Raw genomic sequence first — 115025 nt, 5'->3', positions numbered from 1 at the left:
AAAGAAAAAATTGCCTTTAAGGCCAGCTTATTCTGCTTTGTAGTACGTTAAGGAAAATGATGACATCGGGTACTTCACACCACATCCGTGAACAATTTGAACAGTGTATTGGCATTATTCGCCACGCCTCCGTGGAGATCTTACTGCTGCTGGATGTTCACGTCTCTGAAGGGAAAGATCCACGCTGGTTCCTGGAACAGCTCGATAATGCCCGCCTGGGTCTGGGCGGATGGGGACCGGTAGCAAAACGGCTGAATCTGAATGACGCCGAAATGTCGGAATTCACGCTCCAGTTACGCCTTTTGCAGCAGCGCGTTCCGCAATATGAAAGCGGCCAGGATGTCAGCCAAAACCAGCTGATTGCCGCCATGCGTTTCGTCACGGCGCTGGAGCATCTGCGGTTGCAGCAGCCGCTGCTGGGCTACAACACCGATCTGGCACCAGGCAATGAATCCCTGCAATTGCAGGCGCATAAGCAGGTGCGCGCCCTTGAGCTGATGATTAAATCCTTGATCATGCAGGCGTGGCCCGATCCGGTGCGGCTCAATAACCATCTGAAAACCCTCTTCAATGCCGACCGGGTCCGGCGCTGGCTGAAGAACAGCGAACGCAACGATGTGTTGAGCGGCATGTTGTTCAGCGAAATGGCGCAGATGCTGGTGGATAAGAAAGAATTTAGCCGCTACTACTCGTCGCTGTTTAATGACCGCACGAATCTGACGTTGCTCGTTGAGCCGCGTAAAACCCTGCAGACTTTCCTCGATGATATCCGCCAGATCCGCAATATGCTGACGGTGCAGCAAGCGCTCAGCTCGGCGCAACTTCTGCTGCTCGATAATTACTACGCCCAGATAGCGGGGCCGATTCAGCGGGCGTTTGAAGAGGGACGCACGCGCATTAACCCGACAGGGCTGATGGCGGTCGATGCCAGCGAACTGCACAGCTTCTGGGAAAATGCGCAGAAAATGGATCGTCAGACCGGTGGCGATCTGTTTGAAATTCGCGACAGCATTGAAAAACCGACGCAACGCACGCCGCGCACGCCTGAACAGCGCGATCAGCTGATCTCCAGCGCGCTGTGGGGCGCCGTGGGGGTGATGGTGCTCGCGATTATTGCAGGCGGAGTGTGGCTGGTGACCAGCGGCACGCCTTCGTCGGCGGCGGCAAATGTCAGCCCCGAGCCGCAGCAGGTGGCGAAAGAGATGCGCGAAGCGCCGTCCTCACGGGAAAAACTGACCCGTATGGGCGTGACCTGGGATGAGAACAATTTCCGCTCGGCCATCGATCGCAACGACACGCGTGCGGCGTTGCTGTTCCTGCAGGGCGGGATGGACTGGAAGCTGGCCTGGACCGAGCAGGCGATGTCCGCCGGGTACGATGACGTGCTGGAGGTATTGCTGCGCTATCGCCTGCAAATGGTAGAGCAGAAACCATGCCGTCGGTTTATCGCCACTCTGAGCCATGCGATGTCGAACGGGGAGGCGATGACCTCCATGCGCAAGCAATATCTCCAGGCGTTCTGTACGGTGCCCGCCGTCGTGCAGCGTCAGAAATATGAAGCCGACCAGGCTAAGCGACGTGCTCAGGCGCAGCCGGATGCCAGCAGCAAAAAATGGCAGTCTATTCAGACCGCCATTTATGATGTGATTCGGTAAAGCGGCTCCTGCCGCCCTCTCCCGAAAGGGGGAGGGGAAATCACGGTTCGCCGTATAACCCAATCAACCGTCTCACCACGCCGTTGGTCCAGCCAAAACCATCCTGCAACGGATATTCGCCCCCGCCCCCTTCGCGCGGGGTGCTGCTGGCGATGTGATACTTCTCGATCAGCTTGTGGTGCGTTTTGTAGAAGTGATTCACCGTTTGCAGCCAGCTCCAGGCGATCTCATCGCCCAGCGAATCATTGCCGTACTGCTTAAATCCCTGAATCGCCATCCACTGTAGCGGCGCCCAGCCGTTCGGTTTATCCCACTGCTCGCCCGTTTCGTGTTCAGTAGCGAGTATCCCGCCCGGGGTCAGCAGGCGCGCTTTCACCGTATCAGCCAGCCGGTCGGCCTGTTCGTGGGTAGACATCCCAACGTACAACGGCACAATGCTGGCGGCAGAGAACAGCCCCATCTCTTCCCGACGCCAGTCGTAATCGCGATAACAGCCGTTTTCGTCGTCCCACAGGAAGCGGTTCACGGCCGCGCGGCGGTCATTCGCTTTCTGGCGAAATGCAGTTTCGGTCTCTTTATCGCCTTTTGCGGCGGAGATGTTGGCGATAGCGCTTTCCAGCTTAAACAGGAACGCATTCAGATCGATAGGGATAAACTGCGTGGTGCGAATGCTGGCGAGACGCCCGGCATCGCGCAGCCAGCGGGAGGAGTAGTCCCAGCCCGACGCCGCGCCCGCGCGCAGATCCCGATAGACTTCGTTTGGTGGTCGCCCTGAATGTTTAGCCGTTTCCACGTCTTCTATCCAGGACTCGTCACGCGGCGTGTCGCGGTCGTCCCAGTAGCGGTTGAGCAGCGAGCCGTCCGGCATGCGCACCACGTGGCGGTAGGCCTGATTCAGCACCAGCGATTCCGCGCCATCCATCCAGAAGGCGTACTCCATCAGCAGGTGGTCCAGATAACGTTTCGCGCCGCGCACGCCGTCCTCTTCGAACAGCTCAACCATCAGGGCAAAGACCGGCGGCTGCGAGCGGCTGAGATAATAGGTGCGATTCCCGTTAGGAATATGGCCGTAACGTTCAATCATCCACGCAAAGTTGTCGGCCATACATTTGAGCAGGTCGTTGCGCCCACTCTCCGCCAGCCCGAGCATGGTGAAATAGGAGTCCCAGTAGTAGGTCTCGCTAAAACGCCCGCCGGGGACGATGTACGCCTGTGGCAGCGCCAGCAGGGACGACCACGGAATATGGTCCTGCGGCTCGCGCGTCAACACTGGCCACAGATTATCAATGTGCTCTTTCAGCGAAAGACTCGGGTCGGAGACATACTCAGTGGTAAGCGACTCGGGCATCCAGAAGTGATTTTCGACAAAGCGCTTCAGGTCGAAATCCCGGTGGCGTCGCACCTTACGGTAGCGAATAAGGATATCGAGCGGATCCATTTTCGGCGCGCAGTCGGGGAAGGTTTTGCTATCAGCAAACAGACGCGTCGACTGAACGTGTTCAAAGAGTTCTAAATAGCGATCGGCTGGCGTGAGCGCGTCAGACGCGGGCAGCCCTTCAATCATTTCGGGTTCCGGTTCCGCCTCGATCATCTCATCCAGTTTCAACTCGCAGGGATCGGTTTCGTAGCGAATCTCTTCCGCAATCTCGAACTCGACGATATCTGCAGCGTGTAATTTCTGGTTGAACATGGTGGTTAGGACCTCCGGTTTGCGTCGTCACACATACGGGTGTTTCCCGGGCATCTTCTAAGCTTAGACACTCGCTTCGGTGTGTGAAGGACGAAGTGTGCGGTGGATCACGTTTTGGTTTATCGCCTGATTTGAGTAAGTCAGGGGTATCTGTTTGATTTTACGGTTTTTAATAGAGTTGATAATCGCGAGAGGCGCCAGAGAAATTCAGAGCATTCGTTTTGCAACGATTTATGAATGATCAAACAAAATGCCCCTCGGGAGAGGGGCATTGGGGATTAACGCATGGTGACAAACTCTTCCGCCGCGGTCGGGTGGATCGCTACGGTATTGTCGAAGTCTTTCTTGGTGGCACCCATTTTCAGCGCCACCGCGAAGCCCTGCAGGATTTCATCCATGCCGAAGCCGATGCCGTGGATACCGACGATTTTCTCTTCCGGGCCGACGCACACCAGTTTCATGCGGCACGGCTGGCGGTGAGAGGTGACTGCGGTGTACATCGCCGTAAAGGACGATTTATACACTTTCACCTGGTCGTCGCCGTGCAGCTCGCGCGCCTGCGGCTCGGTTAAACCGACGGTGCCGATTGGCGGGTGGCTGAAGACCACGGTCGGGATATTGCTGTAATCCAGATGCTCATCCGGCTTGTTGTTGAACAGACGCTCGGACAGGCGACGGCCAGCGGCGACGGCAACCGGCGTCAGCTCGACCGCACCGGTGTTATCACCAACCGCATAAATTCCTGGAACACTGGTGTTCTGGAACTTATCGACAACGATGTAGCCTTTGTCGTTGGTTTTCACGCCGGTCACGGCCAGGTTGAAATTGTCATTCGCCGGTTCACGGCCAATCGCCCAGATCAGGCAGTCGACGGTCTGGCTGCGGCCATCTTCCAGCTCCAGCGTCAGGCTGCCGTCGGCGTTTTTCACCACCGCTTTTGGCACGGCGTTGATGTGCAGTTTTGGCCCTTCGGCGTTCATCACTTCAACCAGCGTTTCTACGATCAGCGGATCAAAGCTGCGCAGCGGCGCGTGTTTACGCACGAACAGGTGCGCTTCGGCGCCCAGGCCGTTAATCACGCCTGCCAGTTCAACGGCGATGTAACCTGCACCCACTACTGCTACGCGTTTTGGCAGCGCAGGCAGTTCGAAGAAACCGTCGGAGTCGATACCGTATTCCACGCCAGGAATGTCCGGGTGGCTCGGACGACCGCCGGTGGCAATCAGGATATGATCGGCAGTGATCGTCTCGCCGTTCACTTCGATCGTTTTCGCATCAACGAAACGCGCAAAGCCACGGATCACATCGACATTGTTTTTGCCCAGCACGTTGTCATACGAAGTATGGATGCGGTCAATGTAAGCGGTACGGCTGGCAATCAGCTTGTCCCAGTCGAAGTGATTAATGGTGGTGTCGAAACCGTAATCCGGGCCGTACATATGGATGGCCTCGCGGATTTGCGCGGCGTGCCACATCACTTTTTTCGGTACACAACCGACGTTCACGCAGGTGCCGCCCAGCTCTTTGGCTTCAATCAGCGCACATTTTTGGCCGTACATGGCTGCACGGTTAATAGAGGCGATACCGCCACTGCCGCCGCCAATGGCGATGTAGTCATAATGCTTGCTCATGGGTCATATCCTTAATTTCTGATTGCCGCGATTGTATACCTGAAATCAATAGGTTCCACCGATGACTGCGATTACTCAGGCACGATCCAGCTGACGGTCGCGTGGCCATGACCACTCGGCACCAGCGTTTTGTGCAGCCACGGCAGCACGTTGTTCATTTGCGCTTCGAGCTTCCACGGTGGGTTGATGACGATCATCCCGGACGCGGTCATGCCGCGCTGATCGCTGTCCGGACGCACCGCCAGTTCGATCTGCATGATTTTGCGGATACCGGTCGCTTCCAGCTCTTTGATCATACGTTTGATTTGCGCGCGCAGGACCACCGGATACCACAGGGCATAGGTGCCGGTCGCGAAGCGTTTGTAGCCTTCGTTGATGCCGGTCACTACGGCCTGATAGTCGGTTTTAATTTCATACGGCGGGTCGATGAGCACCAGACCGCGACGAGAGACCGGCGGCAGTTTGGATTTCAGCTGCTGGTAGCCGTCGGCTTTTTCCACGCGTGCGCGGTCGTCCTTCTGGAACTCGGAACGCAGCAGCGGGAAGTCGCTCGGATGCAGCTCAGTCAGCTGGAGGCTGTCCTGCTCGCGCAGCAGCTGGCGCGCAATCAGCGGCGAGCCAGGGTAGTAGCGCAGCTGGCCGCTGCGGTTGAAATGGTTCACCACGCTGATGTACGGCTCCAGCTCAGCCGGAAGATCGTCCTGCTGCCAGATGCGGGCGATACCTTCCAGATATTCACCGGTGCGCTCCGCGTGCTGGCTGCTGAGCTGATAGCGGCCCGCGCCCGCGTGGGTGTCCAGATAGAGAAACGGCTTATCTTTCTCTTTCAGAGATTCAATAATCAGACTCTGAACGGTGTGCTTGAGGACATCGGCGTGGTTGCCCGCGTGGAAGCTGTGGCGATAACTGAGCATGGGTAAAGGTGTTCCAGGTAATAAACGATTTGCCACAGTTTACAGCAGAACGCTGCAGATTACCCGTAGGCCCGGTAAGTGCAGCGCCTGGCATTGAAATTCACTACACTTATCCCCATTACAGAAACAATATGCCCAGCGCCGGATGCGCGCTTCATTCACCTCATTCAACAGGACAGCGCTTATGACCAATCCATTACTCACGCCTTTTTCGTTGCCGCCCTTTTCTAAAATCCTCCCTGAACACGTTGTCCCGGCTGTAACTCAGTCGCTGGATAATTGTCGCGAGGCGGTAGAGCGAGTGGTCGCGCAGGGCGCGCCGTACACCTGGGATAACCTGTGCCAGCGCCTGGCGGAAGTGGATGACGTACTGGGTCGCATTTTCTCGCCGGTGAGCCATCTTAATTCGGTGAAAAACAGCCCGGAACTGCGCGAAGCCTATGAACAAACCCTGCCGCTGCTCTCTGAGTACAGCACCTGGGTCGGCCAGCACGAAGGGTTGTATAACGCCTATCGCGATCTGCGCGACGGCGAAAACTACGCAAAACTGGATACTGCCCAGAAGAAAGCGGTCGATAACGCGCTGCGTGATTTTGAGCTGTCAGGCATTGGCCTGCCGAAAGAGAAACAGCAGCGCTATGGCGAAATCGCTGCGCGTCTGTCTGAGCTGGGCAACCAGTACAGCAACAACGTACTCGACGCCACCATGGGCTGGTCAAAACTGATCACCGACGAAGCCGAGCTGGCAGGTATGCCGGAAAGCGCGCTGGCCGCCGCCAAAGCGCAGGCTGAAGCGAAAGAGCAGGAAGGCTATCTGCTGACGCTGGATATCCCGAGCTATCTGCCGGTGATGACGTACTGCGATAACCAGGCGCTGCGTGAAGAACTCTACCGCGCGTACAGCACCCGCGCCTCTGACCAGGGGCCGAACGCCGGTAAATGGGACAACAGCCCGGTAATGGCCGAAATCCTCGCCCTGCGTCACGAGCTGGCGCAACTGCTGGGCTTCGACAGCTACGCCGAAAAATCCCTCGCCACCAAAATGGCGGAAAACCCACAGCAGGTACTTGATTTCTTAACCGATCTGGCAAAACGCGCGCGTCCACAGGGTGAAAAAGAGCTGGCCCAGCTGCGTGCATTTGCTAAAGCGGAGTGCGGCGTTGATGAGCTGCAGCCGTGGGATATCGCCTACTACAGCGAAAAACAGAAACAGCACCTCTACAGCATCAGCGACGAGCAGCTGCGCCCGTACTTCCCGGAAAGCAAAGCCGTGAACGGCCTGTTCGAAGTGGTGAAACGCATTTACGGTATCACTGCGAAAGAGCGCCACGACGTGGAAGTGTGGCACCCGGAAGTGCGTTTCTTCGAGCTGTACGATGAGAAAAACGAACTGCGCGGCAGTTTCTATCTGGATCTGTATGCGCGAGAAAACAAACGTGGCGGCGCGTGGATGGACGACTGCGTCGGCCAGATGCGTAAAGCGGACGGCTCGCTGCAAAAACCGGTCGCCTACCTGACCTGTAACTTCAACCGTCCGGTAAACGGCAAACCGGCGCTGTTCACGCATGACGAAGTGATCACCCTGTTCCATGAATTCGGTCACGGCCTGCACCATATGTTGACCCGTATCGAAGCGGCGGGTGTTTCTGGCATCAGCGGTGTGCCGTGGGATGCCGTCGAGCTGCCGAGCCAGTTTATGGAAAACTGGTGCTGGGAGCCGGACGCACTGGCGTTTATCTCCGGTCACTACGAAACCGGCGAACCGCTGCCGAAAGCGTTGCTGGATAAAATGCTGGCGGCGAAAAACTACCAGGCAGCGATGTTTATCCTGCGTCAGCTGGAGTTCGGTCTGTTCGATTTCCGTCTGCACGCCGAGTTCAGCCCGGAACAGGGCGCGAAAATCCTCGAAACCCTGGGCGAAATCAAGAAGCAGGTGGCGCTCATTCCGGGTCCATCGTGGGGCCGTTTCCCGCACGCCTTCAGCCATATCTTCGCGGGCGGTTATGCGGCGGGTTACTACAGCTACCTGTGGGCCGACGTTCTGGCAGCCGATGCGTTCTCTCGCTTCGAAGAAGAGGGGATTTTCAACCGCGATACCGGTCAGTCGTTCCTGGATAACATCCTGACGCGCGGCGGTTCCGAAGAGCCGATGGAGCTGTTCAAACGCTTCCGTGGCCGCGAGCCGCAGCTCGATGCGATGCTGGAACATTACGGAATCAAAGGCTAATCGCGTTCGTGAAAATTTGTTTGATAGATGAAACAGGCGCCGGAGACGGCGCCTTATCTGTTCTGGCCGCCCGCTGGGGGCTTGAGCACGATGCCGATAATCTGATGGCGCTGGTGATGACGCCGGAACATCTGGAACTGCGCAAATGCGATGAGCCAAAGCTTGGCGGGATCTTTGTCGATTTTGTTGGCGGTGCGATGGCGCATCGCCGCAAGTTTGGCGGCGGTCGCGGTGAAGCGGTGGCGAAGGCGGTCGGCGTGAAGGGCAGTTATCTGCCGGACGTGGTGGACGCGACGGCAGGGCTGGGGCGCGATGCCTTTGTGCTGGCGTCTGTAGGCTGCCGTGTGCGGATGCTTGAGCGTAACCCGGTGGTCGCTGCACTCCTTGACGATGGTCTGGCGCGTGGCTATGCCGACCCGGAGATAGGCCCGTGGTTGCAGGAACGCCTGCAACTGATCCACGCCTCCAGCCTGACGGCGCTAACAGACATCACGCCGCGCCCGCAGGTGGTCTATCTCGATCCGATGTTCCCGCATAAGCAGAAGAGTGCGCTGGTAAAGAAAGAGATGCGCGTCTTTCAGTCGCTGGTGGGACCGGATCTGGATGCGGATGGATTGCTTGAACCGGCACGCCTGCTGGCGACCAAACGGGTGGTGGTGAAGCGCCCGGACTACGCACCGCCGCTGGCGGATGTGGCAACCACCAACGCGGTCGTCACGAAAGGGCATCGGTTTGATATTTATTCGGGCACGCCAGAATAACAAAGCCCGGTGACGTTTACGCGCACCGGGCCTACACATCTGATCATCGGCCGGGCAAACGCTAGCGCTGCCCGGCAATGTCAAACTTACTCGTCTTCTTCATCTCGCAGCGGAACAATCAGCATATCCACGTGGACGGTGTTGATCAGCTGGCGCGCGGAGGACATCAGTTTGCTCCAGAAATCCTGGTGATGGCCGCAAACGACCAGGTCCATATCGTATTTCTTAATCGCATCGACCAGCACCTGACCCAGATCGCCGCTGCCGCTGAGGGTTTCGGTGATCGGATAGCCTGCGTTGGTGGAGAGCTCAGACAGCGCGTGGTGAGTCTCTTCGGAGATGCGTTTTTGCATATCGCCAAGATTGACGTCGATAAGACCGGTGTAGAGATCGGAGTAATTCACATCAACGTGAATCAAAGAAACTTTCGCGTTGTATGGGCGTGCCATGGATACCGCTTTATCAACCAGCACTTTGCTCTCCGGGGAGAGGTCTACCGCGATGAGAATGTGTTTGTAAGCCATAGTGTTACTCCTTCCTTAAGTTATCGATGACTATCAGGTAAGCCGTCGCCTTTATGTCTTCATTACGGCCCAGTTCAACAAATTTTTCAAGCTTTGGTGTTGATAACGATTAACCTTGTGGCAAAAAAATTAACGGATCTCCTACACTATTTAATGAGCCGTTCGGATATTAAAACGTGAACCCGATCGACTTTCGTCATTCTTTCACTGATCTGTCTGTCAGGGCATTGGGGTGCGGTTGTCCAGAGGCCTTGCTTCGTGGGCGGGCGCCGGGGAGGAAGTATGATTAGCACCGTCGCATTGTTTTGGGCGTTATGTGTGGTTTGCATAGTGAATATGGCGCGTTATTTCTCATCGTTACGCGCGCTGTTAGTGGTACTTCGTGGTTGCGATCCGTTGCTTTATCAGTATGTGGATGGTGGAGGCTTCTTCACGTCGCATGGACAGCCCAGCAAACAGATGCGTCTGGTGTGGTATATCTACGCCCAGCGCTATCGCGATCATCATGACGACGAATTTATCCGTCGCTGTGAGCGCTTGCGTCGTCAGTTCATTTTAACCAGCGCCCTGTGCGGGCTGGTGGTGGTGAGTATGGTGGCGCTGGTCATCTGGCATTAAGCCAAAAAAAAGCGGGTCAGTTTCCTGACCCGCTTTTTCATTGCTTATCCTGCATTAAATCAGTTTCAGCGAGATCCAGTACAGACCGCCTGAAAGCAGAATGGACGCCGGGAGGGTGAACACCCAGGCCATCAGGATGTTGGTCACGGTTTTACGCTGCAAACCGCCGCCATCAACAATCATCGTACCGGCAACCGAAGAAGACAGAACGTGGGTCGTTGAAACCGGCATACCGGTGTAGCTCGCCAGACCGATAGACACAGCCGCTGTCATCTGCGCGGACATACCCTGCGCATACGTCATGCCTTTCTTACCAATCTTCTCGCCGATGGTGGTCGCCACACGACGCCAGCCAATCATGGTGCCGATACCCAGTGCCAGCGCGACCGCCATGATGATCCAGATAGGCGCGTACTCGATGGTATTGAGCATATCGCTTTTCAGTTTCTTCAGCAGACGCTGGTCATCCGCGTTCACTTCCGGCAGCTTCGCCACTTTATCGGTCACATCAGAGATGCACAGCATAATGCGACGCATCTGACCACGTTGTTCTACGGTCAGTTTGTCATAGCTTTCGATATCGCCCAGCATCCCTTTCGCACGTTCCAGCGCGTTAATCGCGTTGGCCGGGTGGCAGTGGAACTCGCCCGGTGCGGTTGCAGCGCCTGGCTCTGGAGAGGGAATCAGCTGATCAACGCCGGTCGCTTTCTTCAGCAGATCAGGGTGCTGCTGGAAGTAAACTTCGACGTTGTTGACGGCGTCACGAGTACGGGTGATTTCGTATCCGGTGGCATTCATGTTAACCACGAAACCTGCCGGAGCCACGCCAATCAGAACCAGCATGACCAGGCCGATGCCTTTCTGACCGTCGTTTGCGCCGTGAGAGAAGGCGACGCCGATAGCGGAAATAATCAGTGCAATACGGGTCCAGAACGGTGGCTTCTTCTTGCCATCTTTCTTTTCACGCTCTGCGGGTGTCAGGTGAATACGGGCGCGTTTTTTGGTACCGCTCCAGTAACGACGCAGGATGAAAATCAATCCACCTGCCACGACCAGACCCACAATAGGGGAGATAATCAGGGAGCCAAAGATCCCGACAACTTTAGGAATGTTCAGCGCATCAACCACAGACGTACCGGTCATGAGGGCATTGGTTAAACCGATACCGATAATCGCGCCAATCAGCGTATGAGAACTGGATGCAGGCAGGCCGAAATACCAGGTACCGAGGTTCCAGATAATGGCGGCAAGCAGCATTGAAAACACCATGGCGAGACCATGGCCTGAACTTACGTTCAGTAACAGGTCCGTTGGTAGCATGTGCACAATGGCATAGGCTACGCTGAGACCTCCGAGGAGAACACCAAAGAAGTTAAAGACAGCCGCCATAACAACCGCTACTTGCGATCGCATTGCGCGAGTGTAGATAACCGTTGCGACTGCGTTCGCAGTGTCGTGGAAGCCATTGATAGCTTCGTAAAACAGTACAAATGCCAGAGCAAGCAATAGTAAAAGCCCGGTATGTAAATCCAGACCAGCAAACAAATGTAGCATAGGACGTTACGCCATTTTGGAGGACATGAACGCGGCGCATTATCCAGGACAAATGCGCAACGGGCAAAGTGAAATATAGCTTTTTTTTGATATACCTTCTGCTTTGTTTGCGTCTGGTAAAGAAATATATTTTATATTTCAATTAAATGACTGACATATCGGTTTTTTGCGCTGGTGCGACCACATAGGAAACTTTACAATTCGAGCCTGTTAAACAAGAGGATTTCGACGTGGAAAGGTTTGATGCCGTAATTATTGGCGCCGGTGCGGCGGGAATGTTCTGTGCGGCCATGGCCGGACAGGCGGGTCGTCGTGTGCTGTTGCTGGATAATGGCAAGAAACCCGGCCGCAAGATCCTGATGTCTGGCGGGGGTCGCTGTAACTTTACTAATTTATATGTCGAACCCGCCGCATATTTGAGTCAAAACCGTCATTTTTGCAAATCTGCTTTGGCGCGCTACACCCAATGGGACTTTATCGATCTGGTCGGTAAACACGGCATTGCGTGGCACGAAAAAACGCTCGGTCAGCTGTTTTGCGATGACTCCGCGCAGCAGATTGTCGATATGCTGGTGGCCGAATGCGAGAAGGGCGGTGTGACCACACGCCTGCGTACCGAGGTGCTGAGCGTCTCGCGTGACGACAGCGGCTACACGCTGGAGCTGAACGGTGACACGGTCAGCGCGGACAAACTGGTGATCGCCAGCGGTGGTCTGTCGATGCCGGGGCTGGGCGCAACGCCGTTCGGCTATAAAATCGCCGAACAGTTTGGCCTGAAAGTTCTGCCGACCCGCGCCGGTCTGGTGCCGTTCACCCTGCACAAACCACTGCTGGAGCAGCTTCAGACCCTTTCCGGCGTGTCGGTGGCGTCAACCATTACCGCCGAAGACGGCACCCTTTTCCGCGAAAACCTGCTGTTCACGCACCGCGGCCTGTCAGGCCCGGCCGTGCTGCAAATCTCCAGCTACTGGCAGCCGGGGGAATTTGTGACGGTGAATTTAGTCCCGGACTGCGATCTGGCGGCGTTCCTCGATGAACAACGCGCCGCGCATCCGAATCAAAGCCTGAAAAACACGCTGGCGATGCAGCTGCCGAAGCGTCTGATTGAGTGCCTGCAACTGCTGGGGCAGATCCCGGACGTCACCCTCAAGCAGCTCAACGTGCGCGATCAGCAAGCGCTGGTCGAGACGCTGACCCACTGGCGCGTTCAGCCAAACGGCACCGAAGGCTATCGCACGGCGGAAGTGACGCTTGGCGGCGTGGACACGGATGAACTCTCGTCCCGTACAATGGAGGCCCGTAACGTCCCTGGGCTCTATTTTATTGGTGAAGTGATGGATGTGACAGGCTGGCTGGGCGGATATAACTTCCAGTGGGCCTGGGCGAGCGCCTGGGCCTGTGCGCAGGCACTGGCGGAATAAGCGGCACTGAAAAAGCCCGAAGCCATTCGGGCTGATATCGTGAGAATACGGACTTTCCCGCTACTCTTCCTGCAATTAGCAGGTATCCTTAGGGATCTGTTGTTGGTCGTTCATTTTTCGATTTCGCGGATCTCACCACACTATGCAAAAAATGTTAAGAATGCCGCTGCTACTGGCATTGTTGTCGTGTCTGATATTGACGCCCTTGTTCTCTCATGCAGACGACGCGCCAACGCAAACCGAGGCGGAGCAGCCTGTAAAGGTCAACGTCAGCACGGCGCTGCCTGCGCTGCAAAAGCGCCTGGATACCCTCAAGCAGCAGGTCTCTGCGGTTAAAACCGACAAAAAATTCACCGCCCTGAATGACGATGCCCTAAAGCTTGCCGAAGACGCGAACAAACTGGCGGTTATCCTTGCGCCGCAGCTGACGCAGATTCAGGCGCAGCTCGACGTACTCGGCCCGGCGCCCGCTCCGGGCACTGTTACCGAAACGGCGCAGGTGGTTGGCCAGCGTAAGCAGCTTAATAACAGTAAAACGCTGCTAACGACCCAGATTGAACAGATCAAAGCCATCGCCGTTAACGCCCAGAATCTCTCCAGCCAAATCTACGGGCTGCGCCGTGATGCGCTGAAAACGCAGATTGCCCTGAATACCGGCAGCATTTTGGGGGAGAAATTCTGGTCGCCTCTGATTTCTCCTAACGAAAAAGACACGCAGCGGTTTGACGAATTCGGCTCGCAGATCGGCGATGCCTGGGATCAGGCCTGGAGCGAAGACTGGTATATCGGTTCTGGCTTCTATCTGCTGTTAGCGCTGGTCATCGGCCTGTTCGGGCGCAAAGCGCTGGACAAACCGATGAACTGGATCTTGCCGCGCTGGCTGCCGCAGGGACGTTTTCGCCGCAGCTTCCTGGCCTGTTTCACGACGCTGAGCACCACGGTGACGCTCGGCATCAGCATGCAGCTGCTGTGCTATATCTTCACACGTTTGCCAGACACGTCCCGTCTGGTGCTGGATTTTGCCGATCAGCTGGTTGAGCTGACCTATTTCTCGGCGGTGATTGCCGGGCTGGGTATCGCGCTGCTGTCGAACAGCCATCCGTCGTGGCGTCTGCCGGGTATCGCCGACTCGCTGGCGAAAACGCTCGCCTCGTTCCCGATCCTGCTGGCGGCGTTTATCTTTATCTTCGGCATTATCGAGCAGCTGAACGGGCTGGTCGGGTCGAGCATTGATGCAACGCTGTTTGGCAACGGCTTGTCAGCGCTGCTGGTGGCGCTCAACTGCCTGATCGCCCCCATCCGCGTTAACCGTATGCGCCGTAAAATGCGCGCCGAAGGCGAGCAAACCGAGGCGCGCTCGACGATGGCGGGGCTGATCCACCTGGTGATCAGCCTGACGGCGTTTGTCATTCTGATTGCCCTGCTGATCGGCTACATCCCGCTGGCGCGATTTGTCACCTTCGAACTGCTGTGGATTGGCCTGGTGGTCAGCTGCCTGTACCTGCTGATTCATTTCGTGGTGGATTTGTGCGAGGCGGTGTTCTCGCCCACGACCCACAGCGGCAAGATTTTACAAAGCACCCTCAGCCTCAATGAGCGCCATCTGTCGCTGGCCTCCACGCTGTTTTCTGCGCTGGGTAAAACCACGCTGCTGCTGATGGCCGTCGTGGCGCTGCTGAACGGCACTTTTGGCACCACCACGCCGCTCGAATTAGTGAGCAAAATCGCGGATATCTGGGGCGGTAAGGGCCTCGAGAGTATGAATATTATCCCGGCGCACGCGGTGAATGCCGTGGTGTGCCTGGTGGTCGGGTGGTATATCCTGCGCTCCTCGCGCCGCTGGCTGGATCACGATTTCCTGCCGAAAACCACGATGGACAGAGGGCTTCGCGCCTCGCTGGTGACGCTCTTTACCAACGTCGGCTACGTGCTCCTCATTATGCTCACCCTGTCGATGCTCGGCATTGAGTGGAACCGTCTGGCGTGGATCGTCAGCGCCCTGTCGGTCGGTATCGGTTTTGGCCTGCAGGAGATTGTGAAGAACTTTATCTCCGGTCTGATTCTGCTGACAGAACGTCCGGTAAAAGTGGGGGATCTGGTGAGTATCAGCGGCGTCGAAGGGGATATTCGTCGCATCAACGTTCGTGCGACAGAGATTCAGCTCGGCGATAAATCAACGGTGATCGTGCCGAACTCGCAGCTGATTTCCCAGAACGTGCGTAACGCTACCATGGGCAATGCGCAGGGCGTGGCGACCATCACGCTGACCTTCCCGCTGGATATCGATCCGGAGCAGGTGCGTAATTTGCTGCTGGATGCCTATACCCTGCATGAGTCGATTCTGGAAGCGCCCGCGCCGTCGGTCAGTTTCAAGGAACTGGGGCCGAACGGGATTGTGCTCAGCGTGACCGGGTATGTAAACAGCCCGCGCATGGTCAGCTCCACGCGCAGCGATTTGCTGTATGAGATCCTCAAAATGCTGCGTGCGGCGGGCATTAGCCTGAGCCAGACTCAAACGATGGTGCTGGAGCAGCCGCATAAAATCACGCCAGTGGAAGAGGCGTAAACTCTCATTTATCCCGTCGCAGCCTGACGGTGATAAACTTCTTCAGGGCTGGCAACGGCCCACTTTTCATTTTGTCTGTTTTTTGAATTCTGCATGGTGTGTGTTTTGTTCTTAAAAAGGGTTGTGTAATGACATCTGCTCATCTCGGTTTCCCGACGGAAACCGTTGTTGTATTCGTGGTGATGGCGGTGGGGGCGATGTTTATCGATCTCTTCATGCATCGTCACGACAAACCGGTCTCGCTGAAAAGCGCTGTGATGTGGTCCATTTTCTGGCTCATGTTAGCCATGGCGTTTGCCGGGTTCCTGTACGTTCACCACGGTGCCGAAATGGCGAGCCTGTTCCTCACGGGTTATGCGCTGGAAGAGGTGCTGTCCGTCGATAACCTGTTCGTGATGATGGCGATTTTCGCCTGGTTTGGCGTACCGGATAAATACCGTCACCGCGTGCTCTACTGGGGCGTGCTCGGGGCGATTGTCTTCCGTGGGATTTTCGTGGCGATCGGCACCAGCCTGTTGAGCCTTGGGCCGTACGTCGAAGTGATTTTTGCGCTGGTGGTAGGCTGGACCGCGCTGATGATGCTCCGTCGTAACGAAGAGAGCGACGAGGTCGAGGACTATTCTCACCATCTGGCCTATCGGCTGGTGAAACGCTTTTATCCGGTCTGGCCGAAGATCAGCAGCAACGCGTTTCTGCTGACCCAGAAAGAGGTGGACGCCGAGCTGGAAAAACCGGAAAACCAGGATGTGATGGTAGGCCGCGTGAAGAAAGCGAAGCGCTACGCCACGCCGCTGCTGCTGTGTGTGGCGGTGGTGGAGCTGTCGGACGTGATGTTTGCCTTCGACTCCGTGCCCGCGATTATCGCCGTCAGCCGTGAACCGCTGATTATTTACAGCGCCATGATGTTTGCGATCCTCGGCCTGCGTACGCTCTATTTCGTGCTGGAAGCGATGAAACAGTATCTGGTCCATCTGGAGAAATCGGTGGTACTGCTGCTGTTCTTCGTAGCGTTCAAGCTGGGGCTAAATGCGACCGACCACTTCTGGCATCACGGCTATAACATCACCGCGAACATGAGCCTGTTTGTGGTGTTGGGCGTGCTGGCGTTAGGGATTATCGCGAGCGTGGTGTTCCCCGGGAAACGAGCGGCCTGACGCCTTTATCACGGCTCTCTCCCCAGTGAGAGGGGACAAAAACTAAAACGGCAACCCTGGGTTGCCGTTTTGCATTTATTTAATAGGCGAATGACGTCGCGCTCTTGGCGGATGGAAATGCCGCCAGTGCGGGTCCTGCGCTGCGGCCAGCAGTTCATGATCGCCACGCGTATCGCCCCAGGCGCGCAGGTGGTAATCGTTCAGATTGCCGTAAACCCGCTCCAGCCGCGCCACTTTCTGCGCGCAGCGACAGTTATGGCCGGTGATGCGGCCGGTCAGTTTCCCGTCCACCACTTCCAGCTGCGTACCAATCAGTTTAATGCCGAGCTTATCGGCCCACGGCTGCAATACCAGCGCCGGAGAGGCTGAACAGATCGTCACTTCCGCGCCGGAATTGACCTCCGCCGCCACGGCCATCACGCCTGCCGGGCGCATCAGCTTGCTCCAGTATTTCTCGCAAAACCGCTCGGCCTGCTGGCGCAGCCAGTGCTCGTCCACGCCCGTCAGGAACGTCCTCACCAGCACCTCTTTCAGCTCGTCGCGCGTCAGTTTGCGGCGTACGCAGTTGATGGTGGGTAGCGCCATACGCACCAGACGCCCGGCAAAGTAGCGTTTACCAAAGGCAAAGCGCAGAAAGGGGATAAAGCTGTCGTGATGCGTCAGCGTTCCGTCAAAGTCGAAAACGGAAAGCACGCTGGATTTTGCCACTGCCTCATCGGCAATCATATTGGTCATAAATAGGTCTTTGCTGAAATACACATTCTGCACATTAGTTTACCTGCTTTACCTTCACAGTCCCGCAATCACGTACTTTTTTTTCACAAAGTTGCGACCCGGCGGCAAAGTCCGTTTTTGGACCTCGCTGTGATTGGATGAAAAGTGAGCTGCCTATATTATCGCCACCTCGAAAGCTGATTCGAGGGAACATTGCCCCCTCACGCGTAAGGAAGAATTCACTCACTTCTTAGAACCTTTATGATGTTTAGACTGCTAATTTCAACCCTGCTGTTAAGTGTTGCTTCGTTTTCCGCAATGAGTTTTGAACTGCCTGCCTCGATGTTATCGCAACAACATGAGCTGTCGTTTTCACCGGCAAAAACGTCGCTTGAGCATCAGGATACTGACCCGCTGCGTGGCCGTATGTTGACGCAATACCAAAAATGGAAAGGGACGCGCTACCTCTGGGGTGGGTCTACGCATCACGGCGTTGACTGCTCGGCGCTGATGCAACATCTGTTTAGCGATGCCGCTGACCTCTCGCTGCCGCGTACCACAGGCGAACAGATCAACCGTGGCGTGCAGGTGGCGGAATATCGCCTTAAAGCCGGGGATCTGATTTTCTTCCAGACGGGTCCGCACCGCCGTCACGTCGGTGTATATATCGGCGATCAGCAATTTATCCATGCCTCAACCAGCGCGGGGGTGACGGTTTCAACGCTGGCGAACCGCTACTGGCAGACGCACTTTATTACCGCCCGCCGGGTGACGGGCAGTGATGCTTAAATAATATCGTCCACGACGCCGCCATCCACGCGCAGTGCAGCGCCGGAGGTGGCGGACGCCTGAGTGGAACAGACATAAACCACCATATTGGCGACCTCTTCCACAGTCGATGCGCGCTGAATCACCGACGTCGGGCGATTGGCCATGACAAACTCTTTCGCCAGCTGCTCAAGCGGTTTGCCGGTTTTCTCCATTTCATCTTTCATCATCGCCGCAAACCCATCCGACATCGTCGGCCCCGGCAGGACGCTGTTCACCGTCACGCCGCTACCCGCCACGAATTTCGCCAGGCCGCGCGCCAGCGACAGCTGCGCGGTCTTCGTCACGCCGTAGTGGATCATATCCGCAGGAATGTTGCAGGCCGATTCGGACGAGATAAACACCACCCGACCCCAGCCTTTTTGCACCATTCCGGGCAGCAGGGCGCGCGACAGACGCACGCCGGACATCACGTTGGTCTGCCAGTAGCGATTCCAGGTGTCATCGTCGGTGGCGTAAAAATCTTCCGGCCCGTAAACCCCGGCGTTGTTCACCAGGATATCGACGTTCGACGCCACCTTCAGCACCGATTCCACGCCTTCAGATGTGCTGAGATCGGCGATTGTCGCCCGCACCTGTACGCCAGGCACCGCCTGCTGAAGCTGCTGAATACCGTTATTGACCGATTCCGCGCTGCGCCCGTTAATGATCACTTCGGCACCGCTTTCCGCCAGTCCGCGAGCGATGGCAAGCCCAATCCCGCCCGTTGAAGCGGTGACCAGCGCGACTTTCCCCGTCAGATCGATTTTCATGGTCTGTTCCTTATGATGATAAAAGTTCAGACCATAAAGCGTAGCAGTTCAGAGAGGAGGGGGATTTCAAACACGCGCAGTTTTAGCCATTAATATTAAATAGAAGCGACAATGCGCTGCAAAGAAAAGTTCCCCAGAATTTATCCTTTTAATTAAAGAAAACGCCCTTTTTCGCTTTGGTTAAGCATTCGTTTACTATTTCTCTTCGTCGCGTACTGAAATATATCTTTAACATGGCGTGAGCAGGTTCACATAATTAATTCTCAATGACCTGTCGTGTAACGTCATGTTATTGAAGTTATTTTATGTGATCTCTGCGCTTGTAATCCGTTTTTTATTATTCCTCTCTTAATTTTTTCCTAATAAAAGAACGTTACTTTGGGGTTAGTTGAGGCTTTGTTGACATTAATGAAGGTACGACTGGATTTTATTTCGACTTTATTTAAAAAACATCCCGCACTATTTCGGTGAGTTGCCTGTAAAGACAGTCAGTTGATGATGCCTTTTATACCGCAAGGAAATTAATAATGAGTGATTTTCTGCCTTTTTCACGCCCGTCGATGGGTGCGGAAGAAATAGCAGCCCTGCAGGATGTTCTGGCGTCAGGCTGGATCACCACAGGGCCAAAAAACCAGGCGCTGGAAGAGGTATTTTGCACCCTGACAGGAAACCGTCACGCGATTGCCGTTAGCTCAGCCACGGGCGGAATGCACGTCACGCTGATGGCGCTGGGTATTGGTCCCGGCGATGAAGTGATCACCCCGTCCATGACCTGGGTGTCGACGCTGAATATGATCGTGCTGTTGGGCGCCACGCCCGTGATGATCGACGTCGATCGCGATAATCTGATGGTCACGCCGGATGCGATCGAAGCGGCCATCACGCCGCGCACCAAAGCCATTATCCCGGTGCATTATGCCGGCGCCCCGGCGGACATCGACGCTATCCATACCCTTGGCGAACGCTACGGGATTCCAGTTATCGAAGATGCCGCCCACGCCGCCGGAACTTACTACAAAGGCCATCACGTCGGCTGGCAGGGGACGGCGATCTTCTCCTTCCACGCCATCAAAAATATGACCTGCGCAGAAGGCGGGTTAGTGGTGACGGATGACGAACAGCTGGCGCAGCGCATTCGCAGCCTCAAATTTCACGGTCTTGGCGTCGATGCATTCGACCGTCAGACGCTTGGCCGCGCGCCGCAGGCGGAAGTGATCTCTCCGGGGTTTAAATACAACCTCGCGGATATCAACGCCGCGCTGGCCCTGGTGCAGCTCGGTAAACTGGGCAATGCCAACCACCGTCGCGCGGAAATCGCCAGCCGCTATTTGCTGGAACTTGTCGACACGCCGTTCATGCCTCTGAGCGTACCCGCCTGGCCGCATCTGCACGCCTGGCATCTGTTCATCATTCGCGTGGACGAAGCCCAATGCGGCATTACCCGCGACGCGCTGATGGAAGCCCTGAAAGCTCAGGGCATCGGCACTGGCCTCCATTTTCGCGCCGCCCACACGCAAAAATACTACCGCGAGCGCTTCCCGGATGTGTCCTTACCGAACACTGAATGGAACAGCGCGCGTATCTGTTCACTCCCTCTTTTCCCGGATATGACTCATGACGACACAACCCGCGTCATTGCCGCGCTCCATCAGCTTGCAGGACATGGACATGTTTAGCACACCGCCTGTAAAAAAAGTCTCGGTGGTGATCCCGGTTTATAACGAGCAGGAGAGTCTGCCGGAGCTGATTCGCCGGACCACAGCCGCCTGCGACACCCTGGGCAAGGAGTATGAAATCCTGCTGGTCGATGACGGCAGCAGTGACGACTCCGCGATGATGCTCACCGACGCCGCGCAGGCTGACGGCAGCCCTATCGTCGCGGTGCTACTGAACCGCAACTACGGGCAACATTCGGCGATCATGGCCGGTTTCAGCCACGTGACGGGCGATCTGATCATCACCCTCGACGCCGATCTGCAGAACCCACCGGAGGAGATCCCGCGTCTGGTGGCGACCGCTGACGAAGGTTATGACGTGGTCGGGACTGTGCGCCAGAATCGCCAGGACAGCGTATTCCGCAAGCTGGCCTCACGCACCATTAACCGCCTGATCCAGCGCACTACGGGCAAGGCGATGGGTGATTACGGCTGCATGCTTCGCGCCTACCGTCGCCACATTGTCGATGCAATGCTGCACTGCCACGAGCGCAGTACGTTCATTCCGATTCTCGCCAATACCTTTGCGCGCAAAGCCACGGAGATCCCGGTGCTGCACGCCGAGCGCGAGCACGGGGAATCCAAATACAGCTTTATGCGCCTGATCAATCTGATGTACGACCTGATCACCTGCCTGACCACCACGCCGCTGCGTCTGCTCAGCGTCTTCGGCAGCATCATTGCGCTGATGGGCTTTGCGCTCTCCGTTCTGCTGGTTGTGCTGCGTCTGGCCTATGGGCCGCAGTGGGCCGCGGAAGGGGTCTTTATGCTCTTCGCCGTACTGTTCATGTTTATCGGCGCGCAGTTTGTCGGCATGGGGTTACTCGGTGAGTACATCGGCCGAATCTATAACGATGTGCGCGCACGTCCGCGCTACTTTATTCAACGTGTTGTTCGTCAGGAACACACCTCCTCTCAGGAAGGAAATCACCCATGAAAGCCGTTGTTTTTGCCTATCACGATATGGGATGTACGGGGACATTAGCCCTTCTGGAAGCGGGTTATGACATCGCCGCGATTTTCACTCACCCGGATACCGCAGGCGAGAACCACTTCTTTAGCTCTGTGGCACGTATCGCCGCCGAACGCGAAATCCCGGTGTATGCCCCCGATGACGTAAACCATCCGCTGTGGGTGGACCGTATTCAGAAGCTCGCGCCTGATGTGATTTTCTCTTTCTACTACCGCAACCTGCTGTGCGATGAGATCCTCAGCGCCGCGACCGTCGGGGCATACAATCTGCACGGTTCCCTGCTGCCAAAATATCGCGGTCGTGCGCCGCTGAACTGGGTGCTGGTGAACGGCGAAACGGAAACGGGCGTGACGCTGCACCGCATGGTGAAGCGCGCGGATGCCGGGGCGATTGCCGCCCAGCAGCGCGTGAGCATTGAAGCGGATGACACGGCGCTGACCCTGCATCATAAACTCTGTAGGGCGGCACAGACGCTGTTGAATGATGCACTGCCTGCGCTGCGTCAGGGCATTCTCAAAGAGACCGAACAGAATCACAGTGAAGCCACCTGTTATGGCCGTCGTACCCCGGAAGACGGGCGTCTCGACTGGACCAGACCGGCAGCACAGCTGCACAATCTGGTGCGCGCGGTGACTGACCCGTGGCCGGGTGCCGTGGCTTATGTGGGGGCGAGTAAATTTATCGTCTGGAAATCCCGCGTGCGCGCGGACATTCCGGCAGCCAGGCCGGGGACGGTCATTTCGGCTTCCCCGCTGATTATCGCCTGCGGTGAACAGGCGCTGGAGATTGTCACCGGCCAGACGGAAAACGGCGTATATATGCCGGGCACGCAGCTGGCGCAGTCCTTAGGGCTGGTGAATGGCGCACTGGTGACCAGCGCGCCGTATGTTGCCGTGAAGCGTCGTACCCGCGTGCTGATCCTCGGCGTGAACGGTTTTATCGGTAACCATCTGACCGAACGTCTGCTGAAAGACGACAACTACGAAATCTATGGTCTCGATATTGGCTCGGATGCGATCAGCCGTTTCCTCGACTGCCCGCGCTTCCATTTCGTGGAAGGGGATATCAGCATTCACTCCGAGTGGATCGAATACCACATCAAGAAATGCGACGTGGTGCTGCCGCTGGTGGCCATCGCTACGCCAATCGAATATACCCGTAATCCGCTGCGTGTCTTTGAACTCGATTTTGAAGAGAACCTGAAGATCATCCGCGACTGCGTGAAGTACAACAAGCGCATCATCTTCCCGTCCACCTCGGAAGTGTACGGCATGTGCACCGATAGCGTGTTCGACGAAGACACCTCGAACCTGGTGGTGGGGCCGATCAACAAACAGCGCTGGATTTACTCCGTCTCAAAACAGCTGCTGGACCGTGTGATCTGGGCCTATGGCGAAAAAGAGAATCTGCGCTTCACCCTGTTCCGTCCGTTTAACTGGATGGGGCCGCGCCTCGATAACCTGAATGCGGCGCGCATTGGCAGCTCGCGCGCCATCACCCAGCTGATCCTCAATCTGGTGGAAGGTTCGCCGATTAAGCTGATCGAAGGCGGCAAACAGAAACGTTGCTTCACCGATATCAGCGATGGCATCGAAGCGCTGTTCCGCATCATCGAGAACAAAGACGGACTCTGCGATGGGGAAATTATCAATATCGGCAACCCGGAGAACGAAGCGAGCATCCGCGAACTGGCCGAAATGCTGCTTGCAAGCTTCGAACGCCACCCGCTGCGCGACCGCTTCCCGCCGTTCGCTGGTTTCAGCGAAGTGGAAAGCAGCAGCTATTATGGCAAAGGGTATCAGGACGTTGAGCACCGCAAGCCGAGCATCCGCAATGCGAAGCGCTGCCTGAACTGGACGCCGACGGTGGATATGGTTCAGACCATCGACGAAACCCTCGATTTCTTCCTGCGCACCGTGGAGCTGTCGGAACAGGCATCATGAAAAAAGTCGGTTTACGCATTGATGTCGATACCTTTCGTGGCACCCGCGACGGTGTGCCACGACTGCTGGAACTGCTGAGCGAGCACCAGGTGCGCGCCAGCTTTTTCTTCAGCGTCGGGCCTGACAACATGGGGCGTCATCTGTGGCGCCTGTTTAAACCGACCTTTCTGATGAAAATGCTGCGTTCACGCGCGGCCTCCCTCTACGGCTGGGATATTCTGCTGGCGGGCACCGCCTGGCCTGGCAAGCGCATTGGTGCGGGTAACGAAGAGGTGATCCGCGCCGCTGCCCTGAGCCATGAGGTGGGGTTACACGCCTGGGATCATCACGCCTGGCAGGCCTGGAGTGGCGTGTGGAAAATTCCCCGTCTGACCCGCGAAGTGGAGCGTGGTCTGATGGAACTCGAAGCGATCCTCGGCCAGCCGGTTCACTGCTCTGCGGTGGCGGGCTGGCGCGCAGATCAGCGTGTGGTGCGAGCCAAAGAGCCGTTTTCATTTCGCTATAACAGCGACTGCCGGGGCTGTGGGCCGTTTGTACCGCAGCTCGGCGAGACCCGGCTCGGCACCGTGCAAATCCCGGTGACGCTTCCGACCTGGGATGAAGTGGTCGGGCGGGAAGTCACGGCGGAGAATTTTAACCGCTATATTCTCGACTGCATTCATCGCGATACCGGCACGCCGGTCTATACCATTCACGCCGAAGTGGAAGGGATTGCGTATCAGCAGGATTTCGCCGCGCTGCTGCAATTGGCCGCCCAGGAAGGCATTCAGTTTTGCCCGTTAAGCGAGATGTTACCCGACGATCTCAGCACCTTGCCCGTCGGGAAAATCGTCCGTGATGAATTGGCTGGCCGCGAAGGCTGGCTTGGTTATCAACAAACCGTGAGCCCAGCGCCATGAAATCTGCGCGTTTTAGTGTCGCTCTTTTCGTTCTGTTTGCGCTTTACTATCTTCTGCCCGTCGATATTCGTCTGCTCTGGCAGCCGGATGAGACGCGCTATGCAGAGATCAGCCGTGAAATGCTGGCCACTGGAAACTGGGTGGTGCCGCATTTCCTTGGGCTGCGTTATTTTGAAAAACCGATTGCCGGGTACTGGATCAACAGTCTCGGTCAGATGCTGTTTGGCGACTCGAACTTTGCCGTGCGCGCCGGGGCGATCTTCTCTACGGGGCTGACCGCGCTTCTGGTTATCTGGCTGGCCTGGCGGATCTGGCGTGATAAACGCGTGGCGCTGACCTCGGGCGTGATTTTCCTGACTCTGCTGCTGGTCTACGGCGTAGGCTCGTACGCGGTGCTGGACCCGATGATCACCCTTTGGCTGGTCGCCGCGATGTGCAGCTTCTGGATGGCGGCGCAGGCGAATACCCGCGCAGGAAAAATCGGCGGTTACCTGCTGCTGGGGCTGGCCTGCGGCATGGGGGTGATGACCAAAGGTTTTCTGGCGCTGGCGGTGCCGGTTGTCGCCGTGCTGCCGTGGGTCATCGTGCAGAAACGCTGGAAAGAGGTGCTGTTGTACGGTTGGCTGGCGGTCCTGAGCTGCGTAGCGATCGTCCTGCCGTGGGCGCTGGCGATTGCCCATCGCGAGCCGGATTTCTGGCGCTACTTCTTCTGGGTCGAGCATGTCCAGCGTTTCGCCAGCAGCGACGCCCAACATAAAGCGCCGTTCTGGTACTACCTGCCGTTCCTGATGGCCGGGAGTTTACCGTGGCTGGCGCTGTTGCCCGGCGCATTGCGCCTCGGCTGGCGTGATGTGAAAGAGGCGCGCGGTGGGTTCTACTTGTTAGGCTGGGTGGTGATGCCGCTGCTGTTTTTCAGTATCGCGAAAGGCAAACTGCCGACCTACATTCTGCCGTGCTTCGCGCCACTGGCGATGCTGATGGCGCGCTATGCCTGGTCGCTTGTCGGAAACGGGGTCAAGGTCCTGCGCGTCAACGCGATCATCAATCTGGCGTTTGGCGTGCTGGGCGTCGTCGCGGCGCTGATCGTCTCGCCGTGGGGACCGACCAGACATCCGGTCTGGACTTCCGTCGAGCTGTACAAAGTCTTCTGCGCGGTAGTGGCATTTCTGGTCTGGGCGCTGGTCGGCTTGTGGACGTTACGCCGGGCGCAGCAGCGCTGGTGGCTGGCGGCGCTCTGTCCGCTGGGGCTGGGACTGTTGCTCGGGTTTGTGGTGCCGAATCGGGTGGTGGATTCCAAGCAGCCGCAGTCGCTGGTGGAGACCGTGCGACAACCGTTAACGGAGAGTCGCTTTGTGCTGGCGAACAACGTCGGCATTGCCTCCGGGCTGGCGTGGGACCTGAAACGCAGCGATATCATCATGTTTGGTCAGAGTGGCGAGCTGAAATACGGCCTGGATTATCCTGACGTGCAAGGACGCTACGTGGGCAAAGATGATTTCCGTCGCTGGCTGGCGGAACATCGCGCGCAGGGGAAAATTTCGCTGGTGATTCTGCTGTCGAAAAACGATGACCTCGCGCGCGCCGATCTGCCGAAACCGGACAGTCTCTATATTCAGGGACGTCTGGCTTACCTGCAGTATCTCCCGCAATGACGGTCTGGATCTGGCTGGGACTGGCAAGCCTGCTGAGCTGCGCGGGCCAACTCTGCCAGAAACAGGCCACGCGCCCGGCAAAAGACGGCGGGCGAGGGAGGCATATCGTCTTCTGGCTCGGCCTGGCGCTGCTGGCGCTGGGCGTCGGCATGGTGCTGTGGCTGATGGTGCTCCAGCGTTTGCCGGTAGGGATTGCCTACCCAATGCTGAGCCTGAATTTTGTCTGGGTGACGCTGGCAGCGAAAGCGTTCTGGCGCGAAAAGATCGCGTTCCATCACTGGCTGGGCGTGGGGCTGATCATGGCCGGCATTGTGCTGCTGGGAGGTAGCCTGTGAAGGGGGCATTCTGGGCGCTGTGCAGCGTCGTGCTGGTGAGCGGGGCGCAACTCCTGTTGCGCTCGGCGATGATGGCTTTGCCGCCGGTCGCTGAGCCGATCGCATTGCTTAGGGCATTGCAGCACTATGCCCCCGGCAGCGGCATGTTGCTGCTGGGCTTAAGCGGTTATGTCGCGTCGATGGGCTGTTGGTATCTGGCGCTGCACCGCATGGCGCTGAGCAAGGCCTATGCGCTGCTCAGCCTGAGCTACATTCTGGTGTGGATTGCCGCTATAGCGCTACCCGGCTGGAATGACTCGTTCTCCTGGACCGGGCTGGCGGGGGTTGGGCTGATTATCGCAGGGGTGTTGGTCATTTTTCGGCCAGTGGTGCAAAAGGCGAAATAGATTCAGGTGTCAGCGTAAAAGGCGTTGGTGTACAGACCGCCAGACTCAGGGACCCAAACTGAAGCTGGCTCACGGAGTGCGGCTGCTTTGCCGCGCTGTCGATGCTGACGATCTGCCAGGCACTGCCGCCGCGTTGTTTAACGATCGCTTCTTTGCGCGTCCAGATGCGCCAGAATGCCTGCAGTTTTTCCTCGGGCGTTTCGCGCTCCAGCTCATGATGTTCGGCCACGCTGAACACGGCGTTGGCCAGCGCCTGCCAGTTATCGCGCGGGCGAATGACTTCGATATCGCACCCCACTTCGCCTTCATCGCTCAGCAGCAGGGCAATATCATCGCCGCTGTGGCTCAGGTTAAACCACAGGGGACGATCGCCCACAAACGCCGGTTTTCCCTGTTCGCCAAAGACGATTTCCGGCAACGGGGCGGGCGATAACGCGCGGGTGAGCAGCGTCCGGCCCGCTAACCAGCGGGCGCGTCGGGCACCTTCGGGCGCCCTGTCTGCCAGCGCTGATGCATAGGGATCAGCGTTAAGAGTGGAAATTTTTCCCAGTACAAACTGGTACATAGTCACGCCCAGCGTTTGATGATGATCGAAGTATTGATGCCGCCAAATGCGAAGTTATTGCTTTGCAGATATTCACAATCAATCCGGCGGGCTTCCCCCATAATATAATCTAAAGCACCGCATTGCTCATCCGGTTGTCTTAAATTGAGGGTCGGGGCGAACCAGCCTTCGCGCATCATTTGCAGGCTCATCCACGCCTCCAGCGCGCCGCAGGCGCCGAGCGTATGACCGAAATAGCTCTTTAACGACGAAATCGGCACGTTATCGCCATAGATCGCTGCCGTCGCCAGGCTTTCAGCCATATCACCGCGATCCGTCGCCGTACCGTGGGCGGAGATGTAACCCATATCCATCGCGCTCAGTCCCGCCATTTTCAGCGACTTTTCCATGCAAATTTGCATGGTTTCACGCTGCGGCTGGGTGATGTGGGCGGCGTCGCAGTTGGTGGCGAAGCCGACGATCTCTCCGTAGATAGTCGCGCCGCGCGCTTTGGCGTGCTCCAGCTCTTCCAGAATCAGCGTGCCTGCGCCTTCGCCAATCACCAGACCGTCGCGCTGTTTATCGAACGGTGACGGGGTGGTTTTCGGCGCATCGTTGCGCTGGCTGGTGGCAAACAGGGTATCAAACACCGCCGCTTCTGACGGGCAAAGCTCTTCCGCGCCGCCCGCGACCATCACCGTCTGATAACCGTGGCGAATGGCTTCCCACGCGTAGCCAATCGCCTGGCTGCCGGAAGTGCAGGCGCTGGAGGTCGGGATCACGCGCCCGCGCAGGCCGAAGAACAGACCGGTGTTGACCGCCGTGGTGTGCGGCATCATCTGCACATAGGTGGTACCGGTGATGTTGTTGGTATGCTTTTCCGTCAGCATGGTGGCGAATTCGCTTACCGGGCCGGTACTGCCGGTGGACGAGCCGTAGGCGATCCCGGTTTCGCCGTTAGTCAGTACCGCTTCGCCAATCAGCCCGGCCTGCTCCAGCGCTTTTTCGGTGGCGCGCGTCGACAACAGTGACACACGCCCCATCGCGCGGATGCGTTTGCGGGTGTAATGCTCCGGCAGGGTGAAATTATCAATCGGTGCGCCAAGCAGAGTGTGCAGCCCGTCATAGACCTGCCATTCGGGCATTTTGCGCACCGCATTTTCACCGGCAAGAAGTCCCGCCGAAACCGACTGCCAGTCCTCTCCAAAGGCGGTGACGCCGCCCATGCCTGTAATGACCACGCGACGTGTCATAGCATTCCTCCGTTAATGGAAATGACCTGGCGGGTCACATAGCCCGCAATATCTGACATCAGGTAACTGGCCAGGCCAGCCACTTCGTCAGCCTGCCCCATACGTTTCATTGGGATGATGGACATCGCCTCTTTCAGGGCGGCCTCTTCCATTTCGATCATTCCGGTGTCAATCAACCCCGGTGCAATACAGTTGACGGTGATTTTGCGCTTCGCCAGCTCAATCGCCAGCGCTTTGGTGGCGCCGATGATTCCGGCTTTTGCCGCGCTGTAGTTCACCTGTCCACGGTTGCCCATCACGCCTGATACGGAGGAGAGCGTGATAATCCGCCCGCCTATGCGCAGGCCAATCATCGGCATGATGCACGGGTGTATGACGTTGTAAAAACTGTCGAGATTGGTGTGGATCACGCTGTCCCAGTCATCCTCGCTGAGGGCCGGGAACGCGCCGTCGCGGGTGATACCGGCGTTACTGACCACGCCATACCACGCGCCGTGGGTCTCGATCTCCTGCTCCAGCACCTCGCGGCACTGCTCGCGATTGCCGACGTCAAAAGAGAGCAAACGGCCCTGGCCGCCTGCCTGCTGGATAGACTCCAGCGTCTGCTGCGCGCCCTCGGCGTCGCGGTGATAATGCACGCCCACGATAAACCCGTCAGCGGCGAGTTGTCGGGCGATAGCGCGTCCGATGCCTTTGCTGGCTCCGGTGACCAGAACGGAACGATTCATGTGGATGATTCCTGATTAAAAAGCGAAGTTAACTCTTCCGCGCTCGGCTGGAAGGTATTGACGCGGCCTGTTGCCAGCGTGGTGCCGTCTGCGGCAATGGTGCATTCGAAGCTGCCAAAACGTTCGTCCTGCATCAGCAGCTTCACGCTGATTGTCAGCGCGGAACCCGCCGGGAAGCGCCCTTCGGCGCACACCAGTTCACGCGCGCCCAGCACCATACCCAGCGCGATACTGCTTTGCCCCTGCTGGTGGCGATGCCAGCCGGACCAGACGCCGACGGTCTGCGCCATCAGCTCAAGGGCATACCAGCCGGGTAGATCCCCATCGGCAGTGAGAAACGGTTCCAGCACGCTCTGAGGGCTGACACGCACGCCACACGCGGCGCTCTCTTCCGTGACGTTTTCCACCGTTTCCAGCAGCAGCATCGGTGCATCGTGGGGCAAATACTCCACGGGCGATAAATAACTCATGACACTCTCCCCAGCAAAATGCTGGCGTTGTTGCCGCCAAACGCGAACGAGTTAGACAAAATCACCGGTTTTTCCAGCGCGACGGGATGATGCAGCACGCCGCAGGACGGCAGGCTCGGATCGGGTGCATAGCGGGCAAAATCCTGCGCTGGCAGCGGCAGATCGCGGGTCAGGAGCAGCCAGCTGAGCGCGGCTTCCGTGATGCCCGCCGCGCCCAGCGTGTGGCCAGTCAAATGTTTGGTTGAACTGCACGGAACCGCCTCGCCGAAGAGGTCATGTACCACCTGCGACTCAATCTGGTCGTTCAGCGGCGTCGCCGTGCCGTGGAGGTTGATATAGCCAATCTCATCCGGCTTCAGGCCCGCTTCGTTAAGCGCCTGGGTGATGGCGCGAATCGCCCCTTCGCCCTGCGGATGTGGCGCGGAAATGTGGTAGGCATCGCTTGATTCGCCGGTACCCAGCAGCGCGACGGGCTGCGGTTCGCGGGTCAGAATCATCAGCGCCGCGCCTTCGCCGATGGTGATCCCGCGACGGTCGCGGCCAAACGGCTCGCACAACGTGGTGGAGAGGGATTCGAGGCTGTGGAATCCATTGACCGGCATCCGGCTCAGCGTATCCGCACCACCAACGATGGCGATATCCGCCAGCCCGGCGTCAATCAGACGGCGGCCGCTGATGATTGCGCGCGCGCTTGAGGAACAGGCAGTAGAGAGCGTAAACGCCGGGCCTTCGAGCTTCAGCCAGTTGGCGAGAAAGCGCGACGGATCGCCCAGCTCCTGCTGCGGATACTGCCAGCGCGTGCTTGCTTCGCCGTTCAGGGACAGACGCACGTGCTCATCGCCCTCATCCAGCCCCGAGGTGCTGGTGCCGAGTACCACGGCCACGCGGTCGTGGCCGAAACGGGCAATCGCCTCGTCAACGGCGGGCTGTATCTGCGCCAGCGCGGCCAGCAGCAGCTGATTGTTGCGCGTGCGGTGAGCGGCGGCGTGGTCCGGAATCGGCGGCAGTTCGCCCTCGACGCCGCCGAGCACGATCTCCTCACCGCCCTGGAGCCAGCCTGCGCGGCTGTGCATGCCCGGTGCGACGCCACGCGCCAGGTTTTCGGCGATCTCGTTGGCCGAATTACCCAGCGCATTCACCATGCCCACGGCAGAAATATAGATCATCTTAGTCACCCAGATATTGAATGGTGATGTGGTAGTTAAAGACGTGCTGTTGGATGCTGATCGGCTCGCGTTTGCCTTTGCGCTGCAGATAGACAATCTCGGTCACCAGCGTGCCGCTGGCGTTGCGCAGCTCGCGGCGATCGCCCTTATCCGCAAGCGTCCAGCCCTTCGGCAGCTGCGGCAGCCAGGCGCTGATCGGCCAGTGGCTGAGCATCACGTCGGCCAATACCTGACTGGCGGGCGGCAGTTGCGGCACGATAATCGACTGCTCGGTGTGGATACCGGTCTTGTCATAGGTGGCGAGAAACAGGCGGATCCCCACCGACGACAGCCCGGCCAGCGTGATTTTATCCGCGTCGGCGTTGAGCATCACCAGCAGCGATTGCGTCTGGCCGTTGAAGCTGCCCGTCAGCAATTGCTGAGAATTGACCGCCGGAGAAATCCCCGGCGCAGGCAGCGTCACTTTGGTACCCGGCTGCAGCCAGGCCTGCGGGCGCGTGCCGTCACTGTTTTGCGTGGAGTGGCTACAGCCTGCCAGCAGCAGAGTCGCCATCAGGGCGAGCGCGCGGCCAAACGGGATCATCATCGTTTTCTCTCTCTTTTAGCTGGCATCGCCAGCGGAGCCAGCAGGAAGGCGGTGAAAATACCGCTGACCAGCACAATGCCGAAGCTGCTGATCGCCTGCGTGGCGCTAAAGACCAACATGCCGAGGGTCAGTAACGTGGTCATCATCGCCAGCGTAATCGCCAGCATGGAAGTAAGCGGTGTACCGCGCGGATTGCTGAAGAACAGGGTGTAGTTAATGCCAATCCCCAGCACCAGCACGAGGGCCAGCAGCGAAAACAGATTCACCGGATGGCCGGTTGCCGCCAGTGCTGCCAGACCACAGCCCAGCGACAGCACCGATGGCACCAGGCTTATCAGCCCCTTACGCCAGCCGAGACGCACCATCGCCCCGCAGGCGATCACCGCCAGCGCGACCAACAGCAGGCCCGTCAGCACGTTGCGATACAGGGAAAACAGGCTGTCGAAGCTCGCTTTGCGATCCACCCACGCCACACCCGGATGCGCTGCCGCCAGTTGGCTCAGCGCCGCGCTGTTTTTCACGCCGTCGACCGGCACCAGCACGCCGCTGTGGCCGTCGGGCAGCGTCAGCCACAGCAGACGCCAGCCTTCACTCGCCGGGCTGGCGAGCCAAGCGTCTGTGGTCACGTCCATGGCGTTCAGATCGGGTGAAACGCTCGTCAGCCCTGCGCCTTGTAAGACTTTCGTCACTGCCGGTGCGGCCTTGTGCAGCAAGGCCAAATCACTTTTCTGCCGCGTCAGCGAGTTCAGGGGAAGGGTGCGGAACGCTTTTATTTCACCGACTTTTTGCACCTGCGCCAGCGCAGGGGTGAAGGCTTCCAGCCGCTCCAGCGTTTGCTGGGCGGAATCACCGTAGACCACAAACCATTTCTGATCGACGCTCTGCCCGGTGAGGGCGGTAATGGTTTTTTCCTGCGCCAGAATCGCTTTCGGCAGCGCCTGGAGCTGGGCGATATCGTCATCCACCCGCAGGCTGGCGATCCCGACCACGGAGACCACGGCCAGCACGACTGGCAACCCGACGGAGAGCGCCTTGTTGCGCCGCCAGGCGGCCAGCCAGCGCAGCATCAGCACCATCGCTGGCACCGGGCGAACAGGCAGCCCACGGCACAGCCACGGATGCCAGAAAATCACTGTCAGGCAGGAGGCGCTCAGCCCCACGGCGGCAAACACCGCCATCTGACGAATGCCAGGGAATGGGGCAAGCATCATGATGAAGTAAGCCGCCACGGTGGTCAGCAGGGCCAGCAGCAGGGCGTTACGCACTTTCGCCAGGCTTTGCCACGGCGAATCCTGCGCGCCGTGGACCATCCGTTCGGTCAGGTAATAGAGCGTGTAATCCGCGGAAATCCCGATGATGCTCATGCTCATCACTAGCGTCATCAGATGCAATTCGCCAAAGATTGTCAGCGTGGCGACGGTTCCGGCCAGCGCGCCGATGCCGATGGAAATCAGGCATAACAGCAGCGGGCGCAGGGAGCGGAACACCGCCACAATCAGCAAAATCACCCCCAGAAGGGTGGCGACGCCGAGAGTCGAAATATCCTGTTTTGCCTGCTGGCTGGCGTAGTCGCTGTAAAACACGGTGCCGCGCGATAACAGCTGAGCCTGCGGGAAAGCCGTTTTCAGCTCACTTTCCAGACCCTGCAGCGTCGTCACCAGACGGTGCGTTTGCTGCATATCAAATGACTCGCCCGCCAACTCGCCGTGCAGTAGATACCAGTAGTTTCCTGCGGCGTCCTGGGTCACCAGCCAGCCGTCCATCAGCCGCAGTTTTTGGCTGTTTTGCGCCAGCGCCAGCTGCGAACCGCGCATCAGCATCAGCGGGTCGTTTTGCAGCTCTTTGCCGCTGACGCCGGAGAAGGCCGAGTACAGCTGAGATAAGATCCACTGGGCCTGCGCCTCCCCGCCGTTTTGCAGGCGGGCGCGGGTGGCACTGTCAAGCAGGCCGTTACGGTGCTGCCAGAAAAATTCGCCCCAGGCTTTTTGGCTGTTGGCATCCATCGGGCCTTTGACCTGGCTGAGGGTGTCCGATTTTTGCAGCAGGGTTAACCACCGCTGAGCCACGCGCGGGTCCGGCGTTTTACCGGGGCTGACCAGCCATACCAGCTGACGGTCCAGACGCTGCATAAATCCGTCGTTGAGCGCAGGCGGGATCGCCCCGAGCGTCTGCTTGGGCAGCATCGCCAGCACGCTGCTGTTGAGTCGCGCGCCGGGCAGCAGCGACAGCAGGACGCCCAGCAGAACCAGGCATACCACACCCCAGAGCAGCGCCGGGCGCCGGGTGTTACGGTGCGGCAAAGCGTTGGCGTTCGTCATGAGTCAGGCTGGCGGGCGTCAGTTGATGGCGGGAAAGGACGATATCTGTGCGGTCGCCCTGCTTGTCGTTGAGCTGGATCGACTCCAGATAGGTCGCGCCACCCAGATTCATAGTGGCGAAAATCTTGTCCAGCGGCGTGGTGATGGGCGTGAGCACCAGCGACCAGCGGCCCGCGCCGAGATCCTTAAAATCTATGCGGAAGTTCTCTTCCAGCACGTGGCGGTCGGCCTGGAAAAGGGCGCGCAGCAGATGGTTAAACTGGAACATCTGCGGGTTGTTCTCGGCGGTGATCGTCTGCGGCGGCTGGCCGTTGATCGCCTGCACCATGCGTTTGTCGTCCAGCAGCAGGGTCATCGGGAACGGGGCTTTCTGATCCCACAGCAGACCGTCGTCGCGGGCAATCAGCATTTCGCCCTGCGAGCGCAACGGCTGCGGCAGGTCTTTGATGGTGCGGGTCTGCTCGAAATGCGCGCGCACCACGGGCTGCTCGGTAAAGCGCTGCTGCAGTTCATCGAGCGTAACCGCGCTGACCAGCGGGCTGACCAGCAGCGCCAGCAGGGGCAACCATTTCATGGCGTAACTCCCATTCGTTCAAACAAAATCGCCGGGCTGACGAAACACAACTCCTGGCTGCTCTCTTCCACGGCCACCTGGATGGTGTACCCGGTGGTGGTTCGCTTTCCGGTTTCGGCGTCGAAAATCTGGTAGGCGATACGCAGACGATTTTCAAACTCTTCGATGTGCGCCCGGACGCGGATGCGCTGTTCGAATTTCACCGCATCGCGGTACTTCACCCGCGTATCGACCACCGGCCAGACGTAGCCGGATTCCTTCATCTGCCGATAGCCATAATTAAACTGGTTGAGTAGCGCCTCGCGGGCGATCTCAAAGTAGCGGAAATAGTTACCGTGCCAGACCACGCCCATCATATCCACGTCGTGGAAAGGGACGGTCAGCTCGACGTCAGTCGTAAAACGGGGATCGGTCAGCACCCTTTACTCCTTCTATTTGGCATCCGGCAGATGCCAGAAATCGAAAAAATTAAACCAGTCGAGCGGCGACATGAGCGCGTAATGCTCGAGGCGTTGTGCATAGCGATCAACGGTCTGCTGCAACGCCTGCTGGCGCTCGCCGCGCGGCAGTAACAGCGGATCGGCAAAGGTTTCGCAGTGAATGTGCAGCTTCTCCTGCTGGCGCAGCGCGAAAATCAGTGCCACCGGGCAGCGCAGAATAGAGGCGAGAATAAATGGCCCCTGCGGGAACGGAGCCTGTTTTCCCATAAATTCGCTCCAGATTACGCGCCACTCGCCGCCGCGCTGTGGATTGACGGCGATACGATCGCCGACGATCGCCACCCATTCACCGCGATCGAGCTTCTCTTTCAGGGCGATGGCGGTTTCCGGCCCGATATCGGTGACGGGCATCAGGTTCAGCCCAGCCTGGGGGGCCATCTCCTGCATGATCTGTTTAAAGCGCTGGGCGTTATCGCTGAACACCAGCGCGTTGATGGTTTTGCTGCCGTCGAGTTGCGCCAGCGCGCGGCAGGCTTCGACATCGCCGAGATGCGAGGCCAGCAGTAGCTTGCCCTGTGGGGCCTCAACGTTCAGCGCTTCGCGCGCGCCGGGTGCAAAGACCACATCCCGGTTCATCTTCAGCTCGCCGCGCCAGCCCGCGACTTTATCCAACATCGAATTGCCGAAGCGCATAAAGTGGAAAAAGCTGTTACAGCGCGGCGGCAGCGGGCGGTTTTGTGCGTGAAGCACGTCAGCCACGCGCGCCAGCCACTGCTGCGACGCCTGTCGCGCCGGGCGGGCGATCAGCCAGTAAACGCCGATCACTGGCCATAGCAGCAGACTGAAGGCGCGGCGTCCAAAAAGCTGCCAGACGCGCAGCATCAGGCGCATGCCCCACAGCCCTTTTACTTCCTGCTGCTCGGCCCAGTGCTCGCGACGGCGACGCAGCAGAAGCGAAGGCATACGCGGCAGCATGCCGAAGAACAGGCGGGTGTGCATCAGGGAGATGCGGACGTTGTCTTTCAGGGCATCGAAATGGGACAGGCCATCGTGGGGATAGGTCACCCGCGTCGGCACAAAATAGCTGGTGTTGCCCTGCCAGTAGAGGCGGACCATCACTTCCGTATCAAAATCCATCCGCTTGCCGAGGGTGGCGTGTTCTGCCAGTTTCAGCGTGGGGGCCACGGGATAGATGCGGAACCCGCACATGCTGTCTTTCAGCTGCAGCGACAGGGTTTCGATCCACACCCAGACGTGGGTGATCCAGCGGCCATAGAGGCGCGAGCGGGGGATCGAATCATCATAAATAGGCTGGCCGGAGATCAGCGCATCCGGGTGGCGTTCGGCCAGCGCTAACAGTTGCGGAATATCTTCAATGGCGTGCTGTCCGTCGGCATCCACCTGCACCGCGTGGGTAAACCCTGCGCGGGAAGCCGCCTCCAGCCCACGGATGACCGCCGTGCCTTTGCCGGCATTTTCCGGCAGCCGGATGAGTGTGACCTGCGGATAGGCACCCGCCAGGCGTTCCAGCTCCAGACGGGTGCGCTCGTCACTGCCGTCATCGACGATCAGGCACGGCAGCGCGCACGATTCCAGCCGCGACAGCACGCTCGCCATCATCGCGCCGTGGTTGTAGCAGGGGATCAGTACGCAGGGGCGGAACGTCAGCGACATAACCGGATCTTCCCGCTGCTGGCGGTGTGGCGCGCGTCGCCGTCGTGACGCTGATAGCTAAAGGTGAGGATCTGGCGTTCGGCATTCCATTTGAGCGTCAACGTGACGGTGGCATCCGGCAGCAGCGGCGCCTGGAACTTTACATTCTGAATGCTGTGAAAACGGTATTCCGGTGCCAGCAGCGTGGTGGCGTAGTGCATCACCCAGTCGAGCTGTGCGACGCCCGGCAGCAGCGGCTGCACGGCAAAATGGCCCTGGAACCAGAACAGCATCGGGTCGAGATGCAGGACAATCTCAAGATTCTGTGGCTGCGACTGGTGGCGCTCGATTTCATGGATTTTCATGAAACAACTCCTGTAACTGCGCATAGACACGCTTGTTCATGCTGTTGACGGGCATCTCATCGATGATCCGCCAGTAGCGCGGCACGGCGACCGGCTCAAGCCATGGCAGCAGGGCACGGCGCCAGGCAAACTCCTGCGCTTTATTGCCCTGCTGATGCAGACGCTGACGCGCGTCGTCGTTGAGCACCAGCAGTACGCCGATACCCTGGCGACCCCCGCGTGTGACGGGCAGGGCGGCGACTTCGCGAATGCCGTCCAGCGTCAGCAGACGCTGCTCAATTTCATTGAGCGAAACGCGCTTCTCTTCGATTTTGACCACCCGGCCACGACGTCCGGCGATGCTGAACGTCCCGTTATCCTCAAAGTGCAGGATATCGTCGAGCGGTAAGCCTTCGGCCTCGTGGATCAGCGGCGAGGTGACATGGCAGGTCTCCCCGTCGTGACGGAAATGCACGCCGGGGAACGGAAGCCACGGAATCGACGCCTCCTGATGATGCCGCCAGGCCAGAATGCCGGTCTCAGTGCTGCCGTAAATTTCATCCGGCCAGACGTTCATCCAGCGATGCGTGGCGGTGACATCATCCCACGGCAGCATACCGCCCGCAGAGAGCAGCATTGCCACGGGAGGCGGCGCAAGCTGGGTGTCGAGACGCTTCAGAAACGCCGGACTGCTGATAAATACGTAGCGCCGGTCATGGGGCAGCGCCGCCAGCTGTTCGGCGTAGTAGAGCATTGCCGCGTGCAGCGACAGCCCCTGTGACAGGGGTAAAAAGATGCGGAACGTCAGGCCGTACAAGTGCTGCGGCACCACGGAGGCGACAATACTGCAGCCCGTCAGCCTCTCGCCAAAACGGTCGGCCAGCAGACTGGCTTCGCGATCGAGGCGGGCGACAGGTTTTATGATGCGTCGTGGTGCGCCGGTCGAGCCAGAGGTGAACAGCTCGACAAAACTGTCTTCGCCAATCGGCGGCAGCGGCGTGAAGGTGTCTGCGCTGCGACGGGCTGAATTCACCACGATCAGACGGCCCTGATAGCTCAGGGTTTGATCGCTCAGCACGCCGCTGAACAGTGCGCGCTGTTCTTCGAGCAGCGACACGCGGCTGTGGCCGGGGATCACCGGCGTTTTTCCCGCATGCAGCGTCGAGAGCAGGGCGACGATAAACAGGTAGCTGTTTTCAAAGCACAGCGCCCAGCGCTCGCCCTCCTGCTGACGGAGCATGTTGGTCAGGGAGGAGACGTCGTGACGGAGCTGCCCGAGTGTCCAGGTGTGATCGTCAAGCCAGGCGATCGGCGTATCATCCGGGCGCGGCGCGTTCAGCCACTGCCCCAGAGGAAGGGGTTTAGTCATGTGCTTCACTTTTTTTAATCACCCGTTGACGCACCAGCCACTCCGTCGCCATGAGCGTCCCCATCAGGATGTACGCGATCATGCCGTTCCACAGCGTCCAGAGCCGCATCTCGCCGTGGATGACGGTAAACAGCGCCACTGAACCGTTCACAATGAAAAACCCGCACCACACGCGGGTGACATTGCGGGTGTAGCGAACGCCTTCCGGCGGCAGTTGGGGATCGCGCAAACGCGCCAGCCGTTCGACCAGCGGCATTGCCGTCCACAGAGAACCGCCAAACACGGCCAGCATCACCAGATTCACCACCACGGGATAGAGCAGCAGCCACTGGTGCGCTTTCAGCAGATAGCTCGCCGTGCAGAGGGCAATGCCCGCCAGCGCCACGCTTTGCACCACAACGCGCATCGGCCCGGCGTTATGCCGCGCCTGACGCAGGCGACAGACCAGCAGCAGTGCCATCAGCGGCAGCAGCCAGTGCAGGCTGTTGTGCGTCAGCCCAAAGCCAATCAGAAATGGCCAGGCGAGCAGCATCAGCCCCGTCAGCAGCGGGATGGCCGGAAAAGATCGTCCGCCACGCATGGCGTCTTACTCTTCGCGCAGAAGCTGTTCTACAGCGTCCACCACGTCCTGAACGGTACGCACCGATTTGAAGGTTTCAGGTTTGATTTTTTTGCCTGTTTTCTTCTGCAGATGAACAATCATGTCGACGGCGTCGATGCTGTCCAGCTCCAGATCTTCGTACAGGCGCGCCTCGGGAGAGATCGCGTCCGGTTCGATTTCAAACAGTTTGGTCAGGAGTCCGCAGACTTCCTGATAAATGGCATTTTGTTCTGTCATAGCAAATTCGTTCTCAGGCGCGTTGGGCATGGATAAATGATGCCAGCGTGGCGACGGAATAGAAGTGCTGACGCATCTCTTCGCTTTCCGCAGAGAGCACAACCCCGTACTGGTTTTTCACTGCCAGGCCAAGCTCCAGCGCGTCGATGGAATCGAGGCCCAGGCCATCACCAAACAGCGCCGCATCCGTTTCGATATCATCGGCGGTAAGTTCGTCCAGATTCAGCGTAGAGATAATAAGATTTTTAATTTCAAGATAAAGCGCTTGCATCATTAATTCCTGACAAAGATTGAAGGCCTGCTGTTAAGCGATGCTGCAGATGCCGGTTCAGCTGGCGCGCTGCCAGAGCCGGTTCTTGTTCTGTTGCATCGTAAAAATCATGAATATTGACCCGTTCACGGACATCAACCGTGAAGAAGGGCTTGCGCGGCGGTACGTCGTACCAGCGGCTTTTTTTATCGAGCAGGTGCTCGCTGCAGTGGATCACCACCACCCGCAGATCGCTGCCGCAGCGCACGGCGATATTGGCCGCACCGCGTTGCAGCGTCATCGCTTCCCCGACGCGGGTGCGCGTGCCTTCGGGGAAAATCAGTAAGGTATCGCCCTGTGCCAGACGTCGCTGGCTGGCGGCGAGCAGGGTATCTGCTTCACTGTTGATCAGATAATCCGCTGCGCGAATCACGCCGCTGACGAAGGGGTTACGCAGCAGGGCGCTTTTCACCAGGCAGTCGGTTTCTGGCATGACTGAGGCGAGGATTACGTAATCAATCAGCGTCGGATGGTTGGCGATGACAAGGCAACCGCGCTCGCTGCGCAGGGCCTCAAGGTTATCAATGCGGTAATCCAGCACGCCCGTCAGGCGCATAACGTTCATGAAGAAACGAAAGCTGGCGGCGATACTGCGGCGTGCCAGCCGACGGCGTTTGACGCGATCGCGCTGAACAATCAGCAGGAGATTAAACCAGACCAGCGACAGAAGCAGTCCGCCCACGCCAAACAGCGCGAAGCAGAATCCGGTCATGATCAGACGCCATAGCCGATTAAGAGTGCTGGCTAACGCGTTCATGCGCGGGACCACTGCCACAGCAGGCGCTCACCGGAAACCACAAACTGCGGCTCGCCAGTAAGATAACGTTGCAGGAACATCAGGCTTTGCGGCAACGGCGGCTCTTCGCCGAGGCTGCCAGAACGGGTTTCGCAGCGCAGCGCATCACCGGCTTCGATCACTAACGCCATCGCATACGGCCAGGTGGGCATGTGCGCGGGTAAATGAGGGTGGTAAAACACCGGCAGTGAACCGTCGAAATCGACCAGCAGAACGCGGGCGTACCCCGCCTGCAGCATGCACAGCACTTCACATAAGCCCTGCTGGAAGGTGTCCAGCCCGGCGGAAAGGGAAGAGGAGACAATCGGCTGGCGCGCGGCGATAGTGAGATTACCCACGGAAGAGTTGTGTACGGACATGGCGAAATCGGTGGGCGACACGGCCTGATCCGTCGCCAGGGCATGCAGAATGCGGTAGTTGCGCTCCAGCTCGCCGTGACGGCTGGTGTAGACCACGGCGTCGATGGCGTGCTTGCGCAGCATCGACAGGCCGCAATCGACGGCCAGCTTGCTGCCAGAGTTGAGGCGACGCGCGGTCATCATCGGCAAATCAGTGAGTTTTGCCTGTGGCGCAGTGGGATCAATGGCGAGCGAATCGCGTGACCACGCCTGCCATTGTTCGGCATCACTGAGACCCGGCGCTCTGGCCTGCCAGTCGATAATGTTAAGTGCAAATTTCATCTACGCGCGTCCGCGATCTATCGTCATTAAATAACGGTGTGTGCCGTCAGGTATTTCACAGAATTTATTGTTCGTTTTTCTGACAAATCAGCAAGGTATGCCCTAACCCTAAATTGTCCAGTCGTTGCTCTACGTGGAAACCCGCCTGCTCCAGGTAGTGATAAAATTTCTCGGCGCTATAAAAGCGACTATTACCATTCGCCATGCAGGTGAAATAGAGCGAGGTCGCGTTCAGGCTGAACGAGGCCGCTTCGAATTTCTGGGCATCCCAGAACAGCTCCATAATGCATAACCGTGCGCCCGGCTTCATGACCTGAGCCACGTTTCCCAGCATGGTGACAATCTGATCGGGAGAGAAGCAGTCGAGGAACTGGCTCATCCACCACACGTCAGCTTCGCCCGGCAGTGCCGCGTTGCTAAGCATATCGACAGCATGGAACCCAATGCGATGAGATAATCCTGCAATTGCGATATTTTCCTGCGCCAGCGCTATTTGCTGCGGGAGGTCGAGGATCGTAATGGCGACATTTTCATCATAGCGGCAACAGCGTAAAGCCCATTTACCGGTATTTCCGCCTACATCGTACAATTTTGTCGGCTTGCTTGCGAATATATATGGCAAAGCGGCATCAAAAGCGGCGTCAGAATAGTAATGATCAAACGCAAACCAACTCTCTTTCGCCTGCGCCGGTAATTGCGACAATGCAGGATAGATAGTCGGCCATTCGCCAAATACCGATAATCCCGCGGGCTTTTCCTGTTTAAGGGAATCGGAGAGATGGAATAAACCCTGATAACAAACGTCCTGGGTAAAATCCATATTTACGCGGGTCATGGTGTCATGCAGAAGAAAATGGCCTATTTTTGCCAGGTAGTACAGCCCCTCTTTATGGGTAACGATTCGTCCGCTTAATCCCATATCCAGCAGGACGCTCACTGCATATTCATTCAGTGTGCTGTTTTTAACAATCTCATCCAGGCATGCACCCTGTTTTCCCTGTTTATCCAGCCAGGCTAAAACGCCAGAGTTACGCAGACAGAGCGCGGTTTGAAACAACATCGGAGCAAAAGCGATACGTTGTGCTTCTGTAATGGCATCCAGCGCACTGAGCGAATCCGTTTCGTACATTATTGCGTAACCTTTAACTGGTCAGAGAAATACGTTATCGGGCCGATAGCGGCCCGACTTTAAACAAATTTACTGCGCGGCGCTTCTGGCGAGATTCAGCTGAATATCTTTGTCGAGATTGCGAACCCAACGGTTGTAATTTTTATGAATCTTACCGTCGCTGGCTTTCAGGTTCAGGCTATTTTCGTAATTAATTGAATAGCTTGTGGCCGTGTACGGGATGCGCACTTCGGCGCTATGGTCGCGTGCCTGCAGGCGGCCTTTGATCATACCAGGACTGACTTCGGTCATAATCCAGTCGCGCTGAAGACCGGCTTTCAGAATCGCCGACTTAACCTGCTCCGCAGAATGGCCCGCGCTGACAGTAGAATGAACCTGATCAACCGGGGCAGTACGCGCACAGCCTGCCAGCGCACCCATAATGGCAAACGCCGCACACCATTTCACAATCTTCTTCATCAACAACTCCGTATCAATAATAGTGATTTCGTCCGCGATATTCACGCAATATAATCCTTAAGATAAATTGAAACCATTGCGTTAAATATCATTCTTGCGTTATTTCTTTTTTTTCATTGCCAATTTAACTTTAATTAACGCGATAGCAATGTAGACAACGATTTTGTTATCGGCTTTGCTAAGAGAATATTCACTTAAATATAACAATTATGCCGATTTAAAAAATCGGCATAGAGTGTATAGACCTGATGAGGAACGTAAACCTACCCCGGTTGGTAGGTTTACGCTAAAAACGTTATCCGGGGAGTCGGCTTTTCGGGCGCCCCGGCCCGAGAAGAATCGCCAGTTTCCCGCCGCCTTTCGTGGTCTCCATCCATATTTTACAGACGCTGGTCAGCGGTACCGAAAGGAGCATTCCCACGGGGCCGAGTAGCCATCCCCATATTAATAATGACAAAAAGACCACCATTGTCGACATGCCCAGACGGTGGCCCATCATGCGCGGCTCGACGATATTCCCGAGTACCATATGCACCGCCAGAAATAGTGCGCCCACCAGCATACATTCGTAAAAGCCGTTGAACAGAAACGCCTGAATCATCGGCGGCACGGCAGAGAGCACCGCGCCGATGTTAGGCACGTAGTTGAGCAGAAACGCCAGCACGCCCCACATAAGCGCGAACTGCACGCCCATCAGCGCCAGCCCCAGCCAGACAATCGCCCCGGTCCACAGGCTCAGCAGCGTTTTCAGCGCCAGATAGTGTGAAACACCCTTCAGCGCGCGGTGCAGCCCGGCGATGTGGATTTGCGGATTGTTTAGGGCGAAACGCAGTTTGTACGGTACGTGGCGCACTTCGAACAGCATAAATACCACCGTCATCACCAGCAGTAAAATGCTGGCCATCGCGCCAGAAAGCCCGGTCATCAGGGTGGTGGCGAAGGTCATGACTTTTTCGGAGTCCATGCGTCTCAGCATGCGTTCAGGGGAGATGTGCAAGTTGAGGAACGGCAGCATCTGCTGCAGATCGACAATCTTGCGCGTCAGCTCTTTATTGTATTTCGGCAGTAGGGTGGAGAACTCACTCAGCGACGCCGCCAGCACACCGAACAGCGCGGTCAGCACGATGAGCATCACAATGACTACGATGGTGATGGCAAGCGGACGCCGCACGCCACGTCGAATAAACCAGGTAACTAACGGATTGAGAACAATGGCAAAAAAAAGCGCCAGCAACAGCTGGACGATAATATCCGCCGCCGCGTGAATGCCAGCGAGAATTACCACCAGACAGGCGAGCTTTAATAAAATGTGGAGGCCCGTCTTGTCGGGCTGGGGGGTTGTCATGCTGATTCCTTTTGTTGTGTGCCCGTTAAGTGTAGCGCCTGGAGACCGCTGCGTTTGACGCCGTTAATCTGAAAGTCGCTGCTGCTTTTCGCCCCATGACGTGGTAATAGTGAAACACTGTTGCAAAATTCCAGGTAGAACCTCATGCCCGTACCTGCCGCCGAACCGGCGCTGAGCGGATTGCGCCTCAATCTGCGCATTGTTTCTGTTGTCATGTTTAACTTCGCCAGTTATCTCACCATTGGGCTGCCGCTGGCGGTTTTGCCCGGTTACGTCCATGACGTGATGGGATTTAGCGCCTTCTGGGCGGGGCTGGTGATTAGCCTCCAGTATTTCGCCACGCTGATGAGTCGCCCGCAGTCGGGGCGCTACGCGGATCTGTTTGGCCCGAAAAGTATTGTCGTGGTGGGGTTGTGCGGCTGTTTCCTCAGTGGCCTGAGCTATCTGCTGGCGGCGACCACCAGCGGCTGGCCGATGGTTAGCCTGGCGCTGCTGTGTCTTGGGCGTGTGATTCTGGGCATCGGGCAAAGCCTGGCGGGTACCGGCTCGACCCTGTGGGGCGTGGGCGTTGTCGGCACGCCGCATATCGGGCGCGTGATTTCATGGAACGGGATTGTCACCTACGGCGCGATGGCTCTCGGTGCGCCGCTTGGCGTGGTGTGTTACGCGTGGGGCGGGCTGCACGGGCTGGCCATCACCATTATGGTGGTCGCGCTGATTGCAATTTTACTGGCGCTGCCGCGTCCGAAAGTGAAAGCCAACAAAGGTAAACCGCTGCCGTTTCGCGCGGTGCTCGGACGCGTCTGGCCTTACGGCATGGCGCTGGCGCTGGCCTCCGCCGGTTTCGGTGTGATCGCCACCTTCATCACCCTCTTTTACGATGCCAAAGGCTGGGACGGCGCAGCGTTCGCCCTGACGTTGTTTAGCTGTGCCTTCGTTGGCACGCGGTTACTCTTCCCGAACGGCATCAACCGCCTCGGCGGGCTGAACGTGGCCATGATCTGCTTTGCCGTGGAGATTGTTGGCCTGCTGCTGACGGGCATTGCCAGCGAGCCGTGGGTGGCGAAAATCGGCGTGTTCCTCGCGGGCGCGGGCTTCTCGCTGGTCTTCCCGGCGCTGGGCGTGGTGGCGGTGAAAGCCGTGCCACAGCAAAACCAGGGCTCAGCACTGGCGACTTATACGGTATTTATGGATATGTCGTTGGGCGTGACCGGGCCACTGGCCGGGCTGCTGATGGCATGGGCGGGCGTTCCGATGATCTATCTGGCGGCGGCGGGGCTGGTGGGTGTGGCGCTGTTGTTGACCTGGCGCCTAAAAAAACGGCCCCCGGCGCAAGCGACGGAGACCGTTGAATCGTAATGAAAATTATTTGATCACGACGGTATTAATGATGTTTTCCGCAGCGGTTTGCGCCTTCTGCTGATCGTCAGCAGGCAGGGTGATTTGCATGGTCAGCAGTTTGCCGTCCACTTTACCCAGCACCACGGAGGAGTAAGCGGTCTGGCCTTTGGCAGAGATAATGCTGTCCAGCTGTTGCAAGGTGTGGCCTTTCAGTTCGATGGACTTGTTGGTCACGACCTGCAGCTGCGGATCGCGGCTACGCTGTTGATCTTCCAGACGCTTAGTCAGCACGGCCAGGTCTTCGCTGGTGTCGTCACCGACAATCACGATCACCGCTTTCTGCCCGGTGGCGTCTGAATAGACGTGCATGTTGTTCGCCTGGGTACCCAGCTTGCCGCTCTGATCGGTCATATCCGCCGGCAGAGAGAAACTGAGTTTGCCATCCATCAAATTCACCGGTTGTCCGGTGGCGTTACTTTCAGCAGACGCGCCCTGAGCAGGGGTCTTCGTATCGCTGTTATCACAGGCCGCAAGGCCCACAACCAGCAGGCCAATCCCGACATATTTAACCAGATTGCGCATTGACTTCTTCCTTTCGATAAACGGCCATAACGGCTCATTTGTCCATCTTATCACAACTGATAAAGCGAACCTTTAACCAGCCTGTAATGCAGACATTTCGGATTTATCCGCCAGCCTTTTCAGGAGCATATTCAGCAGCACGCCGTACATCGGCAGGAAGAACGCAATGCTGATCAGCACTTTGAAGCAGTAGTCCACCAGCGCGATTTCCATCCAGTGGGCGGCCATAAAGGCATCCGGGCTGCGCCAGAAGGCGATAAAGAAGAAGGCGAGGGTATCGCTGACGTTACCGAACAGCGTGGACGCCGTCGGTGCCATCCACCAGCGGTGGTTCTGTCGCAGGCGGTTAAAGACGTGGACGTCGAGGATCTGCCCCAGCGCATAGGCCATAAAGCTGGCGGCGGCGATACGGGCGACAAACAGATTGAAGTGCGTCAGCGCTTCAAAGCCCTGCCAGCTTCCCATATAGAACAGGGATGAGATGACGTAGGAGATGAACAGCGCGGGCAGCATCACCGCAAAAATAATGCGTCGGGCCAGCGGCGCGCCGAAGATGCGCACGGTCAAATCTGTCGCAAGGAAGATAAACGGGAAACTGAACGCGCCCCAGGTGGTATGGAAACCAAAAATGGAGATGGGCAGCTGCACCAGATAGTTACTGGAGGTGATCACCAGCAGATGAAATAGCGATAGCCAGAACAACGCTTTTACGCGCTGCGATTGAGAGAACTGCGTCATATTGTGACCTTTTTGTGATTTGGGGTGAGGGAACCCAATAAAAACCTACCGGGGTAGGGTTTAAAGCCGCCGCATAATACTGCTTTTGGAGGGTATTGCAATGGCTAATTTTCGCGCAATCGTTAACCTGGTTTGCTTTGCCGAAAACGCGGCGTAAACTACAGCCGTTTTTGATGTGAACGAGAAGATGATGACCAACCTGTTTTCCAGCCCTGACCACACGCTTGATGCACAAGGCCTCCGTTGCCCGGAGCCGGTAATGATGGTGCGCAAAACCGTGCGCAACATGCAGACCGGCGAGACGCTGCTGATCATTGCTGACGATCCTGCCACCACCCGCGATATTCCGGGCTTTTGTACCTTTATGGAACACGAACTGGTGGCGCAAGAGACCCAATCGCTGCCGTACCGGTATCTGCTGCGCAAAGGATAATCGCGTTTGCCGGGTGGCGACGACGCCTTACCCGGCCTACAACATTCTCGCGTGATTATCGCGTTTGCCCGGCGGTTATGACTTCCGACGCAACAACCGCAGGGCGTTGGCTGTCACCAGCACCGTTGCCCCCGTATCCGCCAACACTGCCAGCCACAGACCTGTTATTCCCAGCAGCGTTGTCACCAGGAAGATCCCCTTCAGCCCCAGCGCAATCGTAATGTTCTGACGAATATTGGTACGGGTGGCGCGCGCCAGGGATATCATCTGCGCAAGCCCGGTCAGACGGTTATGGGTAAGCGCCGCATCGGCGGTTTCCAGCGCCACGTCGGTGCCACTGCCCATCGCAATCCCGATCGTCGCGGCTTTCATCGCCGGGGCGTCGTTAATGCCGTCGCCGACCATTGCCAGCGGTGCCTGAGCGTTTAGCCCGGTAACAGCCTGCACTTTATCTGCTGGCAACAATCCTGCCCGGTATTCCAGATCAAGCTCGCTGGCAATCGCTGCCGCTGCACGTGGGTTATCGCCGGTCAAAATCACACCCTGAATACCGAGCTTATGCAGTGCCGCCACGGCCTCTTTGGCATCGTCACGCAGGGTATCGCGCAGGGCCAGAACCCCTTTCGCCACGCCGTCGACAACGACGATCACCACTGTCTGCCCGGCCTGTTCCAGCTCGCGGATCTGCGGGCTGAAGGCGTCAGCGGGGAATTTATCGGCGGCACAGATCAGCACCTGGCGCCCTTCGACTACCGCTTCGATCCCTGACCCCATTAGCGCGCGCTGCGCACTGGCTGCGGGGATCATCAGCCCGCGCGACTGGGCCTCACGCACAATCGCCTGCGCCAGGGGATGGGTCGATCCCTGCTCAACGGCGGCGGCCAGTGACAGCAATGCGTCGTCGGCAGGATAAATTCCGGTAACCTGCGGTTTGCCAACTGTCAGAGTCCCGGTTTTATCGAAGCCGATCTGCTGAACCTGGCTGAGCTGCTCCAGCGCGGCACCGCCTTTAATCAGCGCTCCGCGTCGCGCGGCTGCCGCCAGACCTGAGGTAATGGCCGCAGGTGTTGAGATGACCAGCGCACACGGACAGCCGATCAGCAGCAGCGTCAGCCCTTTATAAATCCAGGCCTCCCACGGGGCGCTGAACAGCAGCGGCGGAACCACCGCCACCAGCAGGGCAATCAGCATAATCACTGGCGTGTAAATGCGGCTGAAGCGATCGATAAAGCGCTCGACGGGCGCACGGCGCTCTTCGGCTTCTTCGATGAGCTTCAGAATCCGGTCAATGGCGCTGTCGCCCGGTTCGGACAGCACCGTGAGCTGCACCAGACGGTCCACGCTGGTGGCCCCGGCAGGGACTTTCTCGCCCGTCTCACGTTCGACAGGAATTGATTCCCCGGTCAGGGCGCTTTCATCGAAACTGGCGTTTGCGGTGATGAGCGTACCGTCCGCGGGCAGACGGCCCCCGGCAGCCACTTCCATTACATCGCCGGGGCGAAGTGCAGTGATGGCGACAGTTTTTCGTTCTCCGTCGACCACGACCGTTGCCGTTTCCGGTTTCAGCGCCATTAACGCGCTGACCCCTTTACGTGCGCGGCTCGCCGCCCAGCCTTCAAGGCGTTCGCCAATCAGGAACAGCAGCAGGACCATCGCCGCTTCTGCCGTCGCACCAATAAACAGCGCGCCAATCGCCGCGACGCTCATTAGTGTTTCAATGGCGAACCAGCTCCCGCTTTTCATCAGGCGCAGGGCCTGACGAGCAATCGGGAACAGGCCGACCAGGGTCGTTGCGATAAACGCCAGATTGCCGAACGGATGATTAAAGTGTTCCAGCGTCCAGCTCAGCGCCATCATGATGATCAGCGTAATGAGCGGCAGATTTTCCCGCAGGGGAGAGATTTTTTCGGCAGGCGTCTGCTCGCTGCGCAGGGAATAGCCCGCGCGGGTGACAGCCGCTTCGACTTGCGCACTGACATCTTTTTCAGCGCTGATGAGCAGCTTTTCGGTCGCGAACAGCACCTGAACGTGGTTTACGCCAGCCACCTGTTTGACGGCGTTTTCGACTTTGCGCGCGCAGGCGGCGCAGTCCATCCCGTTGACGATCCAGGTGTAGCGCTCGCCGTTTTCAGGCAGCACGGGTGCCGTCTGGGTTTCGCATCCGCTGTCGCAGCAGCAGTCGTCTTTCGCAGGCGCGGGGCTGAGTTTCAGCGCCGAGAATTGCGGCACTTTTTTCGGTGTTTCTGGAGTCGACATGGCACTCTCCGGTAATGATAATTTTCTCATTAACCGCAGCATACACTCTGGAGTCGACTCCAGAGTCAAGCACTATTAAATATACAGCGAGCGGACTATCAGGAAATGCCCGGCGAAGTAGCAGGCGGCGGCGATAGCGTTATCCGCGCGGAAGCGACGGCGGTAGTGACTTCCCAGCCAAACAATATTCCCAATCAGCAGCAGGGCGGCACCGAAGAACGCCGACATTGCAGGTGACGTAGGACGGAAGAACCACAGTTCACCGGCCAGCCAGACCATCACCAGCGTCATGGCGATAAAGGTACAGACCGGCCAGCGCATCTCCTCCAGCCGTGTCCAGATCACCGCCACCAGCAGCGCGCCCATGACCAGTAAGATCAGCGGCAACGGCCAGAAGAAGGAGAGGGTCATCTGGCTGGCGAAGTAGATGGTATAGAGCAGATGGGAAAGGAAAAATGCCCCGATGGCATACAGCAAACGCTGGCGCGGCAGCAGGGTAAGCGCGTCACCAATCAGCGAGGCGCACAGACCCGCGAGCACCAGATAGCTCACGGCGTTGAACATCGGCGCCTGCCAGGCGAGCAGCAGCAGGAGCAGCAGGGTCACCGGTTTAAACAGCCAGCGCTGCCACGTTGGACCGCGATACGACGCATCGACATAAAGCCATGCGGAAAAACAGACAGCGATAAATGACCAAAGCATATTAACTCCCTGTATCTGTTATTTTTGAATCATACATTCTGATTCAGTGTAGTGACGCGAGCAGGCGTTTGGCAATGCCGGATAAGCCGCGGTATCCTGATTTCCGCATAATCTGATGGGATTCAACAATGAGCAAAATGCCGCTTTTCTTCGTGGTGGTGGTGGCCATCATCGTCATCGCCGCTTCGTTTCGCTTTGTGCAGCAGCGCCGCGAAAAAGCCGATAATAACGCCACGCCGCTCTTACAAAAACGGGTGGCGGTGAGCAATAAGCGCGAGAAAGCGCTTAATGAGCGCCGTTCCCGGCAGCAACAGGTGACGCCAGCAGGCGCGCTAATGCGCTATGAGGCGAGCTTTAAACCGCAGAGCGGTGGGCTGGAGATGACGTTTCGTCTCGACGAGAAGCAGTACCATCAGCTGACGGTGGGGGATCGCGGGCTGTTGAGCTATAAGGGATCGCGGTTTGAAGGGTTTGCGGTCGAGCCGTAACTCGCCGGGTGGCCCGGTTTACAAAAGCTGTACACCGGGCTGCATATGACTTATTTCTTCGCCTGTGCTTTAAACTTTTTCATCCACACCAGCAGCTCGAACACGCCGAAAATAAAGACGCGCAGTTGCTGCCAGCCGGTCATCGGCGGCCCGTCTTTCGGCAGACCGTTTTTCAGCATCACCATCTGCAGGGCGTGCATAAAGGCGGTGAAAATCAGCGCCACGTTAACGAAAATGTTCATCGGACGTGGGAACGGGTGGACGAGGTTCAGGAGCAGAAACGCCCAGACGCCCAACATCAGCAAACGGCCAAGATTAATCAGAACTGGCATCAGGCTCTCCTTCTACTTCACGGTGATACAAACGATAGGCGACCTGCCCTGCGACCTGCTCGCGGTGCAGATCCCAGTGAACGGGAACCGGCGGAAGGCCATTTTCCACTTCACTTTCGACATAAATAAGCGCGTCATCCGCCAGCCAGCCGTTGTTTTCCAGCAGCGTCAGCGTCTCTTCCAGCAGCCCCTTGCGGAACGGCGGGTCGATAAATACCACGTCGTGCGGCGTGCCCTTTTGCGCGAGGAACGACAGAGTATTGATATTCACCACGTTGCCGTTGGTCGCTTTGAGGGTCGCCAGATTTTGCTGCAACTGCTGCGCAACGCCGCGCTCCATCTCCAGCAGGGTTGCGCTTGCGGCATAACGCGACAGCGCTTCAAGGCCGAGCGCACCGCTTCCGGCAAAACAGTCCAGGCAGCGGGCGTCAACCATCGATGGGGCCAGCCAGTTAAATAGCGTCTCGCGGACGCGATCGGTTGTCGGGCGCAGCCCAGGGCTGTCGGGTACAGGCAGTTTGCGGCCTCGCCACTGGCCGCCAATAATGCGAATTTGTCCGGCCGGGCGGTTCGTTTTCTTCATTTCAGGAAAGCTCTGCTAACAATTGGCCTGCGATTCCAGGCGGTGATGTTAATTAGGTAAAGTGTTAGACTATTTCATCATTTTTATAGCTTCCATGTATATAGCACCGCGAGGAGTGTCGTCGCAGATGGCAAAACAAAAAAAACGTGGCTTCTTTTCCTGGCTGGGCTTCGGCGAAAAAGAGCAAGAAACAGAACAGAAAATCGAAGAACAGCAAGCGGTTGAAGAGCAGTCACAGCCCGAAACGCCTGTTGAAACCGCCGCGGTTGTAGAAGCGGAAGAGCCTGCGCACAGCAAAGAAGAGATCGACTCCTTCGCTGAAGACGTGGTTGAGGTGACCGAACAGATTCAGGAGATCGAGAAACCGGAGCCGGTAATTGTTCCTCAGGCGGTCGAGGTTGTCGTTGAGCCGGTTGTTGAAGAAGCGCCTCAGGCCGTGATTGAGCACGAAGAGCTGCCGCTGCCGGAAGAGGTCAAAGCCGAAACGATCGCGCCAGAAGAGTGGCAGGCGGAAGCGGAAACCGTAGAGATCGTTGAAGCCGTTGAAGAAGCGGAAAACGCGCCTGACATCACCGATGAAGAGCTGGAAGCCCAGGCGCTGGCCGCCGAAGCCGCAGAAGACGCGGTGATCGTGGTGCCGGTCGAAGAGACGGAAGAAGAGGCCCCGGCGGAAGAGATCGTTCAGGAGCAGGAAAAACCGACCAAAGAAGGTTTCTTCGCGCGTCTGAAACGCAGCCTGGTCAGAACCAAAGAAAACCTCGGTTCCGGATTTATCAGTCTGTTCCGTGGCAAAAAAATCGACGATGATCTGTTTGAAGAGCTGGAAGAGCAGCTGCTGATTGCCGATGTCGGCGTGGAAACCACGCGCAAAATTATCGCGAAACTGACGGAAAGCGCGAGCCGTAAACAGCTGCGTGATGCCGAGGCGCTGTACGGCCTGCTGAAAGACGAGATGGGCGAAATTCTCGCAAAAGTTGACGAACCGCTTAATATTGAAGGCAAAACGCCCTTTGTTATTCTGATGGTGGGCGTTAACGGCGTCGGGAAAACCACCACTATCGGTAAGCTGGCGCGTCAGTTTGAGCAGCAGGGCAAATCGGTGATGCTGGCGGCGGGCGATACCTTCCGTGCAGCGGCCGTCGAGCAGCTGCAGGTCTGGGGTCAGCGCAACAACATTCCGGTGGTTGCGCAGCACACTGGCGCAGATTCTGCGTCCGTGATTTTCGATGCCATCCAGGCGGCGAAAGCGCGAAATATCGATGTGCTGATTGCGGATACCGCAGGGCGTTTGCAGAATAAATCGCACCTGATGGAAGAGCTGAAGAAAATCGTCCGCGTGATGAAGAAGCTGGACGAAGACGCACCGCATGAAATTATGCTGACCATTGATGCCAGCACCGGCCAGAACGCCATCAGCCAGGCGAAGCTGTTTGATGAAGCGGTCGGGCTGACCGGGATTACGCTGACCAAACTGGACGGCACCGCTAAGGGGGGAGTGATCTTCTCCGTGGCGGATCAGTTCGGCATCCCAATCCGTTACATCGGTGTCGGCGAACGTATCGAGGATTTGCGTCCGTTTAAATCGGACGACTTTATTGAGGCACTATTTGCCCGAGAGGATTAACAATGATTCGCTTTGAACACGTCAGCAAGGCCTATCTCGGTGGGAGACAAGCGTTGCAGGGGGTGACATTCCACCTGCAACCGGGCGAGATGGCATTCCTGACCGGCCACTCCGGCGCGGGGAAAAGTACCCTGCTCAAGCTTATCTGTGGGATCGAGCGGCCAAGCGCCGGGAACATCTTTTTTAGCGGGCATGATATCAGCCGCCTGAAAAACCGTGAGGTGCCGTTTCTGCGTCGTCAGATCGGCATGATTTTCCAGGATCACCACCTGCTGATGGATCGCACCGTTTTTGATAACGTGGCGATCCCGCTGATCATTGCGGGTGCCAGCTATGACGATATCCGCCGTCGCGTTTCGGCGGCGCTGGATAAAGTCGGGCTGCTGGACAAAGCGAAGAACTTCCCGATTCAGCTTTCCGGCGGTGAACAGCAGCGCGTGGGTATTGCTCGCGCGGTGGTGAACAAACCCGCCGTCCTGCTGGCGGATGAACCGACCGGTAACCTGGACGATGCGCTCTCGGAAGGGATCCTGCGGCTGTTTGAGGAGTTTAACCGCGTTGGGGTAACAGTCCTGATGGCGACGCACGACATCGGGCTGATTTCCCGTCGTTCGTACCGCATGCTGACCCTGAGCGAAGGTCATTTGCACGGAGGCCACGTTGAATAAGCGCGACGCAATAAACCAGATTCGGCAGTTTGGTAATCGATTTGACCGCTTCCGCAAGCCGCAGGGCGGCGGAGAGGGTAACCGTAACACGCCAAAGCGTGCGAAAGCGGCGCCGAAGCCAAACTCTCGCAAGACCAACGTCTTTAACGAACAGGTGCGCTACGCCTTCCACGGCGCGGTGCAGGATCTGAAAAGTAAACCGCTGGCGACGTTCCTGACGGTGATGGTGATCGCCATCTCCCTGACGCTGCCGAGCGTCTGCTATATGGTCTACAAAAACGTCAATGAGGCGGCCTCGCAATACTATCCGTCACCGCAAATCACGGTGTATCTGGATAAGGCGCTGGATGACAGCGCCGCCGCACAGGTGGTGGGGCAACTCCAGGCGGAGCAGGGCGTCGAAAAGGTGAACTACCTGTCGCGCGACGAAGCGCTGGGCGAGTTCCGCAACTGGTCCGGGTTTGGCGGCGCGCTGGATATGCTCGAAGAGAACCCGCTGCCCGCCGTGGCGGTGGTGATCCCGAAACTGGACTTCCAGGGCACGGACTCGCTGAACACCCTGCGCGATCGCATCACCCGTATCAACGGCATTGATGAAGTGCGTATGGACGACAGCTGGTTTGCGCGTTTGGCCTCCCTGACGGGGCTGGTAGGGCGCGTGGCGGCAATGATTGGCGTGCTGATGGTGGCGGCGGTCTTCCTCGTCATCGGTAACAGCGTGCGTCTGAGCATCTTCGCCCGTCGCGATACGATTAACGTGCAGAAACTGATAGGTGCGACGGATGGATTCATCCTACGCCCGTTCCTGTATGGCGGCGCATTGCTCGGTTTTTCCGGCGCATTTCTTTCACTGATTCTGTCAGAAATTTTGGTGATGCGGCTCTCTTCCGCCGTCACCGAAGTGGCGCAGGTTTTCGGAACTAAGTTTGATATCAGCGGCTTATCCTTCGATGAGTGCCTGTTATTACTGCTGGTGTGCTCGATGATTGGCTGGGTGGCCGCCTGGCTTGCCACCGTACAACATTTACGTCACTTTACCCCGCAGTAAAAAATCTCTGGTATAATCTTTCCCTGCAATGAGTACTTCACTCTGCAGGGAAAGAGTCCCTGTTGGCTCTCCCCCGCAATCAGTTGTCCATGTCACAATTTGTGCGTAATTTATTCACAGCATTACATGGAACTTGTGGATAAAATCACGGTCTGATAAAAATGTGAATGTTAGTCTCACTGCTCAAATGCTTTGGCATGCTTGTTGCCTGATGGGGACAAACAAACGCCAGAAGACACTAAATTGAGAGGAATGAATGACCAAAGAAATGCAAACTTTAGCTTTAGCCCCTGTTGGTAACCTGGAATCTTATATCCGGGCTGCGAACACCTGGCCGATGTTGACGGCTGAGGAAGAAAAGGAGCTTGCTGAAAAGCTGCATTACCAGGGCGATCTGGAAGCAGCTAAGACGCTGATCCTGTCTCACCTGCGCTTTGTTGTTCACGTTGCTCGTAATTACTCGGGTTACGGTCTGCCGCAGGCGGACTTGATTCAGGAAGGTAACATCGGTCTGATGAAGGCTGTACGTCGCTTCAACCCGGAAGTGGGTGTGCGACTGGTCTCCTTCGCCGTTCACTGGATCAAAGCGGAAATTCACGAATACGTGCTGCGTAACTGGCGTATTGTGAAAGTCGCTACGACCAAAGCACAGCGCAAACTGTTCTTCAACCTGCGTAAAGCCAAGCAGCGTCTGGGCTGGTTCAATCAGGATGAAGTCGAAATGGTAGCGCGTGAGCTGGGCGTTTCCAGCAAAGATGTGCGTGAGATGGAATCCCGTATGGCCGCTCAGGACATGACATTCGATATGTCTTCTGACGACGATGCGCAGGATAGCCAGCCGATGGCACCGGTTCTGTATCTGCAGGATAAAACCTCTAACTTTGCCGACGGCATCGAAGAGGATAACTGGGAAGATCAGGCCGCGAACAAACTCACCCACGCGATGGAAGGTCTCGACGAGCGTAGCCAGGCGATTATCCGCGCCCGCTGGCTGGACGAAGACAACAAGTCCACCCTGCAGGAGCTGGCCGACCGCTACGGCGTCTCAGCAGAGCGTGTGCGTCAGCTTGAAAAGAACGCCATGAAAAAACTTCGCGCCGCTATCGAAGCGTAATTCCCGCGAAGTTCCCCGATAACCCCTGGATGAAAATCTGGGGGTTTTGTTTTTTTAACGACCGCTCTGGCGAATTCCTCCCCCCTGGCAAACACTTACAGATGCGCTACGCATGCGAATCTTAGGGGGACAGGGTGAACAATCACGAGTTAAATGAACGGCGTTTGCAGGCAACGCCGCGCGGTATCGGGGTGATGTGCGGTTTCTACGCCGATAAAGCGGAAAACGCCACGTTGTGGGATATCGAAGGCAACGAAGTGATCGACTTCGCCGCCGGGATTGCGGTGCTGAACACGGGCCATCGCCATCCCAAAGTGATCGCCGCCATCGAAAAGCAGCTTCAGTCGTTTACCCACACGGCGTACCAGATTGTGCCGTACGAAGGCTATATCGCCCTCGCGGAGCGCATCAATGCCCGCGTGCCAATTGAAGGGCCAGCCAAAACCGCCTTCTTCTCGACGGGCGCAGAAGCCGTCGAAAATGCGGTCAAAATCGCCCGCGCCTACACCAAACGACCCGGTCTTATCACGTTCGGCGGCGCCTTCCACGGGCGTACCTTTATGACCATGGCCCTCACCGGCAAAGTGGCGCCCTACAAACTCGGCTTCGGCCCGTTCCCTGGCTCGGTCTATCACGCGCAATATCCCAACACGCTGCACGGCGTGAGTTCTCAGGACGCCCTGAAAAGCCTGGATCGCATCTTTAAAGCCGATATCGCCCCGGATCAGGTGGCAGCGATTATCCTCGAACCGGTTCAGGGTGAAGGCGGATTCAACGTCGCGCCGCCCGATTTTATGCAAGGGCTGCGCGCCTTGTGCGACACCCACGGAATTTTGCTGATCGCAGACGAAGTGCAGACCGGCTTTGCCCGTACCGGGAAACTGTTCTCGATGGAGCATCACTGCGTTAAACCGGATCTGATCACCATGGCGAAAAGCCTGGCGGGCGGGATGCCGCTCTCGGCGGTGTCGGGCCGCGCCGAGGTGATGGACGCCCCCGCACCGGGCGGGCTGGGCGGCACCTACGCCGGGAACCCGCTGGCGATTGCGGCGGCACTGGCGGTGCTGGACGTGATCGACGAAGAGGATCTGTGCGCTCGCGCCTCGCACCTGGGCCATCATCTGGTGGAAGTGCTGAGCAAGGCCAAATCTGGTTGCCCGTATATTGCCGATATCCGCGCGCAAGGCTCGATGGTGGCAGTGGAGTTCAACGATCCCGAGACCGGGCAGCCCTCACCGGAATTTACCCGCCAGGTTCAGGAGCGCGCGCTGGCGGAAGGGCTGTTGCTGCTCAGCTGCGGCGTATACGGCAACGTCATTCGTTTTCTCTATCCACTCACCATTCCCGACGCGCAGTTCCGCAAAGCGCTGGATATCATCTCTGCCTCGCTGACTCGATAAAGCCCGAGCCCGGTCGCAAAACTGCACCGGGCTGGCATAGTTACATTTCAAATTAGCTATTCCAAAATCATAAAAATGGGGTATGTTTTAGCAGAGTGTGCTGAAAAAGCGCGGACGGCAGACCTATAATTGAAATAAAGCGCTACACAACAACATCACAACAATCGTAATAACCATAATAATGGGGAATCTCAGGATGAATATGAAGGGTAAAGCGTTACTGGCAGGATGTATCGCGTTGGCATTCAGCACTATGGCTCAGGCGGATATTAAAGTGGCTGTTGTCGGTGCGATGTCCGGTCCGGTAGCGCAATACGGCGACCAGGAATTTACCGGCGCAGAACAAGCGGTTGCAGACATTAATGCCAAGGGCGGCATCAAAGGCGAAAAACTGCAGATCGTAAAATATGACGATGCCTGCGACCCTAAACAAGCGGTAGCAGTGGCGAACAAAGTGGTGAACGACGGGATCAAATACGTTATCGGTCACCTGTGCTCCTCATCCACCCAGCCTGCGTCTGATATCTACGAAGACGAAGGCATTCTGATGATCACCCCGGCCGCGACCGCTCCAGAGCTGACCGCGCGTGGGTATAAACTGATTCTGCGTACCACCGGCCTGGACTCCGACCAGGGCCCAACCGCCGCGAAATACATTCTTGAGAAAGTGAAGCCGCAGCGCATCGCGATTGTCCACGATAAACAGCAGTACGGCGAAGGCCTGGCGCGCTCCGTACAGGACAGCCTGAAAAAAGCCAATGCGAAAGTGGTGTTCTTCGACGGCATCACCGCCGGTGAAAAAGACTTCTCCACGCTGGTAGCGCGTCTGAAGAAAGAGAACATCGACTTCGTGTACTACGGCGGTTATCACCCGGAAATGGGCCAGATCCTGCGCCAGGCGCGCGCGGCCGGTCTGAAAACGCAGTTCATGGGACCAGAGGGCGTGGCGAACGTTTCCCTGTCTAACATCGCGGGCGACTCGGCTGAAGGGATGCTGGTCACCAAGCCGAAGAACTACGATCAGGTTCCGGCGAACAAACCGATTGTGGATGCCATCAAGGCCAAGAAACAAGATCCAAGCGGCGCGTTCGTGTGGACCACTTACGCAGCGCTGCAATCCCTGCAGGCAGGCCTAAACCAGTCTGCCGATCCGGCTGAGATTGCGACCTGGCTGAAAGCGAACTCCGTCGATACCGTCATGGGGCCGCTGTCCTGGGACGAGAAGGGCGATCTGAAAGGTTTTGAGTTCGGTGTCTTTACCTGGCATGCAGACGGTTCAGCGACCGACGCTAAGTAAAAAAATGCCCGGTGGCGCTATGCTCTCCGGGCCTACAAAACCTGAGTTCCAGGCCGGGTAAGGCGCAGTCGCCACCCGGCTTTTTTTTACCGCCGCTCCCACCCATTTTCCCGCTCTGCGAACCCTGTCGCCTGCATAAACGCAGACATCACGCTGCGGTCTTCCACGCCGATATCGGACATCCACCAGGCTGACACGTCCGGGTTATCGCGAATCACCTCGTCAATCAAATACTGCCCTACGCCGCGACGGCGGGTGATTTCCCGCACGCGCAGGGAGTCCAGCGCGCCATCGGTTCCGCTCAGGGTCACGCGCACTGCGCCCAGCAGACGCTCGTTAAAGCGGGCGGCATAAATTCGATGGGTTTCATCCACGGTCAGGGAGGAAGGAGAATATTCCGGCCAGATCTTGCCCAGGTCGATATGATCCTGGTCGCTAAAGGACACCAGACGAAGGATGGTCAGTTTCATTAGCTGCTTGTCCAAATCAAAAAGAGTAAAGGCAGTGTACTCAATTTATCTCTTCAGCGGCTTCCCCTTTTTTGAACCATTCTCCAGCTGATTACTTTTTTAGCAACGCGATGTGTAGCGAGAAAGAGCAGGGATCGAAAATTAAGCAGAATTTTACTCTAAAAGGCAGTGTTTTATTCGGCGCTTTGTACCGTTATTTTATGCTGCAAACTGCACTTTTATTTGTTTATCTCTGTCTGATTTCAGAATATTATCTTTGCTTAATCGCCTGAAAAATAGAGATTTTAGTCTGGTTTTTATCAAAAAACTGCGCTAAACCATTAAAGGCACTGGTAAAAATAGCGTTGTTCATTAAAAGTACAGAATGCTTTTTAACCATAATAAAACAAAATATATACATCACGTCACGAATGGGGATTCACAGATGAAAAGGAACGCGAAAGCATTGATCGCGGGAATGGTTGCATTAGCGATTTCGCAGGCAGCCATGGCGGAAGAGATTAAAGTTGCCGTCGTCGGTGCGATGTCCGGTCCGGTTGCCCAGTGGGGTGATATGGAGTTCAACGGCGCGCGTCAGGCGATCAAAGACATCAACGCCAAAGGTGGGATCAAAGGGGATAAGCTGGTTGGCGTGGAATATGACGACGCCTGCGATCCGAAACAAGCCGTCGCCGTGGCGAACAAAATCGTTAACGACGGTATTCAGTACGTTATCGGCCACCTGTGCTCCTCTTCCACGCAGCCCGCTTCAGATATCTATGAAGACGAAGGCATTCTGATGATCACGCCAGGCGCTACCAACCCGGAGCTGACGCAGCGTGGCTATCAGCACATCATGCGTACCGCCGGTCTGGACTCTTCTCAGGGGCCGACTGCCGCGAAGTACATCCTCGAGAAAGTGAAGCCGCAGCGCATCGCGATCATTCACGATAAACAGCAATACGGCGAAGGCCTCGCGCGTTCCGTACAGGACGGCCTGAAAAAAGGCGGCGCGAATGTGGTCTTCTTCGACGGCATTACCGCAGGTGAGAAAGATTTCTCTGCCCTGCTGGCACGCCTGCAAAAAGAGAACATCGACTTCGTTTACTACGGCGGTTACTACCCTGAGATGGGCCAGATGCTGCGCCAGGCGCGCGCGACCGGTCTGAAAACGCAGTTTATGGGCCCGGAAGGCGTGGGTAACGCGTCTCTGTCCAACATCGCAGGCGATGCGGGCGAAGGTATGCTGGTGACAATGCCAAAACGCTATGACCAGGAACCGGCGAACAAGACTATCGTAGAAGCGCTCAAAGCGCAGAAGAAAGATCCGAGCGGTCCGTACGTCTGGATCACCTACGCGGCGGTACAGTCTCTGGCGACTGCCATGGAGCGTACCGGCAGCAAAGAGCCGCTGGACTTAGTGAAAGATTTGAAAGCACACGGAGCAAACACCGTGATTGGGCCGCTGAACTGGGATGAGAAAGGCGATCTAAAGGGATTTGAATTTGGTGTCTTCCAATGGCACGCCGATGGTTCTTCTTCGGTAGCCAAATAATCATCCCGCCGCCCGCGCAAAACGGGCGGTTATAAAAAGGTTTTCTTATGTCCGAGCAGTTTCTCTATTTCTTGCAGCAGATGTTTAACGGCGTCACGCTGGGAAGCACCTATGCGCTGATCGCCATCGGTTACACGATGGTTTACGGCATTATCGGCATGATCAACTTCGCCCACGGCGAGGTCTATATGATCGGCAGCTATGTCTCCTTTATGATCATTGCCGCACTGATGATGATGGGTATCGACAGCAGCTGGCTGCTGGTAGGTGCCGGTTTTGTCGGTGCAATTGTGATTGCCAGCGCCTACGGCTGGAGCATCGAGCGCGTGGCCTATCGGCCTGTGCGCAGCTCTAAACGTCTGATTGCGCTCATCTCCGCCATCGGGATGTCCATCTTCCTGCAAAACTACGTCAGCCTGACGGAAGGCTCGCGCGATGTGGCGCTGCCAAGCCTGTTCAACGGCCAGTGGATTATCGGAGCCAGCGAAAACTTCTCGGCCTCTATCACGACCATGCAGCTGGTGATCTGGGTTGTGACCTTCCTGGCGATGCTGGCGTTGACCATTTTCATCCGTTATTCCCGCATGGGCCGCGCCTGCCGCGCCTGTGCAGAAGACCTGAAAATGGCCAGCCTGCTGGGCATTAACACCGACCGCGTGATCGCCCTGACCTTTGTGATTGGTGCCGCGATGGCGGCGGTGGCGGGTGTGCTGCTCGGTCAGTTCTACGGCGTAATCAACCCCTACATCGGCTTTATGGCCGGGATGAAAGCCTTTACCGCTGCGGTGCTCGGCGGGATCGGCAGTATTCCTGGTGCGATGATCGGCGGCCTGATTCTGGGCGTTGCCGAAGCGCTCTCCTCGGCGTATCTGAGTACCGAATATAAAGACGTCGTCTCCTTTGCACTGCTGATTCTGGTGCTGCTGGTGATGCCTACCGGGATTCTGGGTCGTCCGGAGGTAGAGAAAGTATGAAACCGATGCATTTTGCGATGGCGCTGCTCTCTGCCGCCATGTTCTTCGTCCTCGCGGGCGTCTTTATGGGTGTGCAGTTAGAACTGGATGGCACCCGACTGGTGGTCGATACCGCCGCGGATATCCGCTGGCAGTGGGTGTTTGTCGGCACGGCGGTGGTGTTCCTGTTCCAGCTGCTGCGCCCGGTGTTCCAGAAGACGATGAAAAACGTCTCTGGCCCGAAATTCGTGCTGCCAGCCATTGATGGCTCGACCGTTAAGCAGAAACTGTTCCTGGTGGCGCTGCTGGTGGCCGCTGTTGCGTGGCCGTTCATGGTGTCGCGCGGGACGGTGGATATCGCCACGCTGACCATGATCTACGTGATTCTGGGTCTGGGCTTGAACGTGGTGGTCGGTCTGTCTGGCCTGCTGGTGCTGGGCTATGGCGGGTTCTACGCCATCGGTGCCTACACCTTTGCGTTGCTGAACCACTATTACGGGCTGGGCTTCTGGACCTGTCTGCCGCTGGCGGGCCTGGTGTCTGCCGCCGCAGGTTTCCTGCTCGGCTTCCCGGTGCTGCGTCTGCGCGGTGACTATCTGGCGATTGTGACTTTAGGCTTTGGCGAGATCGTCCGTATCCTGCTGCTCAACAACACCGAAGTGACCGGCGGTCCGAACGGCATCAGCCAGATCCCGAAACCGACCTTCTTCGGCCTGGAGTTCAGCCGCACGGCGCGCGAAGGCGGCTGGGATACCTTCAGCAATTTCTTCGGCGTGAAGTACGACCCCTCCGACCGCGTTATCTGGCTCTATCTGGTGGCGCTGCTGCTGGTGGTGATCACCCTGTTCGTGATCAACCGTCTGCTGCGTATGCCGCTGGGCCGCGCGTGGGAAGCGCTGCGTGAAGACGAAATCGCCTGTCGCTCCCTGGGGCTGAACCCGACGCGCATCAAACTGACCGCGTTCACCATCAGCGCCGCGTTTGCCGGTTTTGCCGGAACGCTGTTTGCCGCGCGTCAGGGCTTCGTCAGCCCGGAATCCTTCACCTTTGCCGAATCAGCCTTTGTGCTGGCCATCGTGGTACTCGGCGGGATGGGCTCCCAGTTTGCGGTGATCCTCGCGGCGATTCTGCTGGTGGTCTCCCGCGAGCTGATGCGCGACTTTAACGAATACAGCATGTTGATGCTGGGTGGTTTGATGGTACTGATGATGATCTGGCGTCCGCAGGGCTTGCTGCCGATGACCCGTCCACAGTTGAAGCTGAAGAACGGGCAAGCGAAAGGAGAGCAGGCATGAGTCAGCCATTATTATCCGTGAACGGCCTGATGATGCGTTTTGGCGGCCTGCTGGCGGTCAATAACGTCTCGCTGGACCTGTTCCCGAAAGAGATTGTCTCCCTGATCGGCCCGAACGGCGCAGGGAAAACCACGGTGTTCAACTGCCTGACCGGTTTCTACAAGCCGACGGGCGGGACCATCATGCTGCGCGATCAGCATCTCGAAGGGCTGCCGGGCCAACAGATCGCCCGTATGGGCGTGGTGCGTACTTTCCAGCACGTGCGCCTGTTCCGTGAAATGACGGTGATTGAAAACCTGCTGGTGGCGCAACATCAGCAGTTGAAGAGCGGGGTGTTCTCCGGCCTGCTGAAAACCCCGGCCTTCCGCCGCGCGCAGAGCGAAGCCCTGGACCGCGCCGCAACCTGGCTGGATCGTATCGGGCTGTTGCAACACGCAAACCGTCAGGCCAGCAATCTGGCCTATGGCGACCAGCGTCGTCTGGAAATTGTCCGCTGCATGGTCACACAGCCGGAAATCCTGATGCTCGATGAGCCTGCCGCCGGTCTGAACCCGAAAGAGACCAAAGAGCTGGACGAGCTGATCGTCGAGCTGCGTAACCATCATGACACCACCATTTTGCTGATTGAGCACGATATGAAGCTGGTGATGGGCATCTCGGATCGGATCTACGTCGTCAACCAGGGGACGCCGCTGGCGAACGGCACGCCTGAAGAAATTCGACATAACCCGGACGTGATCCGCGCCTACTTAGGTGAAGCATGATGGGGGCGAGTCATAATATGGAAAAAGCGATGTTATCTTTTGACAAGGTGAATGCCCACTACGGCAAGATTCAGGCGCTGCATGATGTCAGCCTGCATATCAATCAGGGTGAGATCGTGACGCTCATCGGGGCCAACGGCGCGGGGAAAACCACGCTGCTCGGCACCCTGTGCGGCGATCCGCGTGCTTCCAGCGGGCGTATCATCTTTGACGGTAAAGACATTACCGACTGGCAGACCGCGAAAATCATGCGCGAAGCCGTGGCGATAGTGCCGGAAGGCCGCCGCGTGTTTTCCCGTATGACGGTGGAAGAGAACCTGGCGATGGGCGGCTTCTTTGTCGAGCGCGAACAGTATCAGACCCGCATTAAGCGCGTGTATGAACTCTTCCCGCGCCTGTATGAGCGCCGTATTCAGCGTGCGGGCACCATGTCAGGCGGTGAACAGCAGATGCTGGCGATTGGTCGTGCGCTGATGAGCCAGCCGCGTCTGCTGCTGCTCGATGAGCCATCCCTCGGCCTCGCGCCGATCATCATTCAGCAGATTTTCGACACCATTGAGCAACTGCGTAAAGAGGGGATGACCATCTTCCTCGTGGAGCAAAATGCCAACCAGGCGCTGAAACTTGCGGATCGCGGCTACGTGCTGGAGAACGGTCACGTCGTGCTGTCCGATACCGGCGAAGCGTTGCTGGCGAACGAAGCGGTGCGAAGTGCGTATTTAGGCGGTTAAGTTGTCTGTTGCCCGGTGGCGCTGCGCTTACCGGGCCAGTAAAACCTGATTCACAGGCCGGGTAGGGCGATGCCTCCCGGCTTTTTTTTGCCATGCTATCGTCACCATTCCATCATCCCCCTGACCCCGGTCTGTCATCATTCTGTAAATAAACAGTTATTTTTCTGTCATTCGAGCATGTCATGTTACCTCGCGAGCATAAAACGCGTGAAATCGCGCATCCGGCACAAAAAAGAGAGATGACAATGACATCGTTACGACACACAGCTTTGGGTCTGGCAATCGGTCTGGCTTTTGCGACGAACGCAATGGCTGTCACGACCATTCCGTTCTGGCATTCCATGGAAGGGGAGTTGGGCAAAGAGGTTGATTCTCTGGCGCAGCGTTTCAACGACACCCATCCGGATTACAAAATTGTGCCGGTGTACAAAGGTAACTACGAGCAGAGCCTGAGCGCGGGAATCGCCGCGTTCCGCACCGGGAATGCACCGGCGCTGCTGCAGGTGTATGAAGTTGGCACCGCCACCATGATGGCCTCGAAAGCGATCAAACCGGTCTATGAAGTGTTTAAAGACGCGGGCATTAACTTCGATGAATCCCAGTTTGTGCCGACGGTTTCCGGTTATTACACCGACTCCAAAACCGGGCATCTGCTGTCCCAACCGTTTAACAGCTCCACGCCGGTGCTCTATTACAACAAAGACGCCTTCAAAAAAGCCGGTTTAAACCCGGAACAGCCGCCGAAAACCTGGCAGGACCTGGCGGACTACACCGCCAAACTGAAAGCGGCAGGCATGAAGTGTGGCTACGCGAGCGGCTGGCAGGGCTGGATTCAGATTGAAAACTTCAGCGCCTGGCACGGTCTGCCGGTCGCCACGAAGAACAACGGCTTTGACGGCACCGACGCCGTGCTGGAGTTCAACAAACCCGAGCAGGTGAAACACATCGCGCTGTTGGAAGCGCTGAATAAGAAGGGCGATTTCAGCTACTTCGGGCGTAAAGACGAATCTACCGAGAAGTTTTACAACGGCGACTGTGCGATCACCACCGCCTCTTCCGGTTCGCTGGCGGATATCCGTCACTACGCCAAATTCAACTACGGCGTGGGCATGATGCCTTATGACGCCGATGCCAAAGGCGCACCACAGAACGCCATCATCGGCGGGGCGAGCCTGTGGGTAATGCAGGGCAAAGACAACGGCACCTACAAAGGCGTGGCGGAGTTCCTCGACTTCCTCGCGAAACCTGAAAACGCCGCCGAGTGGCACCAGAAGACCGGCTACCTGCCGATCACCAAAGCCGCTTACGACCTGACGCGCGAGCAGGGCTTCTATGACAAAAACCCAGGGGCGGATATCGCGACGCGCCAGATGCTGAACAAGCCGCCGTTACCGTTCACCAAAGGTCTGCGTCTGGGCAACATGCCGCAGATTAGGACCATCGTGGATGAAGAGCTGGAAAGCGTATGGACCGGTAAGAAAACGCCACAGCAGGCGCTGGATTCAGCGGTAGAGCGCGGAAATAAGCTGCTGCGCCGCTTTGAGCAGTCGACGAAGTCTTAATGTTTTTATGCCGGCTTACCCGGTCTGCGAGGGGGACATTCACCTCGTTGGCCGGGTCATCCGGCACTGTTCAGGAATCCAATCTCAATGTCATCCTCCCGTCCGGTATTCCGTTCGCGCTGGCTGCCCTATTTGCTGGTCGCCCCGCAGCTGATTATCACCGTCATCTTTTTTATCTGGCCTGCGGGCGAAGCGCTCTGGTACTCGGTACAAAGCGTCGATCCGTTCGGGCTTTCCAGCCAGTTTGTCGGTCTGGATAACTTTACCGCGCTGTTCCATGACAGCTATTACCTCGACTCCTTCTGGACGACGATCAAATTCAGCGCCATGGTGACGGTCAGCGGCCTCGTCGTGTCGCTGTTTTTTGCGGCGCTGGTGGATTACGTGGTGCGCGGCAGCCGTCTCTATCAGACGCTGATGCTGCTGCCCTACGCCGTCGCACCTGCCGTCGCCGCCGTGCTGTGGATCTTCCTGTTTAACCCAGGGCGTGGGCTGATTACCCATTTCCTCGGCGAATTCGGCTACGACTGGAACCACGCGCAAAACAGCGGCCAGGCGATGTTCCTGGTGGTGTTTGCCTCGGTCTGGAAGCAGATCAGCTACAACTTCCTTTTCTTCTTCGCCGCGCTGCAATCCATTCCGCGCTCGCTGGTCGAAGCCGCCGCGATTGACGGCGCAGGGCCGATTCGCCGCTTCTTCAAACTGGCGCTGCCGCTGATTGCGCCGGTGAGTTTCTTCCTGCTGGTGGTAAACCTGGTCTACGCCTTCTTCGACACCTTCCCGGTGATCGACGCCGCCACCGCCGGTGGGCCGGTGCAGGCGACCACCACGCTTATCTACAAAATCTACCGCGAAGGCTTTGCGGGGCTGGACCTGTCGGCCTCTGCCGCGCAGTCCGTGGTGCTGATGGGGCTGGTGATTGTGCTGACGGTGGTTCAGTTCCGCTATGTCGAAAGTAAGGTGCGCTATCAATGATTGAGAACCGTCCGGGGCTGACGATTTTCAGCCACACCCTGTTAATACTCGGGATCATCGTCATCCTGTTCCCGCTTTACGTGGCCTTTGTTGCCGCCACGCTGGATACCAAAGCCGTGTTCGACACGCCGATGACGCTGGTGCCTGGCGGCCATCTTTTCGAAAACATGGCGACTATCTGGACCCAGGGCGTAGGGGCCAACAGCGCGCCGTTCTGGCTGATGATGCTCAACAGTTTCATCATGGCCTTTGGCATTACGGTGGGGAAGATCGTGGTGTCGATGCTTTCGGCCTTCGCTATCGTCTGGTTCCGTTTTCCCCTGCGTAACCTCTTCTTCTGGATGATCTTTATCACTCTGATGCTGCCGGTCGAAGTGCGTATTTTCCCGACCGTCGAGGTGATCGCCAATCTCGGGATGCTCGACAGCTACGCGGGCCTGACGCTGCCGCTGATGGCGTCGGCCACCGCGACGTTCCTGTTCCGCCAGTTCTTTATGACCCTGCCGGACGAACTGATTGAGGCGGCGCGCATCGACGGCGCATCGCCGATGCGTTTTTTCCGCGACATCGTGCTGCCGCTCTCCAGAACCAACCTCGCCGCGCTGTTCGTGATCACCTTTATCTACGGCTGGAACCAGTACCTGTGGCCGTTGCTGATTGTGCAGGACGTGAATCTCGGCACCGCCGTGGCGGGCATCAAAGGGATGATCGCCACCGGCGAAGGCACCACCCTCTGGAATCAGGTGATGGCGGCAATGCTGCTCACGCTGATCCCTCCGGTTGTAATCGTTTTAGCCATGCAGCGCGCGTTCGTGCGTGGTTTAGTAGACAGTGAGAAATAAGATGGCAGGATTAAAATTACAGGCAGTAACCAAAAGCTGGGACGGCAAAACCCAGGTAATTCACCCCCTGACCCTCGACGTGGCAGACGGTGAATTTATCGTGATGGTCGGCCCGTCCGGCTGCGGGAAATCGACGCTGCTGCGCATGGTGGCGGGGCTTGAGCGCGTGACCAGCGGCGACATCTGGATTGACCGCCAGCGTGTCACCGAGATGGAGCCGAAAGATCGCGGCATCGCGATGGTATTCCAGAACTACGCCCTCTATCCGCACATGAGCGTGGAAGAGAACATGGCCTGGGGCCTGAAAATTCGCGGGATGGGCAAAGGCCATATCGACGAACGGGTGAAAGAGGCGGCGCGGATTCTGGAGCTGGACGGTCTGTTAAAACGCCGTCCGCGTGAACTTTCCGGCGGCCAGCGTCAGCGCGTGGCGATGGGCCGCGCCATCGTGCGCGATCCGGCGGTGTTCCTGTTCGACGAACCCCTTTCTAACCTCGACGCCAAACTGCGCGTGCAGATGCGCCTTGAGCTGCAGCATCTGCATCGCCGCCTGAAAACCACCTCCCTGTACGTCACCCACGATCAGGTGGAAGCCATGACCCTGGCGCAGCGCGTGATGGTGATGAACAAAGGTATCGCCGAGCAGATCGGCACGCCGGTAGAGGTGTATGAAAAACCTGCCAGCCGCTTTGTCGCCAGCTTTATCGGCAGCCCGGCGATGAACCTGCTGGAAGGGCGCATCAGCAACGCGGGCACGCATTTTGAGCTGGAGAGCGGCATGGCGCTGCCGGTGAACTGGTTTTATCGCGGCTACGCCGGGCGTAAAATGACGCTCGGTATCCGCCCGGAACATATTGCGCTAAGCTCGCAGGCGGAAGGCGGCGTGCCGCTGGTGTTGGACACGCTGGAGATGCTGGGCGCGGACAACCTGGCGCACGGACGCTGGGGCGATCAAAAGCTGGTGGTGCGTCTGGCGCATCAGGAACGCCCAAAGGCGGGCAGCACGCTGTGGCTGCATCTGCCGGAAAATCATCTGCATTTATTTGATGGTGAAACAGGACAACGCGTATGAGTAACTGGCCATATCCTCACATCGTCGCCCACCGTGGCGGCGGGAAACGGGCACCGGAAAACACCCTGGCGGCAATAGATAAAGGCGCGTTTTACGGTCATTCAATGATCGAATTCGACGCCAAGCTGTCGAAAGATGGCGAAATTTTCCTGCTGCATGACGATAACCTTGAGCGCACCAGTAACGGCTGGGGCGTGGCGGGCGACTTGCCGTGGCGCGATCTGCTCAACGTGGACGCCGGAAGCTGGTTCAGCAGCGAATTTAAAGGCGAGCCGCTGCCGCTGCTGGCGGAAGTGGCCGATCGCTGTCGTCAGCACGGGATGATGGCCAATATCGAAATTAAACCGACGACTGGCACCGGGCCGCTCACCGGTAAAGTGATTGCCCTCGCCGCGCGTGAATTGTGGGAAGGAATGACCGCTCCGCTGCTGTCGTCGTTTGACATTGACGCACTGGAAGCCGCACAAGCCGCCGCACCGGAACTGCCTCGGGGATTATTGCTGGATGAATGGCGTGACGACTGGCGCGAGCTGACCACTCGCTTAGGGTGTGTGTCGATCCATCTCAATCATCGCCTGCTGGATGAGGCGCGCGTGAGGATGCTCAAAGACGCCGGGCTGCATATCCTGGTTTATACGGTCAACAAACCCCAGCGAGCGGCAGAGCTGCTGCGCTGGGGCGTGGACTGCATCTGTACCGATGCGATTGACGTGATTGGCCCGAACTTTAATTCTGCGGATTATTGAGCATATCGCCATTCGAACGCGGCGGCAGCATATGCTGCTGACCGCTGCTCGGGCTTGTTCCCCCGCTTAACATGCCGCCGCTGGTATTCGGCAGCGGCTGCTCCCGCACCTGGCCCTGCTGAATCATCTGCGTATTGTTGTTCATCTGCGTTTGCAGGTGCTGCTGCTGAATCTGCGTCTGGGTTTGCAGCTGTTGATTGAGCATCCCTTTTTGCTGCTGCTGTTGGCCCATCATCTGGGTCTGCATCCGCTGCTGGCTGGGGATTTCATAGCCCGGCTGGTTCGGGTTATTCAGGGTATTCAGTGGCTGTGCGAGCACGGCGAACGGGAGCAGTGCCGTTAAGATCAGTAGTCGTTTCATTCTCATTTCCTCCTTCTGAGGCCTCTCTTAAGTTTACCCCGAATCTGCCACAACGATGATTTTTTAGGAGTTGTGAACCAGGCTTAAACGGGAATCTGGATCCCTCACCTGGAGAACAACAATGATAAAACCAACGTTTTTGCGCTGGGTAGCGATCGCTGCGCTGATGGCCGGCGGGACATTTACCGTGGCGGCGAACCCGCCTGCCGCACCGCCAGTCTCCTACGGCGTGGAAGAGGATGTCTTCCATCCCGTCAGGGCGAAGCAGGGGATGGTGGCGTCCGTGGATGCGATGGCCACCCAGGTCGGCGTGGATATCCTCAAGCAGGGCGGTAATGCAGTTGATGCGGCGGTAGCCGTGGGTTATGCCCTGGCGGTGACCCATCCGCAGGCGGGGAATCTCGGCGGCGGGGGCTTTATGCTGCTGCGCACCAAAGACGGCAATACCACGGCCATCGACTTCCGCGAAATGGCGCCAAATCAGGCATCGCGCGATATGTTCCTCGACGATCAGGGGAATCCGGACAGTAAAAAATCCCTCACATCCCATCTGGCAAGCGGCACGCCGGGCACCGTCGCCGGGTTCTCTCTGGCGCTGGAAAAATACGGGACCTTGCCGCTGAACAAAGTGGTGCAGCCAGCCATCAAACTGGCGCGCGACGGGTTTGTGGTCAATGACGCGCTGGCGGACGATCTCAAAACCTACGGCAGCGAAGTGATTCCGAACCATGAGAACAGCAAAGCGATCTTCTGGAAGGACGGCGAGCCGCTGAAAAAGGGCGACAAGCTGGTGCAGACAAATCTTGCGAAAAGCCTGGAGCTGATTGCGGAAAACGGCCCGGATGCCTTCTACAAAGGGGCGATTGCCGATCAGATTGCCGACGAGATGCAAAAGAACGGCGGGCTGATTACCAAAGCAGATTTGGCGGAGTACAAAGCCGTTGAGCGCACACCGATAAGCGGTGAGTATCGCGGATATCAGGTGTTCTCAATGCCGCCACCGTCCTCCGGCGGGATCCACATCGTGCAGATCCTCAATATTCTTGAAAACTTCGATATGCACAAATTTGGCTTCGGTAGCGCTGATGCGATGCAGGTGATGGCGGAGGCGGAAAAATTTGCCTATGCCGACCGCTCGGAGTATCTCGGCGATCCGGATTTTGTCAAAGTGCCCTGGCAGGCGCTGACCAACAAAGCGTATGCCAAATCGCTGGCGGATCAGATTGATATCAACAAAGCGAAACCGTCCAGCCAGATCCGCCCCGGCAAACTGGCGCCGTACGAGAGCAATCAGACCACCCATTTCTCGGTGGTGGATAAGGACGGCAACGCGGTGGCGGTGACGTACACGCTGAACACGGTGTTTGGCACCGGGATTGTGGCGGGTAACAGCGGCATTCTGCTGAACAACGAAATGGATGACTTCTCCGCCAAACCGGGCGTGCCGAACGTTTACGGGCTGGTGGGCGGTGATGCCAACGCCGTTGGGCCGAAGAAACGCCCGCTGTCCTCCATGTCTCCGACCATCGTGGTGAAAGATGGCAAAACCTGGCTGGTGACAGGTAGCCCAGGCGGAAGCCGAATTATTACCACCGTGCTGCAAATGGTGGTGAACAGTATCGATTTCGGAATGAACGTGGCCGAAGCGACCAACGCGCCGCGCTTCCACCATCAGTGGCTACCGGACGAACTGCGCGTGGAAAAAGGCTTTAGCCCGGACACTATCAAACTGCTGGAACAGCGCGGGCAGAAAGTGGTGGTGAAAGAGGCGATGGGGAGCACGCAGAGCATTGTGGTGGCGCCCGACGGTTCCCTTTCCGGGGCATCCGATCCACGGTCGGTGGATGATTTGACGGCAGGGTACTGATACGTTGTCGCCCGGCAGCACAGCGCTACCGGGCGATTTTTCACTTCATCCGCGCCATGTAATAGGCATCCACAAACTCGCCGTTACGCAGGGCGAATTTCTTTCCGGTTCCTTCGATTTCAAAGCCAAACTTCTTGTACAGCGCCAGTGCAGGAGGATTATCGGCAAAAACCGTGAGTTCGATACGCTCGATGCGCATCCAATTGTCGCACAGGTTGATCATCTCACGCATGAGCGCACTTCCAACGCCTCGCCCCTGAGCATGCGCCGCAACGCTGATACCAAAGGTTGCCACATGGCTGCGTCGCGGGCTGGCTTCGACCTGCAGCGCCAGATCACCGACAATAATCTCATCGATGCAGGCGACCAGACGTTTTTGGCCAGCTTTAGGATTAAGGCGTTCCTGCCACATCTCAAGGGAAGGATGAGGGAGTTGTAGCGTGTCGTGATACACCTCTGGATGCATATAATTTTGGCGCAGGGCTTCGGCATCTTTCGGTTCAGCGTGGCGTATCACTATCTCACTCATTCTTTTGTCCTCGGTGGGTTGATATCCCTTTCAACATCATTGACTTTGAAATTCGAGTCAACTCCCTTTTTTTGCAAAAAGTATTGGACAAGTGCGAATGAGAATGATTATTATTGTCTCGCGTTCAGGAAGACCTCTACGGAAACCTGAAAGCACGACATTGCTCACATTGCTTCCAGTATTACTTTAGCCAGCCTCGCGCTGGCTTTTTTTTATCCTGTTTCAGCCAGGCAGACCTGCCCGTTCCCCTTGTGAAGTGTTCGCCATCCCACATACGTGAAGCTCACACCGGCGGATGCGCGCGCATTTAACTTGCGCTATGGTTGTCCCAACAACCTTAACAAGGACTGAGCCATGACATTACATTGCGCATTTATTGGATTTGGTAAAAGCACCACTCGCTATCACCTTCCGTATGTTCTCAACCGTAAAGACAGCTGGCACGTAGCGCATATCTTCCGCCGTCACGCGAAACCTGAAGAGCAGTCCCCACAGTATTCCCATATTCATTTCACCAGCGATCTGGATGAGGTGTTAAGCGATCCGCAGGTCAAACTGGTGATCGTCTGTACCCATGCCGACAGCCACTTTGACTACGCGAAACGCGCGCTGGAAGCGGGTAAAAACGTGCTGGTGGAAAAACCCTTCACCCCGGCGCTTGCGGAGGCCAAAGAGCTTTTCGCGCTGGCAAAAAGCAAAGGGCTGACCGTCACGCCGTACCAAAACCGTCGCTTTGATACCTGCTTCCTGATGGCGAAACAGGCTATTGAGAGCGGCAAGCTGGGCGATATCGTTGAAATAGAAAGCCATTTCGACCTCTATCGCCCGGTGGCGGAAACCAAACCTGGCCTGCCGCAGGATGGCGCGTTTTATGGTCTGGGCGTGCATACCATGGACCAGGTCATCTCTCTGTTGGGCCGCCCGGATCACGTGACTTACGACATCCGCAGCCTGCGCAACAAAGCCAATCCGGACGATACCTTTGAAGCACAGCTGTTTTACGGCGATTTAAAGGCGATCGTCAAAACCAGCCATCTGGTGAAAACGGACTACCCGAAATTTATCGTGCACGGTACCCGCGGGTCGTTTATCAAATACGGTATCGACCAGCAGGAGACCAGTCTGAAGGCCAATATCATGCCTGGCGAGCCGGGATTCGCGGCGGATGAATCGGTCGGCGTGCTGGAGTATGTCAATGACGAAGGCGTGACGGTAAAAGAACAGCTCACCCCGGAAACCGGCGATTATGGCCGCGTCTACGATGCGCTGTATGACACCCTCACTAAAGGCGCGCCGAATTACGTCAAGGAATCTGAAGTTCTCACTAATCTGGAGATCCTCGAGCGCGCGTTCGAACAGGCTTCTCCTGCCACGATTACCCTCGCGAAGTAAGCTCAGTCGACTCCTCTGTGCTTGTTCATAATTTTTGAACAGAGGAGTCAATTTTCACCCTCTATGATCCCAGGCCAATTGCGTCCACACTGACTTCATCGAAACGAACTGGGGTGAAAAACAATGATCTTTTTACGTAAAGCAGACGATCGTGGTCACGCAAATCATGGCTGGCTGGACTCATGGCATACCTTCTCGTTCGCGGACTATTACGACCCGAACTTCATGGGCTTCTCGGCACTGCGCGTGATTAACGATGATGTGATCGACGCGGGCCAGGGCTTCGGTACCCATCCGCACAAAGACATGGAAATCCTGACCTATGTGCTGGAAGGCGCCGTAGCGCACAAAGACAGCATGGGTAACGAAGAGCAGGTTCCGGCCGGTGAGTTCCAGATTATGAGCGCCGGTACCGGGGTTCGTCACTCGGAGTACAACCCGAGCAACACGGAAAAACTGCACCTGTACCAAATCTGGATCATTCCAGAAGAAACTGGCATCACGCCGCGCTACGAGCAGCGCCGCTTCGATGCCCTGCAGGGCAAACAGCTGGTGCTTTCCCCGGATGCGCGTGATGGCTCCCTGAAAGTGCATCAGGATATGGAACTGTACCGTTGGGCACTGGCGAAAGACGAACAGTCTGTGCATCAGATTGCCGCGAACCGCCGCGTGTGGATTCAGGTGGTCAAAGGTGACGTGACAATCAACGGCACCAAAGCCACCACCGCTGACGGTCTGGCGATTTGGGATGAGCAGGCGCTGTCCGTTCATGCTGACAGCGCGAGCGAAATTCTGCTCTTCGATCTGCCGCCCGTGTGATTAATCGTAAATAAAAGGCCAACCTTCCCTATTTGACAGGGGAAGGTTGGCCTTTGTCCGTGATAAACTGAGAGAATGTCTCATTACAGGTTTCTCTCAGGACGATGAAAAAGAAACGACCCGTACTTCAGGATGTGGCCGATCGCGTCGGTGTGACCAAAATGACGGTCAGCCGCTTTTTGCGTAACCCGGAACAGGTTTCCCTGGCGTTGCGTGGCAAGATTGCCGCTGCTCTCGATGAACTGGGTTATATCCCCAACCGCGCGCCCGATATTCTCTCCAATGCCACCAGCCGTGCGGTCGGTGTTCTGCTTCCTTCCTTAACCAACCAGGTCTTCGCCGAAGTGCTGCGCGGAATCGAAAGCGTCACTGACGCCTACGGTTATCAAACTATGCTCGCGCACTACGGGTACAAACCGGAACTGGAAGAGGAACGTCTTGAATCGATGCTTTCCTGGAACATCGACGGCCTGATCCTAACGGAACGTACTCACACGCCGCGTACGCTCAAGATGATTGAAGTTGCCGGCATTCCGGTGGTAGAGCTGATGGACAGTCAGTCACCTTGTCTGGATATTGCCGTCGGGTTCGATAACTTCGAAGCCGCGCGTCAGATGACCGCCGCCATTCTCGCCCGCGGTCACCGCCACGTGGCCTATCTGGGCGCACGTCTCGACGAACGTACTATCATCAAACAGAAGGGATACGAGCAGGCGATGCTCGACGCAAACTTAACGCCGTACAGCGTGATGGTGGAGCAATCCTCTTCCTATTCGTCCGGTATTGAGCTGATGCGCCAGGCCCGCCGTGAGTATCCGCAGCTTGATGGTATATTCTGTACCAACGATGACCTTGCGGTCGGCGCAGCCTTTGAATGTCAGCGTCTTGGCCTGAAAATCCCTGACGATATGGCGATTGCCGGTTTCCACGGCCACGATATCGGACAGGTGATGGAGCCACGTCTGGCGAGCGTTCTGACGCCGCGCGAACGCATGGGCCGCATCGGTGCGGAACGCCTGCTGGCGCGCATTCGTGGTGAAGTGGTCACGCCTAAAATGTTAGATTTAGGTTTCACCTTGTCACCGGGTGGATCAATTTAGTCTGACAAATTTGAAGTAGCTCACACTTATTCACTTCTCGCACGAATGGATATTGCTTCTCCATAGCCCCGGCAGGACAATGTTACCGATAACTGTTACCCGTAACAATTGACTGAGGGGCACCCTTTGAGCACGACAAATCTCGATCACCACGTTTACGTCCTGATGGGCGTTTCCGGTAGCGGTAAATCTGCCGTCGCCAGCGAAGTGGCGCATCAACTTCAGGCAGCGTTTCTTGATGGCGACTTCCTCCACCCGCGCAGCAACATCACTAAAATGGCCGCTGGCGAACCGCTGAACGACGACGATCGTAAGCCCTGGTTGCAGGCGCTGAACGATGCCGCGTTTGCGATGCAGCGCACCAACAAAGTGTCGCTGATTGTCTGCTCCGCGCTGAAAAAGACCTATCGCGATCTGCTGCGTGACGGTAACCCAAACCTCTCCTTTATCTATCTGAAAGGCGATTTCGACGTGATCGAAAGCCGTCTGAAAGCCCGTAAAGGCCACTTCTTCAAAACTCAGATGCTGGTCACGCAGTTCGAAGCACTGCAGGAACCGGGTGCAGACGAAAGCGATGTTCTGATCGTCGATATCGATCAGCCGCTGGACGGTGTTGTTGCCAGCACCATTGAGGTCATTAAAAAAAGGCAGTAAGTTTTGAGTACATTAACGCTAGTTTTGACAGCAGTCGGCTCCGTTTTGCTGCTGCTGTTTTTAGTGATGAAGGCGCGTATGCATGCCTTCGTTGCTTTGATGGTGGTTTCTATTGGTGCAGGTCTCTTTTCCGGTATGCCGCTCGATAAAATCGCAGCGACGATGGAAAAAGGGATGGGAGGCACGCTGGGCTTCCTGGCGATTGTGGTCGCGCTCGGCGCGATGTTTGGCAAGATTTTGCATGAGACGGGCGCAGTCGATCAGATTGCCGTCAAGATGCTCAAATCCTTCGGCCACAGCCGCGCGCACTACGCGATTGGTCTGGCCGGTCTGATTTGCGCGCTGCCGCTGTTCTTTGAAGTGGCCGTGGTGCTGCTGATTAGCGTGGCGTTCTCCATGGCGCGTCACACGGGCACCAACCTTGTTAAGCTGGTCATTCCGCTGTTTGCGGGCGTGGCGGCGGCCGCAGCGTTCCTGCTGCCTGGGCCTGCGCCGATGCTGCTGGCGTCTCAGATGCACGCCGATTTTGGCTGGATGATTCTGATTGGCCTGTGCGCCGCGATCCCGGGGATGATTATTGCCGGGCCGCTGTGGGGCAACTTTATCAGCCGCTACGTTGAGCTGCACATTCCTGATGACATCACCGAGCCGCACCTTGGCGAAGGCAAAATGCCGTCCTTCGGCTTCAGCCTGTCGCTGATTCTGCTGCCGCTGGTGCTGGTTGGCCTCAAAACCATCGCCGCGCGCTTTGTGCCGGTCGGTTCCAGTGCTTACGAATGGTTCGAGTTTATCGGTCATCCGTTCACCGCGATTTTGGTGGCGTGTCTGGTGGCGATTTACGGCCTGGCGATGCGTCAGGGGATGCCGAAAGACCGCGTGATGGAGATCTGCGGCGCGGCGCTGCAACCGGCGGGAATTATTCTGCTGGTGATCGGTGCGGGCGGTGTGTTCAAGCAGGTGCTGGTTGATTCCGGCGTGGGCCCGGCTCTGGGCGAAGCGCTGACCGGAATGGGCTTACCGATTGCCGTGACCTGTTTCGTGCTGGCAGCCGCGGTGCGTATTATTCAGGGTTCTGCTACGGTAGCCTGTCTGACGGCGGTCGGCCTGGTGATGCCGGTGATTGAACAGCTGAACTACTCCGGTGCGCAAATGGCGGCCCTGTCTATCTGTATCGCGGGCGGCTCTATCGTGGTCTCCCACGTAAACGACGCAGGCTTCTGGCTGTTCGGTAAATTTACCGGCGCGACCGAAGCGCAAACCCTGAAAACCTGGACGCTGATGGAAACCATCCTCGGCACGACAGGGGCGATTGTCGGGATGATTGCGTTTTCGCTGCTGAGTTAAGTGCGATGTTTGTCGGGAAGGCGGCGACGCCTTACCCGACCGATAAAACGGCGATATGAAGGCCGGGTAAGCGCAAGCACTACCCGGCTTTTTTACAACGGCTCTACACCTTCTTCAGTCCGTAAGGTCAATGGAACAACGCGCTCACCCGATATACCCTTCAACCTCACCTTTATCCCTTCATCCACGCCCGAATTCCATCCAGGAACATCTGCGTCGCCATCATCACCAGAATCAGCCCCATCAGGCGTTCCAGCGCGTTCACCCCTTTTTCGCCCAGCAGGCGCAGGAACAGCGACGACTGCAGCAGGATGATGAAGGTTCCGCCCCAGGCGATCAGCAGAGCAATCACCAGATGGCTCATCTGATTCGGATACTGATGGGAGAGCAGCATCAGCGTCGCCAGAATGGTCGGCCCGGCGACCAGCGGGATCGCCAGCGGTACGATAAACGGCTCTTCGCCAGCAGGCAGGCCGCTGCTGCTGCCTTCGGCGCTCGGGAAAATCATTTTAATGGCGATCAGGAACAGAATAATGCCGCCAGAGATCGAAACCGTCTCAGCGCGTAAATTCAGGAACGCGAGGATCTTTTCACCCGCGAACAGGAAGATAAACATCACCAGCAGCGCGATGAGCAGCTCGCGGATCATGATCGCCCGGCGGCGCTTCGGCTCGGTGTGTTTCAGCACCGACATAAAGATGGGCAGGTTCCCAAGCGGATCCATAATCAGGATCAAAAGCACCGCTGCGGAAATGATTTCAGTCATTGTTATTTATCCCTGATAAACCCTGTGGTTTCTATTGTAATTAGTGGTATTACTGATCGCAGCGCAATCATTGATTAATTTCACTTGCGACTTTGGCAGCATTTTGTAATGTGAAGGCTATGCCCGTTGGATACGGGTTGACACACACAGCACACACCTCTGCAGGAACATACGCTATGAAAAACGTTGGTTTTATCGGCTGGCGCGGTATGGTCGGCTCTGTCCTCATGCAACGCATGATCGAAGAGCGCGATTTTGACGCCATCCGCCCGGTCTTCTTCTCCACTTCCCAGTTTGGGCAAGCAGCGCCCGCGTTCGGCGGTGCCTCTACGGGCACGCTTCAGGACGCCTTTAATCTGGAAGCGCTGAAGGCACTTGATATTATAGTGACCTGCCAGGGCGGCGATTATACCAACGAAATCTATCCAAAGCTTCGTGAAAGCGGCTGGCAGGGTTACTGGATTGACGCCGCGTCTTCTCTGCGTATGAAAGATGACGCGATCATTATTCTCGACCCGGTGAACCAGGGCGTGATCACCGACGGCCTGAACAACGGTGTGAAAACCTTTGTCGGCGGTAACTGTACCGTCAGCCTGATGCTGATGTCCCTGGGCGGCCTGTTCGCGCAGGATCTGGTGGAATGGGTCTCCGTTGCCACCTATCAGGCCGCATCCGGCGGCGGCGCGCGTCATATGCGCGAACTGCTGGCACAGATGGGTCAACTGCACAGTCACGTTGCTGACGAGCTGGCGAACCCGGCCTCGGCGATTCTGGATATCGAACGCAAAGTCACCCAGCTTTCCCGCTCCGGCGAACTGCCGGTCGACAACTTCGGCGTTCCGCTGGCAGGCAGCCTGATCCCGTGGATCGACAAACAGCTCGATAACGGCCAGAGCCGCGAAGAGTGGAAAGGTCAGGCCGAGACCAACAAAATCCTCAGCACCTCTTCCGTGATCCCGGTTGACGGTCTGTGCGTGCGCGTTGGCGCGCTGCGCTGCCACAGCCAGGCCTTCACCCTTAAACTGAAAAAAGATGTGTCTATTCCGACCGTGGAAGAGCTGCTGGCTGCGCACAACCCGTGGGCGAAAGTGGTGCCAAACGATCGCGATATCACCATGCGTGAACTGACCCCAGCCGCCGTTACCGGCACGCTGACCACGCCGGTCGGTCGTCTGCGTAAGCTGAACATGGGGCCGGAGTATCTCTCGGCCTTCACCGTCGGAGACCAGCTCCTGTGGGGCGCCGCCGAGCCGCTTCGCCGCATGTTGCGACAACTGGCCTAATAATTTGCTAATACCGGGGGTGATATTCACCCCCTTTTTTTTGCGCGTAACACGGAGTCATGCGCAGAGCTTCAATTTTTATCAGGAGTCATTTCGTCGTTGGCTATGCTTTAAGGAAGAGTCATTTCTTACCTGAGGGTGGGATGGCGCAGAGAGGATGAACAATATCTGCGTCGTTCAGGTCACATTAAAAGTCGCACCGGAGCGCTTAAATAGGGCGACATTAGAAAAAACAGGATGAATACCATGTCCGATCGTATTGATAGAGACGTGATAAATGCGCTAATTGCGGGTCATTTCGCTGACCCATTTTCTGTGCTGGGTATGCACAGGACGGAGGATGGACTGGAGGTCCGCGCACTGTTGCCCGACGCCACCGAAGTGTGGGTTATTGAACCTAAAACCGGCCGCAAGGTAGGCAAGCTGGAGTGCCTTGATTCGCGCGGTTTCTTCTCAGGCGCGATCCCGCGTCGCAAAAACCTGTTCCGTTATCAGCTCGCCGTGCTCTGGCATGGTCATGAAAACCTGATTGACGATCCCTACAGTTTTGGCCCGCTGTTACAAGAGATGGACGCCTGGCTGCTCTCCGAAGGCACGCACCTTCGCCCGTACGAAACGCTGGGCGCGCATGCCGATACAATGGATGGCATCACCGGCACCCGTTTTTCCGTCTGGGCACCGAATGCGCAGCGCGTGTCGGTGGTCGGGCAGTTCAACTACTGGGACGGTCGCCGCCACCCGATGCGCCTGCGGCGTGAATCGGGGATCTGGGAGCTGTTTATCCCCGGCGCGCATAACGGCCAGCTCTACAAATTCGAAATGATCGATGCCCACGGTCAGCTGCGGGTCAAAGCCGATCCTTACGCCTTCGAAGCGCAAATGCGCCCGGACACCGCGTCGCTGATTTGCGGTCTGCCGGAGAAAATCGTACAGACCGAAGAGCGCAAACAGGCTAACCGCTTCGATGCGCCAATCTCTATTTATGAAGTTCACCTCGGCTCATGGCGTCGCCACACGGACAACAATTTCTGGCTGAGCTATCGCGAACTGGCGGACCAGCTGGTGCCCTACGCCAAATGGATGGGCTTTACCCATCTGGAGCTGCTGCCAATTAACGAGCACCCGTTCGACGGCAGCTGGGGCTATCAGCCGACCGGCCTTTACGCACCGACGCGCCGCTTCGGCACCCGCGATGACTTCCGCTATTTCATCAACGCCGCCCATGCCGCCGGACTCAGCGTGATCCTCGACTGGGTGCCAGGCCATTTCCCGACGGATGATTTTGGTCTCTCTCAGTTTGATGGCACCAATCTGTACGAGCACAGCGATCCGCGCGAAGGCTTCCATCAGGACTGGAACACCCTGATTTACAACTATGGTCGTCGCGAAGTGGCGAACTATCTGGTGGGCAACGCCCTGTACTGGATTGAACGTTTCGGTATTGACGCTCTGCGCGTGGATGCCGTGGCGTCGATGATCTATCGCGACTACAGCCGTAAAGAGGGCGAGTGGATCCCGAACGAATACGGGGGCCGCGAAAACCTCGAAGCCATTGAATTCCTGCGCAGCACCAACCGCATTCTCGGCGAGCAGGTCGAAGGCGCGGTGACGATGGCCGAAGAGTCGACCGACTTCCCCGGCGTATCGCGTCCGCCTGCCATGGGCGGGCTGGGCTTCTGGTACAAGTGGAACCTGGGCTGGATGCACGACACCCTCGACTATTTCAAACTCGATCCGGTCTATCGTCAGTATCACCACGACAAACTGACCTTCGGGATGCTCTACAACAACACCGAAAACTTTGTTCTGCCGCTCTCACACGACGAAGTGGTGCACGGCAAAAAATCGATTCTCGACCGCATGCCCGGCGACGCGTGGCAGCGCTTTGCCAACCTGCGCGCCTACTACGGCTGGTTGTTTGCCTTCCCGGGCAAAAAGCTGCTGTTTATGGGCAACGAATTCGCCCAGGGCCGCGAGTGGAACCATGATGCGAGCCTCGACTGGCATCTGCTGGAAGGCGGCGACAACTGGCATCACGGCGTTCAGCGCCTGGTGCGCGACCTCAACCTGACCTATCGCCATCACAAAGCCCTGCACGAGCTGGACTTTGACTCCTACGGCTTTGAGTGGCTGGTGGTGGATGACCATGAGCGCTCGGTGTTTATCTTCGTGCGCCGCGATCGGGAAGGGAATGAAATCATCGTCGCCAGCAACTTTACGCCGGTGCCGCGTCAGAACTATCGCTTCGGCATCAACCAGCCGGGCAGATGGCGCGAAATTCTCAACACCGACTCCAGCCACTACCACGGCAGTAACGCCGGTAACGGCGGCAGCGTTCATAGCGATGAGTGGGAAAGCCACGGGCGTCCGAACTCTCTGAGCCTCACGCTGCCACCGCTGTCCACAATCTGGCTGGTTCGGGAGGGCGAATGACGCAACTCACGGCAGGCAAACCCGCTCCGCTTGGGGCAACGTTTGACGGCAAAGGGGTGAATTTCACCCTCTTTACCGCCCACGCAGAACGGGTGGAACTCTGTGTGTTTGACGGCGAGGGTAATGAGTACCGCTACGATCTGCCGGAACGCAGCGGGGACATCTGGCATGGCTATCTGGCCGACGGACGGCCCGGACTGCGCTACGGTTTTCGCGTGCACGGACCGTGGGAGCCGGGGCAGGGGCTACGATTTAATCCGGCCAAATTACTCGTCGACCCTTGCGCTCAGCGCGTTGAGGGAGAGGTCACCGATAACCCGCTCTACTTTGATGGCGACCACGAACCTGAGCCTCGCGACAGCGCGGCGATTGCGCCAAAAAGCGTGGTGGTGAGCGATGCTTACGACTGGGAAGATGACGCCCCGCCCGCGACGCCGTGGGGGAGAACGGTTATCTACGAAGCCCACGTCAAAGGGCTGACGTATCTGCATCCGGCGATCCCGCAGGAGATCCGCGGCACCTACAAGGCGCTCGCTCATCCGGTGATGATTGCCTATCTCAAACACCTGGGCATCACCGCGCTGGAGCTGCTGCCGGTGGCCCATTTTGCCTCTGAGCCGCGCCTGCTGCGCCTGGGGCTGACCAACTACTGGGGCTACAACCCGCTGGCGATGTTTGCCCTCGATCCGCGCTACGCCTCACATCCGGAACGCGCCAGAGATGAGTTTCGCGATGCGGTAAAAGCGCTGCACCAGGCCGGTATCGAAGTGATTCTGGATGTGGTGTTGAACCACAGCGCGGAGCTGGATCTCGACGGACCGACGCTCTCAATGCGCGGAATCGATAACCGTAGCTATTATTGGATTAGGGAGGATGGTGATTATCACAACTGGACCGGTTGCGGTAACACGCTCAACCTCAGTCATCCGGCGGTGGCAGACTTTGCTTATCACTGCCTGAAATCCTGGGTCGAGACCTTCCATATCGACGGTTTCCGCTTCGATCTGGCGTCTGTGATGGGCCGAACGCCTGCGTTCAGCCAGCAGGCTCCTTTGTTTGAAGCAATTAAAAACTGTCCGGTGCTGTCGCGCGTCAAACTGATTGCTGAGCCGTGGGATATCGGTGACGGCGGTTATCAGGTGGGGAACTTCCCGCCGCTGTTTGCCGAGTGGAACGATCGTTTCCGCGATGCCACGCGCCGTTTTTGGCTGGAAAAAAATCTCCCTCTTGGCGACTTCGCCGGGCGGTTTGCAGCGTCCAGTGATGTGTTCAGGAAGAGTGGCAGAGCACCGTCAGCCAGCGTCAATCTGGTGACGGCGCACGACGGGTTTACCCTTCGCGACTGTGTTTGTTTCAATCAGAAACACAATGAGGCAAACGGCGAAGAAAACCGCGATGGGACTAACAATAACCATAGCTTTAATCATGGTATAGAAGGATTAGGCGGCAGTCAGGATGTTATCGAGCGGCGTCGCGCCAGCGTGCATGCGCTGCTGACTTCGCTGTTGCTCTCGCAAGGGACGCCAATGCTGCTGGCGGGTGATGAGTTCGGTCATAGCCAGCACGGCAATAACAATGCTTATTGCCAGGATAATGCGCTGACCTGGCTCGACTGGGAACAGGCAAACACGGGGTTAACGCACTTTGCAGCGGCCTTGATCCACCTTCGGCAACAGATCCCGGCGCTCACGGCGGATCGCTGGTGGGAAGAGGGAGACGGCAACGTCAGCTGGCTGAATAAAGAGGCGCAACCGCTGAGTGCGCACGAGTGGCAGTACGGTATTCCCTGCCTGCAAATCCTGCTTTCGGATAACTGGCTAATCACGTTAAACGCGACGAACGATGTCGCAGAGATTGTTTTACCTCACGGGGAATGGCGCGCCATTTCCCCCTTTGCCGGAGTGGATAATCCGGTGGTAATGGCTGTCTGGCACGGGCCTGCACACGGAGTGTGCGTATTCCAAAGATGATAAAAAAGGAGTTAGTCATGGTGAGATTAGAGAAGAACGATCCCTTGATGTTGGCGCGCCAGTTACCCTTAAAAACGGTCGCGCTGATACTTGCTGGTGGACGTGGTACCCGTCTGAAAGATTTGACAATCAAGCGTGCTAAGCCTGCCGTTCACTTTGGTGGTAAGTTCCGTATTATCGATTTTGCATTATCCAACTGCCTGAACTCCGGTATTCGCCGTATCGGCGTGATTACTCAGTATCAGTCGCACACCCTGGTGCAGCACATCCAGCGCGGCTGGTCATTTTTCAGCGAAGAGATGAACGAGTTTGTCGATCTGCTTCCGGCGCAGCAGCGCGTACACGGTGAAAACTGGTATCGCGGCACGGCCGATGCGGTGACGCAAAACCTCGACATCATTCGCCGCTACGGCGCGGAATACATCGTGATCCTCGCGGGCGACCATATCTATAAGCAAGACTACTCACACATGCTCATCGACCACGTCGAAAAAGGGGCGCGTTGCACCGTGGCGTGTCTGCCGGTGCCCGTTGCTGAAGCGACGGCGTTCGGCGTCATGGACGTGGACGAGAACGACAAGATTATCGATTTCGTCGAGAAACCGGCTAACCCGCCGACCATGCCGACGGACGCCACTAAATCCCTCGCCAGTATGGGCATCTATATCTTTGATGCCGATTACCTTTATGAACTGCTGGAAGAGGACGACAAGGACGAGAATTCTAGCCACGACTTCGGCAAAGATATCATCCCGAAAATCACCAAAGCTGGCATGGCTTATGCACATCCCTTCCCGCTGTCCTGCGTGCAGTCTGACCCGGATGCCGAACCGTACTGGCGCGACGTGGGTACGCTTGAAGCGTACTGGAAGGCGAATCTCGATTTAGCCTCCGTCACCCCGGAACTGGATATGTACGACCAGAACTGGCCGATTCGCACGCACATGGAATCGCTGCCGCCGGCCAAATTTGTGCAGGACCGTTCCGGTAGCCACGGCATGACGCTGAACTCGCTAGTGTCGGGCGGGTGCATTATTTCTGGCTCAGTGGTGGTGCAGTCGGTGCTCTTCCCGCGCGTTCGGGTGAACTCCTTCTGCAATATCGATTCGTCGGTACTGCTGCCGGATGTGTGGGTGGGGCGCTCGTGTCGTTTGCGTCGCTGTGTTATCGACCGTGCCTGTGTGATCCCGGAAGGGATGGTGATTGGAGAGAATGCGGAGGAAGACGCTCGCCGCTTCTACCGCTCAGAAGAAGGCATCGTGCTGGTCACGCGCGAAATGCTGCGCCAACTGCAGGTCAAACAGGAGCGATAATGCAGGTTTTACATGTATGTTCTGAGATGTTCCCGCTGCTGAAAACGGGCGGGCTGGCGGATGTACTGGGCGCACTTCCGGCGGCGCAAATTGCGGAAGGTATCGACACCCGCGTGCTGCTGCCGGCTTTTCCTGATCTCCGCCGTGGCATTCCCGACGCGCAGGTGGTGAGCCGTCGCGACACGTTCGCCGGGCGCATCACCCTGCTGTTTGGCCATTACAATGGCGTCGGCATTTATCTGATTGATGCACCGCATTTGTACGATCGTCCAGGGAGCCCGTACCACGATACGAACTTATTCGCCTATACGGACAACGTGCTGCGTTTTGCGTTGCTCGGATGGGTGGGCGCTGAAATGGCGGTCGGACTCGATCCCTTCTGGCGCCCGGAGATCGTCCACGCGCACGACTGGCACGCAGGGCTGGCTCCCGCCTATCTGGCAGCGCGCGGCCACCCGGCAAAGTCGGTCTTTACGGTGCACAACCTGGCGTATCAGGGTATGTACTACGCCCATCATATGAATGACATCGATCTGCCATGGTCGTTCTATAACATGCACGGGCTGGAGTTTAACGGTCAGATTTCGTTCCTGAAAGCGGGGCTGTACTACGCCGACCACATCACGGCGGTCAGCCCGACTTACGCACGCGAAATCACCGAGCCGGAGTTTGGCTACGGCATGGAAGGGCTGTTGCGCCAGCGTCATCGCGAAGGACGCCTGTCGGGGATCCTCAACGGCGTCGATGAAAAAATCTGGAGTCCGGAAACGGACCTTTTGCTGGCCTCGCGCTACAACCGTGATTCGGTGGAAGACAAAGCGGAAAACAAGCGCCAGCTGCAGATTGCGATGGGGCTGAAGGTGAACGACAAAGTGCCGCTGTTCGCCGTGGTCAGCCGCCTGACCAGCCAGAAAGGGCTGGATCTGGTGCTGGAAGCGCTGCCGGGGCTGCTGGAGCAGGGCGGTCAACTGGCGCTGCTGGGGGCAGGCGATCCGGTGTTGCAGGAAGGTTTCCTTGCCGCTGCCGCCGAACATCCGGGGCAGGTCGGCGTGCAGATTGGTTATCACGAGGCGTTCTCGCACCGCATTATGGGCGGCGCGGATGTCATCCTGGTGCCAAGCCGCTTTGAGCCGTGCGGCTTAACCCAGCTGTATGGACTCAAGTACGGCACGCTGCCGCTGGTGCGCCGCACCGGTGGACTGGCCGATACCGTATCGGATACGTCGCTGGAGAATCTGGCGGACGGCATCGCCACCGGTTTTGCCTTTGAAGACAGCAATGCCTGGTCGCTGCTGCGGGCGATTCGGCGGGCATTTGTTCTGTGGTCGCGTCCCTCTTTGTGGCGTTTCGTGCAACGCCAGGCGATGGCGATGGACTTTAGCTGGCACGTTGCGGCGCAGTCGTACCGCGATCTTTATCAACGCTTGATGTCATAAGGCGGAGTCACTGATATGAATGCACCTTTTAGTTATGCATCCCCGACACTTAGCGTAGAGGCGTTAAAGCATTCCATCGCCTATAAGCTGATGTTTACCATCGGGAAAGATCCGGTGATCGCCAACAAGCACGAGTGGCTGAATGCCACGCTGTTTGCCGTGCGTGACCGTCTGGTCGAACGCTGGCTGCGCTCGAACCGCGCCCAGCTCTCGCAGGAAACCCGTCAGGTCTATTACCTGTCGATGGAGTTTTTGATTGGCCGCACCCTTTCCAACGCGCTGTTATCGCTCGGGATTTACGACGATGTCAAAAACGCACTGGAAGAGATGGGGTTAGATTTAGAAGAGCTGATTGATGAAGAGAACGACCCCGGTTTAGGCAACGGTGGTCTGGGCCGTCTGGCGGCGTGCTTCCTCGATTCGCTGGCGACGCTGGCCCTGCCGGGGCGCGGGTACGGGATTCGCTACGATTACGGCATGTTCAAGCAGAACATCGTCGACGGACGGCAGAAAGAGTCGCCGGATTACTGGCTGGAGTACGGCAATCCGTGGGAATTTAAACGCCACAATACGCGCTACAAAGTGCGCTTTGGTGGCCGCGTGCAGCTCGAAGGCAAAAAAAGCCGCTGGCTGGAGACCGAAGAGATCCTGGCGGTCGCTTACGATCAGATTATCCCCGGCTATGACACTGACGCCACCAATACATTGCGTCTGTGGAACGCCCAGGCCAGTAGCGAAATCAACCTCGGTAAATTCAACCAGGGCGACTACTTCGCGGCGGTGGAAGACAAAAACCACTCCGAGAACGTGTCGCGCGTGCTGTACCCGGATGACTCCACCTACTCCGGGCGCGAACTGCGTCTGCGTCAGGAGTATTTCCTGGTGTCGTCGACTATCCAGGACATTTTGAGCCGCCACTATCAGCTGCACAAAACCTACAACAACCTGGCCGAAAAGACCGCGATTCACCTCAACGACACCCACCCGGTGTTGTCGATTCCCGAACTGATGCGCCTGCTGATGGATGAGCACAAGTTCAGCTGGGACGAGGCGTTCGAAGTGACATGCCAGGTGTTCTCTTACACCAACCATACGCTGATGAGCGAAGCGCTGGAGACCTGGCCGGTCGACATGCTCGGCAAGATCCTGCCGCGCCATCTGCAGATCATCTTTGAAATTAACGACTACTTCCTGAAAACGCTCCAGGAACAATATCCGAACGACACCGGGCTGTTGAGTCGCACGTCGATTATCGATGAGTCCAACGGTCGTCGCGTGCGTATGGCGTGGCTGGCGGTGGTGATCAGCCACAAGGTGAACGGGGTGTCCGAGCTGCACTCGAACCTGATGGTGCAGTCGCTGTTTGCTGACTTCGCGAAAATCTTCCCGATGCGCTTCTGCAACGTCACTAACGGCGTCACGCCGCGCCGTTGGCTGGCGCTGGCGAACCAGCCGCTCTCGGAGGTGCTGGATGAAAACATCGGTCGTACCTGGCGTACCGATCTCAGTCAGCTGAGCGAACTGGAACAGCACGCCGATTTCCCGACGGTGAACAAAGCGGTACGCGACGCCAAGCTGCTGAACAAAAAACGCCTCGCGGTGTACATGGCTCAGCACCTGAACGTCATCGCGAATCCGAAAGCGCTGTTTGACGTGCAGATTAAACGTATTCACGAGTACAAACGTCAGCTGATGAACGTGCTGCATGTGATCACCCGCTACAACCGCATCAAAGCCGATCCGACGGCGGATTGGGTGCCGCGTGTGAACATTTTTGCCGGTAAGGCCGCCTCGGCGTACTACATGGCGAAGCACATCATTCACCTCATCAATGACGTGGCGAAGGTGATCAACAACGATCCGCAGATTGGCGACAAACTGAAGATCGTCTTCATCCCCAACTACAGCGTGAGTCTGGCGCAGCTGATCATTCCGGCGGCGGATCTCTCCGAGCAGATTTCGCTCGCGGGGACCGAGGCGTCCGGGACCAGTAACATGAAGTTTGCCCTGAACGGCGCGCTGACCATCGGCACGCTGGACGGTGCTAACGTCGAGATGCTGGAGCACGTCGGTGCGGACAATATCTTTATCTTCGGGAATACGGCGGAAGAGGTGGAGGAGCTGCGCAAGCAGGGCTACAAACCACGCGAGTATTACGAGCAGGATGAAGAGCTGCGCGAAGTGCTGACGCAGATTGCCACCGGCCTGTTTAACCCGGAAGAGCCTGGCCGCTATCGCGATCTGGTGGATTCCCTGATTAACTTCGGCGATCACTATCAGGTGCTGGCGGATTATCGCAGCTATGTGGATTGTCAGGACAAGGTGGACGAGCTGTATCGCCATCAGGAGGAGTGGGCCACCAAAGCGATGCTCAATATCGCCAACATGGGCTATTTCTCATCCGACAGGACCATCAAAGAGTATGCCGAGACCATTTGGCATATTGATCCGGTGCGGTTGTAAACGCAAAACGGCAACGTAAGTTGCCGTTTTTTATGTCTTCGCCCTCACGCTGTTTGGGAGGGCGGGGCATTACGATGCCAGTGACAATTTACGCTTTCCCGCATGTTGGGCCAGCCACTGCGCCACGCGCGATTGCTGCTCCGCATCCAGCCACATTCCCTCTTTGGTACGACGCCAGATGGCATCGTCCAGACGGCGCACCCACTCGTGCTCGACCAGGTAACGCAGCTCCGCTTCATACAACTCATGACCAAAATGTTCACCGAGATCGGCGAGCGTTTTCGCTTCCCCCAGAATCCACTCGGTATTGCTACCGTAAGTGCGCGCGTAATGGCGTGCCATGGATTCGGTAATAAACGGATAACGGCGGCGCAGTTTTGCCGCAAAGTCATCGCGGTCGCTGCCGATATCACCGCCAGGCAGCGTCGCCCCTTTGGTCCACGCCGGGCCGATACCTTTGTAGTACGGCGTCAGTTTTTCCAGCGCATGTTCCGCCAGCTTACGGTAGGTCGTCAGCTTGCCGCCAAAGACCGACAGCAGCGGCGCCTGGCCGTCAACGTCATGAATATCGAGCGTATAGTCACGGGTGATCGCCTGCGGTGAATCAGATTCGTCATCGCACAGCGGACGCACGCCGGAGTAAGTCCAGACCACGTCATCGCGGCCCAGCTGTTTCTTAAAGTGGGCGTTATAGACTTTCAGCAGGTAGCCGATTTCGCTCTCGTCGATTTCAACGTTCTTCGGATCGCCTTTGTACTCCACGTCGGTGGTGCCGATGATTGAAAACTCGTCCATCCACGGGATCACAAACACGATACGCTTATCTTCGTTTTGCAGGATGTAGGCCTGCTTCTGGGTGTGTACGCGCGGAACAACGATATGGCTGCCCTTGATCAGGCGGATGCCGTACGGCGAAGGCAATTTCATGCCGTCGTCAAAGAACTGTTTCACCCACGGGCCAGTGGCGTTCACCAGGCCGCGCGCCTGCCAGCTGAATTTCTCGCCGGTATCGATATCTTCGGCTTCCACAATCCACAGCCCGTTTTCACGGCGTGCAGCGGTGGCGCGAGTGCGGGTTTTGACCTCGCCGTCTTTCTTCACGACCATCTGGGCGTTCGCCAGCACCAGACGCGCATCGTCTACCCAGCAGTCGGAATATTCGAATCCGCGCACGATTTCCGGTTTCAGAACCGATTCTGAGCCAAAACGCAAACCGGTCGATCCCGGCAGACTGGTACGTTTACCCAGATGATCGTACATAAACAGACCAATTCGGATCATCCATGCCGGACGAAGATGCGGGCGATGAGGCAGACGGAAACGCATCGGAATCGCCAGGTGAGGGGCCATTTTCAGCAGCACTTCACGCTCCGCCAGCGCTTCGCTGACCAGGCGGAACTCGTAGTGCTCCAGGTAGCGCAGGCCACCGTGGATCAGTTTGGAGCTGGCGGACGACGTCGCGCAGGCGAGATCGTTGGCTTCCAGCATCAGTACAGATAACCCGCGTCCTGCAGCATCCGCCGCAATACCGGCACCGTTAATGCCACCGCCTATCACAATCAGATCTTTGGTTTCCATATCACCCTCACGCACTTTCGTTAAAGCTCAGAAATGTTCGATATCGCTCATAATAGCAAAGGAACGCTCTTTTGGTAACATCAAAAAAACAATTTTGAGTGATAGAGATAACATAATGGCGTTTCGCCGCCGCCAGGACGTACACTACGGGGTAAAATAGTTTTCCCCTCTTCCTGCGGGAGAGCGCACCAAACCTGAAAAACGAAGAGAATCGAATGGAACAGTTTGAATGCATTAATGTAGAAGAAGCCCATCAGAAGATGCACCAGGGAAAGGCGGTGCTGGTGGATATCCGCGATCCGCAAAGTTTTGCGATGGGCCACACGCCGGGCGCGTTTCATCTGACGAACGACAGCCTGGGCGCGTTTATGCGCGATAACGACTTTGAAACGCCAGTGATGGTGATGTGCTACCACGGCAACAGCAGCAAAGGTGCCGCGCAATACCTGCTCCAGCAGGGTTATGACGCGGTATACAGCGTTGATGGCGGCTTCGACGCCTGGCATCGTCATTTTCCGGCGGAAGTAGAACACGCCTTTGGCGGCTGACGCAGTTATACTGTCCTCTTTTGTACGGAAATAAGCGACTGCCGCCCATGTTGATGATTACCTCTTTTACGAACCCGCGCGTCGCTCAGGCGTTTGTCGATTATATGGCGACGCAGGGTGTGATCCTGACGATTCAACAGCATATGCAAACCGATGTCTGGCTTGCTGATGAAAGCCAGGCGAATTTTGTTAACACCGAGCTGGCGCGCTTTCTTGAAAACCCTGCGGACCCGCGCTACCTGGCGGCCAGCTGGACCTCCGGCCATACGGACAGCGGGCTGCACTATCAGCGTTTCCCTTTCTTAGCCACCGTGCGCGAGCGCGCCGGGCCGTTTACCCTGCTGCTGATGGCGGCCTGTATTCTGGTGTTTATCATCATGAACGTGGTGGGCGATCAGCAGGTGATGATTGCTCTGGCCTGGCCGTATGACGCTTCGGTGCAGTTTGACGTCTGGCGCTACTTCAGCCATGCCCTGATGCACTTCTCGGTGCTGCATATCCTCTTTAACCTGCTGTGGTGGTGGTATCTCGGTGGCGCCGTTGAGAAGCGCCTCGGCACCGGTAAACTCGTCGTCATCACCGTGATCAGCGCCCTGCTGAGCGGCTATGTGCAGCACAAGTTTAGCGGCCCGTGGTTCGGCGGTTTGTCCGGCGTGGTGTATGCGTTAATGGGCTATGTCTGGCTGCGCGGCGAGCGCGACCCACAAAGCGGCATCTATCTGCAACGCGGGTTAATCACCTTTGCATTAATATGGCTCATTGCCGGATGGTTTGATCTGTTTGGTATGTCTATCGCCAATGGCGCACACGTTGCCGGGCTGGGCGTGGGGCTGGTAATGGCCTTTGCTGATACGCTGAATGCGCGAAAACGAACATAATTCCCAGGGATATTTCATGAAACAAACGCAACGTCATGACGCCATTATCGAACTGGTTAAAAAGCAGGGATACGTCAGCACCGAAGAGCTGGTGGAGCAATTCGCCGTCAGCCCGCAAACAATTCGTCGTGATTTAAACGACCTGGCCGATCAGAACCGTATTCTGCGCCATCACGGCGGCGCGGCCCTGCCGTCCAGCTCGGTGAATACCTCATGGCATGACCGTAAGGCGACGCAAACCGCAGAGAAAGAGCGTATTGCCGCCAAAGTGGCGAGCCAGATCCCCAACGGCGCGACGCTGTTTATTGATATCGGAACGACGCCAGAAGCGGTGGCCCATGCGTTGCTCAACCATGAAAATCTGCGCGTGGTCACCAACAACCTTAACGTCGCCAATACCCTGATGCAGAAAGAAGATTTCCGCATCATCCTGGCGGGCGGCGAACTGCGCAGCCGCGACGGCGGAATCATTGGTGAAGCGACGCTCGATTTTATCTCCCAGTTCCGCCTCGATTTCGGCATCCTTGGGATCAGCGGCATCGACAGCGATGGTTCTCTGCTGGAGTTTGATTACCATGAAGTGCGCACCAAACGGGCGATTATCGACAACTCGCGCCACGTTATGCTGGTAGTGGATCACTCGAAATTTGGCCGTAACGCGATGGTAAATATGGGCAGCATCAGCATGGTCAATGCCGTGTACACCGACGTAATGCCGCCAGCGGGGGTGTTGCAGGTGATTAAGGACAATAACGTTCAGTTAGAGCTGTGCTAATCCCGGTCCGGGCGGCGGCAGCGCCTCCCGACTGACTTAACTTCAGGCCCGGCAAACGTCCCGCCGCCGGGCATTGCATTACACGCCGTAACCCATCATCTTCAGCAATTGCTGCGCATGTTGCACCGCATCCTGACGATGCGCCACGCCGAGTTTCTGATACAAATTGCGAATATGGGTTTTGATGGTGGTCGCCGCGACCGCCAGCTCGCCCGCAATCTGTTCGTTGCTGTAACCCGAATAAATCAGCCCCAGAACCTGCCATTCACGCTGGGTGAGTGGGCTGGTGCGAATCAGCTCCGGCACTTCCGGGTGGTTCAGCAGACGTTCGACAAAGTTCTCATCAAAATGCGCGAACTTGTGGCGATGATGCTGGTTAATCTCTCGCAGAATACGCTGGGCGCGGTGCTGATCCAGCTCCGGCAGGGTGTTGAGTTGAATCAGCTGACGCAGTTGCTGCGCCATCGTTTCGCCTTCAATCACAAAGTGGCTGATAAATCCGGTGCGGTTCGCCAGCTGTAATGCTTCCAGCAAGACGCGTTGTGCGTCATTTTTCCGCCCTGCCTGCCAGTAAAGCTGATTGAGCAGCAGCAGGTTGCGATTCAGATCGCTCATCAGACGCAGACTGCGGGCGTTTTCGTTCAGCTCTTCGAGCACAATTTCCGCAGGCTCAAACTCACCGAGCAGGATCTGCGCGCGGGCGATGTTGCGCCACTGGCTTTGCAGGAAGTGGTTATTGGCAAATTCCGGTTTTGGCGTCTGACGCAGCCAGTTGGCGGCTGATTTCTTATCGCCGATCATTTGCCAGTAAATCACCCGGACTTTATCGGCGTTGGAAACCCAGTCGCTATGGTACTGACCATTGCCCAGCAGGTTTTCCAGACGGTTCAGATGGTTGCGGGCGTTATCCAGATCGCCGCGCGCCAGCGAGCACTGCACCAGCAGCGCCAGACATTGCAGCTGCTGCTGCGGCTGGAAGGTGGAGAGAACGTCAACGCCATGACGGGCAGAGGCTTCGGCCTCATCGAGACGCGCCCAGGCCCACAGCAGCTGTGCGCGAATACGCAGCAGGAACTCGTGCATCGGCAGCTGTTCCAGATGTTGATCCTGAATCAGCTGGAACGCTTTTTCCTGCGTCTCCCAGGCGGCTTGCAAGAACCCCTGAGCAAATAAGATTTCGCTCTGCTGGATCATGCTCCACAGAGCGTAATGCCAGACGTCATGGCGGCGGGACATCTGCTCCGTCTGCTGCATCAACGACAGAGAACGGGTGAGATCCCCTTTGCAGTGCAGCACTTCCCCGTGGACCGAGGTGGCGACAATGCGGCTGTAATAGTTCGCCAGCGGCAGCTCGTCGAGGGCGATCATCGCCAGACGTTCGGCCTCTTCCTGGTCGCCATCGTTGATGGCCACCTGCGCGCGCAGGGCGTTAAATTCGCCGTGCAGCGTACCGTCCATCTCGCCTTTCATCTCTTGTTCGGCGCGGGCCAGCAGGGTGTTCACTTCGCTGTAGCGGTGCTGGCTCTGCATCAGCCACGCCTGCAACAGGACAAGACGCGGATTTTCCAGCAGGCTTTCCCACGGCAGGGCGCGGAGTGACTCTTCGAGCAGGGTCAGCTCGCTGTGGTTGAACAGGCCCCAGGCGTGGTTGAGCAGGATATCGCGCAGCATGTTGGCGTCACCGGCGGCGAGCGCGTGGTGGATCGCTTCGCTTGGGAAGCCTTGTGCCATCCAGCTTTCCGCTGCGGAGCGGTGGACGTCGGGTAATTCGGTGGCCATTTCCCACTGACAGCGCTGGCGCAGGAAGTTGCCAAACAGCGGGTGGAAGCTGAACCATTCGCCGGAGTCGTCCATGCGTTGCAGGAACAGCCCCTGACGTTCAATCTCTTCGAGGCGCATCTGGCCGTTGTCTTCGCCAGTAACGCGCACAATCAGCGCATCGTTCATGGAGCGCAGTAGCGAGCTTTTCAGCAGGAACTGGCGGGTCGCCGGGTCAACGCTGTTCAGCACTTCGTCGACCAGATAATCGGACAGGTGGCTGGCATTAATGCCCGCCAGGCGGCGCGCAGACTGATGCGTCGGGCTGTTATTCTGACGCGCTGAGAGGGCGATGAGCTGCAACGCGGTTGCCCAGCCGGCTACGTCGTCGCACAGGCGGCTGCTTTCTGAGGCTTCAATCGGCGAACTGAGGCGGCAGTCAAAGAACTGTTTCGCTTCCTGATGGTTAAAGGCCAGCTGTTGGCTGCCCACTTCGAGCAGCTGATCGCGCACGCGCAGGTTGGCAATTCCCAACTGCGGTAGATTACGTGACAGTACCACCAGAGTCAGGTTCTCCGGCTGATGGCGCAGGAAGAAACGCATGGATTCATGGATCACCGGATTGGTGATCAGGTGGTAATCGTCAATCACCAGGAACAGCGGGCGATGCCATTCGGCCAGCTCAATGAACAGCTGGGCGAACAGGGAGGAGAGGCTGGCGTACTGGCGTTTTTGCACCATCACTTCGCTGGTGACGCAATGCCCGTTAGTCGCCTGCTGTATGGCGGCGATCAAGTAGCTGGCAAAGCGCTCCTGCTGGTTATCGCCCTCATCAAGGGAGTACCAGCCTAAATCGCTTTTGCCTGCGGCCCACTGTGAGATGAGCGTTGTTTTTCCATAACCTGCAGGACTCGTAACCAGCGCCAGTCGGAAATTATTCGCGCCGGAAAGTTTCGCCAGCAGACGTTCGCGGACCACAGTATGGTCAAGACGAACCGGGCGACTTAATTTGGACGGAATCAACATAAGTTTTTCACTTCACTGTGGGGAAACGAGGAAAATCGATTTTTTTTGCGCTTCGTAATTAATTGATATAAGGTCGGCCAGAAAAGGAACTATTGCAAGTTATGTCCGTCTTTTCTATCCCTTAATTTGCACTCTGTCACAAAATTATTTCTCATTGACCGGGAACTTTCCTAGATGCCCTATATCCCGCATGGATGCTGGCTTGTATGCATTTAGTGCGCTTATCCTGAAACTGGTTTCATTAGGCGATTCTCATCACGAAGTTAATAAATAACCGGTATAGTTATTCCTGGAAAATAACCCTCTGAGAAAGGCCTAAAAGCAAGAAATATTATTCCTGGTAAGCAATCATTTCTGCTGTTATTAATTTCATCCGAAACTGCATTTCATTTTTTTGACACTCTTCCCGTTTATCCTCGCGCCGTATTGGCACACTCGTTCTATGCTCACAGAGTGGCCTTGATCACACTTTTGCGCTCATCCCCGCTACTCCTCCCTGTCTAATCCTTGGCAGGAGGAGGAAGAGCCGGAATGAGCCTGGCACACTAGCGCCATTATCTTTTCTTTCTCTACAGGATGCCGATTCCCTATGTCTCAGCCTACCTTCAACAAAGCTCAATTTCAGGCTGCCCTGACGCGTCAGTGGCAGCGATTTGGTTTGTCTGCAGCCGAAGACATGACGTCTCATCAGTGGTGGCAGGCCGTGAGCGGCGCGCTGGCCGAACTGCTCAGTGCTCAGCCTGCGGCGAAGCCGGTGAAAAACCAGCGTCATGTGAACTACATCTCGATGGAGTTCCTGATCGGTCGTCTGACCGGCAACAACCTACTGAACCTCGGCTGGTATCAGGAGGTGAGCGACGTGCTCAGCGAGCACAGCGTTAACCTGACCGATCTGCTGGAAGAAGAGACCGACCCCGGTTTAGGTAACGGCGGGTTAGGGCGTCTGGCGGCCTGTTTCCTGGATTCCATGGCGACGGTGGGGCAATCCGCTATCGGGTATGGTCTGAACTACCAGTACGGCCTGTTCCGTCAGTCCTTTAACGACGGGAATCAGATTGAAGCGCCGGACGACTGGCATCGCGGCAGCTATCCGTGGTTCCGCCACAACGCACAGCTCGATGTGCAGGTGGGTATCGGCGGGAAAGTGTCTAAACAGGGCCACTGGGAGCCGGGTTTTGTGATCACCGGTGAAGCCTGGGATCTGCCGGTGCTGGGCTATCGCAACGGCGTGGCGCAGCCGCTACGTCTGTGGCAGGCGAAGCACGCCCATCCGTTCAACCTGACCAAATTTAACGACGGCGATTTCCTGCGTGCCGAGCAGCAGGGTATCGACGCCGAAAAACTGACTAAAGTGCTCTACCCGAACGACAACCATCTGGCGGGCAAAAAGCTGCGCCTGATGCAGCAGTATTTCCAGTGCGCCTGTTCCGTGGCGGATATCCTGCGTCGCCATCATCTGGCGGGGCGTAAGCTGTCAGAGCTGGCGGATTACGAAGTGATTCAGCTCAACGATACCCACCCAACCATCGCGATTCCGGAACTGCTGCGCGTGCTGCTTGATGAGCACCAGCTGAGCTGGGACGCGGCCTGGGCAATCACCAGCAAAACCTTCGCCTACACCAACCACACCCTGATGCCTGAAGCGCTGGAGTGCTGGGATGAGAAACTGGTGAAAGCGCTGCTGCCGCGCCATATGCAGATCATCAATCAGATCAACGATCGGTTCAAAGTGCTGGTGACGAAAACCTGGCCGGGCGATAAAGCGGTCTGGGCGAAACTGGCGGTGGTGCACGACAAACAGGTCCGCATGGCGAACATGTGCGTGGTCAGCGGTTTTGCGGTGAACGGCGTAGCGGCGCTGCATTCGGATCTGGTGGTTAAAGATCTGTTCCCGGAATATCACCAGCTCTGGCCGAACAAATTCCATAACGTCACCAACGGCATTACGCCGCGTCGCTGGATCAAACAGTGCAACCCGGCTCTCGCCGCGCTGCTGGATAAAACGCTGAAGAAAGAGTGGGCCAACGATCTCGACCAGCTGATCAACCTGGAAAAACAGGCTGACGATGCCAAGTTCCGCCAGAAATACCAGGCCATCAAACAAGAGAACAAAGTGCGCCTCGCGGCGTTCGTGAAAGTGCGCACGGGGATTGAAATCAACCCGAACGCGATTTTTGATATCCAGATCAAACGCCTGCACGAGTACAAACGTCAGCACCTGAACCTGCTGCACATTCTGGCGCTGTACAAAGAGATCCGCGAAAACCCGAACGCGAACCGCGTGCCGCGCGTATTCCTTTTCGGTGCCAAAGCGGCGCCGGGCTACTACCTGGCGAAGAACATTATCCTCGCCATTAACAAAGTGGCTGAAGCGGTGAACAACGATCCGCAGGTGGGCGACAAGTTGAAAGTGGTATTCCTGCCGGATTACTGCGTGTCCGCAGCGGAAATGCTGATCCCGGCGGCGGATATCTCCGAGCAGATTTCGACTGCGGGCAAAGAGGCGTCCGGCACCGGTAACATGAAGCTGGCCCTGAACGGTGCCTTAACCGTCGGCACGCTGGACGGCGCGAACGTCGAAATCGCCGAGCAGGTGGGTGAAGAGAATATCTTTATCTTCGGTCACACGGTCGAGGAGGTGAAAGCCCTTAAAGCCAAAGGCTACGATCCGGTGAAATGGCGCAAGAAAGACAAGGTTCTGGATGCAGTGCTGAAGGAGCTGGAAAGCGGCAAATACAGCGACGGTGACAAACACGCCTTCGACCAGATGCTGCACAGCATCGGCAAACAGGGCGGCGATCCGTATCTGGTAATGGCTGATTTCGCGGCCTATGTTGAAGCGCAGAAGCAGGTGGATGTGCTGTACCGCGATCAGGACGCCTGGACGCGCGCATGTATTCTGAATACCGCGCGCTGTGGGATGTTCAGCTCTGACCGTTCAATCCGTGATTATCAGGCCCGTATCTGGCAGGCAAAACGCTAAGGAAGCGCGATGGACAGCAAACGTCTGGATAATGCCGCCCTGGCGGCGGGGATCAGCCCCAGTTACATCAATGCTCACGGCAAACCACAGTCAATTGGCGCTGAAACCAAACGACGTTTGCTGGACGCCATGCACAAAACAACGCCCGCAGCGAAAGCGGCGGTAGCGCCGGTGCCGGTGGTGAAGGTGTTCACAGCCGGTAAGAAGATGGCGCTGCTGGTGGAAGGCCGCGGCGAATTCAGCTGGTTGTTAACCACCGAAGAGGGCCAGCAGCATAAGGGCCATGCGACGGGCGGGAAAAATCTCACCCTTCCGGCAAAACTGCCGCACGGCTACCACACCCTGACGCTGACGCAGGATGATAAGCGCTATCACTGCCGGGTGATCATCGCGCCAAAACGCTGCTACGAGCCGCAGGCGCTGCTCGACGGAAAAAAGCTGTGGGGCGCCTGTGTGCAGCTTTACACGCTACGTTCGAATGAGAACTGGGGGATCGGCGATTTCGGCGATCTGAAAAATATGCTGGCGGAGGTGGGCAAGCGCGGCGGGGCGTTTATCGGCCTCAACCCGATCCATGCCCTCTATCCGGCGAACCCGGAAAGCGCCAGCCCGTATAGCCCGTCGTCCCGCCGTTGGCTGAATGTGATTTATATCGACGTCAACGCGCTGGAGGATTTCAGGAAAAGCAAAGAGGCCCAGGCGTGGTGGAATCTCACCACCACCCAGCAGACGCTGAAACAGGTGCGGGAAGCCGACTGGGTCGACTATGCGACGGTAACGGCCCTGAAAATGGCTGCCCTGCGTATGGCCTGGAAAGGCTTTGCAAAGCGCACGGACGACCAGATGAAAGCGTTCCGTCAGTTCGTCGCCCAGGAAGGCGAAAGCCTCTACTGGCAGGCGGCGTTTGACGCGCTGCATGCGTATCAGGTGAAAGAGGACGAAATGCGCTGGGGCTGGCCGGTGTGGCCGGAAGCCTATCAGTCGGTGGACTCCCCGGAGGTGAAAGCCTTTTGCAAGCAACACGCCGATGAAGTGGACTTTTTCCTGTGGCTGCAATGGCTGGCGTACAGTCAGTTTGCCGCCTGCTGGCAGGAGAGCCAGGGCTACGACATGCCGATTGGTCTGTATCGCGATCTGGCCGTAGGCGTGGCGGAAGGCGGAGCCGAAACCTGGTGCGACCGCGAGCTTTACTGCCTGAAAGCCTCCGTCGGCGCCCCGCCGGATATCCTCGGCCCGCTGGGACAGAACTGGGGATTGCCGCCGATGGACCCGCATGTGATGGTCGCGCGCGGGTACGAGCCGTTTATCGATTTGCTGCGCGCCAATATGCAAAACTGCGGCGCGCTGCGTATCGACCACGTGATGTCCGTGCTGCGCCTGTGGTGGATCCCTTACGGTGAAACGGCGGATCACGGTGCCTATGTGCATTACCCGGTGGACGATCTGCTGTCGATCCTCGCGCTGGAAAGTCAGCGTCACAACTGCATGGTGATTGGCGAAGATCTCGGGACCGTGCCGGTTGAAATCGTCAGTAAATTACGCGAGAGTGGCGTTTATTCATACAAAGTACTCTATTTCGAAAGTGACCATGAGAAGACGTTCCGTTCGCCGCAAGCGTACCCTCAACAATCAATGGCTGTCGCGACAACGCATGATCTTCCTACGCTGCGAGGCTACTGGGAGAGCGGTGATCTCACGCTCGGCAAAACGTTAGGGTTATATCCAGACGAAGTGGTGCTGCGCGGGCTGTATCAGGACCGCGAGCTGGCCAAACAGGGGCTACTGGATGCGCTGCACAAGCACGGCTGCCTGCCAAAACGCGCCGGGCATAAAGCCTCGCTGATGGCGATGACGGCAACCCTGAATCGCGGCATGCAGCGCTATATCGCCGACAGCAATAGCGCCCTGCTGGGCCTGCAACCCGAGGACTGGCTGGGAATGGCGGAGCCGGTGAACATTCCGGGCACCAGCTATCAGTACAAATACTGGCGGCGCAAGCTCTCCACCACCCTTGAAAAGATGTTTGCCGATGAGGGTGTGAACAAGCTGATTAAGGATTTGGATAAGCGCAGAAAAGCGAAGAAGTGATAAAAAAAGCCCGGCAAACATCATCAGTTTGCCGGGCTTTTAACGTTCTACGCCGGGTCAGGCGCAACCACCACCCGGCTTTTTTGTGCTTAAACCACCATCGCCAGCAGCAGACACCCAATCAGGCCGCACACCGAAATAATCGTTTCCAGCATCGACCAGGACTTGATGGTCTCGCCGATCGTCAGGTTGAAGTACTCCTTGAACAGCCAGAAGCCTGGATCGTTCACGTGGGAGAAGATGACGCTACCGGAACCCACCGCGATAACCATCAGCTCAGGGCTAACGCCCGTGGTGGCAATCAGTGGCGCTACAATACCGCCGGCAGTGATTGCCGCAACGGTTGCAGAACCCAGCGCGATACGCAGCACCGCAGCAATCGACCAGGCCATCAGGATTGGCGAAATGTTGGTTTCATGCATCATCGAGGCGATGTATTTGTCTACGCCGCTGTCGACCAGAACCTGCTTGAACGCACCGCCACCGCCGATAATCAGCAGCATCATGGCGATGATTTTGATGGAAGAGCCAAGCGTCTCGTTGATCTGATCCATGCTACGGCCACGGTTCAGACCGAAGGTGAAGAGGGCAATCAGAACCGCAATCAGCGTCGCCATCACCGGGTCACCGAGGAACTCTGCGACGGAGAGGAACGCGTGACCTTTTGGCAGCACCATTTCAGCAACTGCGCGCATCGCCATCAGCACAACCGGCACCAGAGAGGTCCAGACGCTGACGCCAAAGCTTGGCATTTCCGCTTCGGTGAAGGTTTTTGCGCTATACAGACCTTCCGGAATTGGCTTGTCGATACCTTTCAGGCAGCGTGCAAACACCGGGCCGGCCAGAATAACGGTTGGGATCGCCAGAATCGTACCGAACAGTAGGGTTTTACCCATATCCGCATGGAAGATGGTCGCGATAGCAGTTGGACCCGGGTGCGGCGGCAGGAAGCCGTGTGTAACGGACAGGGCAGCCGCCATCGGCACACCGACAAACAGCAGCGGAATGTTGGCGGCAGCCGCGATGGTGAAGACCAGCGGCAGCATCAGCACGAAGCCGACTTCATAGAACAGCGCGAAACCGACGGTAAAACCGGTTAACACCACCGCCCACTGAATGTGTTGTTTACCAAATTTGGCAATCAGCGTGGTCGCGATGCGCTGTGCACCACCGCAGTCTGCCAGCATTTTACCGAGCATGGCACCGAAGCCCATGATCAGCGCCAGGCTACCGAGCGTTCCGCCCACACCTGCTTTAATTGAGCTGATGACTTTCACCAGCGGCATCCCTTGCATCAGACCCACTGCAAGTGCCACCAGAACCAGAGCGATGAAGCCGTTCAGTTTGAAACGGATCATCAAGAGCAGTAATAAGACAACACCGATAGCGACAATAACTAATGGCATGATTAACCTGGCCTTTCAATTGTTATGGGTAACGTCATTGTTTCAACGACAATTTCCGATTGTCCCAACCGGGAACAGAGAATTAACGGCACTAATACTGATTGCCTGCGAAACTAATAAGTTTAGTCGGCTGTTATGAGGATGCTTAGTGCCCACGCGAATGATACGGGTAACATGTGCAGATTGAGAATCACCCAGGCAGGCAAAATTTGAATTATGAGACGCAGGTCAACATATGGGGCGGGGAGCGACGGGCAAACAAAAGCCGGGAGGCGAAATCGCCTTACCCGGCCTGGGATCTGATTTAACGGCCCGGCTCGCTGCGCGGCACCGGGTAAAAAAAGACGGGAACTTAGTAGTAAGAGTGCTCGCCGCGCTGGTGTTCGGTGAGATCGCGTACGCCTTTCAGTTCCGGGAACTCGTTCAGCATCTGCTTCTCGATCCCTTCTTTCAGGGTCACGTCGACCATGGAACAGCCGTTACAGCCGCCGCCGAACTGCAGGATTGCCAGACCGTCTTCGGTGATCTCCATCAGCGTGACTTTACCGCCGTGGCCGGCCAGCTGCGGGTTGATCTGGGATTGCAGCAGATACTCTACGCGCTCCATCAGCGGCGCATCATCAGACACTTTACGCATTTTGGCGTTTGGTGCTTTCAGCGTCAGCTGAGAACCCAGCTGATCGGTGACGAAATCGATCTCGGCGTCATCAAGGTATGGCGCGCTTAACTCATCGACATAGGCGGTGAGCTGCTCAAATTTAAGGGCAGTGTCAGATGCTTCCACAGCGTCCGGAGGACAATAAGAGACACCGCATTCTGCATTCGGAGTGCCTGGATTAATCACAAACACGCGGATCTGCGTCCCTTCTTCCTGATTTGCCAGCAGTTTGGCAAAGTGTGATTGTGCAGAATCGGAAATACGGATCATAGCTTTGGCCTAATAGTTGACTAAATTACCTGGGTATAATAATACGCCCATCGGAAAAGGGCTACAAGGTACGACACAAACACCATACCTGAACCGTCGCTGCGCCGCTTTGCAAAAGCAGTCGGGAAAGCTCCGCCACGGTGCTGCCGGTTGTGACGACATCATCCACAATCGCGATATGGCGCCCCTTGACCGCTAAATCAAGGCGAAAGGCATTTTTTAGATTTCTTTTGCGCAACCGCGCGCTTAACCGGTGCTGAACGGCGGTTGCGTGTGTGCGTTTTAACGCGTCCGGTTGCCAGTCACAGCGTAACCAGCGGGAAAGAGGGCGACACAACAGGTCGCTCTGATTGTAGCCGCGACGCCAGTGACGTCGACGGTGCAACGGCACGCTGATAAGAAGATCCACGGCTGGTAACCCCCGTGAGCGCCGGGCCTGCAAAACGGCGAGTATCAGCAGGCGCGCCAGCGGCCCCGCCAGCTGCGTCTGACGAGAAAACTTAAACTGGTGGATCAGGCTGCTCAGGGGCTGAACGTAATTATCGACCGCCACCAGATCGCCCCACGGCGGCGGTTTTTGCAGGCATCGCCCGCAGGGGATATCGACGCGCGTTGCGGATAAACCGCACTGGGGGCAGCAGGGAGGTTGGCGCTCAAAGGCGCGCGTGCAGACGGAGCAGATCCCCCAGCGGCTCATCCTGAGCGGCATTCGGCATAGCCAGCACAAGCCGGGCACTGATAGCATGGGCAACTTCCTTGTTAAAAAAGAGAATCCTAACCGATGAACAATCTTTGGTGGCAGACCACGGGCACGGGAAATGTTGATCTTGTGCTGCTGCACGGATGGGGGCTGAACGCTGAAGTCTGGCATTGCATTCAGGAGGAACTGGCCTCGCAGTTTACGCTGCATTTGGTGGATCTGCCGGGATTTGGCCGCAGCCACGGGTTTGGCGCGATGCCTCTCAATGAGATGGCCCGGCATGTTCTGGAACGCGCGCCGCAAAAAGCTATCTGGCTCGGCTGGAGCCTGGGCGGGCTGGTGGCGAGCCAGATCGCCCTGACGCACCCGGCGCGCGTTCAGGCGCTGGTGACGGTCGCATCATCGCCTTGCTTTGCGGCGCGGGATGAGTGGCCGGGCATCAAGCCGGAGGTGTTGGCCGGTTTCCAGCAGCAGCTGAGCGAAGATTTCAAGCGGACGGTTGAGCGCTTTCTGGCGCTGCAAACTCTGGGAACCGAAACGGCGCGTCAGGATGCGCGAATGCTCAAAAACGCGGTGCTGGCACTTCCCATGCCGGAGGTTGAGGTGCTTAACGGTGGGCTGGAAATTCTGAAAACCGTCGACCTGCGTGAACCGCTGGCCGCGCTTTCAGTGCCGCATCTGCGAATCTACGGTTATCTGGATGGCCTGGTGCCGCGCAAAGTGGTGCCGATGCTGGATGCGTTATGGCCGAACAGCGAATCGAAGGTCATTGCCAAAGCCGCACATGCGCCTTTCGTCTCGCACCCCGAGGCGTTTTGCGACGCGCTAACGGCGTTAAGTCAGCGTTTAAACTGATTATTTACTGATCCACCTGGAAAAAGTTTCATACCGCAACAATACTTCAAATATCGTTGCGGAAGTTGAGCCTACGATAATCAAAACTACAAACCTATGGAGAGTAATGGTTATGAAACTTGTTACGGGAATTGTTACATCACTGGTTATTGGGTCTCTGTCATTTGGCGTATTTGCAGCGAAAGAGCTGGAAAAAGACAAAGTTAAAGAGATGAATCTGACCAAAATTGGCGAGATTACGACCTCAAATACGACTGCGCCAATGGATGCACGTAAAGAATTATCGAAAAAAGCCGATGAGCTGGGCGGTACATATTTTGTGGTGACCAGCGCGAACAAAGGTGAGAAAAACGTTCATGCAACGGCGGAAGTGTATAAATAACGGTGTTGCCGGGCGGCATAGGCTGCCCGGCAAATCGTATTAGCGCAGTGCCCACCACTCACGTAAGCAGGCTTTGCCTTCCGGACAGCTTTTGCAGCTACCGGTTAAACAACTATCCGCATCTTCCTGAATCCGCACGGCTTTACCCATCGCTTCCATTCGTTCGAGCATAGCATCGATCATCGGCTGCGGCGTATGCAGGGAAAGGCTCAACTGTCTGGCCTCCATTCGCCCCTGAAGAGCCAGTAAATCCCGAACCTGAATCATCGATGCCATCATCTCACCTCTTAGTGGCAGTCGCCCGCAGGGCTGTTACAGCAGTTTGCCGCAGTTTTATTCGTGGCCAGCAGGTTGACGTTCACGCGGCTACGGGCGCGGCGCAACAGGCCAATCAGCACGACGTTGAACAGCACCACCACCAGAATGCACACCAGACTGTAGCGCGGATGCTGGCTGAAGTTAGCCGCCTGGTAGAAGACGGTTGCCAGCGAGTAAGCGATGTTCAGCCCCCAGAGGACCGAGAAGCCCATCCAGCCGCGGCTGGATTCGCGGGCAATGGCTCCCATTACCGAAATGCATGGAATGTAGAGCAGAACGAAAATCAGATAGCTATACGCCGCTGAAGGGCTGCCAAATTTCTGGCTCATCACACCCATCGCACCGGTGGCCATTTCGCCGTCGCCTTTGCTGGCTTCGATAGGGTTTGCCAGTACGCTCAGGCTGATGGTGTCTTTCAGACTCTGCCAGGTTTCGTCCACGGCGCTGAGCAGCTCGTCACCGAGATGGAACTCAGCCGGGTTGAACTCCTCTTCCTGAATATTTTCCGCCGTATAGAGCGTGTTGAGCGTGCCGACCACCACCTCTTTTGCCATCGCACCGGTAAACAGCCCGACGGTGGCCTGCCAGTTATCCTCGTGAACGCCAATTGGCTTGAACAGCGGGGTGATGACGCGACTCACGGAAGCCAGCGCCGAGTCGTTGATGTTATCTGCCGCCTGGCCGCTGAGGGTAAAACTGTTCAGCGCGCTCAGGAAAATACTGACAATCACGATCACTTTACCGGCGCGCAGAACGAAGCCTTTCAGGCGCTGCCAGGTCTGGATCAACAGGCTTTTGATATGTGGCACGTGGTAAACCGGCAGCTCCATCACAAACGGCGACGCTTCGCCGCGCATGATGGTGTGCTTGAGCATCAGGCCGGTGAGAATCGCCATCACAATCCCCAGCAGGTAGAGGGAGAAGACCGCCAGTGCACCTTCCTGACCAAAGAACGCCGCCGCAAAGACCGCGAAGATCGCCAGACGCGCCCCGCAGGACATAAACGGCGCCATCATAATGGTCATCAGACGCTCACGCGGAGCATCCAGAGTACGTGCGCCCATCACCGACGGCACGTTACAGCCAAAGCCGACAATCAGCGGAACGAAGGATTTGCCCGGTAAGCCGAGCGCCTGCATCAGGCGGTCCATCACGAACGCCGCGCGGGCCATATAGCCGGAATCCTCAAGGAAGGAGAGGAACAGGTACATCATGCCGATCTGCGGCACCAGCGGCAGAACGGTGTTAATCCCGCCGCCCAGCCCCTGGGCGAGGAAAATCGTCAGCCACTCCGGGAAATGCAGGGTGTAGCCCAGCCATTGCAGACCGTGAATGAAGATCGCAACCGAGCCGACATCGAACAGTGGCTGCAGCGCACCGCCGATGTTGATAGCGAGCAGGAACATCACATACATCACCAGCAGGAAGATCGGCAAACCGAGGAAACGGTTCAGAATGATTTTATCCACCGCTGCGGTGAAACGGCTCGGCTCGGCGGTCAGGGTATTGCTGACCACTTCGCAAATGGCCGCGATACTTTGATAGCGCGCATCGGCGATATGCAGTGCCGGATCGTCCAGCTCGTCGCTCAGGCGTGCCAGCGACATCTCCAGACTCTCTGCGGCGTCGCCAGCGTAGCCCCGGCTATAGATATCGCCTTCCAGCATTTGTAGCCCAAGCCAGTTGCGCTGTTTTTGTGGCATCGCGTTGTTCATCTCGCCGGCCAGAATGCTGGCCTCGCGCACCAGCGGCTGCGGATAGTGAACCAGCTCCAGATCGGTATTGCCCGTATGGCGATCGACCGCCAGTTTCAGGGCATCAATCCCGCGCGCACGGGTCGAGACCAGCGGAATGACCGGGCAGCCGAGACGGGCGGAAAGCGCATCGATATCAATGCGAATTTTTTGCTTCTCGGCGATATCGAGCATATTCAGCGCCACGATGCACGGAATGCCCAGCTCCAGCAACTGTAGCGTCAGGTAGAGGTTACGCTCAAGATTGGAAGCATCGACGACGTTAATCAGTAAATCCGCATCGCCGCTCAGAATATAGTGACAGGCAATCTGCTCATCGAGAGAGGTCTGGGACGAAATGGTGGTGAGTGAATAGGTGCCAGGCAGGTCAACGAGGGTGACCTGATGATCGATTGTTGAAAACTGGCCTTCTTTACGTTCTACCGTGACGCCCGCCCAGTTACCGACACGCTGACGCGCACCCGTTAACTGATTAAATAAGGTTGTCTTGCCGGAATTAGGATTACCAATTAAGCCAATGGTTAATTTTTTCATTGTTTTAGACTCGGTATAACTGCTGGCGGTTTATCGGGCTAAAGCTTCGACTTCTAATAAGGCGAGGTCTTTCTTACGCAATACCAGATTGACGCGACGGGTTTCGATATGAATGGGATCGCCCAAGGGTGCAATGCGAACCACCTGGAATGATGATCCTGGCAGCATGCCTAACGACAGCAGTTTTTGACGATACGCCGGGCTAATTTCGCGGGCAAAACCGGTAATTTTCCAGGCACTGTCTGGTGTGAATTGCATAGAGACCACTTTTACCGAAGGTTAAATAATCAACAGGTTCATGATAATGAGAATGGTTTCTATCAGCAATATTTAAAATGTGACGGGATGTTCATATGAGGGGTAAATCGAGGACTGTTTGACCTTGCTCAATATTTATTGAGATGGAGCGTCAGGGATGAATAATTAAATTGTTAACTAAGTGATAATCGATGGTTTAAATATGGATATGCAATCGGTTCCATATTTAATAAATAATGAGTGAGTACATTCTTATTTATTTTAACTTTGTGGGGTCTGATTGCCGGGCGGGAACGTGTTTGCCCGGCCAGGGGATACACAGGCCGGGCAAATGTATTTAACGTTAGCGCTTCTTGCCCATCGCGGCGGCCAGCGCATCCATCATCGCGCTGTTACCGGCAGGCTGCGCCTGAGGGCGAGGTTTCGCGGCTTTCGCGTTTGGACGCGATTGCTCACGCGCACCACCTCCGTTGCTGCGGCGGGCGTTAGTTTCGCCTGGCTGCTCGTCGAGACGCATCGTGAGCGCGATACGCTTACGCTGCATATCCACTTCCAGCACTTTCACCTTCACGATATCGCCCGCTTTGACCACAGTGTGAGGGTCTTCCACGAACTTATCCGCCAGCGACGAGATATGCACCAGGCCATCCTGATGGACGCCGATGTCGACAAAGGCACCAAAGTTGGTGACGTTGGTGACCGCGCCTTCCAGCACCATGCCCGGCTGCAGATCCTTCATCGTCTCCACGCCTTCGGCGAATTTCGCCGTTTTGAACTCAGGGCGCGGATCGCGGCCTGGTTTTTCCAGCTCTTTGATGATGTCGGTTACGGTCGGCACACCGAATTTGTCGTCGGTGAAATCGACAGCTTTCAGATCGCGCAGGTTGGTGCTGTTGCCCATCAGATCTTTCAGGGCCTGCTGCGTGGCGGCCAGAATACGCTCCACGACCGGATAGGCTTCCGGGTGAACCGTAGAGGCGTCCAGCGGGTTATCGCCGTGGTTGATACGCAGGAAGCCCGCGCACTGTTCGAAGGCTTTCGGCCCCAGACGGCTCACTTTCAGCAGTTGCTGACGATTCTGGAACTGGCCGTTCTCATCGCGCCAGGCAACGATGTTCTGCGCCATCATGCGGGTTAAGCCCGCCACGCGGGTGAGCAGGGCGACGGAGGCGGTATTCAGGTCCACGCCGACGGCGTTCACGCAGTCTTCCACCACCGCATCCAGACGACGCGCCAGCTGAGTCTGGCTGACGTCGTGCTGATACTGGCCCACGCCGATGGATTTCGGATCGATTTTCACCAGCTCGGCCAGCGGGTCCTGCAGTCGACGGGCGATAGAGACCGCGCCGCGCAGGGAAACGTCCAGATCCGGGAACTCGAGCGCCGCCAGTTCGGACGCGGAATAGACCGACGCACCGGCTTCGCTGACGATCACCTTCTGCGCGGTCACTTTCGGGAACTGCTGCTGCACATCGAGGAAGAAACGTTCGGTTTCACGGGAGGCGGTGCCGTTACCAATCGCCACCAGCTCGACGTTGTATTTTTCACACAGGGCGGCAACCACAACGGCGGCTTTCGCGGCCTGGCCGGTATGTGGATAGATGGTATCAGTCGCGACCAGTTTGCCGGTGCCGTCGACGACGGCCACTTTCACGCCGGTACGCAGGCCCGGATCGAGACCCATCGTTGCGCGCAGGCCCGCCGGGGCGGCCATCAGCAGATCATGTAAGTTACGGGCAAAAACATTGATCGCTTCGTCTTCTGCGCGCTCGCGCACGGTGCCCATCAGTTCGGTTTCAAGGTGCATCAGCACTTTGATGCGCCAGGTCCAGCTCACCACGCCTTTGCGCCAGCTGTCTGCCGGGGCGTTATTCAGGCGCAGGCCGAGATGGTCGATAATAATCTGCTCGCAGTAGCTCTCTTTCGGCGGCTCGTCGAACTGCGGATCGGCATTGAGAGAGAGTTGCAGCACGCCTTCGTTGCGGCCACGGAACATGGCCAGCGCGCGGTGCGATGGGGCGGTTGAAATCGGTTCATGGTGATCGAAGTAGTCGCGGAATTTCGCGCCTTCCTCTTCTTTACCGCTCACGACGGTAGAGACGATGTGGGCATTTTTCCACAGGTAATCACGCACTTTGGAGAGCAGCGCGGCGTCTTCGGCAAAACGCTCCATCAGAATGTAGCGCGCGCCATCAAGGGCGGCTTTGGTGTCGGCCACGCCTTTTTCTGCATCGATAAATTTCGCGGCTTCCGTTTCGGGATCGTGCGACGGCGTCGTCCACAGCAGATCGGCTAGCGGCTCGAGGCCTGCTTCAATCGCAATCTGCCCGCGGGTGCGGCGCTTAGGTTTGTACGGCAGATAGAGGTCTTCCAGCTCGGTTTTGCTCATTGTGCCGTTGATGGCACCTGCCAGCGCATCGGTCAGTTTGCCCTGCTCGCCAATGGATTTGAGAATAGCCTGGCGACGGTCTTCCAGCTCACGCAGGTAGCCCAGACGGGTCTCCAGGTTGCGCAGCTGCGTGTCATCCAGACCGCCGGTGACTTCCTTACGATAACGTGCAATAAACGGCACGGTGTTCCCTTCATCAAGCAGGCGAACGGCAGCTTCTACCTGTTCGGCTCTGGCCTGAAGTTCACCCGCAATAATGCGGCAGAGCGAATCTTTCATCATGGCTTTGTCATCTGGTTTGTCGAAAAACAGGGGATAGTTATACGGACTGGCACGGCAAAATGCCAGTCGTGGAGGGCGCTCTCGGACTATTTAACGTACTCAATTTCGTTGACGTACCAGCTGGCTTCCCCGGCAGGTGTCTGGACGACGGCTAAATCGCCGACTTCCTTTTTCAGCAGCGCGCGGGCCATTGGCGAGTCGATTGAGATGTAATCCTTACGACCAAAAATTTCATCGTAGCCGACAATGCGAAAACGCCGGGTCGCACCGTCATCGTTCTCGATCTCCACCCATGCGCCGAAGAAGACTTTGCCTTCCTGCTGCGGCGAATAATCCACGATTCGCAGGTTCTCGAGGCATTTAGTCAGATAACGTACCCGGCGATCAATCTCGCGCAGGCGTTTTTTATTATACTGATAGTCAGCGTTCTCGCTGCGGTCGCCAAGACTGGCTGCCCAGGTCACTTTTTTGGTCACTTCCGGGCGCTCTTCCCGCCAGAGGTAATCCATCTCTTTTTTGAGTTTTTCGTACCCTTCGCGGGTGATCAGCGGCGTTTTCATGGGATGACCTTTAAGACTCTACTCAATGACAGACATTACGCACATTACGTACCACATAGCTTACCAGACAGGATTAATAATGATTTATGTGATGAAATGTGCAGATAAGCTCCTGTTAAATATGCTTTGTAACAATTTCGACTAGAATTTATACCAGATTTAGCTGGTCGTAGACGTGCACTTTTTTAGAATACGTACTGAAACACTATCCGGGCCTTTGGGAGTACATACAATGCAAGAGAACTATAAAATTCTGGTCGTGGATGACGACATGCGCCTGCGTGCGCTGCTGGAGCGTTATCTGACCGAGCAGGGCTTCCAGGTTCGAAGCGTGGCGAACGCCGAGCAAATGGATCGCCTGCTTACCCGTGAATCGTTCCACCTGATGGTGCTCGATTTAATGCTTCCTGGCGAAGACGGGCTCTCCATCTGCCGTCGTCTGCGCAGCCAGAGCAATCCGATGCCGATCATTATGGTGACGGCGAAAGGGGAAGAAGTTGACCGTATCGTGGGCCTGGAAATTGGCGCCGACGACTACATTCCTAAACCGTTTAACCCGCGTGAGCTGCTGGCGCGTATCCGTGCTGTGCTTCGTCGTCAGGCGAACGAACTGCCGGGCGCACCGTCTCAGGAAGAAGCGGTAATTGCCTTCGGTAAGTTCAAGCTGAACCTCGGCACCCGCGAAATGTTCCGTGAAGATGAGCCGATGCCACTCACTAGCGGTGAATTTGCGGTGCTGAAAGCGCTGGTCAGCCATCCGCGTGAGCCGCTGTCCCGCGACAAACTGATGAACCTGGCACGCGGTCGCGAATACTCCGCCATGGAGCGTTCCATCGACGTACAGATCTCCCGTCTGCGCCGTATGGTCGAAGAAGATCCTGCGCATCCTCGTTATATTCAGACCGTCTGGGGTCTGGGCTACGTCTTCGTGCCGGACGGTTCTAAGGCATGAAGCGAATGCGCTTTTCACCGCGCAGCTCGTTTGCCCGTACCCTGTTACTGATCGTCACCCTGCTGTTCGTCAGCCTGGTGACGACGTATCTGGTGGTGCTGAACTTCGCGATTCTGCCAAGCCTGCAGCAGTTTAATAAGGTGTTAGCCTACGAAGTCCGTATGCTGATGACCGATAAACTGCAGCTTGAGGACGGCACGCAGCTGGTGGTGCCTCCGGCGTTCCGCCGTGAGATTTATCGTGAGCTGGGCATTTCGCTGTACTCAAACGAGGCGGCGGAAGACGCAGGTCTGCGCTGGGCGCAACACTACGAATTCTTAAGCCAGCAGATGGCGCAGCAGCTGGGCGGCCCAACGGAAGTGCGCGTTGAGGTCAACAAAAGCTCGCCGGTCGTCTGGCTGAAAACCTGGCTGTCACCCAATATCTGGGTGCGCGTCCCGCTGACCGAAATCCATCAGGGCGATTTCTCGCCGCTGTTCCGCTACACCCTGGCGATTATGCTGATGGCGATAGGTGGCGCGTGGCTGTTTATCCGAATACAAAACCGACCCTTGGTCGATCTTGAGCATGCGGCCCTGCAGGTGGGGAAAGGTATTATTCCGCCGCCGCTGCGCGAATACGGTGCTTCTGAGGTGCGTTCGGTGACGCGCGCGTTCAACCATATGGCGGCAGGGGTGAAGCAGCTGGCAGACGATCGTACGCTGCTGATGGCGGGCGTAAGTCACGATCTGCGCACACCGCTGACGCGCATTCGCCTGGCGACAGAGATGATGGGCGAAGAGGACGGTTATCTCGCGGAGTCCATCAACAAGGATATCGAAGAGTGTAACGCCATCATCGAGCAGTTCATCGATTACCTGCGTACCGGTCAGGAGATGCCGATGGAGATGGCAGATCTCAACGGAGTGCTGGGCGAAGTGGTGGCCGCAGAGAGTGGTTACGAGCGTGAAATCGATACGGCACTGCAGCCGGGCGAAATTCAGGTGCGTATGCACCCGCTCTCCATCAAGCGCGCGGTCGCCAATATGGTGGTCAACGCGGCGCGCTACGGCAACGGCTGGATCAAAGTCAGCAGCGGCTCCGAACTGAATCGCGCCTGGTTCCAGGTGGAAGATGACGGTCCGGGGATCAAGCCTGAACAGCGTAAACATCTGTTCCAGCCGTTTGTACGCGGCGACAGCGCGCGCAGTACCAGTGGCACCGGATTAGGGCTGGCGATTGTGCAGCGTATTGTGGATAACCATAACGGGCTGCTGGAGATTGGTACCAGCGAACGGGGTGGGTTGAGCATCCGCGCGTGGCTGCCGGTTCCGGTGACGCGGGGGCAGGTGAAAGAGAGTTAAAAAAAGCCGGGTGGCGTTACCCTTACCCGGCCTTCTCATGCTTTATAGTTCGGGTGAGCGCAGCGCCACCCGACACTATTTAAGCTTCTTACAGCTTCGGTCCCGCACTCACCAACGCCGCACCTGCTGGCGTATCGGTGTACTTCTCAAAGTTCTCAATAAACAGCTTCGCAAGGGCTTCTGCCTTCTCCTGCCACTGTTCCGGTGAGCCGTAGGTATTACGCGGGTCGAGGATATGGGTATCCACGCCCGGCAACGCCGTTGGGATTGCCAGATCGAACATCGGCAGGGTGAAGGTTTCCGCATCGTCCAGCGAGCCATCGATAATCGCGTCGATAATGGCGCGCGTATCTTTGATGGAAATACGTTTCCCCGTTCCGTTCCAGCCGGTGTTCACCAGATAAGCCTGCGCGCCTGCAGCCTGCATGCGTTTCACCAGCACTTCTGCGTACTGCGTCGGGTGCAGCGACAGGAACGCCGCGCCGAAACAGGCGGAGAAGGTTGGGGTTGGCTCCGTCACACCGCGCTCAGTGCCCGCCAGTTTCGCGGTAAAGCCCGACAGGAAGTGATACTGCGTCTGGCTGGCTGTCAGACGAGAGACCGGTGGCAGCACGCCAAAGGCATCGGCGGTCAGGAAGATCACCTTCGAGGCGTGGCCCGCTTTGGAGACCGGCTTGACGATGTTATCGATGTGATAGATCGGATACGACACGCGGGTGTTTTCGGTCTTCGAGGCATCGTCAAAATCAACGGTACCATCGGCGAGCACGGTGACGTTTTCCAGCAGCGCATCGCGGCGGATGGCACCGTAAATGTCCGGCTCGGCTTCGGCCGACAGACGGATCGTTTTGGCGTAGCAGCCGCCTTCGAAGTTGAACACGCCGTCGTCGTCCCAGCCGTGTTCATCGTCGCCAATCAACCGGCGCTTAGGATCGGTGGAGAGGGTGGTTTTCCCGGTCCCGGAGAGACCAAAGAACACGGCCACGTCACCGTCTTCGCCCACGTTAGCGGAGCAGTGCATGGAGGCAATGCCCTGTAGCGGCAGCAGGTAGTTCATCACCGAGAACATCCCTTTCTTCATTTCGCCACCGTACCAGGTGCCACCAATCAGTTGGACGCGCTCGGTCAGGTTGAAGGCAATGAAGTTTTCCGAGTTCAGGCCCTGCTCTTTCCACTGCGGGTTGGTGCATTTCGCGCCGTTCATGACGATGAAATCAGGCTCGAAATCCTGTAACTCTTCATCGGACGGACGAATAAACATGTTCTTCACGAAATGCGCCTGCCAGGCGACTTCGGTGATAAAGCGAACGGAGAGGCGAGTGTCGGCATTGGCGCCACAGAAGGCATCAACAATAAACAATCGCTTGCCGGAGAGTTGATTCGTGACGAGTCCTTTCAGATGCTGCCAGGTTTCCTGGGAGAGCGGCTTGTTGTCGTTCTTCCCTTTGCCCTTATCTGCCCACCACAGCGTATCGCGGGTAGTGTCGTCACGGACGATATACTTATCTTTCGGCGAACGGCCGGTAAAAATCCCGG

Annotated in this window: 103 protein-coding genes (1 of these 103 only partly in view); 55 read left to right on the top strand and 48 right to left on the bottom strand. The window is 57.1% G+C overall.

Annotated features, from left to right (window positions below):
• Window positions 1-59: 59 nt before the first annotated feature.
• Window positions 60-1655, top strand: a complete 1596-nt coding sequence (locus C0560_RS19825) for an STY4199 family HEPN domain-containing protein (RefSeq protein ID WP_100778505.1) — start codon at window positions 60-62, stop codon at window positions 1653-1655.
• 40 nt (window positions 1656-1695) lie between these two features.
• Here the strand turns inward: C0560_RS19825 and C0560_RS19820 are convergent, their stop codons facing one another.
• From C0560_RS19820 to C0560_RS19810, 3 genes are all read right to left on the bottom strand, one after another.
• Entirely contained in the window at window positions 1696-3345 is a 1650-nt protein-coding gene (locus C0560_RS19820; protein WP_100778506.1) for an alpha,alpha-trehalase, read from the bottom strand.
• A 278-nt stretch (window positions 3346-3623) separates the two neighbouring features.
• The gene (gene gorA / locus C0560_RS19815; protein ID WP_123429829.1) at window positions 3624-4976 is read right to left on the bottom strand and encodes a glutathione-disulfide reductase; all 1353 of its coding nucleotides are present in this window, start codon (window positions 4974-4976) and stop codon (window positions 3624-3626) included.
• Between the two features lie 71 nt (window positions 4977-5047).
• A complete protein-coding gene (locus tag C0560_RS19810; RefSeq protein WP_100778508.1) occupies window positions 5048-5890 on the bottom strand; it encodes a 23S rRNA (adenine(2030)-N(6))-methyltransferase RlmJ in 843 nt (280 codons plus the stop codon).
• A 184-nt stretch (window positions 5891-6074) separates the two neighbouring features.
• Here C0560_RS19810 and prlC point away from each other — a divergent pair, with 184 nt between their 5' ends.
• Entirely contained in the window at window positions 6075-8117 is a 2043-nt protein-coding gene (gene prlC, locus C0560_RS19805; RefSeq protein ID WP_100778509.1) for an oligopeptidase A, read from the top strand.
• Between the two features lie 8 nt (window positions 8118-8125).
• Entirely contained in the window at window positions 8126-8878 is a 753-nt protein-coding gene (gene rsmJ / locus C0560_RS19800) for a 16S rRNA (guanine(1516)-N(2))-methyltransferase RsmJ (RefSeq protein WP_102105281.1), read from the top strand.
• 86 nt (window positions 8879-8964) lie between these two features.
• Here the strand turns inward: rsmJ and uspA are convergent, their stop codons facing one another.
• Window positions 8965-9402, bottom strand: coding sequence for a universal stress protein UspA (gene uspA / locus C0560_RS19795; RefSeq protein WP_003861223.1), 438 nt, complete (start codon window positions 9400-9402; stop codon window positions 8965-8967).
• Between the two features lie 282 nt (window positions 9403-9684).
• Between uspA and uspB the strand changes: the two genes are divergently transcribed.
• Window positions 9685-10020 carry a universal stress protein UspB gene (gene uspB, locus C0560_RS19790; RefSeq protein ID WP_095283811.1) on the top strand — a complete coding sequence of 112 codons (336 nt, stop codon included), beginning with the start codon at window positions 9685-9687 and terminating at the stop codon, window positions 10018-10020.
• A gap of 54 nt (window positions 10021-10074) precedes the next feature.
• Here uspB and pitA read toward each other — a convergent pair whose 3' ends face one another.
• Entirely contained in the window at window positions 10075-11574 is a 1500-nt protein-coding gene (pitA, locus tag C0560_RS19785; protein WP_100778511.1) for an inorganic phosphate transporter PitA, read from the bottom strand.
• Between the two features lie 230 nt (window positions 11575-11804).
• Between pitA and C0560_RS19780 the strand changes: the two genes are divergently transcribed.
• From C0560_RS19780 to C0560_RS19770, 3 genes are all read left to right on the top strand, one after another.
• Window positions 11805-12995 (top strand): NAD(P)/FAD-dependent oxidoreductase, encoded by a 1191-nt coding sequence (locus C0560_RS19780; RefSeq protein WP_107702669.1) that lies wholly within the window; start codon window positions 11805-11807, stop codon window positions 12993-12995.
• A 142-nt stretch (window positions 12996-13137) separates the two neighbouring features.
• Window positions 13138-15561: a DUF3772 domain-containing protein gene (locus C0560_RS19775; RefSeq protein WP_123429825.1), complete on the top strand. Its 2424-nt coding sequence runs from the start codon at window positions 13138-13140 to the stop codon at window positions 15559-15561.
• A 128-nt stretch (window positions 15562-15689) separates the two neighbouring features.
• Entirely contained in the window at window positions 15690-16715 is a 1026-nt protein-coding gene (locus C0560_RS19770; RefSeq protein WP_100778514.1) for a TerC/Alx family metal homeostasis membrane protein, read from the top strand.
• Between the two features lie 75 nt (window positions 16716-16790).
• Here C0560_RS19770 and C0560_RS19765 read toward each other — a convergent pair whose 3' ends face one another.
• Window positions 16791-17450, bottom strand: coding sequence for an HAD family hydrolase (locus C0560_RS19765; protein WP_123429849.1), 660 nt, complete (start codon window positions 17448-17450; stop codon window positions 16791-16793).
• 240 nt (window positions 17451-17690) lie between these two features.
• Between C0560_RS19765 and C0560_RS19760 the strand changes: the two genes are divergently transcribed.
• Complete coding sequence (locus C0560_RS19760) at window positions 17691-18218, top strand: C40 family peptidase (protein ID WP_102105285.1); 528 nt, start codon at window positions 17691-17693, stop codon at window positions 18216-18218.
• On the opposite strand, the gene C0560_RS19755 is transcribed toward C0560_RS19760, so the two are convergent.
• Window positions 18215-19009 (bottom strand): SDR family NAD(P)-dependent oxidoreductase, encoded by a 795-nt coding sequence (locus C0560_RS19755; protein WP_100778516.1) that lies wholly within the window; start codon window positions 19007-19009, stop codon window positions 18215-18217. The genes C0560_RS19760 and C0560_RS19755 overlap by 4 nt on opposite strands.
• A gap of 527 nt (window positions 19010-19536) precedes the next feature.
• Here C0560_RS19755 and arnB point away from each other — a divergent pair.
• The 7 genes from arnB to arnF are packed head-to-tail and all read left to right on the top strand — an operon-like array spanning window position 19537 to window position 26912.
• A complete protein-coding gene (arnB, locus tag C0560_RS19750) occupies window positions 19537-20685 on the top strand; it encodes a UDP-4-amino-4-deoxy-L-arabinose aminotransferase (RefSeq protein WP_248859293.1) in 1149 nt (382 codons plus the stop codon).
• Window positions 20678-21661, top strand: a complete 984-nt coding sequence (gene arnC / locus C0560_RS19745; protein ID WP_100778518.1) for an undecaprenyl-phosphate 4-deoxy-4-formamido-L-arabinose transferase — start codon at window positions 20678-20680, stop codon at window positions 21659-21661. The genes arnB and arnC overlap by 8 nt, the downstream gene beginning before the upstream one ends.
• Window positions 21658-23640: a bifunctional UDP-4-amino-4-deoxy-L-arabinose formyltransferase/UDP-glucuronic acid oxidase ArnA gene (gene arnA / locus C0560_RS19740; RefSeq protein ID WP_107702672.1), complete on the top strand. Its 1983-nt coding sequence runs from the start codon at window positions 21658-21660 to the stop codon at window positions 23638-23640. Before arnC ends, arnA begins: the two co-directional genes overlap by 4 nt.
• Window positions 23637-24539 carry a 4-deoxy-4-formamido-L-arabinose-phosphoundecaprenol deformylase gene (gene arnD, locus C0560_RS19735; protein ID WP_248859292.1) on the top strand — a complete coding sequence of 301 codons (903 nt, stop codon included), beginning with the start codon at window positions 23637-23639 and terminating at the stop codon, window positions 24537-24539. Before arnA ends, arnD begins: the two co-directional genes overlap by 4 nt.
• Window positions 24536-26191, top strand: coding sequence for a lipid IV(A) 4-amino-4-deoxy-L-arabinosyltransferase (gene arnT / locus C0560_RS19730; protein WP_129034752.1), 1656 nt, complete (start codon window positions 24536-24538; stop codon window positions 26189-26191). Before arnD ends, arnT begins: the two co-directional genes overlap by 4 nt.
• On the top strand, window positions 26188-26526 hold the full coding sequence (arnE, locus tag C0560_RS19725) for a 4-amino-4-deoxy-L-arabinose-phosphoundecaprenol flippase subunit ArnE (protein WP_107702675.1): 339 nt from the start codon (window positions 26188-26190) through the stop codon (window positions 26524-26526). Before arnT ends, arnE begins: the two co-directional genes overlap by 4 nt.
• Window positions 26523-26912 carry a 4-amino-4-deoxy-L-arabinose-phosphoundecaprenol flippase subunit ArnF gene (gene arnF, locus C0560_RS19720; protein WP_248859290.1) on the top strand — a complete coding sequence of 130 codons (390 nt, stop codon included), beginning with the start codon at window positions 26523-26525 and terminating at the stop codon, window positions 26910-26912. The genes arnE and arnF overlap by 4 nt, the downstream gene beginning before the upstream one ends.
• On the opposite strand, the gene acpT is transcribed toward arnF, so the two are convergent.
• The 20 genes from acpT to C0560_RS19620 form a co-directional block, all read right to left on the bottom strand.
• Window positions 26878-27477 carry a 4'-phosphopantetheinyl transferase AcpT gene (acpT, locus tag C0560_RS19715; RefSeq protein WP_100778524.1) on the bottom strand — a complete coding sequence of 200 codons (600 nt, stop codon included), beginning with the start codon at window positions 27475-27477 and terminating at the stop codon, window positions 26878-26880. The two genes, arnF and acpT, sit on opposite strands and share 35 nt — an antisense overlap.
• A 2-nt stretch (window positions 27478-27479) precedes the next feature.
• Window positions 27480-28709 (bottom strand): beta-ketoacyl-ACP synthase, encoded by a 1230-nt coding sequence (locus C0560_RS19710; protein ID WP_248859289.1) that lies wholly within the window; start codon window positions 28707-28709, stop codon window positions 27480-27482.
• Window positions 28706-29437 (bottom strand): 3-ketoacyl-ACP reductase FabG2, encoded by a 732-nt coding sequence (locus C0560_RS19705; protein WP_248859288.1) that lies wholly within the window; start codon window positions 29435-29437, stop codon window positions 28706-28708. Before C0560_RS19705 ends, C0560_RS19710 begins: the two co-directional genes overlap by 4 nt.
• The gene (locus C0560_RS19700) at window positions 29434-29907 is read right to left on the bottom strand and encodes a 3-hydroxy-fatty acyl-ACP dehydratase (protein WP_248859287.1); all 474 of its coding nucleotides are present in this window, start codon (window positions 29905-29907) and stop codon (window positions 29434-29436) included. Before C0560_RS19700 ends, C0560_RS19705 begins: the two co-directional genes overlap by 4 nt.
• Window positions 29904-31073, bottom strand: a complete 1170-nt coding sequence (locus C0560_RS19695; RefSeq protein WP_123429817.1) for a beta-ketoacyl-[acyl-carrier-protein] synthase family protein — start codon at window positions 31071-31073, stop codon at window positions 29904-29906. Before C0560_RS19695 ends, C0560_RS19700 begins: the two co-directional genes overlap by 4 nt.
• Window position 31074: 1 nt before the next feature.
• On the bottom strand, window positions 31075-31656 hold the full coding sequence (locus C0560_RS19690) for a DUF3261 domain-containing protein (protein ID WP_129034812.1): 582 nt from the start codon (window positions 31654-31656) through the stop codon (window positions 31075-31077).
• Window positions 31656-33977: an MMPL family transporter gene (locus tag C0560_RS19685; RefSeq protein ID WP_248859286.1), complete on the bottom strand. Its 2322-nt coding sequence runs from the start codon at window positions 33975-33977 to the stop codon at window positions 31656-31658. The genes C0560_RS19690 and C0560_RS19685 overlap by 1 nt, the downstream gene beginning before the upstream one ends.
• The gene (locus C0560_RS19680) at window positions 33946-34551 is read right to left on the bottom strand and encodes an outer membrane lipoprotein carrier protein LolA (protein ID WP_107702683.1); all 606 of its coding nucleotides are present in this window, start codon (window positions 34549-34551) and stop codon (window positions 33946-33948) included. Before C0560_RS19680 ends, C0560_RS19685 begins: the two co-directional genes overlap by 32 nt.
• Window positions 34548-34970: a thioesterase family protein gene (locus tag C0560_RS19675; protein WP_100778532.1), complete on the bottom strand. Its 423-nt coding sequence runs from the start codon at window positions 34968-34970 to the stop codon at window positions 34548-34550. The genes C0560_RS19680 and C0560_RS19675 overlap by 4 nt, the downstream gene beginning before the upstream one ends.
• Window positions 34971-34982: 12 nt before the next feature.
• Complete coding sequence (locus C0560_RS19670) at window positions 34983-36665, bottom strand: glycosyltransferase (protein ID WP_248859285.1); 1683 nt, start codon at window positions 36663-36665, stop codon at window positions 34983-34985.
• Window positions 36656-37009 (bottom strand): hydroxymyristoyl-ACP dehydratase, encoded by a 354-nt coding sequence (locus C0560_RS19665; RefSeq protein WP_248859284.1) that lies wholly within the window; start codon window positions 37007-37009, stop codon window positions 36656-36658. Before C0560_RS19665 ends, C0560_RS19670 begins: the two co-directional genes overlap by 10 nt.
• A complete protein-coding gene (locus C0560_RS19660; RefSeq protein ID WP_248859283.1) occupies window positions 36996-38357 on the bottom strand; it encodes an AMP-binding protein in 1362 nt (453 codons plus the stop codon). The genes C0560_RS19665 and C0560_RS19660 overlap by 14 nt, the downstream gene beginning before the upstream one ends.
• On the bottom strand, window positions 38350-38937 hold the full coding sequence (locus tag C0560_RS19655; RefSeq protein ID WP_248859281.1) for a hypothetical protein: 588 nt from the start codon (window positions 38935-38937) through the stop codon (window positions 38350-38352). Before C0560_RS19655 ends, C0560_RS19660 begins: the two co-directional genes overlap by 8 nt.
• Window positions 38938-38943: 6 nt before the next feature.
• Complete coding sequence (locus C0560_RS19650; protein ID WP_100780796.1) at window positions 38944-39195, bottom strand: acyl carrier protein; 252 nt, start codon at window positions 39193-39195, stop codon at window positions 38944-38946.
• 13 nt (window positions 39196-39208) lie between these two features.
• Entirely contained in the window at window positions 39209-39466 is a 258-nt protein-coding gene (locus tag C0560_RS19645; RefSeq protein ID WP_100778537.1) for a phosphopantetheine-binding protein, read from the bottom strand.
• A complete protein-coding gene (locus tag C0560_RS19640; protein ID WP_248859280.1) occupies window positions 39447-40262 on the bottom strand; it encodes a 1-acyl-sn-glycerol-3-phosphate acyltransferase in 816 nt (271 codons plus the stop codon). The genes C0560_RS19645 and C0560_RS19640 overlap by 20 nt, the downstream gene beginning before the upstream one ends.
• Complete coding sequence (locus C0560_RS19635) at window positions 40259-40981, bottom strand: beta-ketoacyl synthase chain length factor (protein WP_102105304.1); 723 nt, start codon at window positions 40979-40981, stop codon at window positions 40259-40261. The genes C0560_RS19640 and C0560_RS19635 overlap by 4 nt, the downstream gene beginning before the upstream one ends.
• 64 nt (window positions 40982-41045) lie before the next feature.
• On the bottom strand, window positions 41046-42110 hold the full coding sequence (locus tag C0560_RS19630) for a methyltransferase (protein ID WP_123429808.1): 1065 nt from the start codon (window positions 42108-42110) through the stop codon (window positions 41046-41048).
• Between the two features lie 69 nt (window positions 42111-42179).
• Window positions 42180-42569, bottom strand: coding sequence for a hypothetical protein (locus C0560_RS19625; protein ID WP_107704220.1), 390 nt, complete (start codon window positions 42567-42569; stop codon window positions 42180-42182).
• 295 nt (window positions 42570-42864) lie between these two features.
• A complete protein-coding gene (locus C0560_RS19620) occupies window positions 42865-43914 on the bottom strand; it encodes an AI-2E family transporter (RefSeq protein WP_100778541.1) in 1050 nt (349 codons plus the stop codon).
• Window positions 43915-44058: 144 nt separating this feature from the next.
• Here C0560_RS19620 and C0560_RS19615 point away from each other — a divergent pair, with 144 nt between their 5' ends.
• A complete protein-coding gene (locus C0560_RS19615; RefSeq protein ID WP_181826975.1) occupies window positions 44059-45273 on the top strand; it encodes an MFS transporter in 1215 nt (404 codons plus the stop codon).
• Window positions 45274-45279: 6 nt separating this feature from the next.
• Here C0560_RS19615 and C0560_RS19610 read toward each other — a convergent pair whose 3' ends face one another.
• Window positions 45280-45837, bottom strand: coding sequence for a DcrB family lipoprotein (locus C0560_RS19610; protein WP_100778543.1), 558 nt, complete (start codon window positions 45835-45837; stop codon window positions 45280-45282).
• Between the two features lie 72 nt (window positions 45838-45909).
• Window positions 45910-46575, bottom strand: coding sequence for a 7-cyano-7-deazaguanine/7-aminomethyl-7-deazaguanine transporter (locus C0560_RS19605; RefSeq protein WP_102105306.1), 666 nt, complete (start codon window positions 46573-46575; stop codon window positions 45910-45912).
• 190 nt (window positions 46576-46765) lie between these two features.
• Here C0560_RS19605 and tusA point away from each other — a divergent pair, with 190 nt between their 5' ends.
• Window positions 46766-47008 carry a sulfurtransferase TusA gene (gene tusA / locus C0560_RS19600; protein WP_100778545.1) on the top strand — a complete coding sequence of 81 codons (243 nt, stop codon included), beginning with the start codon at window positions 46766-46768 and terminating at the stop codon, window positions 47006-47008.
• Between the two features lie 75 nt (window positions 47009-47083).
• Here the strand turns inward: tusA and zntA are convergent, their stop codons facing one another.
• Together zntA and C0560_RS19590 are read right to left on the bottom strand one after the other, a co-directional pair.
• The gene (gene zntA / locus C0560_RS19595) at window positions 47084-49264 is read right to left on the bottom strand and encodes a Zn(II)/Cd(II)/Pb(II) translocating P-type ATPase ZntA (protein WP_248859279.1); all 2181 of its coding nucleotides are present in this window, start codon (window positions 49262-49264) and stop codon (window positions 47084-47086) included.
• A 75-nt stretch (window positions 49265-49339) separates the two neighbouring features.
• Complete coding sequence (locus C0560_RS19590; protein ID WP_100778547.1) at window positions 49340-49966, bottom strand: lysoplasmalogenase; 627 nt, start codon at window positions 49964-49966, stop codon at window positions 49340-49342.
• A 128-nt stretch (window positions 49967-50094) separates the two neighbouring features.
• Here C0560_RS19590 and C0560_RS19585 point away from each other — a divergent pair, with 128 nt between their 5' ends.
• The gene (locus tag C0560_RS19585; RefSeq protein WP_248859278.1) at window positions 50095-50454 is read left to right on the top strand and encodes a DUF2500 domain-containing protein; all 360 of its coding nucleotides are present in this window, start codon (window positions 50095-50097) and stop codon (window positions 50452-50454) included.
• Between the two features lie 50 nt (window positions 50455-50504).
• On the opposite strand, the gene C0560_RS19580 is transcribed toward C0560_RS19585, so the two are convergent.
• Together C0560_RS19580 and rsmD are read right to left on the bottom strand one after the other, a co-directional pair.
• Window positions 50505-50786, bottom strand: coding sequence for a DUF1145 family protein (locus C0560_RS19580; protein WP_100778549.1), 282 nt, complete (start codon window positions 50784-50786; stop codon window positions 50505-50507).
• Window positions 50770-51369: a 16S rRNA (guanine(966)-N(2))-methyltransferase gene (rsmD, locus tag C0560_RS19575; RefSeq protein WP_248859277.1), complete on the bottom strand. Its 600-nt coding sequence runs from the start codon at window positions 51367-51369 to the stop codon at window positions 50770-50772. Before rsmD ends, C0560_RS19580 begins: the two co-directional genes overlap by 17 nt.
• A 127-nt stretch (window positions 51370-51496) precedes the next feature.
• On the opposite strand from rsmD, the gene ftsY reads away from it, so the two are divergent.
• From ftsY to livJ, 6 genes are all read left to right on the top strand, one after another.
• Window positions 51497-52993, top strand: a complete 1497-nt coding sequence (gene ftsY, locus C0560_RS19570) for a signal recognition particle-docking protein FtsY (protein WP_248859276.1) — start codon at window positions 51497-51499, stop codon at window positions 52991-52993.
• A gap of 2 nt (window positions 52994-52995) precedes the next feature.
• A complete protein-coding gene (gene ftsE / locus C0560_RS19565) occupies window positions 52996-53661 on the top strand; it encodes a cell division ATP-binding protein FtsE (RefSeq protein WP_100778552.1) in 666 nt (221 codons plus the stop codon).
• Window positions 53654-54709 (top strand): permease-like cell division protein FtsX, encoded by a 1056-nt coding sequence (gene ftsX, locus C0560_RS19560; protein WP_100778553.1) that lies wholly within the window; start codon window positions 53654-53656, stop codon window positions 54707-54709. The genes ftsE and ftsX overlap by 8 nt, the downstream gene beginning before the upstream one ends.
• A 256-nt stretch (window positions 54710-54965) precedes the next feature.
• Window positions 54966-55823 (top strand): RNA polymerase sigma factor RpoH, encoded by an 858-nt coding sequence (gene rpoH, locus C0560_RS19555; protein ID WP_059180334.1) that lies wholly within the window; start codon window positions 54966-54968, stop codon window positions 55821-55823.
• Between the two features lie 134 nt (window positions 55824-55957).
• Window positions 55958-57223 (top strand): 4-aminobutyrate--2-oxoglutarate transaminase, encoded by a 1266-nt coding sequence (locus tag C0560_RS19550; protein ID WP_194513779.1) that lies wholly within the window; start codon window positions 55958-55960, stop codon window positions 57221-57223.
• 196 nt (window positions 57224-57419) lie between these two features.
• The gene (livJ, locus tag C0560_RS19545; RefSeq protein WP_142503677.1) at window positions 57420-58520 is read left to right on the top strand and encodes a branched chain amino acid ABC transporter substrate-binding protein LivJ; all 1101 of its coding nucleotides are present in this window, start codon (window positions 57420-57422) and stop codon (window positions 58518-58520) included.
• Window positions 58521-58606: 86 nt separating this feature from the next.
• Here livJ and panM read toward each other — a convergent pair whose 3' ends face one another.
• Window positions 58607-58990, bottom strand: coding sequence for an aspartate 1-decarboxylase autocleavage activator PanM (panM, locus tag C0560_RS19540; RefSeq protein WP_123429803.1), 384 nt, complete (start codon window positions 58988-58990; stop codon window positions 58607-58609).
• A gap of 424 nt (window positions 58991-59414) precedes the next feature.
• On the opposite strand from panM, the gene livK reads away from it, so the two are divergent.
• The 10 genes from livK (at window position 59415) to ugpQ (ending at window position 69464) form a co-directional block, all read left to right on the top strand.
• Window positions 59415-60524 (top strand): high-affinity branched-chain amino acid ABC transporter substrate-binding protein LivK, encoded by a 1110-nt coding sequence (gene livK, locus C0560_RS19535; protein WP_248859275.1) that lies wholly within the window; start codon window positions 59415-59417, stop codon window positions 60522-60524.
• A 47-nt stretch (window positions 60525-60571) separates the two neighbouring features.
• Entirely contained in the window at window positions 60572-61498 is a 927-nt protein-coding gene (gene livH, locus C0560_RS19530; RefSeq protein ID WP_100778559.1) for a high-affinity branched-chain amino acid ABC transporter permease LivH, read from the top strand.
• The gene (livM, locus tag C0560_RS19525) at window positions 61495-62772 is read left to right on the top strand and encodes a branched chain amino acid ABC transporter permease LivM (RefSeq protein ID WP_100778560.1); all 1278 of its coding nucleotides are present in this window, start codon (window positions 61495-61497) and stop codon (window positions 62770-62772) included. The genes livH and livM overlap by 4 nt, the downstream gene beginning before the upstream one ends.
• Window positions 62769-63536, top strand: a complete 768-nt coding sequence (gene livG, locus C0560_RS19520) for a high-affinity branched-chain amino acid ABC transporter ATP-binding protein LivG (RefSeq protein ID WP_100778561.1) — start codon at window positions 62769-62771, stop codon at window positions 63534-63536. The genes livM and livG overlap by 4 nt, the downstream gene beginning before the upstream one ends.
• A 17-nt stretch (window positions 63537-63553) precedes the next feature.
• Complete coding sequence (gene livF, locus C0560_RS19515) at window positions 63554-64267, top strand: high-affinity branched-chain amino acid ABC transporter ATP-binding protein LivF (RefSeq protein ID WP_248859274.1); 714 nt, start codon at window positions 63554-63556, stop codon at window positions 64265-64267.
• A gap of 245 nt (window positions 64268-64512) precedes the next feature.
• Window positions 64513-65829, top strand: coding sequence for a sn-glycerol-3-phosphate ABC transporter substrate-binding protein UgpB (ugpB, locus tag C0560_RS19510; RefSeq protein ID WP_248859273.1), 1317 nt, complete (start codon window positions 64513-64515; stop codon window positions 65827-65829).
• 87 nt (window positions 65830-65916) lie between these two features.
• Entirely contained in the window at window positions 65917-66804 is an 888-nt protein-coding gene (ugpA, locus tag C0560_RS19505) for a sn-glycerol-3-phosphate ABC transporter permease UgpA (protein WP_100778563.1), read from the top strand.
• Complete coding sequence (gene ugpE / locus C0560_RS19500) at window positions 66801-67646, top strand: sn-glycerol-3-phosphate ABC transporter permease UgpE (RefSeq protein ID WP_107702697.1); 846 nt, start codon at window positions 66801-66803, stop codon at window positions 67644-67646. The genes ugpA and ugpE overlap by 4 nt, the downstream gene beginning before the upstream one ends.
• 1 nt (window position 67647) lies before the next feature.
• Entirely contained in the window at window positions 67648-68718 is a 1071-nt protein-coding gene (locus C0560_RS19495; protein ID WP_248859272.1) for a sn-glycerol-3-phosphate import ATP-binding protein UgpC, read from the top strand.
• The gene (ugpQ, locus tag C0560_RS19490; protein WP_123429799.1) at window positions 68715-69464 is read left to right on the top strand and encodes a glycerophosphodiester phosphodiesterase; all 750 of its coding nucleotides are present in this window, start codon (window positions 68715-68717) and stop codon (window positions 69462-69464) included. Before C0560_RS19495 ends, ugpQ begins: the two co-directional genes overlap by 4 nt.
• Here ugpQ and C0560_RS19485 read toward each other — a convergent pair.
• Window positions 69445-69825, bottom strand: coding sequence for a DUF2756 family protein (locus C0560_RS19485; protein ID WP_248859271.1), 381 nt, complete (start codon window positions 69823-69825; stop codon window positions 69445-69447). The genes ugpQ and C0560_RS19485 overlap by 20 nt on opposite strands.
• Before the next feature lie 121 nt (window positions 69826-69946).
• On the opposite strand from C0560_RS19485, the gene ggt reads away from it, so the two are divergent.
• Window positions 69947-71692, top strand: coding sequence for a gamma-glutamyltransferase (gene ggt, locus C0560_RS19480; protein ID WP_181826966.1), 1746 nt, complete (start codon window positions 69947-69949; stop codon window positions 71690-71692).
• Between the two features lie 40 nt (window positions 71693-71732).
• On the opposite strand, the gene yhhY is transcribed toward ggt, so the two are convergent.
• Window positions 71733-72221 carry an N-acetyltransferase gene (gene yhhY / locus C0560_RS19475; protein WP_248859270.1) on the bottom strand — a complete coding sequence of 163 codons (489 nt, stop codon included), beginning with the start codon at window positions 72219-72221 and terminating at the stop codon, window positions 71733-71735.
• Between the two features lie 354 nt (window positions 72222-72575).
• On the opposite strand from yhhY, the gene C0560_RS19470 reads away from it, so the two are divergent.
• From C0560_RS19470 to gntU, 5 genes are all read left to right on the top strand, one after another.
• Window positions 72576-73613 carry an oxidoreductase gene (locus C0560_RS19470; protein WP_248859269.1) on the top strand — a complete coding sequence of 346 codons (1038 nt, stop codon included), beginning with the start codon at window positions 72576-72578 and terminating at the stop codon, window positions 73611-73613.
• A gap of 123 nt (window positions 73614-73736) precedes the next feature.
• The gene (locus C0560_RS19465; RefSeq protein WP_248859268.1) at window positions 73737-74432 is read left to right on the top strand and encodes a pirin family protein; all 696 of its coding nucleotides are present in this window, start codon (window positions 73737-73739) and stop codon (window positions 74430-74432) included.
• A 104-nt stretch (window positions 74433-74536) separates the two neighbouring features.
• Window positions 74537-75532: a gluconate operon transcriptional repressor GntR gene (gene gntR / locus C0560_RS19460; protein ID WP_100778571.1), complete on the top strand. Its 996-nt coding sequence runs from the start codon at window positions 74537-74539 to the stop codon at window positions 75530-75532.
• A gap of 126 nt (window positions 75533-75658) precedes the next feature.
• Window positions 75659-76186, top strand: coding sequence for a gluconokinase (gntK, locus tag C0560_RS19455; RefSeq protein ID WP_100778572.1), 528 nt, complete (start codon window positions 75659-75661; stop codon window positions 76184-76186).
• Between the two features lie 3 nt (window positions 76187-76189).
• On the top strand, window positions 76190-77530 hold the full coding sequence (gene gntU, locus C0560_RS19450; protein ID WP_100778573.1) for a gluconate transporter: 1341 nt from the start codon (window positions 76190-76192) through the stop codon (window positions 77528-77530).
• A 172-nt stretch (window positions 77531-77702) separates the two neighbouring features.
• Here gntU and yhgN read toward each other — a convergent pair whose 3' ends face one another.
• A complete protein-coding gene (yhgN, locus tag C0560_RS19445; RefSeq protein WP_015960802.1) occupies window positions 77703-78296 on the bottom strand; it encodes an NAAT family transporter YhgN in 594 nt (197 codons plus the stop codon).
• A 176-nt stretch (window positions 78297-78472) separates the two neighbouring features.
• Here yhgN and asd point away from each other — a divergent pair, with 176 nt between their 5' ends.
• The 6 genes from asd (at window position 78473) to glgP (ending at window position 89194) form a co-directional block, all read left to right on the top strand.
• Window positions 78473-79579: an aspartate-semialdehyde dehydrogenase gene (asd, locus tag C0560_RS19440; protein WP_100778574.1), complete on the top strand. Its 1107-nt coding sequence runs from the start codon at window positions 78473-78475 to the stop codon at window positions 79577-79579.
• Between the two features lie 246 nt (window positions 79580-79825).
• Window positions 79826-82012 (top strand): 1,4-alpha-glucan branching enzyme, encoded by a 2187-nt coding sequence (gene glgB, locus C0560_RS19435; RefSeq protein WP_100778575.1) that lies wholly within the window; start codon window positions 79826-79828, stop codon window positions 82010-82012.
• A complete protein-coding gene (gene glgX / locus C0560_RS19430) occupies window positions 82009-83982 on the top strand; it encodes a glycogen debranching protein GlgX (RefSeq protein ID WP_248859267.1) in 1974 nt (657 codons plus the stop codon). The genes glgB and glgX overlap by 4 nt, the downstream gene beginning before the upstream one ends.
• A 17-nt stretch (window positions 83983-83999) precedes the next feature.
• Window positions 84000-85295 carry a glucose-1-phosphate adenylyltransferase gene (gene glgC / locus C0560_RS19425; RefSeq protein WP_248859266.1) on the top strand — a complete coding sequence of 432 codons (1296 nt, stop codon included), beginning with the start codon at window positions 84000-84002 and terminating at the stop codon, window positions 85293-85295.
• Window positions 85295-86731 carry a glycogen synthase GlgA gene (gene glgA / locus C0560_RS19420; RefSeq protein WP_100778578.1) on the top strand — a complete coding sequence of 479 codons (1437 nt, stop codon included), beginning with the start codon at window positions 85295-85297 and terminating at the stop codon, window positions 86729-86731. The genes glgC and glgA overlap by 1 nt, the downstream gene beginning before the upstream one ends.
• Window positions 86732-86746: 15 nt before the next feature.
• Entirely contained in the window at window positions 86747-89194 is a 2448-nt protein-coding gene (glgP, locus tag C0560_RS19415; RefSeq protein WP_248859265.1) for a glycogen phosphorylase, read from the top strand.
• A gap of 69 nt (window positions 89195-89263) precedes the next feature.
• Here the strand turns inward: glgP and glpD are convergent, their stop codons facing one another.
• The gene (glpD, locus tag C0560_RS19410) at window positions 89264-90772 is read right to left on the bottom strand and encodes a glycerol-3-phosphate dehydrogenase (RefSeq protein ID WP_100778580.1); all 1509 of its coding nucleotides are present in this window, start codon (window positions 90770-90772) and stop codon (window positions 89264-89266) included.
• A gap of 215 nt (window positions 90773-90987) precedes the next feature.
• On the opposite strand from glpD, the gene glpE reads away from it, so the two are divergent.
• From glpE to C0560_RS19395, 3 genes are read left to right on the top strand one after another with little or no spacing between them, the layout of a single operon-like run.
• A complete protein-coding gene (gene glpE, locus C0560_RS19405) occupies window positions 90988-91320 on the top strand; it encodes a thiosulfate sulfurtransferase GlpE (RefSeq protein WP_100778581.1) in 333 nt (110 codons plus the stop codon).
• A gap of 47 nt (window positions 91321-91367) precedes the next feature.
• The gene (glpG, locus tag C0560_RS19400; RefSeq protein ID WP_248859264.1) at window positions 91368-92198 is read left to right on the top strand and encodes a rhomboid family intramembrane serine protease GlpG; all 831 of its coding nucleotides are present in this window, start codon (window positions 91368-91370) and stop codon (window positions 92196-92198) included.
• A 16-nt stretch (window positions 92199-92214) separates the two neighbouring features.
• Complete coding sequence (locus C0560_RS19395; protein WP_100778583.1) at window positions 92215-92973, top strand: DeoR/GlpR family transcriptional regulator; 759 nt, start codon at window positions 92215-92217, stop codon at window positions 92971-92973.
• A 78-nt stretch (window positions 92974-93051) separates the two neighbouring features.
• Here the strand turns inward: C0560_RS19395 and malT are convergent, their stop codons facing one another.
• On the bottom strand, window positions 93052-95757 hold the full coding sequence (malT, locus tag C0560_RS19390) for an HTH-type transcriptional regulator MalT (protein WP_100778584.1): 2706 nt from the start codon (window positions 95755-95757) through the stop codon (window positions 93052-93054).
• 589 nt (window positions 95758-96346) lie between these two features.
• Here malT and malP point away from each other — a divergent pair.
• Both malP and malQ read left to right on the top strand, forming a co-directional pair.
• Window positions 96347-98740, top strand: coding sequence for a maltodextrin phosphorylase (gene malP, locus C0560_RS19385; RefSeq protein ID WP_102105325.1), 2394 nt, complete (start codon window positions 96347-96349; stop codon window positions 98738-98740).
• Between the two features lie 9 nt (window positions 98741-98749).
• Window positions 98750-100828 (top strand): 4-alpha-glucanotransferase, encoded by a 2079-nt coding sequence (gene malQ, locus C0560_RS19380; protein ID WP_248859263.1) that lies wholly within the window; start codon window positions 98750-98752, stop codon window positions 100826-100828.
• Window positions 100829-100917: 89 nt separating this feature from the next.
• Here malQ and gntT read toward each other — a convergent pair whose 3' ends face one another.
• The 3 genes from gntT to gntX form a co-directional block, all read right to left on the bottom strand.
• The gene (gntT, locus tag C0560_RS19375; RefSeq protein ID WP_100778587.1) at window positions 100918-102234 is read right to left on the bottom strand and encodes a gluconate transporter; all 1317 of its coding nucleotides are present in this window, start codon (window positions 102232-102234) and stop codon (window positions 100918-100920) included.
• A 352-nt stretch (window positions 102235-102586) separates the two neighbouring features.
• Complete coding sequence (gene nfuA / locus C0560_RS19370) at window positions 102587-103162, bottom strand: Fe-S biogenesis protein NfuA (protein WP_100778588.1); 576 nt, start codon at window positions 103160-103162, stop codon at window positions 102587-102589.
• A gap of 61 nt (window positions 103163-103223) precedes the next feature.
• Window positions 103224-103907 (bottom strand): DNA utilization protein GntX, encoded by a 684-nt coding sequence (gene gntX / locus C0560_RS19365; RefSeq protein WP_248859262.1) that lies wholly within the window; start codon window positions 103905-103907, stop codon window positions 103224-103226.
• A 36-nt stretch (window positions 103908-103943) separates the two neighbouring features.
• Between gntX and bioH the strand changes: the two genes are divergently transcribed.
• Both bioH and C0560_RS19355 read left to right on the top strand, forming a co-directional pair.
• Window positions 103944-104717: a pimeloyl-ACP methyl ester esterase BioH gene (gene bioH / locus C0560_RS19360; RefSeq protein WP_248859261.1), complete on the top strand. Its 774-nt coding sequence runs from the start codon at window positions 103944-103946 to the stop codon at window positions 104715-104717.
• Between the two features lie 112 nt (window positions 104718-104829).
• Entirely contained in the window at window positions 104830-105099 is a 270-nt protein-coding gene (locus tag C0560_RS19355; RefSeq protein ID WP_107704221.1) for a YdgH/BhsA/McbA-like domain containing protein, read from the top strand.
• Window positions 105100-105138: 39 nt separating this feature from the next.
• Here the strand turns inward: C0560_RS19355 and feoC are convergent, their stop codons facing one another.
• The 5 genes from feoC to greB all read right to left on the bottom strand — a co-directional run bounded on the left by feoC (window position 105139) and on the right by greB (window position 111194).
• Window positions 105139-105375, bottom strand: a complete 237-nt coding sequence (feoC, locus tag C0560_RS19350; RefSeq protein ID WP_248859260.1) for a [Fe-S]-dependent transcriptional repressor FeoC — start codon at window positions 105373-105375, stop codon at window positions 105139-105141.
• Window positions 105376-105386: 11 nt separating this feature from the next.
• Window positions 105387-107705 carry a Fe(2+) transporter permease subunit FeoB gene (gene feoB, locus C0560_RS19345; protein ID WP_248859259.1) on the bottom strand — a complete coding sequence of 773 codons (2319 nt, stop codon included), beginning with the start codon at window positions 107703-107705 and terminating at the stop codon, window positions 105387-105389.
• Window positions 107706-107735: 30 nt separating this feature from the next.
• The gene (gene feoA, locus C0560_RS19340) at window positions 107736-107963 is read right to left on the bottom strand and encodes a ferrous iron transporter A (protein ID WP_100778593.1); all 228 of its coding nucleotides are present in this window, start codon (window positions 107961-107963) and stop codon (window positions 107736-107738) included.
• 343 nt (window positions 107964-108306) lie between these two features.
• Window positions 108307-110634, bottom strand: a complete 2328-nt coding sequence (locus C0560_RS19335; protein ID WP_248859258.1) for a Tex family protein — start codon at window positions 110632-110634, stop codon at window positions 108307-108309.
• Between the two features lie 86 nt (window positions 110635-110720).
• A complete protein-coding gene (greB, locus tag C0560_RS19330; protein WP_100778595.1) occupies window positions 110721-111194 on the bottom strand; it encodes a transcription elongation factor GreB in 474 nt (157 codons plus the stop codon).
• A 232-nt stretch (window positions 111195-111426) separates the two neighbouring features.
• Here greB and ompR point away from each other — a divergent pair, with 232 nt between their 5' ends.
• Both ompR and envZ read left to right on the top strand, forming a co-directional pair.
• Window positions 111427-112146 (top strand): two-component system response regulator OmpR, encoded by a 720-nt coding sequence (ompR, locus tag C0560_RS19325; protein WP_001157751.1) that lies wholly within the window; start codon window positions 111427-111429, stop codon window positions 112144-112146.
• Window positions 112143-113489, top strand: a complete 1347-nt coding sequence (envZ, locus tag C0560_RS19320; protein WP_100778596.1) for a two-component system sensor histidine kinase EnvZ — start codon at window positions 112143-112145, stop codon at window positions 113487-113489. The genes ompR and envZ overlap by 4 nt, the downstream gene beginning before the upstream one ends.
• Before the next feature lie 88 nt (window positions 113490-113577).
• Here the strand turns inward: envZ and pckA are convergent, their stop codons facing one another.
• Window positions 113578-115025 carry the 3' portion of a phosphoenolpyruvate carboxykinase (ATP) gene (pckA, locus tag C0560_RS19315; RefSeq protein WP_123429790.1) on the bottom strand. The gene runs 172 nt beyond the window's last position, so only the last 1448 of its 1620 coding nucleotides appear in the window; its start codon lies beyond the right edge, outside the window; it ends in the stop codon at window positions 113578-113580.

This window comes from Lelliottia sp. AC1, from assembly GCF_023278595.1.
In the GTDB taxonomy this organism is placed as follows: Bacteria; Pseudomonadota; Gammaproteobacteria; order Enterobacterales; family Enterobacteriaceae; genus Enterobacter; species Enterobacter nimipressuralis.
The sequence above is the reverse complement of the archived record's forward strand: the minus strand, read 5'-3'. Positions and strand labels throughout refer to the sequence as shown.

Excerpts from the sequence above, each read along its gene's own strand:
- C0560_RS19825 (WP_100778505.1), top strand. The coding sequence starts at position 60 with ATGACATCGGGTACTTCACACCACATCCGTGAACAATTTGAACAGTGT.
- C0560_RS19820 (WP_100778506.1), bottom strand. The coding sequence starts at position 3,345 with ATGTTCAACCAGAAATTACACGCTGCAGATATCGTCGAGTTCGAGATT.
- gorA (WP_123429829.1), bottom strand. The coding sequence starts at position 4,976 with ATGAGCAAGCATTATGACTACATCGCCATTGGCGGCGGCAGTGGCGGT.
- C0560_RS19810 (WP_100778508.1), bottom strand. The coding sequence starts at position 5,890 with ATGCTCAGTTATCGCCACAGCTTCCACGCGGGCAACCACGCCGATGTC.
- prlC (WP_100778509.1), top strand. The coding sequence starts at position 6,075 with ATGACCAATCCATTACTCACGCCTTTTTCGTTGCCGCCCTTTTCTAAA.
- uspA (WP_003861223.1), bottom strand. The coding sequence starts at position 9,402 with ATGGCTTACAAACACATTCTCATCGCGGTAGACCTCTCCCCGGAGAGC.
- uspB (WP_095283811.1), top strand. The coding sequence starts at position 9,685 with ATGATTAGCACCGTCGCATTGTTTTGGGCGTTATGTGTGGTTTGCATA.
- pitA (WP_100778511.1), bottom strand. The coding sequence starts at position 11,574 with ATGCTACATTTGTTTGCTGGTCTGGATTTACATACCGGGCTTTTACTA.
- C0560_RS19775 (WP_123429825.1), top strand. The coding sequence starts at position 13,138 with ATGCAAAAAATGTTAAGAATGCCGCTGCTACTGGCATTGTTGTCGTGT.
- C0560_RS19770 (WP_100778514.1), top strand. The coding sequence starts at position 15,690 with ATGACATCTGCTCATCTCGGTTTCCCGACGGAAACCGTTGTTGTATTC.
- C0560_RS19765 (WP_123429849.1), bottom strand. The coding sequence starts at position 17,450 with ATGACCAATATGATTGCCGATGAGGCAGTGGCAAAATCCAGCGTGCTT.
- C0560_RS19760 (WP_102105285.1), top strand. The coding sequence starts at position 17,691 with ATGATGTTTAGACTGCTAATTTCAACCCTGCTGTTAAGTGTTGCTTCG.
- C0560_RS19755 (WP_100778516.1), bottom strand. The coding sequence starts at position 19,009 with ATGAAAATCGATCTGACGGGGAAAGTCGCGCTGGTCACCGCTTCAACG.
- arnB (WP_248859293.1), top strand. The coding sequence starts at position 19,537 with ATGAGTGATTTTCTGCCTTTTTCACGCCCGTCGATGGGTGCGGAAGAA.
- arnC (WP_100778518.1), top strand. The coding sequence starts at position 20,678 with ATGTTTAGCACACCGCCTGTAAAAAAAGTCTCGGTGGTGATCCCGGTT.
- arnA (WP_107702672.1), top strand. The coding sequence starts at position 21,658 with ATGAAAGCCGTTGTTTTTGCCTATCACGATATGGGATGTACGGGGACA.
- arnD (WP_248859292.1), top strand. The coding sequence starts at position 23,637 with ATGAAAAAAGTCGGTTTACGCATTGATGTCGATACCTTTCGTGGCACC.
- arnT (WP_129034752.1), top strand. The coding sequence starts at position 24,536 with ATGAAATCTGCGCGTTTTAGTGTCGCTCTTTTCGTTCTGTTTGCGCTT.
- arnE (WP_107702675.1), top strand. The coding sequence starts at position 26,188 with ATGACGGTCTGGATCTGGCTGGGACTGGCAAGCCTGCTGAGCTGCGCG.
- acpT (WP_100778524.1), bottom strand. The coding sequence starts at position 27,477 with ATGTACCAGTTTGTACTGGGAAAAATTTCCACTCTTAACGCTGATCCC.
- C0560_RS19710 (WP_248859289.1), bottom strand. The coding sequence starts at position 28,709 with ATGACACGTCGCGTGGTCATTACAGGCATGGGCGGCGTCACCGCCTTT.
- C0560_RS19705 (WP_248859288.1), bottom strand. The coding sequence starts at position 29,437 with ATGAATCGTTCCGTTCTGGTCACCGGAGCCAGCAAAGGCATCGGACGC.
- C0560_RS19700 (WP_248859287.1), bottom strand. The coding sequence starts at position 29,907 with ATGAGTTATTTATCGCCCGTGGAGTATTTGCCCCACGATGCACCGATG.
- C0560_RS19695 (WP_123429817.1), bottom strand. The coding sequence starts at position 31,073 with ATGATCTATATTTCTGCCGTGGGCATGGTGAATGCGCTGGGTAATTCG.
- C0560_RS19690 (WP_129034812.1), bottom strand. The coding sequence starts at position 31,656 with ATGATCCCGTTTGGCCGCGCGCTCGCCCTGATGGCGACTCTGCTGCTG.
- C0560_RS19685 (WP_248859286.1), bottom strand. The coding sequence starts at position 33,977 with ATGACGAACGCCAACGCTTTGCCGCACCGTAACACCCGGCGCCCGGCG.
- C0560_RS19680 (WP_107702683.1), bottom strand. The coding sequence starts at position 34,551 with ATGAAATGGTTGCCCCTGCTGGCGCTGCTGGTCAGCCCGCTGGTCAGC.
- C0560_RS19670 (WP_248859285.1), bottom strand. The coding sequence starts at position 36,665 with ATGTCGCTGACGTTCCGCCCCTGCGTACTGATCCCCTGCTACAACCAC.
- C0560_RS19665 (WP_248859284.1), bottom strand. The coding sequence starts at position 37,009 with ATGAAAATCCATGAAATCGAGCGCCACCAGTCGCAGCCACAGAATCTT.
- C0560_RS19660 (WP_248859283.1), bottom strand. The coding sequence starts at position 38,357 with ATGACTAAACCCCTTCCTCTGGGGCAGTGGCTGAACGCGCCGCGCCCG.
- C0560_RS19655 (WP_248859281.1), bottom strand. The coding sequence starts at position 38,937 with ATGCGTGGCGGACGATCTTTTCCGGCCATCCCGCTGCTGACGGGGCTG.
- C0560_RS19650 (WP_100780796.1), bottom strand. The coding sequence starts at position 39,195 with ATGACAGAACAAAATGCCATTTATCAGGAAGTCTGCGGACTCCTGACC.
- C0560_RS19645 (WP_100778537.1), bottom strand. The coding sequence starts at position 39,466 with ATGCAAGCGCTTTATCTTGAAATTAAAAATCTTATTATCTCTACGCTG.
- C0560_RS19640 (WP_248859280.1), bottom strand. The coding sequence starts at position 40,262 with ATGAACGCGTTAGCCAGCACTCTTAATCGGCTATGGCGTCTGATCATG.
- C0560_RS19635 (WP_102105304.1), bottom strand. The coding sequence starts at position 40,981 with ATGAAATTTGCACTTAACATTATCGACTGGCAGGCCAGAGCGCCGGGT.
- C0560_RS19630 (WP_123429808.1), bottom strand. The coding sequence starts at position 42,110 with ATGTACGAAACGGATTCGCTCAGTGCGCTGGATGCCATTACAGAAGCA.
- C0560_RS19625 (WP_107704220.1), bottom strand. The coding sequence starts at position 42,569 with ATGAAGAAGATTGTGAAATGGTGTGCGGCGTTTGCCATTATGGGTGCG.
- C0560_RS19620 (WP_100778541.1), bottom strand. The coding sequence starts at position 43,914 with ATGACAACCCCCCAGCCCGACAAGACGGGCCTCCACATTTTATTAAAG.
- C0560_RS19615 (WP_181826975.1), top strand. The coding sequence starts at position 44,059 with ATGCCCGTACCTGCCGCCGAACCGGCGCTGAGCGGATTGCGCCTCAAT.
- C0560_RS19610 (WP_100778543.1), bottom strand. The coding sequence starts at position 45,837 with ATGCGCAATCTGGTTAAATATGTCGGGATTGGCCTGCTGGTTGTGGGC.
- C0560_RS19605 (WP_102105306.1), bottom strand. The coding sequence starts at position 46,575 with ATGACGCAGTTCTCTCAATCGCAGCGCGTAAAAGCGTTGTTCTGGCTA.
- tusA (WP_100778545.1), top strand. The coding sequence starts at position 46,766 with ATGACCAACCTGTTTTCCAGCCCTGACCACACGCTTGATGCACAAGGC.
- zntA (WP_248859279.1), bottom strand. The coding sequence starts at position 49,264 with ATGTCGACTCCAGAAACACCGAAAAAAGTGCCGCAATTCTCGGCGCTG.
- C0560_RS19590 (WP_100778547.1), bottom strand. The coding sequence starts at position 49,966 with ATGCTTTGGTCATTTATCGCTGTCTGTTTTTCCGCATGGCTTTATGTC.
- C0560_RS19585 (WP_248859278.1), top strand. The coding sequence starts at position 50,095 with ATGAGCAAAATGCCGCTTTTCTTCGTGGTGGTGGTGGCCATCATCGTC.
- C0560_RS19580 (WP_100778549.1), bottom strand. The coding sequence starts at position 50,786 with ATGCCAGTTCTGATTAATCTTGGCCGTTTGCTGATGTTGGGCGTCTGG.
- rsmD (WP_248859277.1), bottom strand. The coding sequence starts at position 51,369 with ATGAAGAAAACGAACCGCCCGGCCGGACAAATTCGCATTATTGGCGGC.
- ftsY (WP_248859276.1), top strand. The coding sequence starts at position 51,497 with ATGGCAAAACAAAAAAAACGTGGCTTCTTTTCCTGGCTGGGCTTCGGC.
- ftsE (WP_100778552.1), top strand. The coding sequence starts at position 52,996 with ATGATTCGCTTTGAACACGTCAGCAAGGCCTATCTCGGTGGGAGACAA.
- rpoH (WP_059180334.1), top strand. The coding sequence starts at position 54,966 with ATGACCAAAGAAATGCAAACTTTAGCTTTAGCCCCTGTTGGTAACCTG.
- livJ (WP_142503677.1), top strand. The coding sequence starts at position 57,420 with ATGAATATGAAGGGTAAAGCGTTACTGGCAGGATGTATCGCGTTGGCA.
- panM (WP_123429803.1), bottom strand. The coding sequence starts at position 58,990 with ATGAAACTGACCATCCTTCGTCTGGTGTCCTTTAGCGACCAGGATCAT.
- livK (WP_248859275.1), top strand. The coding sequence starts at position 59,415 with ATGAAAAGGAACGCGAAAGCATTGATCGCGGGAATGGTTGCATTAGCG.
- livH (WP_100778559.1), top strand. The coding sequence starts at position 60,572 with ATGTCCGAGCAGTTTCTCTATTTCTTGCAGCAGATGTTTAACGGCGTC.
- livM (WP_100778560.1), top strand. The coding sequence starts at position 61,495 with ATGAAACCGATGCATTTTGCGATGGCGCTGCTCTCTGCCGCCATGTTC.
- livG (WP_100778561.1), top strand. The coding sequence starts at position 62,769 with ATGAGTCAGCCATTATTATCCGTGAACGGCCTGATGATGCGTTTTGGC.
- livF (WP_248859274.1), top strand. The coding sequence starts at position 63,554 with ATGGAAAAAGCGATGTTATCTTTTGACAAGGTGAATGCCCACTACGGC.
- ugpB (WP_248859273.1), top strand. The coding sequence starts at position 64,513 with ATGACATCGTTACGACACACAGCTTTGGGTCTGGCAATCGGTCTGGCT.
- ugpA (WP_100778563.1), top strand. The coding sequence starts at position 65,917 with ATGTCATCCTCCCGTCCGGTATTCCGTTCGCGCTGGCTGCCCTATTTG.
- ugpE (WP_107702697.1), top strand. The coding sequence starts at position 66,801 with ATGATTGAGAACCGTCCGGGGCTGACGATTTTCAGCCACACCCTGTTA.
- C0560_RS19495 (WP_248859272.1), top strand. The coding sequence starts at position 67,648 with ATGGCAGGATTAAAATTACAGGCAGTAACCAAAAGCTGGGACGGCAAA.
- ugpQ (WP_123429799.1), top strand. The coding sequence starts at position 68,715 with ATGAGTAACTGGCCATATCCTCACATCGTCGCCCACCGTGGCGGCGGG.
- C0560_RS19485 (WP_248859271.1), bottom strand. The coding sequence starts at position 69,825 with ATGAAACGACTACTGATCTTAACGGCACTGCTCCCGTTCGCCGTGCTC.
- ggt (WP_181826966.1), top strand. The coding sequence starts at position 69,947 with ATGATAAAACCAACGTTTTTGCGCTGGGTAGCGATCGCTGCGCTGATG.
- yhhY (WP_248859270.1), bottom strand. The coding sequence starts at position 72,221 with ATGAGTGAGATAGTGATACGCCACGCTGAACCGAAAGATGCCGAAGCC.
- C0560_RS19470 (WP_248859269.1), top strand. The coding sequence starts at position 72,576 with ATGACATTACATTGCGCATTTATTGGATTTGGTAAAAGCACCACTCGC.
- C0560_RS19465 (WP_248859268.1), top strand. The coding sequence starts at position 73,737 with ATGATCTTTTTACGTAAAGCAGACGATCGTGGTCACGCAAATCATGGC.
- gntR (WP_100778571.1), top strand. The coding sequence starts at position 74,537 with ATGAAAAAGAAACGACCCGTACTTCAGGATGTGGCCGATCGCGTCGGT.
- yhgN (WP_015960802.1), bottom strand. The coding sequence starts at position 78,296 with ATGACTGAAATCATTTCCGCAGCGGTGCTTTTGATCCTGATTATGGAT.
- asd (WP_100778574.1), top strand. The coding sequence starts at position 78,473 with ATGAAAAACGTTGGTTTTATCGGCTGGCGCGGTATGGTCGGCTCTGTC.
- glgB (WP_100778575.1), top strand. The coding sequence starts at position 79,826 with ATGTCCGATCGTATTGATAGAGACGTGATAAATGCGCTAATTGCGGGT.
- glgX (WP_248859267.1), top strand. The coding sequence starts at position 82,009 with ATGACGCAACTCACGGCAGGCAAACCCGCTCCGCTTGGGGCAACGTTT.
- glgC (WP_248859266.1), top strand. The coding sequence starts at position 84,000 with ATGGTGAGATTAGAGAAGAACGATCCCTTGATGTTGGCGCGCCAGTTA.
- glgA (WP_100778578.1), top strand. The coding sequence starts at position 85,295 with ATGCAGGTTTTACATGTATGTTCTGAGATGTTCCCGCTGCTGAAAACG.
- glgP (WP_248859265.1), top strand. The coding sequence starts at position 86,747 with ATGAATGCACCTTTTAGTTATGCATCCCCGACACTTAGCGTAGAGGCG.
- glpD (WP_100778580.1), bottom strand. The coding sequence starts at position 90,772 with ATGGAAACCAAAGATCTGATTGTGATAGGCGGTGGCATTAACGGTGCC.
- glpE (WP_100778581.1), top strand. The coding sequence starts at position 90,988 with ATGGAACAGTTTGAATGCATTAATGTAGAAGAAGCCCATCAGAAGATG.
- glpG (WP_248859264.1), top strand. The coding sequence starts at position 91,368 with ATGTTGATGATTACCTCTTTTACGAACCCGCGCGTCGCTCAGGCGTTT.
- C0560_RS19395 (WP_100778583.1), top strand. The coding sequence starts at position 92,215 with ATGAAACAAACGCAACGTCATGACGCCATTATCGAACTGGTTAAAAAG.
- malT (WP_100778584.1), bottom strand. The coding sequence starts at position 95,757 with ATGTTGATTCCGTCCAAATTAAGTCGCCCGGTTCGTCTTGACCATACT.
- malP (WP_102105325.1), top strand. The coding sequence starts at position 96,347 with ATGTCTCAGCCTACCTTCAACAAAGCTCAATTTCAGGCTGCCCTGACG.
- malQ (WP_248859263.1), top strand. The coding sequence starts at position 98,750 with ATGGACAGCAAACGTCTGGATAATGCCGCCCTGGCGGCGGGGATCAGC.
- gntT (WP_100778587.1), bottom strand. The coding sequence starts at position 102,234 with ATGCCATTAGTTATTGTCGCTATCGGTGTTGTCTTATTACTGCTCTTG.
- nfuA (WP_100778588.1), bottom strand. The coding sequence starts at position 103,162 with ATGATCCGTATTTCCGATTCTGCACAATCACACTTTGCCAAACTGCTG.
- gntX (WP_248859262.1), bottom strand. The coding sequence starts at position 103,907 with ATGCTATCAGTGCCCGGCTTGTGCTGGCTATGCCGAATGCCGCTCAGG.
- bioH (WP_248859261.1), top strand. The coding sequence starts at position 103,944 with ATGAACAATCTTTGGTGGCAGACCACGGGCACGGGAAATGTTGATCTT.
- C0560_RS19355 (WP_107704221.1), top strand. The coding sequence starts at position 104,830 with ATGAAACTTGTTACGGGAATTGTTACATCACTGGTTATTGGGTCTCTG.
- feoC (WP_248859260.1), bottom strand. The coding sequence starts at position 105,375 with ATGGCATCGATGATTCAGGTTCGGGATTTACTGGCTCTTCAGGGGCGA.
- feoB (WP_248859259.1), bottom strand. The coding sequence starts at position 107,705 with ATGAAAAAATTAACCATTGGCTTAATTGGTAATCCTAATTCCGGCAAG.
- feoA (WP_100778593.1), bottom strand. The coding sequence starts at position 107,963 with ATGCAATTCACACCAGACAGTGCCTGGAAAATTACCGGTTTTGCCCGC.
- C0560_RS19335 (WP_248859258.1), bottom strand. The coding sequence starts at position 110,634 with ATGATGAAAGATTCGCTCTGCCGCATTATTGCGGGTGAACTTCAGGCC.
- greB (WP_100778595.1), bottom strand. The coding sequence starts at position 111,194 with ATGAAAACGCCGCTGATCACCCGCGAAGGGTACGAAAAACTCAAAAAA.
- ompR (WP_001157751.1), top strand. The coding sequence starts at position 111,427 with ATGCAAGAGAACTATAAAATTCTGGTCGTGGATGACGACATGCGCCTG.
- envZ (WP_100778596.1), top strand. The coding sequence starts at position 112,143 with ATGAAGCGAATGCGCTTTTCACCGCGCAGCTCGTTTGCCCGTACCCTG.